The organism is Lentzea sp. HUAS TT2 (assembly GCF_051853195.1).
GTDB lineage: Bacteria > Actinomycetota > Actinomycetes > Mycobacteriales > Pseudonocardiaceae > Lentzea.
In genome coordinates this window covers 8,026,317-8,141,659 of sequence record NZ_CP196667.1, presented here as the reverse complement: position 1 = coordinate 8,141,659, position 115,343 = coordinate 8,026,317, and the positions used below count along the sequence as shown (strand labels likewise).

General features: G+C 70.2%; 90 protein-coding genes and 2 pseudogenes (2 of these 92 cut by a window edge). 56 read left to right on the top strand and 36 right to left on the bottom strand.

The features are described 5' to 3' along the window. Together ACSHWB_RS38780 and ACSHWB_RS38775 are read right to left on the bottom strand one after the other, a co-directional pair. Positions 1–528, bottom strand: the 5' portion of a protein-coding gene (locus ACSHWB_RS38780) for a ribonuclease J (protein WP_439658289.1). 1,149 nt of this gene lie to the left of the window's left edge; only the first 528 of its 1,677 coding nucleotides appear in the window; it begins with the start codon at positions 526–528; the stop codon falls past the left edge of the window. 72 nt (positions 529–600) lie between these two features. After that, positions 601–972: a MerR family transcriptional regulator gene (locus tag ACSHWB_RS38775; protein WP_439664745.1), complete on the bottom strand. Its 372-nt coding sequence runs from the start codon at positions 970–972 to the stop codon at positions 601–603. Positions 973–1,124: 152 nt separating this feature from the next. Here ACSHWB_RS38775 and ACSHWB_RS38770 point away from each other — a divergent pair, with 152 nt between their 5' ends. Continuing rightward, a complete protein-coding gene (locus ACSHWB_RS38770) occupies positions 1,125–2,738 on the top strand; it encodes a peptide chain release factor 3 (protein ID WP_439658288.1) in 1,614 nt (537 codons plus the stop codon). Positions 2,739–3,168: 430 nt separating this feature from the next. On the opposite strand, the gene ACSHWB_RS38765 is transcribed toward ACSHWB_RS38770, so the two are convergent. Further along, entirely contained in the window at positions 3,169–3,930 is a 762-nt protein-coding gene (locus ACSHWB_RS38765; protein WP_439658287.1) for an endonuclease/exonuclease/phosphatase family protein, read from the bottom strand. 614 nt (positions 3,931–4,544) lie between these two features. Between ACSHWB_RS38765 and ACSHWB_RS38760 the strand changes: the two genes are divergently transcribed. Both ACSHWB_RS38760 and ACSHWB_RS38755 read left to right on the top strand, forming a co-directional pair. Then, entirely contained in the window at positions 4,545–4,682 is a 138-nt protein-coding gene (locus ACSHWB_RS38760; RefSeq protein WP_439658286.1) for a hypothetical protein, read from the top strand. 40 nt (positions 4,683–4,722) lie between these two features. Beyond that, positions 4,723–4,884 (top strand): annotated as a pseudogene (locus tag ACSHWB_RS38755) (helix-turn-helix domain-containing protein); the annotation flags it as partial. Positions 4,885–5,195: 311 nt separating this feature from the next. Here the strand turns inward: ACSHWB_RS38755 and ACSHWB_RS38750 are convergent. Beyond that, entirely contained in the window at positions 5,196–5,522 is a 327-nt protein-coding gene (locus tag ACSHWB_RS38750) for a DUF5335 family protein (RefSeq protein ID WP_439658285.1), read from the bottom strand. Between the two features lie 39 nt (positions 5,523–5,561). Continuing rightward, complete coding sequence (locus tag ACSHWB_RS38745; RefSeq protein ID WP_439658284.1) at positions 5,562–5,954, bottom strand: hypothetical protein; 393 nt, start codon at positions 5,952–5,954, stop codon at positions 5,562–5,564. 19 nt (positions 5,955–5,973) lie between these two features. Here ACSHWB_RS38745 and ACSHWB_RS38740 point away from each other — a divergent pair, with 19 nt between their 5' ends. From ACSHWB_RS38740 to ACSHWB_RS38690, 11 genes are all read left to right on the top strand, one after another. After that, entirely contained in the window at positions 5,974–6,993 is a 1,020-nt protein-coding gene (locus ACSHWB_RS38740) for a baeRF10 domain-containing protein (RefSeq protein ID WP_439658283.1), read from the top strand. A gap of 411 nt (positions 6,994–7,404) precedes the next feature. Beyond that, on the top strand, positions 7,405–7,689 hold the full coding sequence (locus ACSHWB_RS38735; protein WP_439658282.1) for an MSMEG_0570 family nitrogen starvation response protein: 285 nt from the start codon (positions 7,405–7,407) through the stop codon (positions 7,687–7,689). After that, the gene (locus ACSHWB_RS38730) at positions 7,686–9,017 is read left to right on the top strand and encodes an MSMEG_0569 family flavin-dependent oxidoreductase (protein WP_439658281.1); all 1,332 of its coding nucleotides are present in this window, start codon (positions 7,686–7,688) and stop codon (positions 9,015–9,017) included. Before ACSHWB_RS38735 ends, ACSHWB_RS38730 begins: the two co-directional genes overlap by 4 nt. Positions 9,018–9,042: 25 nt before the next feature. After that, entirely contained in the window at positions 9,043–9,870 is an 828-nt protein-coding gene (locus ACSHWB_RS38725) for an amidohydrolase family protein (RefSeq protein ID WP_439658280.1), read from the top strand. Positions 9,871–9,911: 41 nt separating this feature from the next. Further along, entirely contained in the window at positions 9,912–10,424 is a 513-nt protein-coding gene (locus tag ACSHWB_RS38720; RefSeq protein ID WP_439658279.1) for an MSMEG_0572/Sll0783 family nitrogen starvation response protein, read from the top strand. A 103-nt stretch (positions 10,425–10,527) separates the two neighbouring features. Beyond that, entirely contained in the window at positions 10,528–11,610 is a 1,083-nt protein-coding gene (locus ACSHWB_RS38715) for an MSMEG_0568 family radical SAM protein (RefSeq protein WP_439658278.1), read from the top strand. Then, complete coding sequence (locus ACSHWB_RS38710) at positions 11,610–12,992, top strand: MSMEG_0567/sll0787 family protein (RefSeq protein ID WP_439658277.1); 1,383 nt, start codon at positions 11,610–11,612, stop codon at positions 12,990–12,992. The genes ACSHWB_RS38715 and ACSHWB_RS38710 overlap by 1 nt, the downstream gene beginning before the upstream one ends. Then, positions 12,989–13,828 (top strand): carbon-nitrogen hydrolase family protein, encoded by an 840-nt coding sequence (locus tag ACSHWB_RS38705; RefSeq protein WP_439658276.1) that lies wholly within the window; start codon positions 12,989–12,991, stop codon positions 13,826–13,828. The genes ACSHWB_RS38710 and ACSHWB_RS38705 overlap by 4 nt, the downstream gene beginning before the upstream one ends. Positions 13,829–13,832: 4 nt before the next feature. Continuing rightward, positions 13,833–14,666, top strand: a complete 834-nt coding sequence (locus tag ACSHWB_RS38700; RefSeq protein WP_439658275.1) for a carbon-nitrogen hydrolase family protein — start codon at positions 13,833–13,835, stop codon at positions 14,664–14,666. After that, positions 14,663–15,742 (top strand): MSMEG_0565 family glycosyltransferase, encoded by a 1,080-nt coding sequence (locus ACSHWB_RS38695; protein WP_439658274.1) that lies wholly within the window; start codon positions 14,663–14,665, stop codon positions 15,740–15,742. Before ACSHWB_RS38700 ends, ACSHWB_RS38695 begins: the two co-directional genes overlap by 4 nt. A gap of 234 nt (positions 15,743–15,976) precedes the next feature. Then, entirely contained in the window at positions 15,977–17,050 is a 1,074-nt protein-coding gene (locus ACSHWB_RS38690) for an integrase core domain-containing protein (RefSeq protein ID WP_439658273.1), read from the top strand. 146 nt (positions 17,051–17,196) lie between these two features. Here the strand turns inward: ACSHWB_RS38690 and ACSHWB_RS38685 are convergent, their stop codons facing one another. From ACSHWB_RS38685 to ACSHWB_RS38645, 9 genes are read right to left on the bottom strand one after another with little or no spacing between them, the layout of a single operon-like run. Continuing rightward, on the bottom strand, positions 17,197–25,641 hold the full coding sequence (locus tag ACSHWB_RS38685; RefSeq protein WP_439658272.1) for an amino acid adenylation domain-containing protein: 8,445 nt from the start codon (positions 25,639–25,641) through the stop codon (positions 17,197–17,199). 15 nt (positions 25,642–25,656) lie between these two features. Further along, entirely contained in the window at positions 25,657–26,886 is a 1,230-nt protein-coding gene (locus ACSHWB_RS38680; RefSeq protein ID WP_439658271.1) for an MFS transporter, read from the bottom strand. Between the two features lie 15 nt (positions 26,887–26,901). Then, positions 26,902–28,077 (bottom strand): cytochrome P450, encoded by a 1,176-nt coding sequence (locus ACSHWB_RS38675; protein ID WP_439658270.1) that lies wholly within the window; start codon positions 28,075–28,077, stop codon positions 26,902–26,904. Continuing rightward, positions 28,058–28,825 (bottom strand): thioesterase II family protein, encoded by a 768-nt coding sequence (locus ACSHWB_RS38670; RefSeq protein ID WP_439658269.1) that lies wholly within the window; start codon positions 28,823–28,825, stop codon positions 28,058–28,060. Before ACSHWB_RS38670 ends, ACSHWB_RS38675 begins: the two co-directional genes overlap by 20 nt. Continuing rightward, complete coding sequence (locus ACSHWB_RS38665; RefSeq protein ID WP_319973836.1) at positions 28,822–29,112, bottom strand: phosphopantetheine-binding protein; 291 nt, start codon at positions 29,110–29,112, stop codon at positions 28,822–28,824. Before ACSHWB_RS38665 ends, ACSHWB_RS38670 begins: the two co-directional genes overlap by 4 nt. 1 nt (position 29,113) lies before the next feature. Further along, positions 29,114–29,308, bottom strand: coding sequence for an MbtH family protein (locus tag ACSHWB_RS38660; protein WP_319973835.1), 195 nt, complete (start codon positions 29,306–29,308; stop codon positions 29,114–29,116). A gap of 33 nt (positions 29,309–29,341) precedes the next feature. After that, positions 29,342–33,784 carry an amino acid adenylation domain-containing protein gene (locus ACSHWB_RS38655; protein ID WP_439658268.1) on the bottom strand — a complete coding sequence of 1,481 codons (4,443 nt, stop codon included), beginning with the start codon at positions 33,782–33,784 and terminating at the stop codon, positions 29,342–29,344. Further along, the gene (locus tag ACSHWB_RS38650; RefSeq protein ID WP_439658267.1) at positions 33,781–38,421 is read right to left on the bottom strand and encodes an amino acid adenylation domain-containing protein; all 4,641 of its coding nucleotides are present in this window, start codon (positions 38,419–38,421) and stop codon (positions 33,781–33,783) included. Before ACSHWB_RS38650 ends, ACSHWB_RS38655 begins: the two co-directional genes overlap by 4 nt. Before the next feature lie 45 nt (positions 38,422–38,466). After that, entirely contained in the window at positions 38,467–38,592 is a 126-nt protein-coding gene (locus ACSHWB_RS38645) for a hypothetical protein (RefSeq protein WP_439658266.1), read from the bottom strand. Positions 38,593–38,613: 21 nt separating this feature from the next. On the opposite strand from ACSHWB_RS38645, the gene ACSHWB_RS38640 reads away from it, so the two are divergent. From ACSHWB_RS38640 to ACSHWB_RS38630, 3 genes are read left to right on the top strand one after another with little or no spacing between them, the layout of a single operon-like run. Beyond that, a complete protein-coding gene (locus ACSHWB_RS38640) occupies positions 38,614–39,654 on the top strand; it encodes a TauD/TfdA family dioxygenase (protein WP_439658265.1) in 1,041 nt (346 codons plus the stop codon). Continuing rightward, positions 39,651–41,321, top strand: a complete 1,671-nt coding sequence (locus ACSHWB_RS38635; protein ID WP_439658264.1) for a non-ribosomal peptide synthetase — start codon at positions 39,651–39,653, stop codon at positions 41,319–41,321. Before ACSHWB_RS38640 ends, ACSHWB_RS38635 begins: the two co-directional genes overlap by 4 nt. An 8-nt stretch (positions 41,322–41,329) precedes the next feature. Continuing rightward, positions 41,330–42,094, top strand: a complete 765-nt coding sequence (locus ACSHWB_RS38630) for a thioesterase II family protein (RefSeq protein WP_439658263.1) — start codon at positions 41,330–41,332, stop codon at positions 42,092–42,094. A 48-nt stretch (positions 42,095–42,142) separates the two neighbouring features. On the opposite strand, the gene ACSHWB_RS38625 is transcribed toward ACSHWB_RS38630, so the two are convergent. Then, positions 42,143–44,989: an AfsR/SARP family transcriptional regulator gene (locus ACSHWB_RS38625; protein WP_439658262.1), complete on the bottom strand. Its 2,847-nt coding sequence runs from the start codon at positions 44,987–44,989 to the stop codon at positions 42,143–42,145. 138 nt (positions 44,990–45,127) lie between these two features. Here ACSHWB_RS38625 and ACSHWB_RS38620 point away from each other — a divergent pair, with 138 nt between their 5' ends. From ACSHWB_RS38620 to ACSHWB_RS38600, 5 genes are all read left to right on the top strand, one after another. Further along, positions 45,128–45,493, top strand: coding sequence for a nuclear transport factor 2 family protein (locus tag ACSHWB_RS38620; RefSeq protein WP_402908911.1), 366 nt, complete (start codon positions 45,128–45,130; stop codon positions 45,491–45,493). 102 nt (positions 45,494–45,595) lie between these two features. Next, positions 45,596–46,033 carry a cobalamin B12-binding domain-containing protein gene (locus ACSHWB_RS38615; RefSeq protein ID WP_439658261.1) on the top strand — a complete coding sequence of 146 codons (438 nt, stop codon included), beginning with the start codon at positions 45,596–45,598 and terminating at the stop codon, positions 46,031–46,033. Further along, a complete protein-coding gene (locus tag ACSHWB_RS38610) occupies positions 46,030–47,265 on the top strand; it encodes a methylaspartate mutase (RefSeq protein WP_439658260.1) in 1,236 nt (411 codons plus the stop codon). The genes ACSHWB_RS38615 and ACSHWB_RS38610 overlap by 4 nt, the downstream gene beginning before the upstream one ends. Positions 47,266–47,299: 34 nt before the next feature. Further along, a complete protein-coding gene (locus ACSHWB_RS38605) occupies positions 47,300–48,292 on the top strand; it encodes an asparagine synthetase A (RefSeq protein ID WP_439658259.1) in 993 nt (330 codons plus the stop codon). Continuing rightward, on the top strand, positions 48,289–49,551 hold the full coding sequence (locus tag ACSHWB_RS38600; RefSeq protein WP_319973823.1) for a glutamate synthase-related protein: 1,263 nt from the start codon (positions 48,289–48,291) through the stop codon (positions 49,549–49,551). Before ACSHWB_RS38605 ends, ACSHWB_RS38600 begins: the two co-directional genes overlap by 4 nt. Before the next feature lie 73 nt (positions 49,552–49,624). Here ACSHWB_RS38600 and ACSHWB_RS38595 read toward each other — a convergent pair whose 3' ends face one another. Next, positions 49,625–49,885, bottom strand: a complete 261-nt coding sequence (locus tag ACSHWB_RS38595; protein ID WP_319973822.1) for a hypothetical protein — start codon at positions 49,883–49,885, stop codon at positions 49,625–49,627. 181 nt (positions 49,886–50,066) lie between these two features. Continuing rightward, the gene (locus tag ACSHWB_RS38590) at positions 50,067–51,200 is read right to left on the bottom strand and encodes a helix-turn-helix domain-containing protein (RefSeq protein ID WP_439658258.1); all 1,134 of its coding nucleotides are present in this window, start codon (positions 51,198–51,200) and stop codon (positions 50,067–50,069) included. A 251-nt stretch (positions 51,201–51,451) separates the two neighbouring features. Here ACSHWB_RS38590 and ACSHWB_RS38585 point away from each other — a divergent pair, with 251 nt between their 5' ends. After that, a complete protein-coding gene (locus ACSHWB_RS38585) occupies positions 51,452–51,589 on the top strand; it encodes a hypothetical protein (RefSeq protein ID WP_319973820.1) in 138 nt (45 codons plus the stop codon). 506 nt (positions 51,590–52,095) lie between these two features. On the opposite strand, the gene ACSHWB_RS38580 is transcribed toward ACSHWB_RS38585, so the two are convergent. Beyond that, complete coding sequence (locus ACSHWB_RS38580; protein ID WP_439658257.1) at positions 52,096–52,650, bottom strand: hypothetical protein; 555 nt, start codon at positions 52,648–52,650, stop codon at positions 52,096–52,098. On the opposite strand from ACSHWB_RS38580, the gene ACSHWB_RS38575 reads away from it, so the two are divergent. The 9 genes and pseudogenes from ACSHWB_RS38575 to ACSHWB_RS38535 all read left to right on the top strand — a co-directional run bounded on the left by ACSHWB_RS38575 (position 52,634) and on the right by ACSHWB_RS38535 (position 66,600). After that, the gene (locus ACSHWB_RS38575; RefSeq protein ID WP_439658256.1) at positions 52,634–53,035 is read left to right on the top strand and encodes a hypothetical protein; all 402 of its coding nucleotides are present in this window, start codon (positions 52,634–52,636) and stop codon (positions 53,033–53,035) included. The genes ACSHWB_RS38580 and ACSHWB_RS38575 overlap by 17 nt on opposite strands. A gap of 127 nt (positions 53,036–53,162) precedes the next feature. After that, complete coding sequence (locus ACSHWB_RS38570; protein WP_439658255.1) at positions 53,163–53,387, top strand: hypothetical protein; 225 nt, start codon at positions 53,163–53,165, stop codon at positions 53,385–53,387. Positions 53,388–54,493: 1,106 nt separating this feature from the next. Further along, a complete protein-coding gene (locus tag ACSHWB_RS38565; RefSeq protein WP_439658254.1) occupies positions 54,494–54,616 on the top strand; it encodes a hypothetical protein in 123 nt (40 codons plus the stop codon). A gap of 63 nt (positions 54,617–54,679) precedes the next feature. Further along, positions 54,680–56,815 carry an ATP-binding protein gene (locus ACSHWB_RS38560; protein WP_439658253.1) on the top strand — a complete coding sequence of 712 codons (2,136 nt, stop codon included), beginning with the start codon at positions 54,680–54,682 and terminating at the stop codon, positions 56,813–56,815. A 265-nt stretch (positions 56,816–57,080) separates the two neighbouring features. After that, positions 57,081–57,830 (top strand): integrase core domain-containing protein, encoded by a 750-nt coding sequence (locus ACSHWB_RS38555; protein ID WP_439658252.1) that lies wholly within the window; start codon positions 57,081–57,083, stop codon positions 57,828–57,830. A gap of 188 nt (positions 57,831–58,018) precedes the next feature. Then, positions 58,019–58,720: an ATP-binding protein gene (locus tag ACSHWB_RS38550; RefSeq protein ID WP_439658251.1), complete on the top strand. Its 702-nt coding sequence runs from the start codon at positions 58,019–58,021 to the stop codon at positions 58,718–58,720. Between the two features lie 514 nt (positions 58,721–59,234). After that, complete coding sequence (locus tag ACSHWB_RS38545; RefSeq protein WP_439658250.1) at positions 59,235–61,577, top strand: hypothetical protein; 2,343 nt, start codon at positions 59,235–59,237, stop codon at positions 61,575–61,577. A gap of 236 nt (positions 61,578–61,813) precedes the next feature. After that, positions 61,814–65,269 (top strand): hypothetical protein, encoded by a 3,456-nt coding sequence (locus ACSHWB_RS38540; RefSeq protein WP_439658249.1) that lies wholly within the window; start codon positions 61,814–61,816, stop codon positions 65,267–65,269. Positions 65,270–65,825: 556 nt separating this feature from the next. Further along, a pseudogene (locus ACSHWB_RS38535) lies at positions 65,826–66,600 on the top strand (SDR family NAD(P)-dependent oxidoreductase). Between the two features lie 241 nt (positions 66,601–66,841). On the opposite strand, the gene ACSHWB_RS38530 reads toward ACSHWB_RS38535, so the two are convergent. Genes ACSHWB_RS38530 through ACSHWB_RS38515 form a run of 4 tightly spaced genes read right to left on the bottom strand, consistent with a single transcriptional unit; the run spans position 66,842 to position 71,163 of the window. Further along, positions 66,842–67,894: a cobalamin-independent methionine synthase II family protein gene (locus ACSHWB_RS38530; protein WP_439658248.1), complete on the bottom strand. Its 1,053-nt coding sequence runs from the start codon at positions 67,892–67,894 to the stop codon at positions 66,842–66,844. Positions 67,895–67,920: 26 nt separating this feature from the next. Beyond that, on the bottom strand, positions 67,921–69,306 hold the full coding sequence (locus ACSHWB_RS38525; RefSeq protein WP_439658247.1) for a carotenoid oxygenase family protein: 1,386 nt from the start codon (positions 69,304–69,306) through the stop codon (positions 67,921–67,923). Beyond that, entirely contained in the window at positions 69,303–70,652 is a 1,350-nt protein-coding gene (locus ACSHWB_RS38520; RefSeq protein ID WP_439664744.1) for a M28 family peptidase, read from the bottom strand. Before ACSHWB_RS38520 ends, ACSHWB_RS38525 begins: the two co-directional genes overlap by 4 nt. Positions 70,653–70,671: 19 nt before the next feature. After that, positions 70,672–71,163: a DUF3224 domain-containing protein gene (locus ACSHWB_RS38515; RefSeq protein ID WP_439658246.1), complete on the bottom strand. Its 492-nt coding sequence runs from the start codon at positions 71,161–71,163 to the stop codon at positions 70,672–70,674. A 189-nt stretch (positions 71,164–71,352) separates the two neighbouring features. Between ACSHWB_RS38515 and ACSHWB_RS38510 the strand changes: the two genes are divergently transcribed. The 5 genes from ACSHWB_RS38510 to ACSHWB_RS38490 all read left to right on the top strand — a co-directional run bounded on the left by ACSHWB_RS38510 (position 71,353) and on the right by ACSHWB_RS38490 (position 76,945). Beyond that, complete coding sequence (locus tag ACSHWB_RS38510; RefSeq protein ID WP_439658245.1) at positions 71,353–72,867, top strand: amidase family protein; 1,515 nt, start codon at positions 71,353–71,355, stop codon at positions 72,865–72,867. Positions 72,868–73,161: 294 nt separating this feature from the next. After that, on the top strand, positions 73,162–74,094 hold the full coding sequence (locus ACSHWB_RS38505; protein WP_439658244.1) for an NAD(P)H-dependent oxidoreductase: 933 nt from the start codon (positions 73,162–73,164) through the stop codon (positions 74,092–74,094). A 97-nt stretch (positions 74,095–74,191) separates the two neighbouring features. After that, a complete protein-coding gene (locus tag ACSHWB_RS38500) occupies positions 74,192–75,403 on the top strand; it encodes a glycosyltransferase 87 family protein (protein WP_439658243.1) in 1,212 nt (403 codons plus the stop codon). 1 nt (position 75,404) lies between these two features. Beyond that, the gene (locus ACSHWB_RS38495) at positions 75,405–76,301 is read left to right on the top strand and encodes a decaprenyl-phosphate phosphoribosyltransferase (protein WP_439658242.1); all 897 of its coding nucleotides are present in this window, start codon (positions 75,405–75,407) and stop codon (positions 76,299–76,301) included. Further along, on the top strand, positions 76,298–76,945 hold the full coding sequence (locus ACSHWB_RS38490; protein WP_439658241.1) for a class I SAM-dependent methyltransferase: 648 nt from the start codon (positions 76,298–76,300) through the stop codon (positions 76,943–76,945). The genes ACSHWB_RS38495 and ACSHWB_RS38490 overlap by 4 nt, the downstream gene beginning before the upstream one ends. A 23-nt stretch (positions 76,946–76,968) precedes the next feature. Here the strand turns inward: ACSHWB_RS38490 and ACSHWB_RS38485 are convergent, their stop codons facing one another. Continuing rightward, positions 76,969–77,556 carry a TetR/AcrR family transcriptional regulator gene (locus ACSHWB_RS38485; protein ID WP_439658240.1) on the bottom strand — a complete coding sequence of 196 codons (588 nt, stop codon included), beginning with the start codon at positions 77,554–77,556 and terminating at the stop codon, positions 76,969–76,971. Between the two features lie 106 nt (positions 77,557–77,662). On the opposite strand from ACSHWB_RS38485, the gene ACSHWB_RS38480 reads away from it, so the two are divergent. The 3 genes from ACSHWB_RS38480 to ACSHWB_RS38470 all read left to right on the top strand — a co-directional run bounded on the left by ACSHWB_RS38480 (position 77,663) and on the right by ACSHWB_RS38470 (position 80,081). Next, positions 77,663–79,159, top strand: coding sequence for an MFS transporter (locus ACSHWB_RS38480; RefSeq protein ID WP_439658239.1), 1,497 nt, complete (start codon positions 77,663–77,665; stop codon positions 79,157–79,159). Further along, on the top strand, positions 79,156–79,473 hold the full coding sequence (locus ACSHWB_RS38475) for a hypothetical protein (RefSeq protein ID WP_439658238.1): 318 nt from the start codon (positions 79,156–79,158) through the stop codon (positions 79,471–79,473). The genes ACSHWB_RS38480 and ACSHWB_RS38475 overlap by 4 nt, the downstream gene beginning before the upstream one ends. Positions 79,474–79,715: 242 nt before the next feature. Further along, a complete protein-coding gene (locus tag ACSHWB_RS38470; RefSeq protein WP_439658237.1) occupies positions 79,716–80,081 on the top strand; it encodes a VOC family protein in 366 nt (121 codons plus the stop codon). On the opposite strand, the gene ACSHWB_RS38465 is transcribed toward ACSHWB_RS38470, so the two are convergent. From ACSHWB_RS38465 to ACSHWB_RS38455, 3 genes are read right to left on the bottom strand one after another with little or no spacing between them, the layout of a single operon-like run. Then, the gene (locus ACSHWB_RS38465) at positions 80,062–81,237 is read right to left on the bottom strand and encodes an MFS transporter (RefSeq protein WP_439658236.1); all 1,176 of its coding nucleotides are present in this window, start codon (positions 81,235–81,237) and stop codon (positions 80,062–80,064) included. The two genes, ACSHWB_RS38470 and ACSHWB_RS38465, sit on opposite strands and share 20 nt — an antisense overlap. Before the next feature lie 12 nt (positions 81,238–81,249). Continuing rightward, positions 81,250–82,482, bottom strand: coding sequence for an ABC1 kinase family protein (locus ACSHWB_RS38460; RefSeq protein ID WP_439658235.1), 1,233 nt, complete (start codon positions 82,480–82,482; stop codon positions 81,250–81,252). Continuing rightward, positions 82,479–83,768, bottom strand: a complete 1,290-nt coding sequence (locus ACSHWB_RS38455; RefSeq protein WP_439658234.1) for an aminotransferase class V-fold PLP-dependent enzyme — start codon at positions 83,766–83,768, stop codon at positions 82,479–82,481. The genes ACSHWB_RS38460 and ACSHWB_RS38455 overlap by 4 nt, the downstream gene beginning before the upstream one ends. A 225-nt stretch (positions 83,769–83,993) precedes the next feature. Here ACSHWB_RS38455 and ACSHWB_RS38450 point away from each other — a divergent pair, with 225 nt between their 5' ends. Genes ACSHWB_RS38450 through ACSHWB_RS38440 form a run of 3 tightly spaced genes read left to right on the top strand, consistent with a single transcriptional unit; the run spans position 83,994 to position 87,800 of the window. After that, entirely contained in the window at positions 83,994–84,710 is a 717-nt protein-coding gene (locus tag ACSHWB_RS38450; RefSeq protein WP_439658233.1) for an SRPBCC domain-containing protein, read from the top strand. A gap of 4 nt (positions 84,711–84,714) precedes the next feature. Beyond that, the gene (locus ACSHWB_RS38445) at positions 84,715–86,325 is read left to right on the top strand and encodes a peptide ABC transporter substrate-binding protein (protein WP_439658232.1); all 1,611 of its coding nucleotides are present in this window, start codon (positions 84,715–84,717) and stop codon (positions 86,323–86,325) included. Further along, positions 86,307–87,800, top strand: a complete 1,494-nt coding sequence (locus ACSHWB_RS38440; protein ID WP_439658231.1) for an ABC transporter substrate-binding protein — start codon at positions 86,307–86,309, stop codon at positions 87,798–87,800. Before ACSHWB_RS38445 ends, ACSHWB_RS38440 begins: the two co-directional genes overlap by 19 nt. Here ACSHWB_RS38440 and ACSHWB_RS38435 read toward each other — a convergent pair. Beyond that, a complete protein-coding gene (locus ACSHWB_RS38435; RefSeq protein WP_439658230.1) occupies positions 87,739–88,197 on the bottom strand; it encodes an acyl-CoA thioesterase in 459 nt (152 codons plus the stop codon). The genes ACSHWB_RS38440 and ACSHWB_RS38435 overlap by 62 nt on opposite strands. Positions 88,198–88,391: 194 nt before the next feature. Here ACSHWB_RS38435 and ACSHWB_RS38430 point away from each other — a divergent pair, with 194 nt between their 5' ends. Genes ACSHWB_RS38430 through ACSHWB_RS38410 form a run of 5 tightly spaced genes read left to right on the top strand, consistent with a single transcriptional unit; the run spans position 88,392 to position 98,218 of the window. Beyond that, positions 88,392–90,224 (top strand): CRTAC1 family protein, encoded by a 1,833-nt coding sequence (locus tag ACSHWB_RS38430; protein ID WP_439658229.1) that lies wholly within the window; start codon positions 88,392–88,394, stop codon positions 90,222–90,224. 1 nt (position 90,225) lies between these two features. After that, positions 90,226–91,188 carry an enediyne biosynthesis protein UnbU gene (locus tag ACSHWB_RS38425; RefSeq protein WP_439658228.1) on the top strand — a complete coding sequence of 321 codons (963 nt, stop codon included), beginning with the start codon at positions 90,226–90,228 and terminating at the stop codon, positions 91,186–91,188. Then, positions 91,185–96,494 carry a type I polyketide synthase gene (locus ACSHWB_RS38420; RefSeq protein ID WP_439658227.1) on the top strand — a complete coding sequence of 1,770 codons (5,310 nt, stop codon included), beginning with the start codon at positions 91,185–91,187 and terminating at the stop codon, positions 96,492–96,494. The genes ACSHWB_RS38425 and ACSHWB_RS38420 overlap by 4 nt, the downstream gene beginning before the upstream one ends. Continuing rightward, on the top strand, positions 96,475–97,476 hold the full coding sequence (locus ACSHWB_RS38415; RefSeq protein ID WP_439658226.1) for an NAD(P)H-dependent oxidoreductase: 1,002 nt from the start codon (positions 96,475–96,477) through the stop codon (positions 97,474–97,476). The genes ACSHWB_RS38420 and ACSHWB_RS38415 overlap by 20 nt, the downstream gene beginning before the upstream one ends. Then, entirely contained in the window at positions 97,451–98,218 is a 768-nt protein-coding gene (locus tag ACSHWB_RS38410; protein ID WP_439658225.1) for a class I SAM-dependent methyltransferase, read from the top strand. The genes ACSHWB_RS38415 and ACSHWB_RS38410 overlap by 26 nt, the downstream gene beginning before the upstream one ends. Here ACSHWB_RS38410 and ACSHWB_RS38405 read toward each other — a convergent pair. The 3 genes from ACSHWB_RS38405 to ACSHWB_RS38395 are packed head-to-tail and all read right to left on the bottom strand — an operon-like array spanning position 98,211 to position 101,038. Next, positions 98,211–99,209 (bottom strand): DUF1702 family protein, encoded by a 999-nt coding sequence (locus ACSHWB_RS38405; RefSeq protein WP_439658224.1) that lies wholly within the window; start codon positions 99,207–99,209, stop codon positions 98,211–98,213. The genes ACSHWB_RS38410 and ACSHWB_RS38405 overlap by 8 nt on opposite strands. A gap of 19 nt (positions 99,210–99,228) precedes the next feature. Then, positions 99,229–100,437: an NAD(P)/FAD-dependent oxidoreductase gene (locus ACSHWB_RS38400; RefSeq protein ID WP_439658223.1), complete on the bottom strand. Its 1,209-nt coding sequence runs from the start codon at positions 100,435–100,437 to the stop codon at positions 99,229–99,231. A 58-nt stretch (positions 100,438–100,495) separates the two neighbouring features. Further along, complete coding sequence (locus ACSHWB_RS38395) at positions 100,496–101,038, bottom strand: hypothetical protein (protein ID WP_439658222.1); 543 nt, start codon at positions 101,036–101,038, stop codon at positions 100,496–100,498. Positions 101,039–101,281: 243 nt separating this feature from the next. Here ACSHWB_RS38395 and ACSHWB_RS38390 point away from each other — a divergent pair, with 243 nt between their 5' ends. Further along, positions 101,282–101,602, top strand: coding sequence for a VOC family protein (locus ACSHWB_RS38390; RefSeq protein ID WP_439658221.1), 321 nt, complete (start codon positions 101,282–101,284; stop codon positions 101,600–101,602). A gap of 4 nt (positions 101,603–101,606) precedes the next feature. On the opposite strand, the gene ACSHWB_RS38385 is transcribed toward ACSHWB_RS38390, so the two are convergent. Next, positions 101,607–102,155, bottom strand: coding sequence for a carboxymuconolactone decarboxylase family protein (locus tag ACSHWB_RS38385; protein ID WP_439658220.1), 549 nt, complete (start codon positions 102,153–102,155; stop codon positions 101,607–101,609). 49 nt (positions 102,156–102,204) lie between these two features. Beyond that, positions 102,205–102,801: a MerR family transcriptional regulator gene (locus ACSHWB_RS38380; RefSeq protein WP_439658219.1), complete on the bottom strand. Its 597-nt coding sequence runs from the start codon at positions 102,799–102,801 to the stop codon at positions 102,205–102,207. Between the two features lie 238 nt (positions 102,802–103,039). On the opposite strand from ACSHWB_RS38380, the gene ACSHWB_RS38375 reads away from it, so the two are divergent. From ACSHWB_RS38375 to ACSHWB_RS38360, 4 genes are all read left to right on the top strand, one after another. Then, a complete protein-coding gene (locus tag ACSHWB_RS38375) occupies positions 103,040–103,528 on the top strand; it encodes a hypothetical protein (RefSeq protein WP_439658218.1) in 489 nt (162 codons plus the stop codon). Between the two features lie 36 nt (positions 103,529–103,564). After that, on the top strand, positions 103,565–104,533 hold the full coding sequence (locus tag ACSHWB_RS38370) for a hypothetical protein (protein ID WP_439658217.1): 969 nt from the start codon (positions 103,565–103,567) through the stop codon (positions 104,531–104,533). A gap of 147 nt (positions 104,534–104,680) precedes the next feature. Then, the gene (locus ACSHWB_RS38365; protein ID WP_439658216.1) at positions 104,681–105,751 is read left to right on the top strand and encodes an integrase core domain-containing protein; all 1,071 of its coding nucleotides are present in this window, start codon (positions 104,681–104,683) and stop codon (positions 105,749–105,751) included. Positions 105,752–106,201: 450 nt separating this feature from the next. Continuing rightward, the gene (locus ACSHWB_RS38360) at positions 106,202–106,981 is read left to right on the top strand and encodes a transposase family protein (RefSeq protein ID WP_439657390.1); all 780 of its coding nucleotides are present in this window, start codon (positions 106,202–106,204) and stop codon (positions 106,979–106,981) included. Between the two features lie 496 nt (positions 106,982–107,477). Here ACSHWB_RS38360 and ACSHWB_RS38355 read toward each other — a convergent pair whose 3' ends face one another. Genes ACSHWB_RS38355 through ACSHWB_RS38340 form a run of 4 tightly spaced genes read right to left on the bottom strand, consistent with a single transcriptional unit; the run spans position 107,478 to position 112,584 of the window. Continuing rightward, positions 107,478–111,239, bottom strand: a complete 3,762-nt coding sequence (locus ACSHWB_RS38355; protein ID WP_439658215.1) for a hypothetical protein — start codon at positions 111,237–111,239, stop codon at positions 107,478–107,480. A 57-nt stretch (positions 111,240–111,296) separates the two neighbouring features. Next, on the bottom strand, positions 111,297–112,199 hold the full coding sequence (locus ACSHWB_RS38350) for a hypothetical protein (protein WP_439658214.1): 903 nt from the start codon (positions 112,197–112,199) through the stop codon (positions 111,297–111,299). Continuing rightward, complete coding sequence (locus tag ACSHWB_RS38345; protein ID WP_439658213.1) at positions 112,196–112,390, bottom strand: hypothetical protein; 195 nt, start codon at positions 112,388–112,390, stop codon at positions 112,196–112,198. The genes ACSHWB_RS38350 and ACSHWB_RS38345 overlap by 4 nt, the downstream gene beginning before the upstream one ends. Before the next feature lie 44 nt (positions 112,391–112,434). Beyond that, entirely contained in the window at positions 112,435–112,584 is a 150-nt protein-coding gene (locus ACSHWB_RS38340) for a hypothetical protein (RefSeq protein ID WP_439658212.1), read from the bottom strand. A 164-nt stretch (positions 112,585–112,748) separates the two neighbouring features. On the opposite strand from ACSHWB_RS38340, the gene ACSHWB_RS38335 reads away from it, so the two are divergent. The 3 genes from ACSHWB_RS38335 to ACSHWB_RS38325 all read left to right on the top strand — a co-directional run. Further along, positions 112,749–113,819 carry an integrase core domain-containing protein gene (locus ACSHWB_RS38335; RefSeq protein ID WP_439658211.1) on the top strand — a complete coding sequence of 357 codons (1,071 nt, stop codon included), beginning with the start codon at positions 112,749–112,751 and terminating at the stop codon, positions 113,817–113,819. Then, entirely contained in the window at positions 113,800–114,270 is a 471-nt protein-coding gene (locus ACSHWB_RS38330) for a hypothetical protein (RefSeq protein ID WP_439658210.1), read from the top strand. Before ACSHWB_RS38335 ends, ACSHWB_RS38330 begins: the two co-directional genes overlap by 20 nt. 374 nt (positions 114,271–114,644) lie before the next feature. Next, on the top strand, positions 114,645–115,343 hold the 5' portion of the coding sequence (locus tag ACSHWB_RS38325) for a hypothetical protein (RefSeq protein WP_439658209.1). Its footprint extends 141 nt past the window's final position; only the first 699 of its 840 coding nucleotides appear in the window; its start codon is at positions 114,645–114,647; its stop codon lies off the right edge, out of view.

Genomic DNA, 115,343 nt, shown 5'->3' with positions numbered 1-115,343 from the left:
GAACTGGTCCATCTTGAAGTCACCGGTGTGCAGCACGAGACCGGCGTCGGTGCGGATGGCGATGGCCAGACCGTCGGGGATGGAGTGGTTGACGGCGAGGAACTCCAGGTCGAACGGCCCTCGAGTGAGCTGTTCGCCTTCCCGGACCTCGACCAGGACGGGCTTGATCCGGTGCTCGGCCAGCTTGGCGGCCAGGAACTTCAGCGTGAGCCGGGAGCCGATGACCGGGATGTCCCGTCGTTCCCGCAGCAGGTACGGGACGCCCCCGATGTGGTCCTCGTGGCCGTGGGTCAGCACGATGGCGACCACGTCGGCCAGCCGGTCCCGGATGCAGCTCCAGTCCGGGAGGATCACGTCGACGCCGGGCTGGTGCTCCTCGGGGAAGAGGACCCCGCAGTCGACGATGAGCAGCTTGCCCTCGTGCTCGAACACGGTCATGTTCCGGCCGATCTCACCGAGGCCGCCGAGGGCGATGACCCGCAGGGCATCCGGGGCGAGTGCGGGCGGAGGGGTGGACGTTCGAGCCATGGTCACACCCTCACGTTACGTGAGAGTTGCCGGTGAGAGGAAATCGGCGACGCGGGCCAGGCGTGATGTTCGTCAGTCCGAGGGCAGGTGGGACCGCAGCGTCGTGGCGAAGTCCTCGGCGATGCGCAGCTGCGCGCGCAGCTGCTGACAGCGTTCGTCGGCGGCGGTCCAGAACCCGGACAGGCGGTCGAGGTGCTTGTCTCGATCAGGATCGTCGCCAGTGGACAGCGCGTCGAGGATGCCGAGCAGCTCGCGCATCTCCTCGAGCTGGAAGCCGAGCGGTTTCATCCGCTTGATCACGTCGAGGCGCTGCACGTCAGGCTCGGTGTAGAGACGGAACCCGCCCTGGCTGCGCGCGCTCGGCACCACCAGGTCGACCTCCTCGTAGTACCGGATCGTGCGCAACGACAGACCGGTCCTCTCGGCCACCTCGCCGATCTGCATGTGCTCGCCCACAACATCCCTTCCTGAACTGCGTCACGATCACCAGCCATTCTGGTGCTCCTACTCCCACTCGTGCCTCCGGGGGCAGGTCTAGATTACCGTCACGTGAGGGTAGAGTTTGGCGAGATGTCGTCCACCCCGAAGGACCGCGAATGACCACCGCCACCTCGGTGACCGCCTCGTCCGCGACCGTGCTCGCGGAGGCGGAACGCAGGCGCACCTTCGCGGTGATCAGTCATCCGGACGCGGGCAAGTCGACCATGACCGAGGCGCTGGCCCTGCACGCGAAGGTGATCTCCGAGGCCGGCGCGGTGCACGGCAAGGCCGGTCGGCGCGGTGTGGTGTCGGACTGGATGGAGATGGAGAAGGCGCGCGGGATCTCCATCACGTCCGCCGCGTTGCAGTTCTCCTACCGCGACTGCGTGATCAACCTGCTGGACACTCCCGGCCACGCCGACTTCTCCGAGGACACCTACCGGGTGCTGTCGGCGGTGGACTGTGCGGTCATGCTGCTCGACGCGGCCAAAGGCCTGGAGCCGCAGACCCTCAGGCTGTTCGACGTCTGCCGCTACCGCGGCATCCCCGTGATCACGTTCATCAACAAGTGGGACCGTCCCGGCCGGGACGCGCTGGACCTGTGCGACGAGCTGGGCGAGCGGATCGGGCTGCAGGCGATGCCGCTGACCTGGCCGGTCGGCGACGCCGGCCACTTCCGCGGCGTGCTCGACCGCCGCAGCGGGCACTTCGTGCGCTACCAGCGCACCGCGGGCGGAGCCACCGCCGCGGGCGAGGAGCACCTGCTGCCGAGTCAGGCCGAAGCCGAGGAGGGCGCGGGCTGGACGCGTGCCTGCGAGGAGGCGGAACTGCTCGGCGCGTCCGGCGGTGAGTTCGAGCTCGAGCGGTTCCTCGCCGCCACGGCGACACCGGTGCTCTTCGGGTCGGCGGTGCTCAACTTCGGTGTGCGGCAGCTGCTCGACCTGCTCGTCGAGATCGCGCCCCGCCCCACCGCGCGGCCGGATGCCGCCGGTGATCCGCGCAAGCTGGACGCGCCGTTCTCGGCGTTCGTGTTCAAGGTGCAGACGGGCATGGATCGCGCGCACCGCGACCAGATCGCGTTCGCGCGTGTGTGCTCCGGCGTGTTCGAGCGAGGCATGGTCGTGACCAACGCCGCCACGGGCAAGCCGTTCGCCACCAAGTACGTGCAACAGGTCTTCGGCCAACAGCGCTCCACTTTGGACACGGCCTTTCCCGGTGATGTGATCGGGTTGGTCAACGCCACCGCGCTGGGCGTGGGCGACACCCTGCACGCGGGCAAACCCGTGGTGCGTTTCCCTGGTTTGCCCAGCTTCGCGCCGGCGCACTTCGCCGTCGCGCGACCGGCGGACCTCAGTCGCTCCAAGCAGTTCCGCAGAGGCATCGAGCAATTGGAGTCCGAAGGCGTCGTGCAGATCCTGCGTTCGTCGCGTCGCGGTGACGGGGCGCCGGTGTTCGCCGCGGTCGGTCCCATGCAGTTCGAGGTCGCGGCACATCGCCTCGAAGCGGAGTTCAAGTCGCCCGTGCGGCTGGAACCGTTGCCCTACACCGTCGTGCGTCGCCTGGCCGACCCCAAGCAACGGTCCCTGGTGGACGGCAACCGCACCGAGGTGCTCACCCGCACCGACGGCGTGGACCTCGCCCTGTTCGTCGACTCCACCGCGCTGGGCGTCATGCGGCGCCTGCATCCCGAGGTGCGACTGGAGTCCCTCGTCGCAGGAACCGACGACTGACAGTCCTTCGCCGGGGGAGAAGTCCGCGCTGCACCTGGAGGAAGCGGATCGCTGCTGTGTGATGAGCGATCCGTCGTTCTAGCCGTCTACGGCGCGGACGTGCAGCCCAACGATGTCGACGTTGTGCCGTCGCCGGAACCGGATGACCTCCAGCGCTTCGCGGACGTGCTGGTGGAACTGGAAGCAGTGCCAGCCTGCGACCCGAGCTGACGCAACGGGCTCACAGAAGAACAATGCCGTACTGACCGCACCATGACCTTCCCGGCGTAGCGGCCGCGTCGTGGATCACCATGACCAGATTCGCCACTCAGGCAAGCACGACCTGGAGCAGATAGGCACCTGGTGATCACACAAGCCACCTGAACAGGGCTAGAGCGTCAGCTGGTCGGTTCACCGTCGTGCGGGTCCGCCGCTGAGAAACGAGGCGCTGTCAGAGTCTGATCAACGCCTGGACCGGGAGGTGGTCGGACGGGAGCCGGCCACCTCGCTGGAAGGTGTTGATCGCCGCGGCCAGGAGCACCCGGACGCCTCGGATGAGAATCCAGTCGATGCGCGACCCGTTCGGCACGAGCGGCCGGTAGCCGTGGAACGTCGCGTACAGCGGGGTACGGCGTTCCACGGTGGCGAGCCAGGAGTCGGTCAGGCCCGTCCCGCTCGTCAGGATGTCGTGTGTGGGCGCGGCGGGTGCGGCGTTGAAGTCACCGGTGAGCACAACTGGCAGTCCCGGCGCGATGGCACCGACCCGGTCACGCACCAGCTCCGCGCTGCGCAGGCGGGAGGTCTCCGACTCGTGGTCGAAATGAGTGTTCACGACGACGAACTGCTTGCCTGTCACGCGATCGGTGAACCGCACCCACGTGACCATGCGGATCACCTTGTTTCCCCACGACTTCGAGCCCATCACGGTCGGCGTCGCGGACAGCCAGAAGTGGTCGAACTCAAGGGGATCGACCCGCGAGCTGTCGAAGAAAACGGCCGTGAACTCGTCCCTGCTGCCCCCGGCCCTGCCGACACCGATCCAGTCGTACTGCGCGGGCAGGTCGCGCTCGATGTCCTTGAGCTGAGGGAAAAGGCCCTCCTGCGTGCCGATCACGGTCGGCTGCTCGCGCCGCAGCAGCTCGGCCATGATCGGCCGTCTGGTTGTCCACGAGTTCGGTTCCTGGAGCGAGGCGTATCTCAGGTTGAACGACATGATGTGCAACGAATCACCGCGTGCGGGTCCGATCAACGGCCGTTCGGAGGCCCCCGCATTCCCTGCGTTCATCAGGTTTGCTGCCAACAGGATGACGCAGACCAAGACTCGCACGGCTAACTACCTCCGACGGCAGGGACGTCTTTCTCACAGTGACGCGCACCTGCTGCCCGCGTTGCGTGGGGTTGTGTTGGCCTTCCGTGCCTGAAAATGCGTCTTTGCAGTTCAAGCGTGTCGTAGCTCTTCAGTCCGAACGGTCGCACCCCGTCTCGATACGCTTCACGCCACCGTGGATGTTGCGAGGCCCGGGATCCGGTCACGACCGGCGGCGGCGTCCGAGCAAGCCCAGCACCTTGACCACGAGGACGATGGTCGAGATGACGCCTGTGGGGTGCCAGAACCCTGCGTTCGGCCGCTGAGCTGCAATGATCGTGAGACATCGGCCTGATGGCATGATGGTGAACGTGGCGCTACGACTGTTGTGAGGACACCGGACACCTTGCGCGGATCAGATTCCTTATCCGTGCCGAGACGCCAAATACCCCCGCGCTGATCGACAAGGTCTTGGCACCGCAGGGATCGCTACGGTGCCGACCGGTGTCCGGATGCCCCGCATGGACTCCATCATCGAACGCTGGGTCAAGACACTCCGCGCTGAACTGCCGGACCGCACGCTGATCTGGAACCAGACCCACCTACGCCGCGCGCTGCGCGAGTACGAGCGGCACTCGAGATCAGGATGGCGGCCGTAGGGGCCGGTGGCACGACCACCTTCGACACTACGAGTGCGGCGGCAACTACGACGCCAGCGCGGCCGCGCTGACCATCCACCGCAGCACCCTGCGCTACCGGCTAGGCCGCATCCGCGAGCTGACCGGGCACGACTTGGGCGCCGTCGAGAGCCGGTTGAACCTGCACGTGGCGTCCCGAGCCTGGCGGATCCTGGACGGATAGGGCGCCTACCACCGCCCCTCCCGGGTCCGCCAGCTTCGACGCGACGACGTCGAGGCGCGCGATGTCGGGAGCCTTCGCGAAGAGCTCATCGGCCCGCTCTCCGAGCGCCTGTCCGACCTTGCCTTGCAGGTCCGCGGTCTGAGCAGCCCGCGCGAACCGACTCGTCACGCAGACGCTGACGGCCTTGAGCCAAGGTGTGCGGCTGCCAGCAGGGTGACCTGGACGCGCTGCTCGTCTCTCCTCCTGTGTTGGACGTGCGTGAAACGGCGAACCTGAGCGGCAGCCGGAGATGGCCAGGTGCCTCGGGAGGGTCAGTCGGCGTCGTGGAACGTCACGAGCGTGACCGTGCCGTCCTGCTCGACGATCCGTAGCGCGGGTGCGGGGAGATCGGTTGCCACGTTGATCTCCACAGGCCGCCACACCATGTGCCGCAGCACCACGGGATACCGTACGTCGTTGCCGCCGACGGCGACGATCGCCACGTCGTCCTTCGAGTCGTAGGCCGCGTAGTTGAACGGCAGCCGCTCGACCTCGGGCTGGTCCCCGATCGTCCGGTCGAGCACTTCGATCGTCACCACCTTGCCCTTGACCTGCGCGGTGAGCTCGTCCAGTGCGTTTTTCCAGTCACCTGCTGCCATGATCACCCATTCCGCTTCGTTTCGGCTGATCTCGCACCCTCACACCTCCGGGCACCGGTTGTCTTCGACCTCGGAGGTCAGGCCGGCAGGCAGGAGTTCGCCCCACCACGGCGAGTTCGGGGCCAGCGTCCGGGTGCCGCGTCCGAGGTTCGTGCTCAGTCCGCTGATCACCAGACCCGCAGCCCACAGCCCGCCGAATGCCTGCGACACAAGATCCGGACTCTGTTGGACAGGGCTGGTGGGCCGACAAGAACTCGCCGCCATCGGACACAACGACCACTTGCGATCCAGAGCCGGATCGAGGCTGAAGCGGGCAAGGAACTCCGGGCAGTCGCGCATCACGGAGCCGAACGCGGGTATCGCAGCGAACATGCTGAACGCAGAGACGATTGACCGAATCATCAGACTCCGGGGCGACGGGTTGCCGATCACCTCGGTCTACGTGGACGTCGTGAACAGAAACGACGTCGTGGCGAAGGTGTCGAGCATGCTGCACGAGGTGCGGCCGCTCGCCGAGGACGAGGACTTGGACCGCGCGGCGCGACTGTCCGTCCGGGACGACCTCGACCGGATCGAACACGAGATCGGCATGGGCGACTGGAAGAACTCGACGGCGGTGGCCTTGTTCTCCTGCAGCGGCCGGGAGTTGTTCGAGCAGGTCGAGTTGCCGCGGCACGTCGCGGACCGGGTGGTCGTGGACGCCACGCCGTGGGTGCGGCCGATGCTCGCGGTGCTGAGCGAGTACCACCGGGCGCTGGTCGTGGTGACCACCCGGCGCGAGGCACGGCTGTGGGCCCTGTACCAGGACGAGATCGAGGAGCTGGAGAAGCTGCGCGATCCCGTGACTCCCGAACTCGACGACCACCGCGACGAGGAACTGGACGAACGCCACTTCCGGCGGGTTGTCGGCACGGTGCACGACCTGTGGCGGGCCGAGGACTTCGAACTGCTCGTGCTCGGTGGTGTGCACGAGGAGACCGCCAAACTCGTGGAGATGCTGCCGAAGGAGCTGGAGGCCAAGATCGCAGGCGAGTTCCGCGTGGACCTCGACCGTGCCACCGACGCGTCCGTGCGGGAGGAGGCGAACCAGGTCATCGAGCGGTACGAGCGCGCGCAGGAACGCCGGCAGGTCGAGGAGACCTTTGACGAACACGCGATGGGCGGGTTCGCGGCGGTGGGACTGCGCGACTGTCTGTGGGCTGGGGCAACGGCGGCTGTCGACCTGCTGCTGGTGCAGGAGGACGCGATGATGCCCGGCGTGGTCTGCGACGAGAACCATTGGCTCGCCACCGAAGGCACCGACTGTCCTCTGTGCGGGCGAGTGCTGCGCCGGACCCCGGACGTGCTCGACGAACTGGTGGAATGCGTGGTCAACGAGGCAGGCACGGTCTTGCACGTGCGGGCGGACACCCCGCTGCGCGAGCACGTGGTGGCCGCGGACCTCAGGTATCCGTTGCCTCCGCTGCCCTGACGCGAGCGCTCCTCGCCGGCTTGCTCATCGGCCCGCTGACTGCGGAGGACGAACGCGGGCAGTTTCGGCGCGCTCAGGCGGTCCGGATCTCGCTCGGGCACCTGGTCGGCGCTGCCGCTGCGCCGCGTTCTGGCGGCCGTTCTCGAAAAGCCCTGATCGTCGGGAAACAGATTTCCGCTGGCCATCTTCCATGTCGTTGGCGTCATGCTCCGGTATCGGTTGTGTCAACAAACCTTCTATTTGTTGAGTCAAGGCAAAATTGCGGAACCTCGGGTCGAGCCGCGTCCGACGAGCAGGGCCGTCCGTAACAAAGCCCAGGACGCGTAACCCGGCGATGTTCCGGATGAAACGGAACGGAAATGATTCGCAGTTGAACTTGTTCGTGTCATCAACGGACTGCGGGAGGCAACCGTGCCTGAAGTGGTGTTCCGCGTGCGCTGGCCGGACGACTCGGTTAATAGGTGCTATTCGCCTTCGACCGTCATCGAGGAGTACTTCCGTGTGGACGGCTCCTATCGTTTGACGGAATTCGTCGCGTTGAGCAGGAAGGCGCTGACGGAGGCATCGGAACGGGTGCGCGAGATCCACGGATTCGGGTGTGCTCAGGCGGAGGCGCAGCTCGCCGGCATCGAGCGGAAGGCGGCCGGGTTCGCCGACCAGCAGGCCGAAGTGGTCGTCGAGGGGTTCGAGCGATGAGCGCCGATCTGGACGGGGTCCACCGCACGGTGGTCGTCGTGGGCGGTGGCCAGGCCGGGCTGTCCACCAGCCACTGCCTGAACCGCGCGGGCATCGACCACGTCGTGCTGGAGCGCGATCGTCCTGGGGCCGAGTGGCGGGACCGGCGGTGGGACTCCTTCTGCCTGGTGACCCCGAACTGGCAGTGTCAGTTGCCCGGTTTTCCCTACCGGGGAGGCGATCCCGACGGATTCATGGTCCGCGACGAGATCGTGCGCTACCTCGAGGACTACGCGAAGTCCTTCGACTGCCCCCTCGTCGAAGGGGTGACGGCGGTCCGGCTGAGGCGCCGTGAAGGTGGCGGTTTCCAGGTGTCCACGACGCAGGGCGAGCTCACCGCCGATCACGTCGTGCTGGCCACCGGGCCCTACCAGGTGCCGCTCAGGCCGAGAATCGCCGAGCGCCTGCCTGCGGACGTGGTGCAGCTGCACTCCTCCGAATACCGCAACCCCGGCGCGTTGCCGCCGGGCGAGGTGCTCGTCGTCGGCACGGGGCAGTCCGGCTGCCAGATTGCCGAGGACCTGCACCTGGCCGGCCGGCAGGTGCATCTGGCGGTCGGCAGCGCGCCGCGGGTCGCGCGGTCCTACCGGGGGCGGGACGTGGTGGCCTGGCTGGAGGACATGGGCTACTACCGGCGTGGCATCGACGAGTTCGAGGACGCCGACGCGGTGCGGTTGCGGGCGAACCACTACGTCACCGGTCGTGACGGTGGCCGGGACATCGATCTGCGGGAGTTCGCCCGTCACGGGATGCGGCTCTACGGCAGGCTCACCGACATCCGCGACGGCTTCGCGTGGTTCGCGCCCGACCTGACGAAGAACCTCGACCACGCCGATGCGGTGTCCGAGAGCATCAAGGACTCGATCGACGCCCACGTCCTCGCCCGCGGTGTCGACGCCCCTGCCGAGGCCAGGTACGTGCCTGTGTGGGCGCCCGGCACCGAACCGTCCGAACTGGACCTGTCCGGGGTCACCTCGGTGGTGTGGAGCACGGGTTTCGGCCGTGACCACCGCTGGATCGACGTCCCCGTCTTCGACGGGCGGGGGTATCCGACGCACGACCGCGGTGTCACCAGCTGCCCCGGGCTCTACTTCATCGGGTTGCCCTGGCAGCACACCTGGGGCTCGGGCCGGTTCTGCGGCGTGGCCGACGACGCCCAGCACCTGGTGTCCCACATCGCGTCCGAACGCCGCAGCGGGATCGCGAACGGGGTGCCGTGGATCGCCGGGACACCCGACGACACCTTCCCCAGCGACGAGTACTGGACGGCCACCCGCACCGTGGCCTAGCTCCGCGACCGACGAAGTGGGTGCCATGCCTGAGCGAACTGTCCACGACGCACACCGGCACATCGGTGTGATGCCTGCCTTTCCCTTCTACGGCGGCCCGGCGGTGCGGCCCGACGTCACCGCCAGGGCGACGATCGACGAGCTGATCTCCGACCTCGACGCCGAAGGCACCGAACGAGCGCTGGTGTTGCCCAACTACGGCGTGCCCGACCCGGACATCGCCTTCTCCTTCAACGAGTTGTGCGTCGAAGCGGCGACTCGCGACGACCGGATCCGGGCCTGTCTGTGGGTGTCCCCGCTGGAACGGGACGTACAGCGGACCGAGGCGGCGCTGGCGCTGGCGGGAGAACGCGGTGTGCGAGCCCTGAAACTGAGCTTCCTGCTCGGCGGCAGGCCGGACGACCCGGCGTGCCGCCCCGGTCTCGACCGGATCTTCGCGGCGGCCCGGGAGCACGGGCTCGTCGTCCACGTGCACACCTCGCCCGGCGCGGCGTCGGACATCGACCAGGTCGGGAACCTCGTCGACTGGTACGGCGACGACGTGGCCGTGCACCTCGTGCACTTCGGCGGTGGCATGAGCGGCCACATCAAGCTGGTCTCGCACCGGTTCTTCGACTGGATCGAGGCGGGCAAGCAGGTCTACACCGACCTGTCGTGGGCGATCGGCTTCGCGCCGCGCTGGCTCGCCCACGAGATCGACCGGCGCGGGATCGGGCACGACCGGATCCTCTTCGCCAGCGACCAGCCCTGGGGAGACCACGAGGGCGAGTACGCCCGCCTGCGCGCCGCCACGGGCGACGGCGAGCTCGCCGGCCTGGTCTTCCGCGGCACCTTCGAAAAGCTCTACGGGTAGCGCCCGTGGTGAACATCCCACCGAACAACCGAGGAGAACGCGTGTCCGAGCTGACCGAGACCGAGAAGCAGAGCCTCGAGGAGATCCCGCACCCGTCGCTGCCGGAGGGCTCCAACCTCTACGGCGGGACGAAGGTCTTCCCGGACTACCAGGCCGAGCCCGGTCAGTCCTACTTCACCCTGATCCACGGCATCGCGCACGAGTCGTCGGTGAGCTTCGTCGCGATCCTGCAGGCGACTCGTGCGCTGCGGAAGGGCTTCGAGTCCGCCATCTACTTCTACGGACCGGGTTCGATGAACGCCATGGCCACCCGCGGGTTCCCGACCACCGGCAACTCCGCTTTCCCCGGTGAGCACAACATCAACGACCAGCTGAAGACCTTCATCAAGGAGGGCGGCAAGGTCTACTGCTGCCGCTTCGGCCTGTCACTGCACGGCCTGCGCGAGGAGGACCTGATCGAGGGCGTCATCCCGACGCACCCGCTGGACGTGCAGGACGCGCTGATCCACTACGCCCGCAAGGGCGCGATCATCAACTCCACGTACATGTGGTAGCCACACCGGCCGACTCGCGTTCCTTCCGAACAGCGGCTGCCGGCCGGGAGCTCCCGGCCGGCAGCCCGACGTCCGATGTCCTTGCAGAGTCAGGGGTGTGATCGTGCGCGTTGACGCAGATGAGCAGGCGGCGCAGAAGCTCGCCACGAGGATCGACCTGGCCGTGCGAGGCGTGCGGGTGGACGCGCCGGTGCGGCGCAGCAAGGGCGCGGGCCCGAGCGACGACGGCCACCTGGTCGTCGACGGTGCCAACGCGGCACTGCCGCTGAACCCCGAAAGTCCCTACACGGTGAGGGACGGGCGGGTGTTCGAGGGGACGATCGACCTCGGCCTGTCCGTGGAACCCGTGGTACGGCCCAGGTTCTACGACCTCTCCACGGCGGAAGGCGTGCCGTACCGCAAGATCGCGCTGTTGCACGGCCGCGATGTGCTCGCCACGACCGTGGTGCAGACCTGCATCCGTTACGCGGAGGAACAACGCTGCCGGTTCTGCGCCATCGAGGAGTCCCTGCGGTCCGGAGCAACGGTCGCGGCGAAGACCCCGGCGCAGCTGGCCGAGGTGGCGGAGGCCGCGGTCCGGCTCGACGGCGTGCGGCAGATGGTGATGACGACCGGCACCACGACCGGCCCCGATCGCGGCGCCCGGCACCTCGCACGATGCGTGCGCGAGGTGCTCGAGGCGGTACCCGGCCTGCCGATCCAGGTGCAGATCGAACCGCCGGCCGATCTCGCTGTGCTGAGCGAACTGCGGGACGCGGGCGCGACCTCGATCGGCATCCACGTCGAGTCGCTGGACGACGAGGTGCGGCGGCGGTGGATGCCGGGCAAGGCGACAGTGCCGCTCACCGAGTACGAGGCCGCGTGGGACGAGGCGGTCCGGGTGTTCGGCCGCAACCGCGTCTCGACGTATCTGCTCATCGGCCTCGGCGAGGATCCGGACGACCTGGTGGCGGGCGCGTCGCGGCTCATCGAGCGCGGCGTGTACCCGTTCGTGGTGCCGATGCGGCCGATGCTGGGCACGCTCGCCCGTCGTGACGGTGCCGAGCCACCCGCGCCCGCCGTGGTCCGCGACGTCACCGAGCGGGTGGCCGCGTTGCTGCGTCGGGCCGAGATGAAGGGCGCCGACCAGGGCGCCGGATGCGCGGCCTGCGGGGCGTGCGGTGCACTGAGCGCGGCGGGAGGCTGATGATGATCGACGTCCTCGCGGTGCTGGGCGACCGGGCCACCATCGCGCGTCAGCCCGCGTTCCGCATAGAACAGGCCGGCGACGCGGTGACCACGGCGGCGTACCACGCGTTGCGGACCGAGGTGTTCGTCCGAGAACAGGGCCTGTTCACCGGGCACGACCGCGACGATCGCGACGACGACCCGCGGACCGTCGTGCTGGTGGCCCGTGACCGTGCGGGAGAGGTCCTGGGCGGGGTGCGGCTCGGCCCGGCGACCGGGGGACCCGACCTCGGCTGGTGGCTCGGCGGGAGGCTCGTGGTCGCTCCGGCGAGCCGGGGAATGATCGGAGCGGCGCTGATCAAGGCGGCGTGCGCGTACGCGGAGAACGCCGGGGTGTTGCGGTTCGAGGCCACCGTCCAGGCTCGCAACGAGCCCCTGTTCACCCGCCTGGGCTGGACGACGGTGCGGCCGGTGTCCGTGGCCGGCACCCCGCACGTGCTGATGCGGTGGCCGATCGGCCGGATCGCCGCGCTGGCGCAGGCCACCAAGAGCGATCTCGGGCCGTTGCTCGGCGGACTCACCGGTGTGCCCGGCTTCGTCGGCGACGACGGCGTGCCGGTGCCGGGCAGCGACCTGGTCGCGGCGTGCGACGCGATCCTGCCGTCGATGGTCGAACGGGACCCTGACTGGGCGGGCTGGTGCTCGGTCCTGGTCAACGTCAACGACCTCGCCGCGATGGGCGCCGAACCGGTGGGCCTGCTGGACGCACTGGGAGCACGGGACCGCTCCTTCGCGGCACGGGTGCTCGCCGGACTGCGGCGGGCGAGCCAGGCCTACGACGTCCCGGTGCTCGGCGGGCACACCCAGCTCGGAGTGCCCGCCGCCCTGTCGGTGACGGCGCTGGGCCGCACGGCGCGGCCAGTGCCCGGCGGTGGCGGACGGCCGGGCCACCGGGTGCGGCTCATGGCAGACCTGGCCGGGGGCTGGCGGCCGGGATATGCGGGCAGGCAATGGGATTCCACGACCTCGCGGCGCACGCCCGAACTGCGGGCGATGCTCGGATCGGTCGCGACGGCCGGCCCCGCGGCCGCCAAGGACGTGTCCATGGCGGGCGTGGTGGGGACGCTCGGCATGCTCGCCGAGTCCAGCGGGTGCGGGGCGGTGCTCACCGTCGCCGACGTGCCCCGGCCGTCCGGTGCGACGGTGGGGGACTGGCTCACCTGCTTTCCGGGCTTCGCGATGCTCACGACCGACGACCCCGGCGGCGCCCCGCCGGTGAGTCCCGCGGTGAGTGCCGAGTGCGGGGAGTTGGTGGCGGGCAGCGGCGTGACGCTGCGCTGGCCCGACGGTGAACAGACCTCGGCCATCGCGGCCGGGGTCACGGGATTGGGGACCTCATGAGCAAGCTGCGCATGGCCGCGGTGGCCGCGCCGTTCGACCGCGACCTGGAGGCCGCCTTCGTGCGGATCTCGCGGCTGATCGACGGGGCCCGTGCCGACGGGGTCGGGCTTCTCGCGCTGCCCGAGGCGTGTCTGGGCGGCTACCTGGCCAACCTCGACGGAGACGCGGACGGGCCACCGGCTCTCGCGCTCGACGGGCCGGAGATCCGCAGGCTCGCCGCGCTCGCCGGCGACATGGTGGTCACCGCCGGGTACTGCGAGGAAGCGGACGGGTTCCGCTACAACAGCGCGGTGTGCGTCCACGGTGACGGCGTGCTCGGCAACCACCGCAAGGTGCACCAGCCGTTGTCCGAGGACGCCACCTACCGGGCGGGCGACGCCTTCGCGGCGTTCGACACGCCGGTCGGCCGGCTGGGCATGATGATCTGCTACGACAAGGCGTTTCCCGAGTCGGCGCGGACGCTGGCGCTGGACGGTGCCGAGATCGTGGTGTGCCTGTCGGCCTGGCCCGGCAGCCGGACGAGCCCCGCCGCCGATCTCGCGCAGGACCGGTGGAAACGCCGGTTCGACCTCTTCGACCGGGCGCGGGCGCTGGAGAACCAGATCGTGTGGCTGTCGGCCAACCAGTCCGGCACGTTCGGCGACCTGCGGTTCGTGGCCAGCGCCAAGGTCGTCGACCCCGGCGGCGAGATCGTCGCCGACACCGGCGTGGCCGAGGGCGTCGCGGTCGCCGAGCTCGACGTGCGGCAGGCCCTGGACACGGCCCGGCGGTCCATGGGACACCTGAGGGACCGGCGACCCGAGGCGTACGAGGATCTCCTGGCAGCGAGATACTGACCCGATGGGAGCGATCCGGATAGGTGCCGTTGCCGCGCATTTCGGGCGGGACCTCGACTTCGCCCTGCAGCGCGTCACCACACTCATCGACCACGCCCGCGCTTCGGGGGTCTCCCTGCTGGTGCTGCCGGACGCGGCACTCGGCGGCTATCTCGCGGACCTGCGCCACCCTGACCCGCACGCGCTGCCGCCCGCTCTCGAACGCGACAGCCCGCTGGTGAAGCAGATCGCGACGCTGGCCGCCGAGATGGTCGTCTGCGTCGGATACTGCGAGGCGGCCGAGGGCGACAGGTACAACGCCGCGGTGTGCGTGACCGGGGACGGTGTGCTCGGGCACCACCGCAAGGTGCACCAGCCGCCGGGGGAGACCGTCGCCTACTCGCCGGGCGACACGTTCGCCGCGTTCGACACGCCCGTCGGCCGGCTGGGCATGCTGATCGACTACGACAAGACGTTCCCGGAGTCGGCGCGGACGCTGGCGCTGGACGGTGCCGAGATCGTGGCGTGCCTGTCCGCGTGGCCGACGAGCATCACCAACCGCGCGCCGCGCATGGCCCAGGACCGCCAGTCCCGCCTGTTCGACCTCTACGACCAGGCGCGTGCCGCCGAGAACCAGGTCGTGCTCGTCTCGTCGAACCAGACCGGCGCCATGGGCGGGATGCGCTTCCTGGGGCAGGCCAAGGTCGTCGGACCCGGCGGGGACATCCTCGCCCGCACCTGGAGCAAAGCCGGCATTGCCGTCGCGGAGCTCGACGTGGCCGCGGAGGTCGCCACCGCCCGCCGGGTGCTGCACCACCTCGGCGAGCTCAACCCGGCCGCGTACCGGAGAACCCCGTGAAGATCGCGCTGCTGAGCTACTCGACCAAACCACGTGGCGGCGTCGTGCACACCCTCGCACTCGCCGAAGCGCTGGCGGCCGCGGGCGAGGACGTGACGGTGTGGACGCTCGGCCGTGGCGGCGACAGCCGCTTCTTCCGCCCGGTCGCCCCCGCGGTCCGGCAGGAGATCGTGCCGTTCCCGGACAGCGACGGAGAAGGAGTCGGCGCCCGCATCCTGCGCTCCATCGACACCCTGCGCGCCGCCTTCGACCACTCCGGCTACGACATCGTCCACGCCCAGGACTGCATCAGTGCCAACGCCGTGTCGCGGTGCGTCCGCACGGTCCACCACATCGACCACTTCACCACTCCCGAGCTCATCGCCTGCCACGAACGAGCGATCAGGGAGCCGTTCGCCCACGTCTGCGTCTCCGCGGCGGTGGCGGAGGAACTCAGACAGGGCTGGGGAATCCACGCCGACGTCATCCCGAACGGGGTGGACTCGCGACGGTTCGAGCGGGCGGCCGAGGACGTGCTCGGGCTGCGCCGATGGCGTTCACGGCTGGGCCGCTACGTGCTGGCCGTCGGCGGCATCGAGCCGCGCAAGGGCACGCTGGACCTCCTGGAGGCGTACGCGCTGCTGCGGGAGTCCGATCCGGAGATCCAGCTCGTGATCGCCGGCGGCGAGACCCTGTTCGACTACCGCGACTACCGCGCCCGCTTCGACGCACGAGCCGCCGAGCTCGGGGTCGAACCCGTCGTGCTCGGCCCGGTCGAGCACGACGAACTGCCGTCCCTCGTCGCCGCCGCGAGCGTGTTCGCCTTCCCGTCCAACAAGGAGGGCTTCGGCCTGGCCGCGATGGAAGCCCTCGCGGCCGGGGTGCCCGTGGTCACCCGTGACCTGCCCGTGCTGCGCGAGGTCTTCGGCACCGTCGCCCGCTTCGCCACGGACCCGGCCGGCTTCGCCGCCCAGATGCGCGCCGCGTGCGCCGAACCCGGTTCTCGTCAGGCGGCAGGACGGGCCCTCGCCGCCGGCTACAGCTGGGAAAGGGCAGCCGCCCGCCACGTGCTCGTCTACCGCGGCCTGCTGGGGTAGGGGAGCACGTGGCCCGTCGCGGCCAAGTGGTCAACCGCGTTCCACAGGGGCGTGCGGGAGCGAGTGCATCCGGGACACGTGACAGCCGCGCGACTACTTCGCCCACCTGCCCGAGGTTTCGTCTGTGAGCTGGCAGAACCCTGCACTCGCCGGCTGAGCTGCGGTGATCGTGCGGCGTGGCCTCGGTGTGGGGTGCCAGAACTCTGCACACATGCGTTGAGCTGCGGTGGTCGGGTGGTCCTGCTCGGTCGGTCCTCGGTGGTCAAGGACGTCGAGTTGTTGGTGTTGCGGCATGAGGTCTCGGTGTTGCGTCGAGGTCAGCGCCGTCCTTGGTGGGATTGGGCTGATCGTGCGGTGCTGGCCGCGTTGGTTCGGCGGTTGCCGGTGTGGCTGAGAGAGCACCGGTTGGTGTCTCCGGGCACGGTGTTGCGGTGGCATCGACGGTTGGTCGCCAAGAAGTGGACCTACCCGAACCGGGCTGGGCGGCCGCGGGTCGATGAGGTCGTGGTGGCGTTGATCGAGCGCATGGCGCGGGAGAACGCGGGCTGGGGTTACGGGCGCATCCAAGGTGAGCTGCTCAAGCTTGGTCATCGGACGGCCGCGTCGACTGTTCGTCGTGTACTGAAGCGGCTTCGGATTCCGCCTGCGCCGACTCGAGACTTCGACACGTCGTGGCGACGGTTCCTGCGTGCTCAGGCGGCGAGCATGCTGGCGTGCGACTTCTTCCATGTCGACTGCGTCGTCGCGTTGAGGCGGGTGTACGTGTTGTTCGTGATGGAGGTCGGCGCCCGCTATGTCCACATCCTCGGCACTACTACCAACCCGGACGGCCCGTGGATCACTCAGCAGGCTCGCAACTTCCTCATGGAGCTGGACGGCCGGGCGAACGAGTTTCGTTTCCTGGTTCGTGACAGGGCCGGCCAATTCACGGCGTCGTTCGATTCCGTTCTCGCTGACGCTGGCATCGACGTTGTGAAGATCCCACCGCGATGTCCGCGGGCTAACTGTTACGCGGAACGGTTTGTTGGCACCGTTAGACGCGAGGTCACGGATCGGCTGCTGATCATCAACGAGCGGCACCTGAGGTCAGTGCTCAACCATTACGTGTCCCACTACAACCACCGGCGACCACACCAGGCGCGAAACCACACTCCACCACGACCCGATCACCCGACCGGAGACCTAGGTTGTAGATCTGTACGTCGTCGGCGAGTGCTTGGCGGCCTGATCAACGAGTACGAACCTGCAGCGGTGCTACGACCTTTGCCGCTCCGACATCACCAAGTGCCGGGCCGAGATCGGCTCTGAGCTCTACGTCGGCCTTGAGACCTTCGTCGACGAGTACGCCCGCCACGTGAAGCACCGGATCCTGACACCCGTTGCCGCACCGCCGGACACGCTCGACGGTGCGGCCCCGACCACCGTCGGCTGAGTGCGCCGGTTCCGTTGGGGTGTCAGCGGTTCAGGTGGCCGGCGATGGTGCTGGCGATCTCCGCCATGGGGACGGGATGGGTCATGTCGCCGTGGGTGGTGGCGACGGGGTGGAGGTGCAGAGTGCCGGTGATGTGGGGGGCCCACGCCTCGGGGTGCGGTGAGGAGTCGGTTCGGCCCTCGGTGGCCTGGAAGAACAGGGCGTCGCCGCGGTAGGCGGTCGTGGGGGTGTGCGTGTCGGAGAGATGGCGGTTGTGGGCGAAGACGGCGGGCAGGGCGGCCACGGCGCGGGCGCCCAGGACGGGGACGAGGTCGTCGAGAGAGGTGCGGCCCAGGGAGGCCAGGAGGTCGGCGGTGGGGTCGGAGGGCATCGCAGGAGAGGAGTCCGCGGCGGTGCTGGGGTAGCCGTCGAGGAGGGCCAGGAAGGCCACCTCCGCGTTCTCGGCCTGCAGGCGGGTGGCGATGGCGTGGGCGACCTGGGCGCCGAAGGACCAGCCCAGGAGGTGGTAAGGACCCTCGGGCTGGACGGCGCGGATCTCGGCCACGTAGTCCTTGACCATCTCGTCCAGGGTGCCGGTCCACGGTTCGGTGAGAGCGCGGGACTGCAGGGCGTGGACGGGGCGGTCGTCGAGGTGGCGGAGCAGTCCTGAGTAGACCCAGCCGATGCCCGCGGCGGGGTGGACGCAGAACAGGGGTGCCCTGGAACCGTTGGAGCGCAACGGGAGCAGGACGTTGAGGGGATCGGTGTCGGTCTCGTCGAGGCGGGTGGCCAGCCCTGCGGGGGTGGGGGCGTCGAAGACGGCGCGGATGGTGGCGCGCACGCCGAGGGCGCGGTGGACGCGGTCGACCAGGCGGGTGGCGAGCAGGGAGTGGCCGCCCAGGTCGAAGAAGTCGTCGTCGACACCGACGGAGTCCAGGCCGAGGACGTCGGCGAACACGGCGCAGAGGACGCGTTCGCGGTGGTCGCGCGGCAGGCGGGTGGGAGTGCGGGTGAAGTCGGGGGCGGGCAGGGCCTTGCGGTCGAGCTTGCCCGAAGGGCTCAGCGGCAGTTCCGCCAGCGCGACGACGGCCGCGGGGACCATGGCCTCGGGTAGCGACCGCGCCGCGAACTCGCGCACCGCGGCCGGGTCGAAGACAGACCCCGCGGGCACGGTGTAGACCACCAGGCGTTTGTCGCCGGGGCGGTCTTCGCGGACCACCGCGGCCGCCTGGGCCACCAACGGGTGAGCGGAGACGGCGGCGGCGACCTCGCCCAGCTCGATCCGCACGCCGCGGATCTTGACCTGGTCGTCGGTGCGACCCAGGTACTCCAGCACCCCGCCGTCGTGCCAGCGGACCAGGTCACCCGTGCGGTACATCCGCTCGCCGGGGCGGTGGGGGTTGGGGACGAAGCGCTGGCCGGTGGTGGCGGGGCGGTTGAGGTAGCCGGTGGCGAGCTGGGTGCCGGAGAGGTAGAGCTCGCCGGTCGCGCCGGCGGGCACCGGGGACAGCGCGGGGTCGAGGACGTAGACCTGGGTGTTCCACACCGGACGTCCAATGGGGACGGACGGGGTCGGGTCGTGCTGGAACCGTTGCCAGGTCACGTCGACGGACGCCTCGGTAGGGCCGTAGAGGTTGTCGAGGTGAGCGGTGAAGCCCGCCGCGAAGCGCTCGGCCAGCGGGGTGGGCAGGGCCTCACCGCTGCAGACGACCTGGCGCAGGCTGCTGCAACGGCCGGGGGCGACGGAGGCGGTGAAGACCTCCAGCATCGACGGGACGAAGTGGGCGACGGTGACGCCGGCGCTCTCGATCAGGCCGGCCAGGTAGTCGGGATCCTTGTGGCCCTCGGGTTTCGCCACGACCAGCACCGCGCCCGTGATCAACGGCCAGAAGAACTCCCACACCGACACGTCGAAGCTCGACGGGGTCTTCTGCAGGACGCGGTCCGACGGCGTCAGGTGGTAGCGGTCCTGCATCCACAGCAGGCGGTTCACGATGCCGGAGTGGGGGACGACCACGCCCTTGGGCTTGCCGGTGGAGCCGGAGGTGTAGATGACGTACGCCGCGTCGTCCGGCGTCGCCGTCGGCAGCGGGATCTCCTCGGTGACAAGAGGAAGAGCGGCCAGCGACTCCGGCGTGAGCATGAGCACCGGTGCGGCGTCGGCGACCATGTGCGCCACCCGGTCGGCCGGGTAGCCGGGGTCGACGGGCAGGTAGGCCGCGCCCGTCTTGTGCACGGCGTACAGCGCGATGATCAGGTCCAGCGAACGCGGCAGCGCCACGCCGACCGTGCGGCCACGGGTTGCCCCCGCGCGGTGCAGGGCGTGGGCCAGCGCGGTGGCGCGCTCGTCCAGTTCGGCGTAGGTCAGGCCGGTGCCGTCGAACTCGACCGCGGGGGCGTGCGGGGTGCGGGCGACCTGGGCGGTGAACAGGGCGGGCAGGGTCGTGGCGGGCACGTCGGCGGCGGTGTCGTTCCAGTCCTGAAGGATCAGCGTGCGCTCGGCCGGGTCGAGGACGTCGATCTCGCGGGTGCGCAGGCCGGGGTCGGCGGCAACCGCGGCCAGCACGCGGAGGAACCGGTCGGCCAGGCTCCGCGCGGTGCCGGCGTCGAACAGGTCGGCCGCGTAGGCCAGGGAGCCGTCCAGCCCGCCGCCGGGCGCCTCGGCGAAGCCCAGCCCCAGGTCGAACTTGACGCTCTGGGCGCCGATCTCGTGCTCGGCGACTGAGAGGCCCGGCAGGGACAGGTCGGCCTGGTCGGTGTTCTGCAGCACCAGTGAGACCTGGAACAGCGGGTGCCTGGCCAGGGACCGGGCCGGGTTCAACTCCCGCACGAGCCGCTCGAACGGAACGTCCTGGTGCTCGAACGCGCGCAGGTCGGTCTCCCGGACCCTGGCGAGCAGGTCGGTGAAGGCGGGGTCGCCCGCGGTGTCGACGCGCAGCACGAGGGTGTTGACGAAGAACCCGACGACGTCGTCGAGCGCGCGGTCCGCGCGGCCGGCGACCGGGGTGCCGATCGGGATGTCGGTGCCCGCGCCGACGCGGGTGAGCAGGGTGGCGAGCGCGGCCTGCAGGACCATGAACAGCGTCACCCGGTGCTTCCCGGCCAGCTCCAGCAGCCGGGCGTGCAGGGCGGCGTCGATCTGGACGGGCACCGTGCCGCCCCGGTGGGTGGCAACCGCGGGGCGGGGGCGGTCGGTGGGCAGCGCCAGTTCGTCGGGCAGGCCCGCGAGCGCGCCGCGCCAGTGCTCGACCTGGCCTGCCAGCAGGGAGTCGAGCAGGTCGCGCTGCCAGAGGGTGTAGTCGGCGTACTGCACCGGCAACGGCGTCCAGCCGGGCTCGGCGCCCGCCAGCCGCGCGGTGTAGGCGGTGCGCAGGTCGCGGACCAGCGGGCCCAGGGACGCGCCGTCGACGGCGATGTGGTGCAGCAGCAGGAGAAGCACGTGCTCGTCGGGGCAGGTGACGAACAGCGTGGTGCGCACGGGCGCTTCGACCGCGAGGTCGAACTCCTGGCGTGCCGCATCGGTGAGCGCGGCGTCGAGGTCGGTGTGGCCGACGACGTCCAGCGCGGGCCGCCACTCGTCGAGCACGACCTGGCAGGGGGTGCCGTCGACCTCGGGGAAGACCGTGCGCAGCGCCTCGTGCCTGCCGACGACGTCGTGCAGGGCGGCCTCGAGAGCGCCGCGGTCCAGCGCACCGGTCAGGCGCAGCGCGTACGGGACGGCGTAGCCCGCGCCCTGGTTCTCCATGCGGTTGAGGAACCACAGCCGGGACTGGGCGGGCGACAGGGGCAGCACCCGCGGCCGGGGGCCCGCGACCAGGGCGGGGCGGACGGGCCTGCCCCCGGCGCGGTCGACGGCGGCGGCGACGCCCTCGACGGTGGGGTCGGCGAACACGTCGGCCAGCGCGATCTCCGCGTCGAAGGTGGTGCGGACGCGGGCGATGAGCTTGGCCGCCAGCAGCGAGTGGCCGCCGAGGTCGAAGAAGCCGTCGCGGACGCCGACGCCGTCGACGCCGAGCAGGTCGGCGTACATCCCGCAGAGGATCTCCTCGCGGGCCGTGCGCGGCCGTGTGTGGTCGGTGGCGGCCTCGGCCGACGGGGCGGGCAGGGCGCGGCGGTCGAGCTTGCCGTTGGGGGTCAGCGGGAGGGCGTCGAGCACGACGAACGCGCCGGGCACGAGGTAGTCGGGCAGCGCGGCGGCGGCGTGCGCGCGGACTCCGGCGGTGTCGAGCGCGTCGTCCGCGGGCACCAGGTAGGCGACCAGACGCTTGTCGCCGGGGCGGTCCTCGCGGACGACGACGGCGGCCTGGGCGACGGCGGGGTGGCGGGTGAGCACCGCGCCGACCTCGCCCGGCTCCACCCGGAAGCCGCGGATCTTGACCTGGTCGTCGGTGCGGCCGACGTACTCCAGCACGCCGTCGGCGCGCCAGCGGCCCAGGTCGCCGGTGCGGTACATGCGTTCGCCGGGACCGTCGAACGGGCTGGTGAGGAACCGGCCCGCGGTCAGGCCGGACTGGCCGAGGTACCCCTCCGCGAGGCCGAGACCGGACAGGTAGACCTCGCCGATGACGCCAGGCGGTACCGGCTGGAGGGCGGCGTCGAGCACGTGGGTGCGCTTGTTGGCGAGGGAGCGGCCGACCGGGACCGACCGGCCGAGTGCGTCGGCCGGCGTCAGCGCGTGGCTGGTGCCGATGATCATGTTCTCCACCGGGCCGTAGCCGTTGACCAGGCGCACGTGCGGGTGGCGGCGCAGCAGTTCGCCGACGTGGCGGGTGGAGGCGGCCTCACCGCCGGTCATCACCTGGCGCAGCCCGGCGAAGACCTCCGGGTGCTCGTCGACCAGGTAGTTGAACAGGCTGGCAGACAGGTAGGCGGTGGTGACGCCGTGCCGGGGGATGAGCCGGGCGACGACGGCGGGTTCGGGTCGCGATCCGGGGTGCAGCACGCAGGCGGCCCCCGACAGCAGCGGTCCGAACAGCTCCAGCACGAAGGCGTCCCACGACGCCGGCGAGCACTGCAGCCACACCTGTTCCGCGTTGAGGTCCAAAAAGGACTGCGACAGCAGGCTGGCCACGATCGAGCGGTGCGAGCCCAGGATTCCCTTGGGGCGCCCGGTGGAGCCCGAGGTGAACATGACGCACGCCGCGTCGGTGGGCGCGCCGGGGATGTCGACCGGCGCGGCGGAGAGTCCGGCGGCTTCAGCCATCCGTTCAGGGGTGAGCGTGGTGCCGACGCCGGCGTCGGCACCGATCTCGCGGACGCGCGCGGCGGGCAGCGCGGGGTCGAGAACGGTGTAGGCGGCGCCCGCCTTGAACACGCCGAGCACGGCGGCGACGAGGTTGACGCCGCGTTCCAGCGCGATGCCGACGACGTCCCCGCGCCGCACGCCACTGTCGCGCAGGTGGCAGGCGACGCGGTTGGACCGCTCGTCCAGCTCGCGGTAGCTGATCTGCGCGTCGTCGGTGATCAGCGCGACGGCGTCGGGGCGGGCGGCGGCGTGGGCGGAGAACAGGGCGTGCACGGTCTCGTCCGGGAAGGCCGCGCCGGTGTCGTTCCACTCGTGCAGGACCAGTGCGCTGTCGGCGGAGTCGAGCACGGGCAGGCGGTCGACGGCCCTGCCGGGGTCGGCGGCGACGGCGGTCAGGACGAGGGTGAGGGCGGTGAGCAGACGCCGCGCGGTGGCCGGGTCGAACAGGTCGGTGCTGAACTCCAGCGTGCAGTCCAGGCCTCCGGCGTGGGGCTTCTCGTCGACGGTCAGGGTGAGGTCGAACTTGGCGTTGCCCTGCGTGCCGTCGGCCAGCCGGACGTCGAGTCCGGCCAGCCGAGGTCCGGCCTCCTCGCCGCCGGTCAGCGACAGCGCCACCTGGAACAGCGGGTGACGGGCGAGCACGCGCGGCGGGTTGAGCTCCTTGACCAGCCGGTCGAAGGGCACGTCGGCGGCGGCGTACGCGGCCAGGTCGGTGTCGCGGACGCGGCTGAGCAGGTCGGTGAACGCGGGCCCGCCGGCGGTGTCCACGCGCAGCACCAGGGAGTTGACGAAGAACCCGACCAGGTCGTCGAGGACCTCGTCGGCGCGGCCGGCCACGGGGGTGCCGATGACGATGTCGGTGCCCGCGCCCATGCGGGTCAGCGCGGCGGAGAGTGCGGCGTGCACGACCATGAACAGCGTCGCCTGGTTGGCGCGGGCCAGGGCTGCCAGGGCGGCGTGGGTGCCGGCGCCGACCTGGGCGGTGACGGCGTCCTTGGCGTGGGTCGGGTCGACTGGGCGGGACCGGTCGTAGGGCAGGGCCATCTCCTCGGGCAGGCCGTCCAGCGCGGTCTTCCAGAAGTCCACGCGGCCGTCGAGGTCCAGTTCCTGTTGCCAGAGGGTGTAGTCGGCGTACTGCACCGGCAGCGGCGTCCAACCGGGTGCGCAGCCGGCCAGCCTGGCCTCGTAGGCGGTGCCCAGGTCGCGCAGCAGCGGACCGCTCGACACGCCGTCGCCCGCGATGTGGTGCAGGGCGAGCACGAGCACCGACGCGGTGTCGCATGTGGACAGCAGGGTGGCGCGCAGCGGGAGGTCGGCGGCGAGGTCGAACGGTGCGCCGGCTGCCTCGTCGACGAGCCGGTCGAGGTCGGCCGCGGCGCAACGGCGCGCGGTGAGCACGTCGCCGAACTCGGCGAGGACGTGCTGGCGCGGCTGCCCGTCGACGGCGGGGAACACCGTGCGCAGGCTCTCGTGACGGGTGACGACGTCGCGCAGGGCGGTGGCGAGGGCGGGCACGTCGACGCGTCCGGTCAGGCGCAGGGTCAACGGGATCGTGTAGGCGCGGTCCTGGCCGCGCACGCCGGCGAGGAACCACAGGCCCTGCTGGGCGGGTGACAACGGCACCGCCTCCGGGCGTGGGCGGGCCACCAGCGGCGGGTGGGCCGTGCCGGAGGCCTTGTCGAGGGCGGCGGCGACCCCGGCGACGGTGGGCGCGCGGAAGAACGTGCGCAGGCCCAGCTCGAAGCCCAGCGCCGCGCGGACACGACTGATCAGCCGCGTCGCGAGCAGGGAGTGCCCGCCCAGGGCGAAGAACCCGTCGTGGACGCCGACCGACTCCAGGCCGAGCACGTCCGCGAACAGTCCACAGAGGACGCGCTCGCGTTCGTCGCGCGGCTCCCGGCGGACCGGGGCCTCCTCGGCCGGCGCCGGCTTCTCCACGTGCGCCGAGGCGGCCGGCGCGGCGGGCAGGCCGAGGCGGGACAGCGGGACGTCCGGAGTGGACAGTGCGAGGTCGAGCAGACGCACCAGGGTGTCGCCGAGGTGCGCCACGAAGGCGCGGTCGAGCCGGTCGGCCGCGTACTCGAGCTGGCAGTCCATGCCGCCGTCGGTGCGGCGGGCGAACACCACGCTCAGGTCGAGCTTGGCCGCGGCGAGGTCGAGCGGTTCCACGGTGACGCCGAGCCCGTCGAGCCGCGGCGGGGCCGAGTCCTCCTGCAGGACCAGCATGACCTGGTAGACCGGGTGCGCGGGGGAGCCGCGGTCCACGCCGAGCCGCTCGACGACCCGTTCGAACGGCACGTCCTGGTGGGCGTAGGCGTCGAACGCGGTCTCCTTGGCCCGGCGCAGCAGCTCGGCGAAGCCGGGGTCGCCGGCGAGGTCGGTGCGCAGCGCCAGGGTGTTGCCGAAGAAGCCCACCAGGTCGTCCAGCGCGGGGTCCTGCCTGCCCGAGACCGGGGTGCCCAGCACGACGTCCTGCCCGGCGCCGTTCAGGCCCAGCAGGGCGCTGACCGCCGCCTGCAGGCCGACGAACGGGGTGCAGCCTGCCGCGCGCGCCGCGTCGGCCAGCCTCGCGCAGAGCGGCGCGGGCAGCTCCACCTCGACGATCCCGGCGCCGGTGCCCTGTCCGTTGGCGGGCAACGAGATCCGCTCCGGAAGGCCGGCCAGCCTGCCTTCCCAGTACGCCAGCTGCTCGGCGAGCAGGCTGTCCGGGTCGTCCTCGGCGCCGAGCACCTCGCGCTGCCACAGGGCGAAGTCGCCGTACTGGACCTCCAGCGGCGCCCAGTTCGGGGCGACGCCCGTCGCACGGGCGGTGTACGCGGTGTCGAGGTCGCGCAGCAGCGGGCCGAACGAACCGCCGTCAGCGGCGATGTGGTGCAGCAGCACCAACAGCACGTGCTCGTCGGGCGAGACGCGGAACAGCGTGGTGCGCAACGGGATCTCGGTGGAGAGGTCGAACGGCCGCGACGCCGCCGCGACGAGCGCTGCGGGCAACTCGGCGTCGACGACCTCGAAGGGCGGTCGCGCGTCCTCGATCACGCGATGCCCCGGCGTCCCGTCCACGATCGGGATGACCGTGCGCAGCACCTCGTGCCTGTCCGCCACGTCGGCGACGGCGGCGCGCAGGGCGGTGACGTCCAGTGGTCCGCGCAGCCGCAGGGCGACCGGGACGTTGTAGGCGGCCCCGGGACCGTCGAGCTGGTCGAGGAACCACAGCCGTTGCTGGCCGAACGACAGTGCGGACATGGTGGGCTTTCCTTTCTAGACCGACGGGATCCGCAGCGCGCGGGCGGCCGTGACGGGCCCGCCGAACGCGACCAGCGCGGTGACCGCCCAGGCGAGCTCGGGCGAGGTGAGGCCGGCGAGGGCGCCGGAGAGGGCGTAGGCGAAGGGGGCGCAGCCGATGCCCGCCAGCGCGAGCATCGCCATGGCGGTGCCGAGCCGGTCGGCGGGGGCGGCCTTCTGGTAGAGCGTGACGGCCGCGGGCCCGTTGAGCCCGGAGCAGACGCCGAGGGCCGCCGACAGGACGGCCATCAGAGCCAGGGTGGGAGCGAACACCATCGCCACCAGCAGCACGCCGATGCCGACGCCGCTGCCCACCAGCCGAATCGACAGCGGTACCCGTTCGCCGACGACGGCGCTGATCCCCGCTCCGGCCAGCGCACCGCCCGCCCAGCAGGCGATCACCAGGCCCACGGCGGAGACCTGCCAGCCGCGTTCGATCACGAGCACCGGCAGGCCGGGGTTCATCGGCCAGGCGAAGGCGAAGTCGAGGCACAGCGCGGAGAGGAACAGCAGACGCAGCTTGCGGTCGGAGCGGAGCAGCTTCAGCCCGTCGCCGGTGCGCTTCCACATCGGCACCCCGCTCGGCGCCGCGGTGGGTGCGGAGATCTCCTTGGTGACCGGCGCCAGGCACAGCAGCGCGACCACACAGCCCACCGTCACCACGCCCAGGGCGATCGGGAGCTGTCCCTCCGCGACGAGCCACGCACCGAACGGGGACCCGATGATCGGAGCGAACCGGGCCACCATGGTGCGGATGGAGTTCGCCCTGCCGAGCTGGTCGCCCTCCACCATGCGGGGCATGAGCGTGCCGAACGACGGCGTGCCCAGGCCCAGCAGCGCGCCTTCCAACGCCGCCACGACGACGAGCAGCCACACCGACGGCGAGTTGAGCGCGATCACGGTGGCCACGGCGAGCACCGCGATCCGCACGGACGTGGTGCGCAGCAACACGACTCGCGGTCCCAGTGCGTCGCACAGCACCCCGCCGAAGATCATCGCCAGGGCGCGGGGCACCGACTCGGCCAGGGTGACCAGGGTGACGGCGGTGGTCCCGCCCATCTGGGCGGCCGCCCACACCGCGGCGATGAAGAACACCTGGTCGCCGATCAGCGACACGCCCTGGCCGCCGAGCACGACGCCGACGCGCGGCCAGCCGGGCCTTCGGGGTGGGGACGGGCGTGCGTCGCTGACTGTCGTCTGGGACATGGGAAGGGACCTCTCTCAGCGCGCGTGCAGGGTGACGGGCAGGTGGTCGAAGCCGAAGTTGATGATCGACTGGTTGTGCACCGGTTCCCCGGTCACCTCGATCTCGGCGACTTGGTCCAGCAGCGCCCGGTAGACCGCGCCGAGCTCGGCCTTGGCCAGCGGCGCGCCGATGCAGTAGTGCGGGCCGACGCCCAGCGCCAGGTGCCGGTTGGGCGAGCGGTCCAGGCGCAACTCGTGCGGGGCGTCGAACGCGGCCGCGTCGTGGTCGGCGGCCCACGTCCACACCGCGACCTTGTCGCCGGCCTTGATGTCGACCCCGCCCAGAACCGCGTCGCGCGTGGCGGTGCGCAGCACGTGCAGGCCGACGGAGGTGTAACGCAGCAGCTCGTCCGTGGCGGAGTCGACGTCGACGGCGCCTTCACGCAGCCGCTGGAACTCCGCGGGGTTGTCCAGCAGCGCCATGATGCTCATCGCCGCGGTGTGCCGGACGGTCTGCACGCCGCCGACGATGATGTTGTCCAGGTTGAGGACGACGTCCTCGATCGGCAGCAGCCTGCCCTTGACCTCGTGCGTGGCGAGGACGCTGATCAGGTCGCCGGCCGGTGCCATCCGGCGGCGCATCGCCTGGTCGAACAGGTACGGCAGCAGCCGCTGGTGGGCGGCCCTGCGGTCCTGCGGGGTGGTGCCCAGGAACGCCGCGTCGCACACCGACACGACCATGTCGCGGTCGGACTCGGGGATGTCGAGGACGTCGCACATGACCACCAGCGGTACGGTGGCCATGACCTCGACCAGGTCGACCTGTCCCTTGGCCACCGCACCGGCGACCACCTGCGCGGCGAGGTCGTCGATGCGCTCGGCGCTGCCGCGCACGCCCTTGGGGGAGAAGAACGGCAGCAGCGGGGCCCGCAGGTCGCGGTGGTGCTTGCCGTCGGTCAGCGCCATCATCTTCCCGGCTCCGGCGGGTGCGCCACCGGTGCCGAGCAGGGACCCGCCGGTGGAGCCGTAGGTGGCGGCGTCGGTGAGCACCGCGGAGGAGTGCTCGTAGGACAGCACCGACCACACCGGACCGTCCTGGGCGGTGTGGGTGAGCTGCACCGGGGCGAGGGCGCGCAGGTCGTCGACGAGCGCGCCGATGCCGGGGTCTGCCCAGAGGCGGGCGTCGGTCAGGTCAACGGTCGTGGTGGTCACTGCGCGCTCCCAGGCAGAGGGTTCGGAGGAGGTCGACCGGCCCGGGGTCGCCGGGTGCGACGAGCAGGTGCCCGCCGGGCAGCACCGCCGAGGTGAACGGGCCTGCCGTGGTGTTCGCCCACGTCCCGGGCGGACTGGCGCCGTGGTCGGCGGCGCCCGCCAGGGCGTGGACGGCGAACCGGGCCGGTGGGCCCTGCCGGTGCCGGTAGGTCGCGCCGACGGCGATGTCGGCGCGCAGCACGGCCAGCACCATGGCGCGGACCGCGTCGTCGTCGGGCACGGTCAGCCCGCACTCGGCGAGCAACCGCTCGGCTCCGGCGGCGGGGTCGGCCACGACGTCCCGGACTGTGCGTTCCCAGTCGGCCGGGGCGGGAGCCGAGGCGGCCACGACCGCCGCGGGACCCCTGCGCCCCAACGCCACCGCCACCTCGTAGGCGAGCAGGGCGCCGAAGCTCTGGCCGTAGAACACCGCGTCCTGGCCGATCCGGGGGCCGACGCCCGCGGCGACCGCGGACGTCAGCTCGGCGAAGGTCCCCGGCAGCGGGTGGGTGAAGCGCCCGCCCCGGCCGGGCAGGCGGACGGCGAGCACCTCGACGTCCGGTCCGACCGCGGCGGCGAGCTCCGCGAAGGTGCCGACGTCGCCGCCCGCGTGCGGGAAGCACACCAGGCGCCGGGCCCGCGGCCCTTGCGGACAGGGCAGGTAGGACCAGTCGTCCAGCACGACCGGGCGGGCGACGGCGGTGGTCATCGCGTGCCGCGCCTGCCGGTCAGGCGCGGCATCGGCCGGGCGGGCGCGCCCGCCTCGGCACGGACCCGCACGGCGGCGGTGAAGTCGGCCAGCGTGCTCGCCGACATCAGGTCCCGCAGCGTGACGGCCACGCCCAGGCGGTCGCGCAGCAGGTGCACGGTGCGCACCGCCTGCTGCGAGTAGCCGCCCAGCGCGAAGAACCCGTCGGTCGGCGCGACCCGCTCGACGCCGAGCACGTCGGCCCACACAGCGGCGACCACGTCCTCGATGTCGGTGGTGGCGGTCATGTCAGACCCCCAGCGCGGTGCGCAGGCTCAGCGGGCGGATGTCGGTCCACACCTCGTCGATGTAGTCGAGGCATTCCTGCTGCGCGCCGCTCTTGCCGACCGTGTGCCAGCCCGCCGGCACGTCCAGCTCGGTCGGCCAGATCGAGTACTGCTCCTCGTGGTTGATCACCACGGCGAAGTCGGTGAACGCGTCCATGGGTTTTCCTTTCCGTGACGGGAAAATCTGTGGCTAGCGGGCGAACTCCGGGGCCCGCAGGTCCGCGGTGGCGTCGCCGGCGAGCACGTGCAGCGCCTCGACGTAGGCGTCGGTGTAGGCGTCGGCGACGTCGTCGGGGACGACCGAGGGCAGGTGGTCGACAGCGAGGAGAACCCGTGCCGACGAGGGGTCCTGCACCAGGGCGGCGCCGAGGGCGAAGCTGGTCGGCTCGTAGCGCATGGTCGGCTCGCAGCCGATGCGGTCGTCGAGCAGGCGGGTCGGGGAGTCGGCCAGCCTGCCCAGCGAGTGGAAGCGCAGGAAGGCGAAGCAGGCCTCCAGCCGGGTGTCGGCGAGGTGGCGGGCGATGCGGGCGAACGGCATGCGGCGGTGGGGGAGCATCGCCGCCTCGGCCTCGTGCATCGCCGTGATCAGGCGGGTGGCGTCCGCGCCGGTCTCGGCGAAGTCGACCACCAGGGGAACGGTGTTGAGGAACAGGCCGTACGCCTCGGTGCCGCCGTCGGTCTCCAGCCTGCCGTTGACCGACAGTCCGGTGGTGAAGCGCGGCAGGCCGGTGACCCGGTGCAGCGCGGCGACGTGCGCGGCGAGGCCGACGGTCTTCACCGTGACGCCGTGCCGGCGGGCGGTCTCGCGCAGCATCGCGTCGGCGCCGGGGACGACGCGTTCGATCGTGCGCGGGATCTCCGGCTCGTCGAGCGCCGGTGGCCCGCTGGACCAGATCGCTCCGCTCGTTCCGTCCAGTGTGGACTTCCAGTACCGCTCGCTGTCCTGCGAGGCCAGCGCTTCCCGTTCGACGGCGACGAACTCGCGGAAGGTCGACCTGGGCTCGGGCAGCGGCTTGTGGCCGGGGTCGGAGGAGAGAGCGCTGTGGCGTTCGAGGACCTCGGCGAGCAACGAGGTGAAGCTCCAGCCGTCGAGGATGGCGTGGTGCTCGGCGACGGTGAGCTGGAAGGCGTCATCGGCCAGGTGCTGGGCGGTGACCCGGAACAGCGGGGCGGTGCGCAGGTCGAACCGGGCGGCGACGTTGTCGTCGAACACCTCGGCGACCGCGGCGTCCTGCTCGTCGGGGCTCAGCCCGCGCAGGTCCTCCACGTGCACCGGAATCGGTGCCTCGGCGTGCACCAGCTGCAACGGCTCGCTGTAGCGCGAGACTTCGAGGGTGGTCCGCAGCACGGGATGCCGGGTCATGGCGTCGCCGACTGCTTGCCGCAGCGCGGTTTCGTCGAGCGTGCCGGCGACCCGGTAGCTGTTGACGTTGTGGTAGCCGCCCGCGTCGTCGGACAGTTCCATGTGGAAGATCATCGACATCTGCATGGCCGCCATCGGGTAGGCGTCCACGACGTCGGCGGGCAGCGCGTTGCGGTCCACTTCGGACACCAGGTCGAACGGCGCTGACCGCTTCTCCCGGCCGCTGCAGGCCTTCAGCAGCGGGCCGAGCTCGGCCGGCGTCGGCGCGCCGAACAGGTCCGGCAGCGACAGGGTCCAGCCGCGTTCGCGCAGCTTCCCCGCGAGGTGCACGGCGCGGATGGAGTCGCCGCCCAGGTGGAAGAAGTTGTCCCGGGCACCCACCCCGTCGACACCGAGCACCTCGGCGTAGACCTCGGCGAGCGCGTGCTCCTGCGGCGTGGCGGGTTCCACGTGCGCGTCGGTGTCGCGCACGGACCCGAGATCGGGGGCGGGCAGCGCGGCCCGGTCGACCTTGCCGTTGACGGTCAGCGGGATCACCGCGAGCACGGTCGCCGTCGCCGGGATCATGTGCTCTGGCAACGTTTCCGCGAGGAACGCGCGCAGCTCGGCGTACGACGGCGGCGTGCCGTCGACGGTGACGTAGGCGGCAAGCCTGTCGTCGTGCACCGTGACCACGCACGAGGTGACCGAGGGGTGGGCGGCGACGGCGTTCTCGACCTCGCCGAGCTCGATGCGGAACCCGCGGACCTTGACCTGGTCGTCGCAGCGGCCCACGTACTCCAGGCCGCCGCCCGGCAGCCGCCGCGCCACGTCCCCGGTGCGGTAGAGCCGGCCACCGGGCACGACGCCGTACGGGTCGGGCAGGAACCGCCGTGCGGTGAGCCCCGGCCGTCCCCAGTACCCGTTGGCCAGCGACCCGCCGCCGATGTACAGCTCGCCGGCGACGCCGACCGGGCACGGCTGCAGGCGCTCGTCGAGCACCAGCGCCGACAGGTGCGGCATGGGCTCGCCGACCAGGCTGCGGCTGAACGCGGCCGCGTCGGGCAGGTCGAGGGTGGTGACGTGCACCGTGGTCTCGGTGATGCCGTAGAGGTTGCACAGCACCGCGGGCGGGCAGTGCTCCAGTGCGAACCAACGGCGGACCACGGCCGGGTCGAGCGCCTCGCCGCCGAGCATGACCGAACGCAACGCGGGCAACGGAAGCGGCCACGTGCGCAGCACGCCCTCGAGCGTCCGCAGCGCCGACGGGGTCAGGCACAACCGGGTGACACCTTCGGAGGCCAGCAGATCAGCGAACGCCTCGGGCGAGCGGCTGACGACGCGGGGCACCACGACCAGCCGTCCGCCGTGGTGCAGCGGCCCCCACAGCTCCCAGACCGTCCAGTCGAAGGCGTAGGAGTGGAACAGGGTCCACACGTCGGTCTCGGCGAACGCGAAGTGGTCCGCGCCCGACCGCATCAACCTGCCGACGTGCTCGTGCGAGACCGCGACGCCCTTGGGCCTGCCGGTCGAGCCGGACGTGAAGATCACGTAGGCCAGGTCGGCCGGCTCGACGGACACCTCCGGCCGGTGCGACGGCGCCTGCGCCAGCCGCGGCCCGGCCAGGTAGTCGTCGGTGACGACCACGTCGACGCCGGTGTCGGCGAAGACGAACTCGGCGCGGTCGCGGGGAGTTGCCAGGTCGACGGGCACGTAGGCCGCGCCCGCCTTGAGCACGCCCAGGATCGCCGTGACGACCCGCTCGCCGCGCTCCAGCAGCACCCCGACCCGGTCACCCCGGCGCACGCCGTCGGCGGCCAGCGTGTGGGCGACGCGGTTGGCGGCCGCGTCCAGCTCCGCGTACGTCCACGACCGCTCCCCGCAGGTCAGCGCGAGGCGGTCGGGGTGGGCGTCGGCAGCGGCCTCGAACGCGCGGTGCAGCGGAAGAGGAGTGGCCGACGACGGCAAGGCGGCCAGGGCGGCGCGCGGAGGTGCGAGCGCGGCGGCGGTCTCGGCGGCGTCGAGCGGGCTCAGCCGCCACAGCGGGTCCTCCGGCGCGTCCAGCGCCGCGGCGAGCAGGGTGCGCCAGTGGCCGGCCATGCGCAGCACGGTCTCCCGGTCGAACAGGTCGGTGGCGTACTCCACCTCGCCGCGCAGTTCGCCGTCGTCGAAGGTCGACCAGGTCAGGTCGAACTTGCTGGTGCCGTTGTGGTGCATGCGCCGAGTCGCGGTGGCCGTGCCGAAGCGCAGTGGGGCCGGGTCCTCGGCGTGCGCGCCGAAGACGACCTGCACCAGCGGCGCGTGCCGGGCCGAACGTTCCAGCGCCAGCGCGTCGACGACCTCGTCGAAGGGCACGTCGAGGTAGGCGTAGGCGTCGAAGGCCGCGTCGCGGACCTGCTCGACCAGGTCCGCGAAGGTGGCGGCGGGGTCGACGGTCACGCGCAGGGCGACGATGTTGACGAAGTAGCCGACGACGTTCGCCAGTTCGGGGCGGTCGCGGGTGGTGACGGGGGTGCCGACCACCAGGTCCCTGGCGCCGGTGTAGCGGTGCAGCAGCGCGGCGAACGCGGCCACCTGCACCACGAACGGCGTCGCGCCGAGGTTGGCGGCCAGGTCGCGGACGCGGCCGGCGGTGCCCACCGGCAGGCCGAACGTCTCGGTGCCACCCGCGAACGTCCGGCTGGACGGGCGGGACCGGTCCGAGGGAAGCGTCAGTTCGGCGGGCGCACCGGCGAGCCGCTCGGCCCAGTAGGCCAGCGAGTCCTCTGTGGACACCGCGATGTCGTGAACGGTGGCCAGAGGGGTGAGGTCGGGCTCCCGGTCCGCGGCGAGGGAGGTGTACGCCGCGGCCAGCTCGCGTTCGAACACCCCGGCCGACCAGCCGTCCCACACGATGTGGTGCACGACGAGGACGAGCGTGTCCGGCACCCCCGGTCCGGTGGCCAGGGTGGCCCGCAGCAGCGGCCCCTCCGCCAGGTCGAACCCGGTGCGGGTCTCGGAGTCCAGCAAGGCGTCCAGGGCGGCCTGCCCGTCGACGGCGACCGAGGCGAACGGCAGTCGGACCCCACTGTGGACCGTCCTGACCGGACCATCCGGGCCGAGGTCGAACGTGGTGCGCAGGGCCTCGTGTCGTCCGACCAGCAACCGCAGCGCGCGGTGCAGGACATCGGCGTCGACCGTCCCGTCGAACTCGAAGACCCACGGCACGAGGTAGGCGGGAGACCCCGGGTTCCAGCGGTCCATGAACCACAGGCCGCGCTGCAGGCCGGAGACCGGCGTCGTGGTGCTCACTGTGCTGCTCCAGTCGTCTCGAGCGTGCGGGCGAGGGCGCTCACGGTCCGTGCGGCGAACACCTGCCGTGGCAGGACGCGGGACCCGGTCGCGCTGGACAGGTGCATGGCGACCCGCACGGCGGCCAGGGAGTTGCCGCCGACGCGGAAGAAGTTGTCGTGCGGCCCGACCTCGGCGAGCCCGAGCACCTCGGCCCACACCCGCGCCACCAGCCGTTCGGCGTCGGTCGCGGCCGGTCCGCCTGAAGGAGCGGCCACGGTCCCGGTGGGGACGGGCAGGGCGGCCCGGTCGAGCTTCCCGTTGGGGGTCAACGGGAGCGCGTCGAGAACGGTCACGCTGGACGGCAGCATGTAGTCGGGCAGCAGGCCCGCCAGGAAGTCGTGCACGCCGGCGAGATCCGGGACGACGTCGTCGCGGGCGGTGACGTAGGCGGCGAGGCGGGGCTGTCCGGGCACCGGTTCGTGGGCCACGACCGCGCAGTCACCGACCGCGGACCACCCCGCGAGCACGGTGGCCACCTCGCCGGGCTCCACCCGGAACCCGCGGATCTTGACCTGGTCGTCGGCGCGGCCGGTGATGGCGAGCGTGCCGTCCTGGTTCCAGCCGCCGATGTCGCCGGTGCGGTACATCCGGGACCCCGGCGGACCGAACGGGTCGGGCAGGAAGCGTCCGGCGGTGATCCCCGGCTGGGCGACGTAGCCCAGCGCGAGGCCCGCGCCGGTCACCCAGATCTCGCCCTGCTCGCTGCCGCCGACCGGCTGGAGCTTCTCGTCGAGGACGTGCACTCCCTTGTGCACCACGGCCCGGCCGATGGGCACCGCCGCGCTGGGATCGATCGAAGCCACGTCGTGGGTGGTGGTGAAGCCCATGCTCTCCACCGGCCCGTAGCCGTTCACGACCCGCACGTGCGGGTACCGCTCGGCGAGGCGGGCGATGTGGGCGGCCGAGGCGCGCTCACCGCCGGTGAACGCCACTCGCAGGCCGGCGAAGACCTCCGGGAGCTCGTCGACCAGGAAGTTGAACAGGCTCGACGACAGCTGCAGCTGGGTGACCCCGTGCCGGGCGACCAGCTCGGCCATGGTCTGCGGGTCGGGCCGCTGGCCGGGGTGCAGCACGCACGTCCCGCCGAACATCAGGGCCCCGTAGAGCTCCAGCCCGAACGCGTCCCACGACACCGGCGAGCACTGGAGCCAGACCTCGTCGGAGGCGAAACCGGCGTAGTCCTGGCCGCTGTAGGTGGCCGCGAGCGCCCGGTGCGTGGCGGCGACGCCCTTGGGACGGCCGGTGGAGCCGGAGGTGTACATGACGCAGGCGACGGCATCGGCGTCGACCGGCACCGCGAACTCGCCGGTGTCGTCTGAAGCTCCCGCCACCGTGTCGGCGGTGACGACCAGCCGCACACCCGCGTCGGTGATCACCTGCTCCTGGCGGGCGGCGGGCAGGTCGGGGTCGAGCAGCGTGTAGGCCGCACCCGCCTTGAGCACGGCGAGCAGCGCCACGACCAGGGCGGTGTCGCGGGGGATGCGGACGGCCACCACGTCGCCGGGGACGACCCCGAGCGCGGCGAGGTGCCGGGCGACGCGGTTGGCGGCGGCGTCGAGTTCCGCGTAGGTCAGCGACTCCGCGCCGGAGACGAGAGCGGTCGAGTCAGGGGTCCGCCCGGCCTGCTCGGCGATGCGGAAGTGCACGGGGGTGTGGATGTCGACGGGCTCGGCCGGGGCGGGCAGTTCCGCGTCGAGGTCGGCGACCAGTTCCTCGACCACCGTCCGCCACTGGGCGCCCAGCGCCTCGGCGGTGGCGGGGTCGAACAGGTCGGCGGCGTACTCGACGCGGCCGTGGAAGCCGACGCCGTCGTCCTCGACCGACCAGGACAGGTCGAACCGGGAGAACTCGTTGGAGTGCAACCGCTTCTCGACGGCGACCGCGCCGTACGGGGCCGTCGCGGCGTCGGCGGTGTGCATCTCGAAGACCAGCTGGAACAGGACGGTGCCCGCGCCGCTGCGCTCGCCGGAGGTCGCGGCGACGATCTCCTCGAACGGCACGCCCTGGTGACGGAAGCCGTCCAGCGCCACCGAACGCACGTGGTCGAGGAGGTCGCGGCCGGTCAGCTCCTCGCCGTCGGGCCGGAAGCGCAGCGGGACGAGGTTGATGAAGTAGCCGACGAGCGCGTCGAGTTCGGCGCGGTCGCGGACGCTGACCGGGGTGCCGATCACCACGTCGGCGACCCCGCGGCGACGGTGCGCCTCGACGAGGGCGGCCAGCAGCACGAGGTACGGGGTGGCGCCGGCGGCACGGGCCAGGGCACGCACTCCCTCGGCGAGCTCCGGTTCGAACGCGAAGGGCAGGACTCCGCCACGTCCGGTGGCGGCGGTGCCGTCGTGGTCAGGACTGATGGCGGGGGCCGACGGCGCACCACGCAGGTGCTCGACCCAATAGTCCACATCGGACTCGAGTGAGTCCTCAGTGGACCAACGTGCGTAGTCGCTGTACTGGACGGTCAAGTCGGCCAGGCGAGGCGCACGGCCCTCGACGGTGGCGAGGTAGCACTCGCGGAGCTCACGGTCGAGCACCCGCAGCGAACCCTCGTCCCAGACGATGTGGTGCAGCACGAGCACGAGAGTCGCCTCGCCGGGGCCGGTGTGGACCAGGCGGGCCCGCAGCAGCGGCCCTTCGGCGAGATCGAACGGGAGCTGCGCGACGTCGGCGACCTGGTGCTCGAGCTCCGCGTGGGACTCGGTGAACGGGACCTCCACGCGGTCGTGGACGACCAGCACGGGTGCCATGTCCGCGTCCGTGCCGACGGTCGAGCGCAGCGCGTCGTGCCGGTCGGCCACCGACTGCAGGGCTTGGCGCAGCGCGGCGGTGTCGAGCGGACCGGAGAAGTGGAACAGCCAGGGCACGTTGTAGACCGAGCCGCCGGGCTCCCAGCACTCCCGCAGCCACAGGCCGCGCTGGAACCGGGACAACGGCGCGGGGGAGCCGGGCAGAGCGACCGGGCCGGGCCGGGCGGGCGTCGAGCCGGCGCGCAGCGCGGCGGCGAACTCGGCGAGTGTGGGGGCCTCGAAGACCAGGTAGGGCGAGACCGGGCCGAACGCCTCGAACACGCGGCTCGCGACCCGGACGGCGGTCAGGGAGTCGCCGCCGAGGTGGAAGAAGTTGTCGTGCAGACCGATCCGGCGAACCCCCAGGACGTCGGCCCAGATCCCGGCGAGCAACTGCTCTGTGTGGTCGCGAGGAGCGTCGTCATCGGGGACGGCTTCGGAAGTGGCGGGAACGGGCAGCGCAGCACGGTCGACCTTGCCGCCGTCGGTGAGAGGCAACCGGTCGAGCACGGTGACCGAGGCGGGGACCATGTGCGCGGGCAGCCGACGGGTGAGGAAGTCGCGCACCTCGGCGGTGTCCGCCGTGCCGGTGACGTAGGCGGCCAGGCCGGTGCCGTGCGGGACGACCGCGCAGGTCTCCACGGCCGGGTGCGCGGCGAGGGTGTGCTGCACCTCGCCCAGCTCCACCCGGTAGCCGCGGACCTTGACCTGGTCGTCACCGCGGCCGACGAAGTCGAGCACGCCGTCAGGGCCACGGCGGACGGTGTCGCCCGTCCGGTACATGCGCGACCCCGCGGGGCCGGACGGGTCGGGCAGGAAGCGCGCGGCCGTCAGCGCCGCACTACCGAGGTAGCCCACTGCCAGCTCGGGACCGCCGAGGTACAGCTCGCCCTCGTCGCTCGGGCGCAGACCGTCGAGGACGTGCGCGCGCCGCCCACCGACCGGCGTGCCGATCGGCACCGAACCGGTCTCCCCGGCCGTCTCGTGCACGGTCGCGGTGATCACGGTCTCGGTGGGGCCGTAGGCGTTGAGCAGCCGCACGCCGGTGCGCCGGGTCCACTCGGCCGCCGCGGCCGGGGACAGCCGGTCGCTGCCGGAGACCATGAGACGCAACGACGGCGGCACCCGGTCCAGAGCGGCGGCGAAGTCGTGGAAGTAGCCGGCGGGGAGGTTGGCCACGGTGACCTGCTCGTCCTCGATGAGGCGCAGCAGCTCGTCGACCGACAGCAACCGCCGTTCGGGCAGCACCAGGCACGCACCCGAGGTGAGAGCGGTCAGCATCTGCTCGACGGCGACGTCGACGGACGGGCCCGCGAGCTGCAGCACCACGTCCTGGCCGGTGATCCCGAAGCGTTCCGCGATGGCAGGGACGTGCGCGGCCAGCGCGGTGTGGTCGACGGCGACGCCCTTGGGACGGCCGGTGGTACCGGAGGTGTAGATCAGGTACGCCAGGCCGGCGGTCGCGCCGCGGGCGGCGATGCCGGTCTCGCGGACCACGCCGTCCTCGACGAGCAGGGCCGCGCCCGCGTCGTCGAGCATGTCCAGGGTGCGCCCGGCGGGGGCTTCGGGGTCCAGCGGCAGGTACACCCCGCCCGCCCGCCACACGGCGAGCATCGCGGTCACGTAGTCCGCCCGCGCACTGCTGCGCACCGCGACGACGCCGCCGGGCCGCAGCCCCGCGCCGGTGAGTGCCGCGGCCAGCGCGCCCGCCAGCCGGTCGAGCTCGGCGTAGCCGGTCGACCTTCCCCCGGTCCGCACCGCGGTGCGATCCGGTGCGGCGGTCGCGATGCGGCCGACCTCCTCGTGCAGCGACATGTCACCCTCCGGATCGGTGTGCGCGGTGGACGTTCGAGTCGAAAGCTAGGCGCGCGCCGGTGGCCGGATCGGCAGGTCGAGCGGCACCTTGGGGGAAGCCCGCACCTGCCCCAGCAGCTGCCGCACCGCCTGCCGCACTGGGGAACGCCGCGTGCCTAGCGTCGGCACCACGCCAGCAGAGAGGAAAGTGCGATGAGCCCCACCGCTTTGTCAGGTACGACGCCGTTGGTGTGCACGTTCGAGCCCGGCGCGCCCGCCACCGTCGACGCCGAGAACGTGCACTCGATCGAGCAGGCCACGGAGTGGTTGCGGGCCAACGCCGACGCCCTGCGCGGCCTGTTGCACGAGCACGCCGCGGTGTACGTGCGAGGCCTGCCCGTGCACGACGTCGACGACTTCGGCCTCGTGCGCGACACGCTCATGCCCGAGCGCACCCCGTACCGGGAGAAGGCCACGCCGCGCAGCGACTTCGGCAACGGTGTGTTCTCCTCCACCGACCTGCCCGCCGCGCAGCCGATCCACATGCACAACGAGAACAGCTACACCCTCACGTTCCCCGGTCTGCTCATGTTCGCCTGCCTGATCGCTCCGCCGGAGGGAGGCGCGACCCCGGTGGCAGACTGCCGCAAGGTGCTCGCGTCGCTGCCGGCGGAGCTGGTGGCGAAGATGCGCAAGGTCGGCTGGCTGCTCAACCGCAGCTATTCCGAGCACATCTCCACGTCGTGGCAGACCGCGTTCGCCGCGTCCACAAAGGACGAGGTCGAGGAGTACGGCGCGGAGAACCTGGTGTCCTGCCAGTGGCAGTCCGACGGCCACCTGCGCACCACCCAGCTGCGTCCCGGGATCATCACGCACCCGGTGACCGGCGCCGAGGTGTGGTTCAACCACATGGCGTTCTGGAACGAGTGGGCGCTGGACGAGGAGCTGCGCGACGCGCTGGTCGACGAGTTCGGCGTCGAGGACCTGCCGTTCAACACCGCGTTCGGCGACGGCACCGCGCTCAGCCGCGAGGAGCTCGCCACCATCCAGGCCGCCTACGAGGCCGCCACCACCCGCCGCCGCTGGGAGCGCGGTGGCCTGCTCCTCGTCGACAACATCCTGTCCACGCACGGCCGGGACCCGTTCCGCGGCGACCGCAAGATCGTCGTCGCCATGGGCGAGCCGGTCTCCGTGCTGGACTGCGCGCCCACCGTCGCCCCGTCGGCGACCCCGATGAGCGGAGAGGACCGATGACGGGCCAGGACCTGGTGTCCCGTTTCCACGACGTCGTGCGGGCCGCGCCCGAACGGGTCGCCGTGCGCGACACCGAGGACGCGCTGACCTTCGCCGAACTGGAAGCCCGCACGGCCGCGCTGGCCGCCGTGCTCGCCGAGCGCGGAGTGGTCCGCGGCGACCGCGTGGGCGTGAGCGTGCCGCGTGGCAGCGGACTTCTCGTCGCGCTGCTCGCGGTGTGGCGGGCCGGCGCGGCGTACGTGCCGCTCGACCCGGCCTACCCCGCCGACCGCCTGGACCACATGACCACCGACGCCGCCGTGCGCACGACCGTGACGCCGGACGACCTGGCCGGGGCTCACGACGGCGCGCACACCGACGTCGCCGTGTCGGCCGACGACGCCGCCTACGTGATCTACACGTCCGGCTCCACCGGTCTGCCCAAGGGAGTGCAGGCCACCCGCGGTGGCGTCGCGTCCCTTGTGGACGGACTGGAGGAGATGGCCGTGTACGCGGCCGAGCCCCGTGTCGTGGCCTGGAACGCCAGCGCGTCCTTCGACGCGTCCGTGCAGCAGTGGGCCCGCGTCTGCCGCGGCGACACGATCGTCGTCCTGGAGGACGCGCACCGCACCGAACCCGCCAAGCTGGCCGCGTGGCTCGACGAGTGTGGTGTGTCCGATGTGGACATGACGCCCACGCACTGGGAGATGCTGCGCGAGCACCTGCTGCCCGGACGCCCCGACGGCAGGCGGCTGCGCCTGTTCATCGGTGGCGAGCCGATCAGCGTGCCGGTGTGGCGGGAGCTGGCCGCCGCCGGCACCGTGGAGGCGTTCAACCTCTACGGCCCGACCGAGTGCACCGTCGACGCGACGGTCGCCGTCGTCGAGGGCGACCACCCGAGCATCGGCAACCCGCTGCCCGGCAACAGACTCCTGGTTCTCGACACCGCGCTGCGCGAGGTCCCCGACGGTGAGATCGGCGAGCTGTACGTCGCCGGCCCTCGTGTCACCCACGGCTACCTCGGCCGCTCCGGCCTGACCGGCGCCCGCTTCCTGCCGGACCCCTCCGGCGAACCGGGCGCGCGCATGTACCGCACCGGCGATCTGGTGCGCCGCACCGCGGACGGCCTGCTCGAGTTCCACGGCCGCGCCGACCGCCAGGTGAAGATCCGCGGCCACCGCGTGGAGCTGGGCGAGATCGAGACCGTCGTGCGGTCCTCTCCTGCCGTCGCCGCAGCCGCCGTCGTCGTCCGCGACGACCTGGCCGGCCAGCCCGTCGCCTACTACGTGCCCTCGGGCCTGCCGGGCGCGTCCGGGCTGCGCGAGCACGCCGCGGCGTCCCTGCCGGAGGTCATGGTCCCGGCCGCGTTCGTCGAGGTCGCCGCGCTGCCGCTGACCCCCGGCGGCAAGCTCGACACCGCCGCCCTGCCCGCGCCGCCCGCCGCGGCCGGCACCGCACCGGAGGGTGAGTTCGAGCAGTTCATCGCCCACGTGTGGGCCGAGGTCCTCGGCCGTGACTCGGTGAACGCCGACGACGACTTCTTCGCCCTCGGCGGCCACTCCCTGGTCGCGCTGCGGGTGGTGTCGAAGGTGAAGAAGACCTTCGGCCTCAAGATGTCCACGAAGGACGTCTACCGCCACCCCCGCCTGACCGACCTGGCCCGGCACGTCGAGTCCCTGCGCGTCTAGGAGGAACAGTGGACAACATCGACAACGTGGTGGTCCGCCCCCGCCGCAAACCGGAGGCCACGAGGTCGTTGGTGTGCCTCGGGTTCTGCGGTGGCGGCGCGGGGCCGTACCTGCCCTGGGCCGACGTCCTGCCGGCGGACGTGGAGCTTGCCGCGATCTGCTACCCGGGGCGGGACGGGCGGTTCCTGGAGGACCACGCCGAGGACTGGCAGACGCTGGCGGCCGACGCCACGCAGGCCGTGCTCGCGGCGGCGACCCGACCATACGTCCTTTTTGGACACAGCATGGGCGGGTGGATGGCGTTCGACGTCGCCGCCAGGATCGAGAAGGCGGGCGGGCGCCGTCCGGACGCCCTGGTGGTGTCGTCGGCCAACGCGCCGAGCCGCGGACTGACGCCACGCGACATGTTCCCCGCGCAGAGCGACACCGACGCCGGGCTGCTGTCGTGGATGACGGTCAACGGGCTGCTCGCGGACTACGTCCTCGACAACGAGGAGCTGCGGGAGATGGCGCTGGAGCTCATGCGGGCCGACATCCGCGTCCGCGACACGTTCGCCTACACGGACGGGACGAGGGTCGGTGTGCCGCTGCAGGTGCTGACGGGGGCCGACGACGACGTGATCGTCGCGGACACGGCGGCGCAGTGGCGAGCGCTGGCGGGCGGCGAGTACCGGCACGCGGAGCTGCCGGGCGGGCACTTCTACACCGAGGAGGTGTGGCGGTCGCTGCCCAGGTTCATCCCGGCGCTGGAGCCCGTCCCCGCCGGGGTGTGATCGGGTGGGGGAGGTCGCCGTCCTGTCGACCTCCCTCCGGCCGGCTGGTCAGCCCGTCGGCACCAGGGCGTGAGGATCGGTCTCCCGTGCGGCCAGGACGGCCAGTTCGGCGCGGATCGACGTCGCGGCGGTGTGGTCGAGTATTCGTTCGCGGATGGAGAGGGCCTGCTCGAAGTAGCCGCGGGCTTCGGCGTAGCGACCGGCGGCGGTGCTCACCTGGCCCAGGTTGCGCAGGAGCTGGCCCTCGCCGATGACGTCGCGGGCTTCGCGGACCATGTCGAGGACGCGGCGCATGGTCGTGGTGGCGGCGGTGTGTTCGCCCGCCATGGCCTGGACCTGGCCGATGCGGCTGAGCGTGCGGGCGGCGCCTCCGGTGTAGCCGACGGACTCGTGCACCGCCATCGCCTCGGCGAGGTCGGTGCGGGCCTGGTCGGCCCCGCCGTTCCTGGCCAGGATGAAGGCGCGCTGGGTGAGGACGATCGCGCGGCCCACGATGTCGCCGACCTCGGTGAAGCCTGAGAGGGAGCGGTCGTACAGGCCGAGCGCGGTGGTGTCGTCGCCGGTGTTGCGGGCGATCAGGGCGAGGTCGCGGTGGCACAGGGCCAGGCCGTGGGTGTCGCCCAGGTCCTCGAACAGCTCCGCGGCCGGGAGCAGCACGGCACGGGACGCGTCGAGGTGGCCGCGGTTGATGTGCAGGGTGCCCAGCGAGCTCAGCACCGCCGCGATGCCGCGGGTGTTGCCCGCCGCGCGCACGGCTTTCAGCGCCACGGCGTGGGTTCGTTCCCAGTCGTCGAGGTAGCCGCGCGACTCGAACAGGGTGACGGAGGTGACCGCGAGGTCCCAGCACAGCTCGTCCAGGCCGGCGGCTCCCGCCTGCTGGACGGCCGCGCACAGGTTCGCGAGTTCACCGTCCATCCACTCCAGGGGGTCGGCGAGGACGGACGGGGGCCGCCAGCGCGGCGCGGTTCCGTGCAGCACGGTGTAGTCACCGCCGTAGATGTCCCGATGCGCCTGCTCGGCCAGCGCGAGCCACCCGCCGAGCAGTCGGGACACCGCGGCGGCGCGATCGTCGGCGGGGATCTCCTGCGCGGCCTTCTCCCTGGCGAACAGGCGCAGGACGTCTTGGTAGCGGTAGCGGAACTCGCCGGTCGGCTCGACCGAGACCACGTCGAGCACCTGCACGTCCACCAGCGGTTCGAGCAGGTCCGACGGGAAAGGCCGGTCGTCGTCGAGGACCGCGCCCGCGACCCAGCCGGGCACGGCGGGCCCTTCGGCCAGGCTCAGCAGCCCGAACAGCAACCGGGACCGGCGGTCGAGGCCGTCGTGGGTGAGCGAGAGGCTGGCGCGGATGGTCAGCTCGCCGTGGGCGAGCTCGTCGAGCCGGTGCCGCTCGCTGGCGAGCCGTTGCACCATCGACGCGAGCGTCCAGTGCGGCCGGGCGGCCAGGCGGGCGGCGATGATCCGCAGCGCCAGCGGCAGTCCGCCGACGGTGCGCACCAGCGCCGCGGCGGCCTCGGGCTCGCGAGCCACCCGATCCTCTCCGACGACCAGGCCGAGCAACCGCAGCGACTGCCCGGCGTCGAGGACGTCCAGCTCGACCTGGCGGGCACCGGGGAGACCGGTCAGCCGCGACCGGCTGGTCACCACCACCGCACACGTGCTGCTGCCCGGCAGCAGCGGCAGGACCTGTCCCTCCGAGGCCGCGTCGTCCAGCACGACCAGCACCCGCCGGTCGGCCAGCAGCGTCCGGTACATCTCCAGCCTGGCGTCGAGGCCGTCGGGGATCACATGCCCTGGAATTCCCAGTGCCAGCAGGAAACGGCCCAGCACATCGTCCACAGCGGACGGTTGGTCGGTGCCGTGCAGGTCGCAGTAGAGCTGCCCGTCGGGGAAGTGCTCCTGCGCCACCCGGTGCGCGAGGTGGGCGGCCACCGTGCTCTTGCCGACGCCGGGCCGCCCCGTGATCACCACGACCCCCACGGCCGTGCGCGCGGTGCTCCCGACGAGCACGGACTCCGCGCCGCGCAACATCTCCTCGTCGGCGACGAAGTCGGCGGTGTCGGCGGGCAGCTGCCGTGGCCGAACCGGTCGTGTGGTGTCGGCGCTCTGCGGTGCGGGCGCCGCGGTGCCGATACGGGGCTGGGCCGGGATCTCGCCGGCGAGGATCGCCGCTTCCAGGCCGCGCAACCGTTCCCCCGGCTCCAGACCCAGCTCGTCGATCAGCAGAGTACGACCGGTGCGGTAGACGTCGAGGGCCTCGGCCTGCCTGCCGGAGCGGTGCAGCGCCACCATCAGCAGGGCGCGCGGACGCTCCCGCAACGGGTGCTCGTGGACCAGGCGCGTGACCTCCCCGACGAGCTGGTGGTGCTGGCCCAGTTCCAGCTCCAGTTCCAGGTGGTCCTCGACGCAGGTGAGCCGTTCCTCGTCCAGCCGCAGCGCACGGGTGCGCAGCGACCGGTTGGGGGCCCCGCCCAGGCACGGCCCGCTCCACAGCGCCGAGGCCTCCCGCAGCAGCGCGGCCGCCTCGGCGGTGCGGCCCTCCTTGACCAGCACGCGGGCCTCGGTGGTGCGGGCGAGGAAGTCGGCGAGGTCCAGCGTGTCCCCGTTGAGCCGCAGCTCGTAGCCCGGCGGACGGGTGTCGATGACCGCGGACATGCCCGCCCCTGCCAGGGTGCGGCGCAGCCGCGAGACGCAGATCTGCACCTGCGTGCGGGCGGTGTCCGGAGGGTTCTCCTCCCACAGGGCGTCGACCAGCGTCTCGGTGCTCACCATCCGGTTGGCCTCCACGAGCAGCAGCCCGAGGATCATCTGCTGCCTGCCGGGCGGGATCCGCGCCGCGCTTCCGGGACCGTCGACCTCCACCGGGCCGAGAACCCGGAACCTCCCTGGAGACATGCGGCCACCCTTCGAGGTCTGAGACACCCCGAGGTAATCAGACGGTCACGAAGAAGTACAACCCGGCGATAGCGTGGAGATATCGGCAGGTTGCCCGGCGGCGGGACGGTTGTCGTTCATCGCGTGAGGAGAACCGCCATGAGCTCCGCCGCAGGCGTCGACCACGTCCGCCTCTCCTACGACTACCTCGACATGGGGGATCTGGACGGCTACGCCTCGCTTCTGCACCCGGACATGCAGCTCAAACGCCACGACGCGCCACCGGGACACGGCCGGGAGGACACCGTCCGGCTGCTGAACGCCATTCCCGCCCTGCGGGGGCGGCACCACATCCACAAAGTCGTGGCCTGCAAGGACACCGTGGTCGTCGTGGGCCGCTACACCCCGCCTCCGGAGGCGGAGAGCGGCACCCCGTCCGAGTTCGCCGACGTCGTGACCCTGTCGGACGAGGGACTGCTGCTGTGCAGCCGGCGCTTCTACTACTTCGATCCGCCGTCCCTATAGCGCCAACTGCCGGACGGCTGCCGTCGCCGCTGCCTGGCGGCGCGGGGCGGGGCTTCTAGTTTCGGGGCAGGGAACCACCCCGCGACACAGGGAGCTCGCCCCATGGAGTTGGACGCCGCCCGGCCGGACGCAGCCCGCCTCGACATCGTGGTCTCCGGGCTCGCCTCCGACGCGCACACCTGGAACCTCGTCTACCTGCAGCTGGTGCTGGAGGAGATGGGCCACCGCGTGACCAACCTGGGTGCGTGCATCCCCGACGGACTGCTCACGTCCCGGTGCGGACAGGTGGCACCGGACCTCGTCGTGCTCAGCAGCGTGAACGGCCATGGGTTCCAGGACGCCAGGCGCGTCATCGGACCGCTGCGCGCACGGCTGGCGAGCACCCCGGTCGTCATCGGAGGCAAGCTCGGCGTCGACGGCAGTGGCGGCCACACGCAGGAGCTGCTGGCCGCCGGGTTCGACGCGGTGTTCGAGGACGCCGACGCGATCACGTCGTTCCGCGGCTACGTCGACCGGCTCGCCGCGGGAGTGCGGTCGTGACCGGTGGCTCGTTCGGCGACTTCGTCGCCCGTGCCGCCGTCGCGGGCGAACTGGTCGTGCAGCCCAGGATGGGCGTGCCCGGCCCGGCGAAGATGCGGGCAGGTCTCGCCGCGGTGCACGGGGCCGGGGTGCGGGCAGCGGGCACGATCACCGTGGACAGCTTCACGCGCGTGGGGGACCACGTCGCCGTGCGCAAGGCGTTGGCCGCCGGCGCCGACCTCAACGGCTATCCCATCGCGACCCACTCGCCCGAGACGACCCAGTCTGTGCTGAACGGCCTGCACGGACCGGACTTCCCGGTGCAGGTGCGCCACGGCTCGGCGTGCCCGCAGAAGATCGTCGCGGCTCTACTGGCCGCCGGTCTGGATGCGACGGAGGGCGGGCCGCTGTCGTACTGCCTGCCCTACAGCAGGGTCCCGGTCGCCGAGTCGGTGCGCGCGTGGGCCGAGTCCTGCCTGCTGCTGTCCGACGCCCGCGAGCGCGGCGCCCGGCCGCACCTCGAGTCCTTCGGCGGTTGCATGATGGGCCAGCTGTGCCCGCCGAGCCTGCTGGTGGCGATCAGCGTGCTGGAGGGCCTGTTCTTCCGCCAGCACGGCGTGGACAGCATGTCGTTGAGCTACGCCCAGCAGACCGACCAGGACCAGGACGCCGAGGCCGTGGCGGCACTGCGCGCCCTCGCCGCCGAACATCTGTCCGATGTGGACTGGCATGTCGTGCTCTACACGTACATGGGCGTGTTCCCGCGCACCCCGCGCGGCGCGACCGCCCTGTTGGAACGTTCTGCGGAGCTGGCCGTGCGCACCGGCGCGGAGAGGCTGATCGTCAAGACGACGGCGGAGGCGCACCGCATCCCCACCGTCGCCGAGAACGTCGCCGCGCTGGTGGCCGCCGGGGCAGCGGCGGCGCGTGCCGAGCCGGGCGGCGTGGTCGAGGACACCGGCGTGCTCGCCGAGGCCCGCGCGCTCGTGGAGGCCGTGCTGGACCTCGCGCCCGACGTCGGCATCGCCCTGGTCCGCGCGGTCGAGCGCGGCTACCTCGACGTGCCCTACTGCCTGCACCAGGACAACGCCGGCCGCACGCGGGCGTTCGTCGACGGCGACGGGCGGCTGCAGTGGTCGCGCCTCGGTGCCCTGCCGTTGCCCGCGGACCGTGCCGTCCCCGCCGCCACACCCACCGCTGACGAACTGCTGCGCTCGCTCACCCACGTCGAGCGCACCTTCGACCGAGGCTGAAACCCCCCGCCCCCGTCCCCAAGGAGTGACCACGATGGAGACCACCACCCCGGCGCCGGCGGACCCGCGCGCCCATCTGACCTCACCGGCCACCCGCGCGGTGCTGCGCGTGCAGCACCGCGTGCTCGACGCCGTGCGCGAACACCTGGGCGGGCAGGGTTTCACCGAGATGCTTCCCCCGGTCATCGGCCCGGTCACCGACCCCGGCGCGCGCGGGGCCAAGCAGGTCGACGTCGACTACTACGGCCACCGCTACAAACTGATGACCAGCGCGATCCTCTACAAGCAGGCGTCGCTGACTGCCTTCGACCGCATCTTCTGCATCGCCCCCAACGTGCGTCTGGAGCCGCTCGAGACCAGCTCGACCAGCAGGCACCTCGCCGAGTTCCACCAGATCGACGTCGAGGTCGCCGGCGCCTCTCGCGACGACGCCACGCGGGTGGCCGAGAACCTCGTCGTGCACGTCGTGCGCCGGGTCGTCGAGCGCTGCGCCGCCGAGCTGGAAGTCCTGGGCCGCGACCCGGACGCCTTCGCGGACCTGCTGTCCGGCCGCGCCTTCGAGCGACGCACCCACGCCGCCGCGGTCGCCGACCTGCACGACACGGGGCACGCCCAGAACCCCGACGCCGAGATCGACTGGGTCGGGGAGGCGGTCCTGTCGTCCAAGGCCAGCAGGCCGTTCTTCCTCACCGACTACCCCAAGGGCTCCCGCGGCTTCTACGACCGCGAGAACCCGGCCGACCCCGGCCACCTGCTCAACTTCGACCTGCTGGCCCCCGAGGGCTTCGGCGAGCTGTGCAGCGGCAGCGAACGCGAACACGAGTACGCCGCCATCATCGCCAGGATGCGCGAAACCGGCGAGAACCCGGCCAAGTACGCCTGGTACCTGAAGATGGTGCGCGAGGGCGTCCCGTCCAGCGCGGGCTTCGGCATCGGCCTGGAGCGGCTGGTCCGCTACCTGTGCGGGCTGGACGCGGTCTGGCAGGCGAGCGCCTTCCCGAAGATCCCCGGCGTGGTGTCCCCGTGACCGCGCTGCGCGCGGACACCTTCCCGGAACAGGCCGTCCGGGAGCGGGCCCGCACCGGTGCGGCGGCGGCGTTCCCCCCGCTAACCGACTACGGCCGCGCCCTGCTGGGCGAGCCGGAGGGCTCTTCGCCGGGCGACGCCCTCGACGCCGTTCGCCTGGTGCCGCCGGTGTTCATGCCGCGGCGCCTGGAGAAGCTCATCGATCTGGCCCGCGAACCGTTGCACGGCGACGTCGACCTGGAGACCACCGTCGGCGGTTTCGCCGCACGGCTACCGCTGTACCTGTCCGCCTTCGGGTCGACCCGTGCCGTGGGCACCGACCTGGGCCGTGCCGCCGCCGCCCAGGCGGGAGCCCTCGGCATACCGATGGTCGTCGGCGAGAACGTCGTCCCGGTCGACGGCTACACCGGCGAACGGTCCCTGCTGGCCAGGATCTCCGCCTACGCCGGCCACGTCCCGGACGGGGTGGGCGGCGTCGTGGTGCAGCAGAGCACGGAGGACGCCGACGCCGAGGTCTGGAACCGCGTCTACAGCGACCCGGCGACGCGTTCCCTGCTGGAGTCGGGACGGCTGGGCTTCGAGCTCAAGGTCGGTCAGGGCGCGAAACCCGGGATCGGCGGCCTGACCGTCGTCGATCGCGCCCAGGCGGACCGGCTGGCCGACCAGTTCGCCCTGGAAACGCTGATCGACCCCGCGGGGGACCGGGTGCTGCGCTGCGCCAGCCCTGGGACGTTCACCGAGGAGATCCTCCGGCAGCAGGTCCGCCTGATGCGCAACAACTATCCGCGTGCGCGGGTGTGGGTGAAGCTTCCGCCGGGACGCGACGTCGCCGCGGCGGCGGACGTGGCGTGGCAGGCGGGCGCGGACGCGGTCACCGTGGACGGTGCCGAGGGTGGCAGCGGTTGGGCCCCCACGGCGTCGCTGGCGGGCGTCGGCCTCCCACTCGCAGAATGCCTGCGCCGCATCGGTTCCCCGCGTGGCTGTCTCCTGGTGTCGGGCCGGGTCTGGGAGGGGCTGCGCGCCGTGAAGTGCCTGGCGGCCGGGGCCACCGCCACGGGCCTCGGCCGGGCGGCCCTGCTGGCGGTCGACGAGAACCCCGCTTCGGGCCTGACCCGCCTGGTGGAGGCGATGATCCTGGAACTGCGTCTCCTCATCAGCGCACTGGGCAAGTACGACCCGGCCGCTTTGTCCACTGAGGACCTGTGGTCCCCGGACGGCTGGTCGGTCCCCGCCGGCAGACCGTTGGTGGCGCAGGGATAGCTGACGTCCTCTGTGTCCTGGGAACACCACGTGCCCGCACCGATGTCCGGTGCGGGCACGTGGTGTTCCTGGCTCAGTCGAGCCCCGCGGCGGCACGAAGGCCGCACAGGTGGACCGGGTCGGCGCGCAGGCGGACGGCCAGGTCCGGGAGTGGTCCCGGTGGCCGGTGCCCGCCGGCTGCCGCGTCGGCGACGGCCAGTGCGGTGGCCAGGCACTCCGCGCGGGCGTCGGAGGTGGGGGCGATCAGGCAGACCAGGCCGCCCAGGTGGTTGTACCCCAGCGTCCGCAGGGCCCACGCCGCCGCCCGGCGGGCGTGCGGGGTGGGTGGCCACACGCTGAGGACCTCCGGGCCGGAGGGAACGAAAAAGGCGTGCACAGGGGATGCCGTTGCGACGCCTATCGGACCGTTGTCGGTCATGTGGGCCATGGTCACGCTCCCGTGCTCGGCGCCGAAGACCAGTCCACCACGAGGAAGGCGGCGTCCTCGGCAGTCGCGGAGGCAGACCGGGGGCGTGTCAGGGCGTCGGCGGCGTGGCCGCCAGCACCGAGCGGATCAGAGGGGAGACGGTGAAGCTGCGGCCGGTCTCGGTCTCGACGGGCCGCACCAGGCCGCGTTGGAGGAGATCGCGCAGCAGGCGGCCGGTGTCGGCCGACGGGCCGAAGCGCGGCGGGAGGTTCTCCAGGATCCGGCGGTAGGGCTCGGCGGCGCCGGCCAGGGCGCGCAACAGGGTGTCGTCGAGCAGGCAGGTCGGGTCGGTCGCGGCCAGTTCCGGCAACGGGTAGACCGACAGCCACGAACCGACGGCGGCGAGCGCCGCGGGCAGTCCGTCGAGGGCACGGCACAGGCGATCGACGTCCACCGGGTCCGCCGCGCCACCGTGGTCGGCGAGCAACAGCCGGGCACTGTCGGCGGGCTCCAGGCCCGAGAGGAGGAACACCCGTTCCCCGGCGAGTCCGAGCGGCGCCGGCGCGGTGATCAGCACCCGCACCCCGGGGCAGTCGGCGAGCAGGCGCAGCACGCTGTCCCCGCAGACCGGCCCGTCGACCCCGTCGAGAACCACCAGCGCGGACCGAGCGCCGACCACCTCGGCGAGGTCGTCGTCCACCCGTCCACCCGTGCGCACAGTCGTAGACCACGCCGTCACCAACTCGGCCAGGCGCGGGTCCCGCAGCGGCGTGCCGTCCGGCCCCGCCCACAGCACCGGCATCCTGGCGTGCACCACCCCGGCCACCGCCGCCGCGAACCGCGTCTTCCCCACGCCGGGCAACCCCACGACGGTAGCGAGCCGACACCCGTCAGCCAGCTCAGCCGCCAGCGCACCGGTCTCGAGGTCACGCCCCACCTGCGCGGCCAACGAGGTGGGCGGCACGGCGGCGGCCGAGTCGACCTCGGCGCGCCGGTCAGGGTCAGCGGCCACCTCCAGGTCGTGCCGAGCCCGGCTGCCCAGCCGCAACCCTTCGGCGATCAACCGCACGGTGTCCGGCCGTGGCCGCAACGCCCGCCCCTGCTCCAGATCCCGGATGGCCCGCACGCTCACCGTCGACAGATCGGCCAGCTCCCGCTGCGTCAACCCGACCCGGCTGCGGTGCCTGCGCAACAGCCGGGCGAAGGGCGGAAGTCCGGGGTCCAAGGCGGGCGGAATGGCCATCTCGGCATCCTCTTTCACAGGGGTGATTTTGTTGTGCCAATCGTCTGCACCCCCGCTATCACGCTGACATCCCCGCGTATATCCCGACTGTAAAACACCGGCGCAATCCCACATCTTCCCAGTTCAGGGCCTGCCTGATGTCACCATTGTCACGGTGATAGCGCTGGGATAAACCACGTGATAGCTCCGAGATTATCGAGCCTCATAACGTTTGCCTCATCGCCGGAGAAAGCAACTTAGGAGAGCCCCAAATGACCCGCACCGTCATCGCCAAAATCGCCGCCGCCACCCTCGTCCTCGCGGCCCTGACCACCCTCGGCGCCACGACCGCCCACGCTGTCACCGACACGACCCCCACCACGGTGGCCGGCAGCAACCCCTGGGAGTGAGCTCGCCACCACCGGTTGCTCAATCCCGGTGGACTCGGGCTGTCCCCAAGGCATGGAGCCGTAGACCCCTGCGGTCAACGCCGACGAGGCCCGGCCGTTGCGCGCTGGTGGGGAGACGATCGCATGCAGGACCCTTCGGACTCGATGGAGATCGCCGAGCCCGAGGAGAGTGGTCGGACAGATACCGCCGACTCGCCCCGTTGAGGATGACTCGACGTCGACGCTCCTGGTGGAGGTGCTCCCAGGGGTGGCTGTTGTCGCCGGTGAGGTCCCGCCGGACCTGAAGCCCGACCTGATCGACTTCGGGATCGTGCCGGCCGCCGACCGCAACAGATCTCAGCGATCCTCGCCTCGATCGGGAACACGGCGACCGTGGCCGGCACCTCGGAAACGCGTTCGCCAGCGTCCAGGGGCTCTACAGGCTCGGCCACACCACACAGGCCCTGCTGAGGAGCGGCGCGACGCTCGCCGTCAAGGACGGCGCGAACCTCGGAACTGTTATGAGTTCAGGCCGCATCGTGCACCAGGCACGCTTGGTCCCAGTGACTGCGGCGAGCAAGGCGTCGATCGCGGCCTCGGTCGGTCCGGCACTGGCCATGGTCGCGTTGCAGATGATGCTGAACGAGGTCTCGGGCCTCGTCAGGACCAACCTCGCGGTGACGAACCAGGTCCTCACCACCGTCCGCAAGGATCAGTGGGCCGAACTGACGGGACTCGTCGCCGTCGTCGATCGCGCGGTCGACCAGGCCAGAGAGATCGAGTCGGTCCCAGCGTCGTTGTGGGACAACATTGCGGGCAGCGGAGCGCTGCTGCAGAAGCAACTCGAGCTCTACCAGGGAAACGTCCGCGCTCACGTCAAGCAGATCGGCCGGACCGACGCACGCGCCCACCGCGAGTACCTGCAGACCAACGCCGAGGTCATCGCCTTCGACGTTCGCGCCCTGCTGTCCTCCCTCAACGCGTGGACGGGGTATCACGCGCTTCGCGCCGCAAGGGGCGAGAACCGCCGGACGCGAAGACGCCGCCGAGGCGCAGTACGCCGAGGTGATCGCCCGCGACACCCGCGTGGAGTTCGACTCGACCCTCGCCGAGATGACAAGCCTCGTAGACGCACTGGTCCGCGAACTCCGGCTCACAGTCGAACTCCGCGACCCCGACGCATGGCCGCTGTCGGGCAAGCGCAAGGACGTGAAGGCGGCCCGCGAAACCTCTGCCCGGCTCCTGGAAGTCATCGAGCCTCCAGCCGACGCTCTCCACCCGCCGATCCCACCGCTCGACGCCCCCGACGTCATCTGCGGACCCAAATCGCTGGACTCAGAGCTGTACCTTCGCGTCCTGCGCTGGCTCTTCGAAGACGGCAAGGCCCTCCGCACCCTCGGCTTCCCCGAACAGCTGGACGGCGTATCTGTACTCGTTGATGAGCCCGCCGAGGATCCGGGTGCGTAGCAGCTTGCGGGTCTTGAAGCCATGCACGGTGGCCGGTTGCTCTTGAGCTTCGGATGGTAGCTGGCTGCGGGCCTGATGCAGTCGGTGCATGTTGTAGTGGATTTCGTAGGCGGCAAGGACTCGACGCGTGGGCTTCTCCGGTGATGAGGATGTGGTCGAGCACCTCGCGCAGGATGGTGCTGATGACGCGTTCGCAGTGGGTGTTCGTCCGGGGTGCTTGCGGCGCGCTCTTGATCACGCGCATCTTGCCGGTTTCGAAGCGGTGTCGAATGCTTCGCCGTATTTGCTGTCGTGGTCGCGCAGTAGAAAGCGCATTGAGGCTTTCCGCGTAACTGATGGTGACGTTGTGTAGCAGCGGCTGGTGCCGAACTGCTGGACCGCACGCTGATCTGGAACCATACCCACCTACGGCACGTGCTGCGCGAGTACGAGCGGCACAACAACGAGCACCGAACCCACCGGTCACTCGCTGCCGCAGCACCCCTGCGAGATCCACCCCAGCATCTTCAACCCGGCCAGATCGAACATCTCAACGTAGAGCGGCAGGACCGTCTCGGCGGAGTCATCCATGAGTATCGCCATGCCGCTTAACCTGCGCGGATGTAGTTTTCGGCACGCACAAGGCCTGCCTACCGGTGTCGGCACGGCTTCAACAGCGCGTCGACTCGGCCTCCGGACGCACCGGCCAATACCTACGTTCGCGAGGACGTCGTGCTTCAAGCGCTCCCGAGGCTGATCGCTGAGCGCGGGCGCAATCCGGAGTCCGATCTGGCAGCACAACTCCACGATCTACAGCTAGCAATTACATGCGTAGGGTCTGATCTGGAATTAAGGCCATGGCTGACCAGTCGAAATCCCGCGCGAGCTCTACCTGCAACAAAAGCGGCGTTAGCGCTGGATTGGGGATCGGGGGCACCGGAAGTGCCCATATAAAGCAATTACCCCACAGGGAAAATCGCTCCCGTGGGGTAATTCCGTGTCCGAGGGAGGACTTGAGTTCCCATACGTAGCAAGCTTGCGCAGTTCGTGTGTTCATGTGCTATTGGATAGCTCGAACTCAGTATAGAGGGCCAGTCGACACTAATCAATCTTTCGGGCCGATCTGTATCGACTGGAGCAAGAACTTTCGCGGCGACCTCTTCAACCGCCCGCTTATCTGGAATCAGGCCCATCTGCGCTAGGCGCTGGGTGAGTACGAGCGGTACTACAGCGAGCACCGAGCCCGCCGATCGCTCGCTGACGCGGCATCCCTGCGGAGCCGGCCTCAGCCTGGCGAACCCGCTCAGATCGAACGCCGCATCAAAGATCGACATGATCTTCTCGACTGAGTCATCCACGAGTATCGCATGTGCCTTGACCAGCATGGATGTAGTTTTCGGCACGCACAACGTGCTCGGCGGCTTGATCAACGAGTACGAACCTGCAGCCGCTTGATCCGCAGGTCAGGCTCTTTGAGTCATGTTTGGTACCCCACAGGGCGACGCGGGTGGGCCGCTCCTGACGGGCTGGCTCGCCGCGGTCGCCTCACTCTCGGCCGACCTGCTCGGGCTGGCCGTGGTCATCGCCCTCGCGGCCTGGTGAGCACCAGACCGGCGCACCCGGCTGGCGGGTGGTTCCGCGAAAGACGTGCGGGACAATGGTGCGATGGACGACGGGCCACCGCGAGGCCATCGCGAAGGCAACGCGCACAACGAGGCGTCCGGCACTGTGAGCGGATCGGTCGTGCAGGCCCGCGTCGTCCACGGTGACATCAACCTGATCGATCGGGGAACGTCACGGGTCATTCCGTCCCAGCTGCCCGCACACCCGTCCGCGTTCGTCGGTCGCGATGAAGAATTGAAATGGCTGGACGAGCACATGACCGCGCGGCCGGACGCGGTCACGATCGCGGCTGTCAGCGGAGCCGCCGGCATCGGCAAGACCGCGCTTGCGCTTAGCTGGGCGCACCTCGCCCAGCACCGCTTCCCCGACGGCCAGCTCTACGTCGACCTGCGCGGGTTCGGTTCCCAGGAGCCGATGACCTGCTCGCAGGCGCTGTACAGCTTCCTCACCTCGCTGGGCGTCGCTCCCGAGGCCGTGCCGACCGGTCTGGACGCGAAAGCGGGCCTGTACCGCAGCCTGCTGCACGAACGCCGCCTGCTGGTCGTGCTGGACAACGCCCGGGACACCGAGCACGTGCGGCCGCTGCTGCCGGGCAGTTCCAGCTGCGTCGCACTCGTCACCAGCAGGAACCGGTTGGACAGTCTCGGCGCACGGGAAGGCGCTCATTCACTGTCGCTCGGACTGCTCAACCGCGCCGACGCCGTCGCGCTGCTGGAACGACGCGCCGGCCGAGAACGTGTCGCGGAAGAGCCCGAGAACGCCATAGTGCTCGTCGGCAGGTGCGCTCGCCTGCCGCTGGCGTTGAGCATCGCGGCCGCGCGGGTCGCCAACCGGCCGGGCGCACGGCTCGCCGAGCTGGTCGAGGAGCTCGAGGACGAGAACGGGCGCCTGGACGCGCTCGACCTAGGCGACACCGACCTGGATCTGCGCGCGGTGTTCTCGTGGTCGTACCGAGCAATGCCTTCCGCCGACCAGACCGCGTTCCGGCTGCTCGGCCTGTTCGTCGGCCCCGACATCGGCGATCTGGCCGCCGCGAGCCTCTTCGGGGTGTCACTGCCCGAATGCCGCAGGCGGCTCGGCCGGCTCGCCGCCGCGCATCTCGTCGAAGAGCGTGTGCCTCATCGGTTCCGCATGCACGATCTGCTGCGCATGTACGCCGCCGAGCTGGCCGACGCCGACGACCACGCGAGCCGCACCGCGGCCGTGAGCCGGATGCTCGACCACTACCTGCATTCCAGCTGGACGGCCGAACGGTGTCTGTACGCCTATCGCGACTCGGTCGACCTGCCACCACCGGCGCCCGGTGTCGTGGTCGCGACGGCGGCGACCTATCAGGAAGCCCTCGGCTGGTTCACCGTGGAGCACGCCGTGCTGCTGGCGGCGGTCGGTCAGGCGCGAGCGCAAGGGTTCCGCCGCCACGCGTGGCTGCTGCCGTGGAGCCTGGTGACGTACTTCGAACGACGCGGCCACTGGCAGGACGAGATCCGCGTGCTGATCGCCGCGCTGTCGTCGGCGGCCGAACACAACGATCAACAGGCACAGAGCAGAACACTGCGCTACCTCGGGCGGGGACTCACGCTGGTCGGCGACCACCAAGAGGCTGAAGAGCACTACAGCCGTGCTCTGCACATCTCCGAGTCACTGGGCGATGTCGACCACCAGGCCAGGACGCACCGCGGCATGAGCATGCTGTACCAGAGCACCAGGAGATACGAGGAAGCGCTGACCCACGGCGAGGTCGCGACCAAGCAGTTCCGGCAGGCGGGCAACAAGAACGGTGAAGCCAGGGCGCTGCACACCCTCGCCAGGTGCCAGGCCGAACTCGGCAGGTACGAGGACGCGCTCGAACACAGCAGCGAGGCGATCCGGCTGTTCCGCCAACTGTCCTTTCCGGATCCTCAGGGCGAGGCAAGCGCGGTGGACAGCTACGCGTTCGCCCTGCACCGCCTCGGCCGCCACCAGGAAGCGATCACCCACTACGAGCACGCGCTCGTGCTGTGGCGGCAGCTCGGTAACCGGTTCTACGAGGCAGGCACCCTCACCCGTCTCGGCGGCGCGCACCGCAGCGCAGGCGACGCGGTGTGCACCGAGCAGGTGTGGATGCTGGCACTGGAGATCTACGAGCAGCTCAACCACCCTGACGCCGAACTCGTGCGTGCCGCTCTCACGGCTTGGTGATCCGCTCGGCGGGGTCGCCGTCGCCGTAGTTCAGGTGCTTGATCGACCACGTGGTCTGGTCACCAAGACGCGGTCGGCCAGGAGGACGTCGGCCTGCTGTTCGTCTGCTACCAGGACGCCGCCGTCCATCAGTTGCACGCAGCCTCGCTGACTCGGCAGGCTCTGCTGCGATGTGGCCTGTGGCACCATGCATGCTGCGGGCCATGTAGATGATCTTCTCGGTCTCGCTGGCGGCGTTGGTCGACCGCGGGTCGATGAGACCGTCGTGGCGTTGATCGAGCGTATGGCGCGGGAGAACGCCGGCTGGGGTTACCGCCGTATCCAAGGTGAGCTGCTCAAGCTTGGTCACCGGACGGCCGCGTCGACTGTTCGTCGTGTGCTGAAGCGGCTTCGGATTCCGCCTTCGCCGACTCGAGACTCCGACACGTCGTGGCGGCGGTTTCTGCGTGCTCATGCGGAGACCATGCTGGCGTGCGACTTCTTCCATGTCGACTGCGCGGTCACTTTGAAGCGGGTGTACGTGTTCTTCGTGATGGAGGTCGGCACCCGCTACGTCCATATCCTTGGCACCACCACCAACCCTGACGGACGCTGGACAACCCAGCAGGCTCGCAACCTCTCTATGAGCCTCGGCGATCGGGCCAGCGACTTTCGATTCATGGTCCGAGACAGAGCTGGCCAGTTCACAGCATCGTTCGATTCCGTTCTCGCTGACGCCGACATCGACGTCGTGAAGATCCCACCGCGATGTCCGCGGGCGAACTGCTACGCCGAACGGTTTGTCGGCACTGTCAGACGAGAACTCACCGACCGGCTGCTCATCATCAACGAGCGTCACCTCAACTCAGTGTTGAACCGCTATGTCTCCCACTACAACCAGCGGCGACCACACCGGGCACTACACCACTCTCCACCACGACCCGATCGCCCGACCGGAGATCCAGACTGTAGATCCGTACGTCGTCGGCGAGTGCTTGGTGGCTTGATCAACGAGTATGAACCTGCAGCAGCGTGATCCCGCAGGTCAGGCACGTTGAGCCATGTTTTGGCACCCCACAGGCTGCCAACCACTTCGCACGCGGATCCTCGGTGGGGTGATCAACGAGTACAGGTACGCCGCTTGAGCTGCAGCGATGAATTTTCGAGCGGCACACGATCTGGCCAAGCAGCTGGATCAGTGCGCGGGACCTCTCCAGCTCAGGCATGGAGACCGAAGCGCTCGAAGGCATGATCGGAGACAAGGACCTCGCCGAGATCGAGCTCACCTTGTCGAATTTGGACAGTGAGATCAACTCGCGGCAACAGTGCAAGGACCAAGCGACGCCGCTTCTGGTCACCCGCAATGCTGAGCGGCACGCCTACGATACCAAGGCACCGGTGGCCGTCGAGGCGGCTCAGGACGCCGCGGAACGCCGTGCCGCAGCGGAGGGGTTCGCAGAGGAGTATCTGCGCGTGCACGAGGCAGAACACCTGCTCCGCGGGGAGATGGAGCGCTACCGCGCCGAGCATCAGGACTCTGTGTTGCACCACGCCGAGATGTTGTTCGCCACCCTGCCGATGCAGGAGTCCCCGCGTCTTGAGGCCACCTACGACGACAGTGACATCCCTGTTCTGCTCGCGCACCCGTTCCACGGCTCGCCACGCCGCGTCGACCAGCTGTACCTGGCCCTGCGCCTCGCCACCCTGAAGGGCTACACCACACGCCACCGTGGCATGCCGCTGATGCTCAACGACATCGTCATGACCTTCGACGACCGTCGAACGCCGGTCGGTCTGGAGGTCCTCGCCGAACTCGCGGATGAACTCCAGGTCGTGGTGTTCACCCACAACCACGCAGTGGCCGAGATCGCCTCCCGCTCGTCCGCCATCCGGGCGACCGTGCACGAACTACTGCCCGCCGCGTGAGGCCGGTCAGTCCGACATCAAGATCATTCCGACATTCCAGGTCGTGGCGAAAATTCCAGGGTGCAACGAATTTATTCTCCTGCTCATCAAACACGTCTCCGCGAGTGCCAGCTCCAACGTTGTAAGAACTTCGCGAGAGTTGCTTGGTCAATCCGTCTCAGGGTGTCGACCGGAGAAGGACCTCGCAGGGGAGGGGACTCTTTGGGCGGGAGTGGCGGTGCTGTGGTGCGAGGTGCAGACACTGGCTGGAACTCATCTTGCTATCTGAAACAGTTATGGCGCTGCGGCATCAGGATGAACGAAACAAGTCGAGGTAACGTCCGGTTGGCGGCTTTCGATCGTCTGAACAGACCCCGATGAGGAGCGGGGTCGCAATTGCCCCGCTATCGGTGGGCACGGTGACCCCAATGTCGCGGGCAATGCTGCCATTCCTGCGCTTGGGCGTGCAGCTGGAGTGATTTCAATGAATCGAAGACGTGGATCGTCCCCGTTGCTGTTGCGGACTTTCCTTGCTGTGGTCGTGGTTGCGTCGAGCGTCGTGATCCCTTCGGCGGCCCAGGCGGAGCCGAGTGCCCAACAGCCCGCGACGTCGTCCATCGACCTGCAAAACCCACAGCAGGGCGTCGCGGACCCGGTCGCGGCGATGCGACCGCTGGTCAGGGACTGCAAGGTCGGGCAGATCGATGTGAACACCGCGGCCCCGCGCGAGATCGAACGCGCGCTGCATCTGGCGGGACCGGTGGCCGCGGCCGTGGTGAGCGGCCGACCTTGGCACCGGACGGTCGACCTGATCTCGGTTCCGGGTATCGGCCCGTCCAAGGAGACGTTGCTGGTGGAGCGGGCGTGCGCGACACCGACCGAGCTGCCGCCAGCCACGCCTCTGGCATGCGTGACGGGCAGCGATGCGGTGGACTTGCAGTCCGCGGCGCTGGAGCAGATCGCGTCGCGCACCGGCCTCGGCCGGCCTGCGATCGAACGGCTGATCGCCGCGCGTCCACTTCCGCAGAACCTGGAGCAGATCGTCGCTCCGCGAGTGCCCGGTGTGTCGCGACCCGCGGTGAAGCGGCTCGTGGACGACCGAGCGGTGTGCGTGACCCCCGCGCCGTTCCGCTTCGCCGGTACGAGTTGGCGCTGGGCATCCGGACGGCACGGCGCTGTGGTCTCCGCTGAGGACCCGAAGTACGCCCTCTTCGTGCCACCGGGGCGCGTGGCCGGGGACACCGGAGCATGGGCAACGGTGAAGCCACTGCCGGGTGAGCTCGGTGTGTTGCCGAGCGCCGATTTCCACATCCACGGGCTGTGGACTCCCGAAGTCGCGGTACGTGTGCCCGCGCCGCCCCATTCCGAAGGCATCGACGATGTCGTTGTGGCGCACGACCGCGGCGACGGGGGCATGTCGGCTTCCTTCAACCAGGGCACTGCGGAGTCGATGACGCCGGAGGGACGCGTGGTGACCGCGCCCGCGTCGTCCCTGAGCACCTTCACGACCTACCTTCCCGGCGGTTGCGGCGATCCGGGCCGCACCGGCCTCTTCGCCTGTTCCGATTCCGCCGCTCGCGATACCTCGGACCGCGCGCTGTCCGTGCAGTGGGCTACCGCCATGGCGCGCACGTTGGCGCTCGCGGCCACCAACTGTGATGTGCGGAATGTGCGGGCGCGGACGGCCGGGTTCACGACGAGCGGGCTTGACTGCGTCGCGGACATGAGCGGCGAGACAGGGGAGTGGACCTTTGAGAACAAGAGCAGCGTGCTGTTGTCGTCGGGCGTCGTGTTTCCGGCTGTCCCCAAGGGAGGCACGTTTGACCGCTCCGCCGTCCGCGGCGACCTGGGCGTGCTCAGCAATTGGCTCGCGGACAGCGCGATCGAGCAGGGTTTCCTGCCGCCGAACGGCAAATTGACCGTGCGCAAGGCGGTCGGCAGTGGCGACACTGTGCTGGACGCTGCCGCCGCGATCGGCTGGTCTTCTGGCTGGGTGAGTGCTCAGCAGGTCGTCTCCGTCGTCGACGAGGCACTTGATCTTCTCCCGCTCGATGATCTCGACCGAGCCCGCAAGCTGTACGTGGCGTGTTCGGCGGAGCTGGGCCTGCTGGCCGGGGCCGACTTCGCCGGCGCGCTCCTCGAGTGCCTTTCGGAACCGCTCGTCGACCTTCTCGAGCGGGCCGCGGAACGGTATGCGGGAGACGATCTGCGCAAGTCCAAGCTGGCGAGTGCTGCAAGGCTGGTCGCGAGGTTCCTGGGCAAGGCGTTCATCGCGGTCGACCTGGCCCTGTCCGCTGCTGGCGTTTGGCAGAGCCAGGGCCGGACTGTGCAGATGCGGACGTTGTCGCCGCCGCCTCCGCCGCCGGCAGCAGGACGTTTCGACGGCCCGTCCGGTGATCACACCTACATCGCCAGGATCAGCGACGGACGCACCTACCTCGTGGAAACGGTCAATGGCGGCCGACCGAGCAGGGCGATCCACATAGGTACCAACGGCCTGTTCAACTGTCTCGCGATGAGCCGGTACGTGGTGGACGACGTCCAGCCTTCGCAGGAAGGCGACAGGTTCGTGTTGATCCTTCCCGGCGGTACGACGCCGGTGATCGATCTGGAGCTGACGTGTGACCCGGCCGGTTCGGCTTGGTCGTACACCGGCGTGCGGCACGGCGGGAACGTGCCCGACAAGGTCATCCTCAAAATGCCCGATTGGTTGGGCACCGGCTCGTGGTTCATCGACGGTGACGGCAAGATCTCGTCCATTGAGGACGGTGGCACGTACCTGTGTCTCGCGCGTACGCACCCGGTGATCTACAACGTGCCGTTCGATCGCATTGGCGCGTGGCCTGACGTTGCGGACCACCCAGCTACATGTTCATGAGCTGAACGGAACGACCACCTGGAGCCGCCGCGGGGCTACTGCCCAACGGGATCGACCGGTATCGAGAGACAGCCGGTCGAGCCCGTTGGGCCGAACCTATGGGCCGCTACGCCGCAGCGTAGTCGAGGAACCGTGCAGGGCTAGCGCTTTCGCCGTACTGCGGCGATAGCCGATGGCGCTGGTCCACCTGAGGGATTCCCGATTCGCCCCGTCACGTTGCCCACCAAGCTCGCGATATGGCGGACACGGTTCGGGTACGAGAGAAGGCGATCGCGATGCCGCGGTTCCATGTCGTTGTCAGCGCCGTGCTCTATGTGACGGCACTCGTCCTGGCGTCCGCGATGCCTTCGGCCGCAGCTTCGTCCGCCGTCGTTTCCGGCATCGTCACCTCCCAGAGCGGTGTCCCCGTACCGGACGTATCGGTGACCGCTCTCGATCCAGGTACGACGTCCGTTCGAAGTGGTCCCGCGTTCACGGGATCCGATGGCCGGTTCACACTCGCCGCCGACACCGGCGTCTTCGACTTCCGATTCGAGCCACCTGTGGACAACGGACTAACCCCGGTCGTCCAACGCGACGTGCAGGTCCTCGGTGATCTCACGATCAACGTGCAGCTCGTAGCCGCTCCCACCACGCCCGAGACGCACAGGTTCAGCGGTGTGGTCACCACGCACGAGGGTCTTGCGGTGCAGAACCTCCGGGTTTCGCTGGGTGGCATCAGGTCGAATGCCAATGTGGGCGTGCCCGGCGGGTTCGGCGTCGACGTCCCGGTCGGCAGCTACCAGAACCTGTCCGCGACCTCGGGCTTGTTCGCGCTGATGGTCGCCGGGGTACCGGCTTATCCCTACGGCGCGGTGATCTCGGCAGGACCGAACGCACCAGTGTTCGACCTCACCGCACAGGACGTCACGCGCAACCTCCGGATGCCGCCGACCACCACCCTCGACGTGACCGTGCTCGACACGACGGGCAACCCGGTCGGCGGAAAGCCGGTTGGCGCGACAGGAGCGTCCTCGCCAGGAACGAGCTTCGCCTTCGTGGTCGACGCCCCACCGGCCTACCGCCTCGACAGCACTGGATCCGAGGCGACCACGCAGGCGAATGGGCTCGCCCGGTTGCAGGCGTTCACTGGGGTCACCTATCCCGCCGGCAGCATCTGCGTCCGCGCCGTCCCCGGTTTCGTCGACACCTACTGCAACACGTCAGTGGTCACCACGGACAACGGCCCTGTGTCGGTGACGCTGACCCAGCCCACGCCGCCGAGCCACACGTTCTCTGGAACCGTGCGCACCGCGACCGGTGCACCCGTTCCCAACATCGTCGTGTCGGCAGGCTCCGGGTCGGCCATCACGCCCGCCGACGGCCGGTTCGCAATCACCAGGTCACCGGCGGAGTACGGGCTCACCGTGCGAGGTGGCAGCCGCGGCACCGGTCCGCTGAAGGTTCCAGGGCTGCCCGAGTTCTTCACGTTCTCGGGCCCGTCCGACGCGATCGATCTGACGACCAGCGACCTAGTCGCCGATGTGAACCTGCCGCCGACCGTCACAGTCACCGTGCAGGTGACCGGCGCGACCGGCGCACCTGCGGCGAACATCCCGATCGACTTCACCGGCACACTCACAGACCACCCGCTGCTCGGCCTGGGGCACCAGGCGGTGCAGTCCGGTGAAACGAGCAGTCTGCGGACGGACTCGACCGGTACCGTGCGCTTCACTGTGTTCCGCGGCACCGAATTGGCCGCTGGCAACGGAATCTGCGCGAGATTCCCGGTGAGCCCGAGCCAGGTGTGCAACGGCCCCAAGATCACCGCATCCGGCGACACCAGCCTCACACTCACCCAGCAACCGCCGACACCCACCTACACGCTCTCCGGCACCGTGCGTGACGCAGCTGGTGTCGCAGTATCCAACGCGAACGTGGTCTACGGCGCATCCGTGCAAACCAACAGCGGCGGATTCTTCAGCATCACGAAGGACCCCGGCACCTACTCGCTCAGCGTCAACGGCGGCGGCGCGATGGGCCCCCTCGGCGTTCCCGATCTGCCTGGCTTCTTCCGGTTCCAGCACCCCGGAATCCCGCTGAGCGGGGACATGACCAAGGAGGTGCGTCTGCCTGCCACCACCAGCGCCACGGTGACCGTCAAGGACGTCCAGGGTGCCGGAATCCCTGGTGCGAGGATCACCATGCGTGGACGCTTCCCCGAGGGCTTCCCGCTCGTTCCCGGCGAACCGCTGACGTTCAGCGGTGAATCCACCGCCGAAGATCAGACCAATGCCCAGGGCACCTTCTCCACCACCACGTTCCGCGGCCTGACCTTCGCATCAGGTGAGATCTGTGTGACGCTCGCGACGTTCAACGAGTGCAACACCACTGCGGTCGACACCAACGCGGGTGCTCTCACCATCGTCTTCCAGCAACAGTCACCGGTACCCGCCATCGTCACCGGGTTGACCGCCGTGAGTCCGACCAATACCGCGCCGGCGCTCTCGTGGCGCGCGGCGACGAACGCGACGCACTACGTCGTGAACCGCGACGGCGTTTTTCTCGGCACCACTACAGAAACGGCATTTACCGACAGCACAGCGGCAGACGGCACGCACGCGTACACGGTCTCCGCAGCGAACAGCGCTGGCACCGGACCTGTCTCGGCCGCGACCACTGTCGTGCTCGACCGAGTCACACCGGTCGTCACCGCCACGCCAGACCGACAGGCTGTCGCCGACTGGTACAACGCCCCCGTCACCATCACCTGGTCGAGCACGGATCCGATGCCTTCGTCAGGTCCGCCTTCCATTCCCGCGGCGACCCTGGTGCAGTTGGAAGGCCGCGATCAACTTGTGTCCTCTCCAGAGTCGTGCGACCCGGCGGCGAACTGCGCCCCCGGCGAACACCGCGTCTCGATCGACCGCACACCGCCGGCGGTGTCCACGCTGATGTGGAGCACGAACCCGGTAGCGATCAGCGCTGGATCGACGCTCACGGCTGCCGTCACCGACACGCTGTCCGGAGTGGACAGAGGCGAGTACTTCCTTGGCGCCGATCCTGGCGTGGGCAACGCCATCCCGGTACCGCACGCGGGCGGCGTTCTGACCACGGCACTCGGTGCCACGCTGCCCGCCGGAGTGCACGACATCGGCGTGCGCGTCCGAGACGTGGCCGGCAACTGGAGCGCGGCGACCACGACCATGCTCGTTGTCGTCGACCCCACGGGTTCGGGTGTCACGGGCAAGAACAAGAAAGATCTGGTGCCCAGCCTCGCCGCGGGCGACGTCTTGCCCGGCCTGAGTCAGCGGAACCAGACCGACAGCGCCGACTACGGCTTCACCGTCGACTACCGCAACGGCACTCTCGACCCCCGCAACGACTTCCACCTCACCTACGCGACAGGAGCGCGGTGCTCGACCCCCAATCCCGTCAACTGCCACCGCCTCACCGTGACTGCGAACTCCTTCGAGTGGCTCGTGATCGACCAGGACAACGACTCCCGCGCCACCTTCAAGGGCGCCGCCTCAGTGACAGTCGACGGTGCCACCACCACGAACCTCTTCACGGTCGAAGCCATCGACGGTGACCGGCTCAGCCCGGCTGCAGAAGACCACCTAGTCGTCACGATCTACGCGACCGGAGGCAACGCAATCCTGTACCGAGCGTCCGGTTCACTCAGCGACAAGAACTCCGTGCGCGTCCGCTGAGGAGCGAGTGCCCGCCGTTCGCCGGACCGCCTCTCGTGATCAGCAGCGGGCAGCGCCCTGGAACACGTCGTTGACTCACGCGAGCCCGTTCCTCTCGGCGCCTGAAAGGACTGGTCGAGCTCCGTCGAGTCGTTGCCGGAAGCGGGAGACCAGACGTGCCAACATGTGACGTCGAGCGGCCGCAAGTCCGAGTGTGCCCACGTGTACGGCGCCAGATGAGTTCGGGGCGTGGTCGGCGGTGAAGGTTCGGAGCCGGTCAGCGCGGTCTCGACGAGAGGCACGGTGTGCAGGTCGGGTCTACTGCCGAAGCTGGAAACGGGACGAGCATCACCTGACGTCAGTGCTGAACCGCTACGTGTCCCACTACAACCACCGACGGCCACACAGGGCGCGGGGCCAGACTCCGCCGCTAGCCGATCACTTCATCGCACGGCCAGGTTGTAGATCCGTACGTCGTCGGCGCGTCCCCGGTGGGCTGATCAAGTAGTACGAACCTGCAGCAGCAACCTGACATGCAGTGAGAACATTGGCCTAGTTTTGGCGCCCCACAGGAGGTATGACCGGGATGGAACGACGGGTCGCATTGGTCACCGGCGGAGCGTCCGGCATCGGCGCAGCGACGTGCGTGGCGCTGCACGAGGACGGGTTCGACGTCGCGGTGCTGGACCGCGACGGGCGCGGCGCCGAAATCATTGCGAAGCGTTGTGGCAAAGCGTTGGCCCTGACCGTGGACATCCGCGACGAGCGGGCCGTGCACCAGGCCGTCGCGGACGTGATCGCGTGGCGTGGGCGGCTCGACGTTGTGGTCAACGCCGACGGGGTGCTGCACCGGACCGGTTTGACCTACACCGACGCCGAGACCTGGGTGAAGGTGCTCGACCTCAACCTCACCGGCGCTTTGCGGGTGTGCCAGGCCACGAAACCCCATTTACTCGACGGTGCGGAGGACGGGACCAAAAGGATCATCAACATCGGCTCGTGCGCGGGGGGAGACCGGCTACGCCTATCCCGCCTACACCGCCTCGCAAGGCGAACTCGTCGCATCGACCCGTCAACTCGCTGCGGAACTTGCACCGCACCGGATCACGGTCAACGTCGTCAACCCTGGGTTCATCCGCACCCCGATCAAGGACGCCTTCACCGATCCCGCGCAGGCGCGCCGCGTCGCCGAGCGCATCCCGCTGGAGCGTATGGGGCGTTCCGAGGAGGTGGCCGCGGCCGTTCGTTTCCTCGCCACACCCACGGCCGGGTACATCACCGCCGGGACGATCCGAGTCGACGGCAGCCAGACCGCGATCGGATCCCCGAAAAAGATCGAGGGTGTGGACTGAGAGCACGAAGACGCCCAGGCGAGGTCGCGCACGCTCTGCGGACCCCCGCCCCGGCTGAATGCTCCCGACCAGGGCACTGGTGAAAGCACTGGCCCTATCTCGGCGACGGGCTGCCCGACGAGGCGGCACGGTCTCGACCGGGTGGCGTTGCTCGGTGCTACGAGTTCATTGCGCAGACTCGGAGTGTTGAGTGCTAACGAGTTCGCCCATCCCGTGGCGTGCAGTGTGCGGCTGCCGGACGTCAGACGCCGAGGATCTCCGCGGCCATTCTGGTGCCTTCGACCCTCGCCGCAATTTTCGCGAACGCCGTGTCGCGCGAGGTCGAGCGGTCGTCAGCGAACGGGGAGAAACCGCAGTCGTCACAGGTGCCCAAGCGGTCGGGTGGGATGTACTCGGCCGCTTCGAGCACGCGGTCGCGGACCTCCTCCGGCGTCTCCACACGAGGGTCGATCGGGTCGATCACGCCGATGAAGATGGTCTGGTCCGGGCGCGTGCAGGCCTTGATCAGCTCCAGCACGCGGCGATGGTCAGGTTCGCTGGCGAGCTGGAGGTAGAACCTGCCCACGTTGAGCGAGAACAGGTCCGGGAGCAGTTCGGCGTAGTCGACGTCGAGGCTGTGGGTGGAGTCCTGGTCGCCGCCCGGACAGGTGTGCACGCCTATGCGCTGGCGTTCGGTGGGAGGAAAGCGGTCGAGCACGAGGTTGTTCAGTGCCACGAACTGATGAAGCACTTCTTTGGAGGAGTCGAGTTTGATCGCGAGCCTGCCCTCGGTGAAGTCGAGTTGGACCGAGGCGGCGCCGCCGTCGAGGCACGAGCGGATGTCGGCCTCGCACTCGTTGGCGAGATCTGCGACGAACTCGTCGCGCGAGTAGCCCTCGATGCCGCCGGCGGGGTAGATGAGGCTGAGTGCGGACGGCGCGATCACCGGCTGTTTGATCGCGAGATGGGTGTGCGCCAACGCCTTTTGCAGGTAGGTGTTCGCGTGGCCGGTGTAGCGGAACGGGCCGCCGGTGAGCTGCGGCAGCCGGCGGGTGTGGCCGTCGGCGAACGGGATCACCGCGCCGTCGGGGTCGAGCTTGTCGAAGCCCGCGAGTGGATAGGTCACGAAGCTGGGCTTGCCCTGTTCGCCGTCGGTGATGACCGTCGATCCTGTTTCCGCGAACCTCGCGATGGTCTCGGCGGTGGCTTTGATCACCAGCTCTTCGAGTTCGTCCGGTCCTGCGTCGCGGGCGAAGGCGTCGAGCAGGTAGGAGGGGCGGGGGATGCTGCCGATCGGTTCGGTCGGAATGGCCACGCTGAACTCCAGGATGTTGTGACTTCTCAGGTGGTGTAGAGGCCGTGGAAACCGAACGGGATCGCGTGCGGCACCACTACGCGGGCGATCTCGCGCAACGACGACGCGTCGAGCACGAGCAAGAACGAGTTGTCGTCGCCGGGATTCAGCACGACCGACAGCAGCACGCCGGAGTCCTCCGCGGTGCCGTCCGGTGCTGGTACGAACACGGCCTCGCCCGGATACCGGCCAGGCTCGTACCACGTCGTCGCGGTGCCGGTGCGGGCGTCGAGCTTGACCAACTGGTCGAGGAAGTCGCCGCCGTGCTCGTCGTGCGAACCGACGCCGTAGCAGTAGGAGTGCGGACGGGCGTGCGCGGCGGAGTTGATCCGCGGTAGCTCCAGTGACGCCGATCCGACCGGAGCGAACGTGACTGCGTCGTGGCTCACTCGGTAGCGGCGAATGCGGGCGAGCGGGATGGAGCCGCGTGCGGTGAGCCGGTCGAGGTAGAGGCTGTCGATCACCGAGGCGTCGTCGTACGCGCTGACCTCGAAGACCACGTCGTCGCCCTCGTCCCAGGCGTTGACGTGGTGGAAGGCGAAGAACGGCTCGGTCGTGCACCTGCGGACCACACGGCCGGTCCTGGTCTCGACGACGACGATGCCCGTCCCCAGTTCGGGACGCCACCGGTAGTTCTCGATGAACGGCTTGCGGCGCAGCAGGAGAGCAAGCGGGTCGACGACGAACGGGAACACCACGAGCACCACGTGCCGGGCGGTGACCGCGAAGCTGTGCACGTAACCCGGCAGCCGCCACGGGATCGAACACACCACTTCCGGCGAGTCACCGTGCCGGTAAACACGGTATTCGCTGTGCCGGCCGAACTTCAGCGCGAACGTGATCGCGTCACCGGTCTCCGGGTCGACGTGCGGGTGTGCTGTCGCGTGCCGCGTCTCGCGCTCGCCGAGCGGCGTGACGCCGACCGTGCGCAGGGTGGCCGGGTCGAACTGGACCGCCAGCGGCACCTCGGTCAGCGCGAGAGTCCTGCCGCCGATCCGCGCGATGTTGACGTTGGCGTTCGGCACCTCCTCCCGCCGGAAGAACGAGGAGAAGACGCGGCCGAAGAAACTGCCGCACGGATCGGTGGCGAACTGGCCGTGCCGCAGAACTCCTGTGGTGGCAACCGATCGGCGCGCGCTGCTGTCGAGGTACCGGTTGCGGTACGAGACGCGCGCACCGTCGAAGGTGAACGCGTGCACCATGGCGAGCCCGTCGAACCAGTGCCGGAGGGCGGGGCGGGAGTCCTCGAAGCACGCCGGCCCGTTGCGGATCAGCGTGCCGTCGAGCCAGTCGGGGATCCGGCCGCGCACGGGCAACGATTCGACGTGCCGTTCCAGGGGCAGGGTCCGGAACCCCTTGGAGTAGGAGGTCATCGCCGGACCGGCGGACGGTGGGCGAGTTCGGTCACGGCGTGCTCCAGCGCCCGCGCGTGCACCCGGACCACGCCGCGGTCGACGTTGTTCAGGCCGTCGCACGTGCTGGCGTGGCACGGGTCGTACGGCATGCCGGCGTGCCCTCCGTAGAGGATCTGCTGCCGGAAACTCTTGGTGCCGGTGGTGCCCGCCGTGAGGGTCGCGGTCGGCACGCCGAGGTCGGCAAACGGCCGGGCGTCCGATGCGGGTGTGCCGTCGAGGTGTTCGTGCGGCGCGTGCCGCCGGTCGAAGTACCGGTCGAGCACAGCGGCTACCGGACCGCGTTTCCGGTCGGACCGCGCGTCCCCCTGCACGCCCACGATGTGGTTGCGCGACCCGATGGTGTCGACGTCGACATACGCGGCGATGCGCGCGGTCTCGTCGGCGGGCAGGGTGAACGCGTAGTGCGTCGCGCCGGACGCATGCACCGCGTGGCTGCCGAACCAGGCGAACCGCACGGCGTGCCGGGGTTGCGCGGTGCTCATCCGCACGGCCAGGTCGAGCAGCGCCGCGGCACCGGAGGCGTTGTCGTTGACGCCCGGCGAGGAAGGTGCCGAGTCGAGATGCGCGCCGGCCACTACGATCGCATCCGTTGTGCCCGAACGGGTTTGCGCGGTGAGGTTGCGGGTGAGCCCCGCCGTCGTCACCGGGCCGGTAGCGAGCCGGGCCGTGGAACCGGCGCGCGCGAGCCGTTCGCCGACCTCGAAGCTGGCGCTCAGCACGGGGACCGAGACGCCCGGCGACGAGAGGTTCCCGAAGAGCTGGCTCACCCTGCCCGGCTGGCCCTCGTTGAAGACGATCACCGCGGCCGCGCCCGCCGCCTGGGCGTTGAGCGCCTTGACCCGGTAGTTGCAGGTTCCGCGCTGCAGCAGGGCGACGTGTCCCACGGTGAAGCCGGTGAAGTCGGCGGCCTCGCAGCCGCTGCTGGACGAGTCCGGTGCCGGGCCGGGTGGCAGCACCAGGTCGACGCCGGTCACGGGCGCGCGGACCGTGCCGCCGGGGGAGTGCAGCATCGTGGAGAAGTCACGACCCGCGGTGTAGGTCGTGCCGCCCGCGCGCAGCTCGGGTTTGGAGGAGTAGACCGGGAACGCGTACTCCTGCACGACCACCTCGTAGCCGGCGGCGCGGAGTTGGTCGGACACATAGGTGGTGGACGCGTCGTAGCCGGGCCCGCCCGAGACGCGCGCGCCGCCGTGTGCCGTGGCGATGTCGTGCAGTGCCACGAGATGGCGGTGTACGCCGTCGTGCGAGGCCTGGGCGGCGGGCATGGGCAGCATGAGCACCAGCGCACAGGCTGCGGCGATCATCGAGCGCACGTCGCGCTCCTCACTTGAACCGGTAGGAGAGCGTGTAGGTCACGTACGGCCAGGCGTCCGAGGTCGCCACGTGGCCGCCTTCGCCGCGCAGGCCGGTGAGGCCGCCGGTGCCGGTGCCCGGCACGACGCTCCAGGTGCTGCGCGCGGCCGTGCCGTCGAAGCCGCCGCGGACCTCCAGCAGGAAGCTGCCGTCGCGACCGCCGATGCTGCCCGTCACCCGCACGTAGCCGGTGAACTGCGACGTGCCGTCCGGGCGCACCATCGCGACCGAGTCGGAACCGCCGGTGCCGCTGAGGCCGCCGCGGAACGTCTGGGTCGTCGCGGTCGACTTCAGCTGCACACCACCGGGAACCTCCCGCAGCGGAGTGTCGACCCAGGTGTGGATCTCGAACTGCCCAGTCGCTTCCGCGCGGTGGCGGTGGCCAGGATCCGCCGCGGCCGACTGCCCCGCGAGGAGCAGCAACGTCGCCGCGATGGCGGGAACACGAACGGAGATCGGCATGGCGGAACACCGTCCATCTCGGAAGGGGGCAGAGGAGTGCGGCAAGTGGCCGAACGATATTGAGGCCCTGATCCGAGCAGCTATGCGTATCTTGCGGTCTGTGCCGCGTTGCGGTGGAGCGGCGGGGGATGTTGCGCCGTCGTGGCGAGATTCGGTGACCAGCGGCCTTCGACCCGGTAGGACGAGGGCATGGTGCTTCGACGCGTCCTGCCCGGTGTCATTGCGGTGCTGCTCGTCGCGGGGTCCGCCCCAGCCGCGGGCCTCACCGGCGGCGGGGTCGACGTTGACCGCGCTTCGCTCGCGGACCTGCGGCGGGAGCTCGACTCCGGACGGCTGACGTCCGTGCGCCTGACGCGCCTCTACCTCGACCGCATAGCCCGGCAGGACCGCACCGGACCGCGCGCCGTGATCACCACGAACCCCGGTGCGCTCGCGAGGGCGCGGGAGAGCGACGTGCGCCGTGCCGAGGGCGCGGTGCGGGGTCCGCTCGACGGGATTCCCGTGCTGCTGAAGGACAACATCGGTACCGGAACCGAGATGCCGACCACCGCCGGCTCGCTCGCGCTGAAGAACGCTGCCGGACCGGACTCGGCGGTCGCCGCGAGGTTGCGCGCCGCGGGCACGGTGTTGCTGGGCAAGACGAACCTGGCTGAATGGGCCGACTTCCGCTCGCCGCAGTCGTCGGCGTCCTGGAGCGCGATCGGTGGTGTGACCGGAAATCCGCGCGCTCCCGGCCGCAGCCCGTGCGGGTCGAGCTCGGGGTCGGCCGCTGCCGTCGCCGCCGGTTTCGCACCGGTTGCCGTCGGCACGGAGACCGACGGGTCGATCGTGTGCCCCAGCGCGGCCACGGGGCTGGTCGGGCTCAAGCCCACGCACGGCACGGTGCCGAACGACGGCCTCGTGCCGATCTCCTCGGAACAGGACGTCGCCGGACCGATCGCGCGCACGGCGGCCGATGCCGCGCTCGTCCTCGACGTGCTGACGGGGACCCCGGCACGGCTGCCGGGCGGCGGCACCCTGGTAGGAAAACGGATCGGCGTCTGGCGGGCCGGGCTGACCGGGATCAGCGGCGAGGCCGATGCGGTGGTGGAGAACGCGGTGCGGGTCCTGCGGCAGGCGGGAGCGGTGGTCGTCGACAACGCCGACGTCACCGGGGTCGACCGCGTGCGCGGGCTGGAGTTCGCGGCCCTGCTGTGCGAGTTCGAGCCCCAGATCGATGCCTACCTGCGGCAGGTGCCGGGGGACCGGCCGAAGAGCCTCACCGGCCTCATCGCCTTCAACAGGGCACACGCCGAGGCCGAACTGGAGCACTTCGGCCAGGAGATCTTCGAGTGGGCCGCGGCGGCGCCGGACGACCCCGCCGGGTGCCGGCAGGCCAGGACGGACGCGCGCACGGCGGCCGAGCAGTCGCTCACGACGGTGTTCGACGGCATGGATCTCGACTTCCTCCTTGCTCCGACGTCCGGGCCCGCGCGCATGATCGACCTGGTCAACGGCGACCACCCGGCGCTGTCGAGCTCGACACCCGCGGCGGTCGCGGGCTATCCGAGCGTCACTGTTCCCGCGGGCGCCCCGTTCGGCCTGCCGGTCGGTGTCTCCTTCACCGCCCGGCCGCACCAGGACGCGGAACTGCTGACCGTGGCGCACGTGTTCGGGCAGGTCGCTGGTTCGTTCGGGTCAGCGAGTTACCCCATTCGCCCATAGATGAAAGTGAAGATTCCGTTTAATATTTCCTTGGCTTGAGATAACCTCGTTGAATTTGATCAATATTCTGGAGGCGTGGCGCTTCCATTCGTGCTGAACGCGAGCGTCACTGGGGGAAGTGTTCTCGACTTCTGCACGTCAGGAGTCGACATCGCCAGGGTAGGGCGGGCGCAGATCATGTGTGCGCTGTCGCGTGGATGTGCACGTGCGCCGCCGGTGAAGGCTGTCACTAAGGGGGAGTGAAGTGGAATTCCTGTTATCAGATAAGGTTATTGTGCCGGTGAGGAATTCGTGATGGGTGCCGGAACCAGGGTGCTGCTCGTCGCGGGGAGCACGTCCAGGCAGTCTCGTGCCAGAACGCTCGCCCACCTCGCCGCCACAACTCTCGACGGCGCAGGTGCCGACACCGCCGTCTGGGACCTCGCCGAACATCGGATCCCGATGCCCGGCGTGGACGACAACCGCGTGAAGAGCTTCCGATGCGCGGTGCGGAGCGCGCACGCGCTCGTGCTGCTCACGCCGCTGTGCCACAACTCGTACTCGGGTGTGCTGAAGAACGCCCTCGACCACCTCGAACTCCAGGACGTGCGCAACCGCCCGGTCGCGCTGATCTCGGCAGGCTCCGGCAGCCCGCAGGCCGTCGACCACCTCCGCATCGTCGTGCGCTCGCTGCACGCCGTCGCGATCCCGTGCCAGGTGGTGGCCCAGCACACCGACTTCCAGGTGGGGGCGAACGGCCACGAGATCGCGGGAGCGGACCTCGGACGCGCGGTCCGGGAACTCTGCCGCGAACTCCTGTGGTTCGCGCAGAGCCTGCAGCGCGGCGCCTCGCTTGAACAGGAAGCCGCGATCCCGTCGCCGCGGGTGAAACCGGAACCCGACGACGACCCGTTGCGGCGCGCGCTCGCGTTCATCCAGGAGAACTTCACCGACAGCGATCTCTGCCTCGACGACGTGGCGCGGCACGCGTACCTCAGCCGCTACCACTTCTCCCGGGTGTTCAAGGCGCGCACCGGCACGGGCTTCATCGGTCACGTGACGGAGTTGCGGCTGGAGAACGCGAGCACCCTGCTGCTCACCACGGAGATGTCGGTGACCAGCATCTGCCACGCGGTGGGGTACCGCGATCTCAGCCACTTCGAGCGCGTGTTCCGCAAGCGGTACGGCGTGACGCCGTCGACCTACCGGACGCGGGCGGGGGCCGGCGTCAGCGAACGCGCGAGCTGATGCCCGTCACGCAAGATAGTCCTAGTCCCGAGACCATCTCCTTCGTACTATTTGATCCACTTAGGACCTTCCCGTTGCCTGTGGGAGGTGGTGTCCGTTGTCCCGCAACGGAAAATTCATCGTGGCCGTGATCGCCTCGCTGGCCGCGGTGGCGTTCGTGATCGGTACCGACCGTTTCCGGTCACTCGACCTCGACGTCTACCGGCTCGCCTCGCTCGCGTGGCGCGGCGGTGGCGACATCTACGACCTGCCGCCGTTGCGGACGGCGGCAGGTGAGCTCAAGCTGCCGTTCATGTACCCGCCGATCGCGGCGATCCTGTTGTCCCCCTTGACGTTCCTGCCTCGTGGGCTCGCCATCGGGGCCTGGTGGGTCGTGTCGCTGGCGGCGCTCGTGACTGTCGTGCTGGTGGTCGTGAAGGCGATCGCGCAGCGGTGGCCGTCGCTGGACACCAAGCTGACCGCGGCGGCGGTGCTGCCGTTCGCGATCATGCTCGGCCCGGTGCGCGAGGATCTCACGTTCGGCCAGGTGAACCTCGTGCTGATGGCGCTGGTCTGCCTGGATTGCCTGATCGACAGCCCGAAGTGGCCGCGCGGCCTGCTGGTGGGGATCGCCGCGGCGATCAAGGTGCTGCCCGCGGTGTTCGTGCTGTTCTTCTTGCTGCGCAAGGACGTCCGTGCGGCACTCGTGGCCGCCGGGACCGCGATCGTGCTGACCGGCCTGGGTCTGCTCCTCGCACCGGGGAACTCCGTCGCCTACTTCACCGGCGTCGGGTTCGACACCTCCAGGACCACCGACCTGGTCGGAGGGTTGTGGTGGGCGCCCAACCAGTCGCTGCACGGACTGCTCGGCCGCTTCCACTGGGTACCGATCCACGTCCTCGTCGTGTACGCGGCGAGCGCGGTCGTCGTGGTGCTCGCCGTGCTGGCGATGCGCAAGGCCCTGCGGCGCCCCGAGGACGGTGCGCTCGTCGCCCTGTCGGTCAACGCCCTGATCCCGTTGCTGGTGTCGCCGATTGCCTGGACCTACCACTGGGTGTGGGTGCTGCCCGCGTTGCTGGTGCTGGTCAGCGCTGCGGTGGCGAGCAGGGACGTGGTGCTGGGCGGTGCCGCCGCGTTCGTGGCCGGCGTCTTCTTCACCGCCGTGCCCTGGCTGATGGTCAGCTACACCGGAGGCGAGTTGCAGTTCGGCTTCTTCCAGTTCCTCGCGGTGGGCGCCTATCCGCTGCTGGGACTCGTCGCGCTCGGCTGGCTCGTCCTCGCGAGAGCGCACGCCGGGACGTCGCCCGACCGGCAACAGCTGGCGAGCTGACATGACCGCGGTGCCGGCGCGGTCGCGAGTGCGGTCCATCGCGGTCGCGCTGGCTCGCGGTGCCCGGCCGAAGCAATGGCTCAAGAACGGCATGGTGTTCACGGCGCCGCTGGCCTCCGGGACGTTGCTGCAACTCGACGGCCTGCTGCGCACGCTCGTGGCGTTCGCCGTCTTCTGCGTCGCCGCGAGCGGCACGTACCTGATCAACGACGCGTCGGACGCCGAGTCCGACCGGGCGCACCCGGCCAAGCGGTACCGCCCGGTCGCGGCGGGCCTGATCTCGGTGCGCGCGGCGGCGACCGCGGGGACGCTGGCGATCGGCACGGCACTGGCCTGCGCCCTGCTGGCGCTCGGCTGGCGGTTCGCCGCCGTGGTGTTCGGCTACCTCGTGCTGAGCACGACGTACACGCTCTGGTTGCGCCGGATCGCGGTCGCCGACCTGGCCGCCGTCGCGTCGTGCCACGTGCTGCGAGCACTCGGCGGTGCCGTCGCGGTCGGCGTAGGCGTCACCAACTGGTACCTGCTGGTGGTCTCGATGGGCGCCCTCACCCTGGTGATGGGCAAACGGGAGTCGGAACTCCGTTCCGGCGGAACCACGGCCACCCGCGCGACCCTCGACAGCTACACGATCGGGTACCTCGTAACGGTCCGCGCGACCTGTTCCGGCGTCATGATCGTGACCTACTGCCTGTGGGCCGCACACCTGAGCGGCGGCATCGCGCCCACCGTGCACGCGGCGGGCATCGTGCCGTTCCTGCTGGCCGTGCTGCGGCTCAACCTGCTCATCGACCGGGGCGACGCGGAGGAACCGGACGCGCTGTTGCTGCACGACCGGCAGCTGCAGCTCTACCTCGCGGCGCTCGCCGCGTGCCAACTGGTGGGGAGTCAGCTGCGATGAGGGCGCGTGAGCTGGTCGGACTTGCGTCAGGCCTGTACCAGGGCCGGGGACCGGGCCTGCGGCTCAGGCAGGTGCACAGGCCGTGGATCTGCCCGTTCGAGCTGATCGTGCCGCACGTGCCGGTGGGCGCGACGGTGCTCGACGCGGGGTGCGGCTCCGGGCTGCTCCTCGGGTTGCTCGCCGCGCTCGGCCGCCGGATCGAGGGAACCGGGTTCGAGCTGTCGCCCGCGGCGCTCGGCGAGGCACGGCTCGTGGCCGCGCGGGTGTGGGGGAGCGGCTCGCGGCTCGAGTTCGGACCCGGTGACGTCACCGGGGAGTGGCCGGACCGCGAGTTCGACGTCGTGTGCCTGGTCGACGTGCTCCACCACGTGTCCGTCGCCGACCGCACCGAGGTGCTGCGCCGGGCGTGCGCGGCGGTCAAACCCGGCGGTGCGCTCATCTACAAGGACATGGCGTGCCGGCCGAGGTGGCGTGCGGTCGCCAACCAGCTGCACGACCTGGTGCTGGCGCGGGAATGGGTGCGGCACGCCGAGGTCGCGCAGGTGGTGCGGCAGGTTGTGGAATTCGGGTTCCGGTTGGAATACCGGGTCGACACCACCCGCCTGTGGTACGCCCACGAACTCCGCGTGCTCAGACGGGGGTGAGCCGCCGTCGCGGAGCGCCCGGCTCAGTCGCGGGCGCGCAGCCCTGCCGCCATCACGTCGACGAACATCTGCCAGCGCTTGCTCATGATCGCGATCGAGTGCGACAGGCCGTAGAGCAGGCCCTGGAGGTCCTCCACCGACACGTCCGGGCGCATCACCTTCTCCGCGTGCGCGCGCGTGATGATGGTGTCGAGCAACCGCGCGTACTCGGCGCTCTCCTCCTCGCACAGGTCGAACGTCGCGACCTCGCTGAACACCTCACACAGGCCGGCGTCCCTGGACATCGCCTCGCCACTGCTCACCAGGAACGACGTCAAGCTCATCCACGGATCGCTGAACACCAGCGCGGTGGTGGCGTTGTCGATCCGCTCCAGCACCCACTGACGGGTGATTTCGGCGAGGAGCGCGTGCTTGGTCGGGAAGTGTCGGTAGAGCGTTCCCACGCCGACGCCTGCCTGTTTGGCGATGGTCTCCATCTGCACGTCCGCGCCCTCGGCCCCGAGCGCGCTCTTCGCGGCCACCAGGATCCGCTCGCGATTGCGCCGAGCGTCGGCTCGCAGTGGGCGCTGAACGGGGGCCTGACCCTCGGTTGCGGGGGGAGATGCGCTCATATCTCCAAGTCTACCGGGTCGTTGACACCGGAATCTGGATTCCGTATGGTCGCCTTCCTAAACGGAATGGAACCTCCTCTTCCGGTTATCAAGGGGGTAGACCCTCATGTCGACATCATCGGCCGCGGTGCAGAGGACGGGCGTCGCGCTCGCCCTGCTCGCGGTCACCCAGTTCGTGCTGGTCCTCGACGCGTCGATCATGAACGTGGCGCTGCCGTCGATCCAGCGCGGCCTGGACTTCCCGCAGGATGACCTGTCCTGGGTGTCGAACGCGTACACGCTGGCTTTCGGCGGCTTCCTGCTGCTCGGGGGCCGAAGTGCCGACCTGTTCGGTCCCCGGCGCCTCTTCGTGTTCGGCATGGTCCTGTTCACGGTGGCGTCGTTGCTCGGCGGCCTGGCCCAGACACCGTTCTGGCTGGTCGCGGCGCGGGCGGCCCAGGGGCTCGGCGCCGCACTGGTGTCGCCGGCCGCCCTGGCCCTGCTGATGATCATCTTTCCCGCGGGGCCCGGCCGCAACAAGGCGCTGGGCGTGTTCGCCGCGATGTCGGGTGTCGGCGGTGCCGCGGGCGCGATCCTCGGCGGAGTGCTCACCGAGTGGATCGGCTGGCAGGCCGTGCTGTTCGTGAACGTCCCGGTGGGCCTCGCGGCGGTGCTGCTCGCGCCCTCGCTGCTGCCCGGTGTGCGGGCGGTGGCGCAGTCGAGGTCGACCGACCTGGCCGGTGCGATCACGGTGACCCTCGGCCTCGGGTTGCTCGTCTACACGGTGATCAACGCGAACACGGTCGGCTGGGCCTCGGCGAACACGCTGTTGCTCGGCGGGCTCTCGATCGTGCTGCTGGCCGGGTTCTTCGTGGTCGAGACGAAGGCGGCGGAGCCGCTGATCCCGTTGCGGATCTTCCGGCAGCCGATGCTGCGCGGCGCGAACATCACCGCCATCGCGCTCACCGCAGCGTCGTTCCCGTACTTCTTCTTCCTCACGCTGTACATGCAGCAGGTGCTCGGCTTCTCCCCGATGCAGTCGGGGCTGGGTCAGCTGCCGGTTGCCGTCGCGCTCGCCGTCACCGCGAACCTCACCGCCAAGGTGGTGGCGCGGATCGGGTTCAGGAACACCCTCGCGCTCGGCCTGCTGGTGATCGGCGCCGGCCAGTTCTGGTTCGCGGCCCTGCGCGCGCCCGGTGAGGGCGGTGGCTTCCTGATCGACGTGCTCGGGCCGTCGGTGCTCACCGGCGTCGGCTCCGGTCTCGCGTTCGTCGGCGTGATCATCGCCGCGACCGCGCTGGCACCGCCGGAGGAGGCCGGGCTCGCCTCCGGCCTCATCAACACCACGCAGCAGATCGGTGGCGCGGTCGGCCTCGCCGTCCTCGTGGCCGTGGCGACGAGCGGGACGAACGCGGCTGTCGCCGACGGCCGCACCGGACCCGGCGAAGCGATCGTGGACGGCTTCTCCGTCGCGTTGCTCACCGCCGGTGGCGTCGCCGTGGTCGGCGCGGTCCTCGCACTGCTGCTGCTCAAGATGCCGACGGCGCCCGCCGCCCCGGCCCACGAACCGGCGGCCGCGACCGACGCCGCCGACGAGAACCAGGAAGGACGGTCAGCTCGATGACTGCAGCCGCCAAGGACGCGTTCGACCAGCTCACCGAGGAGATGACTCCGCAGGGCTTCACCGCGTCGAAGATGTTCGGCCTGCCGTGCCTGAAGTACTCCGGCAAGGCGATCGTCGCCCTGTTCGGCGAGGGCGTCGCGTTCAAGCTGGGCGCGGGTACCAACGAACTCGAGAAGGCGATGAAGTCGAAGGGCGCCTCCGAGTTCGACCCGGCGAAGAACGGCAGGCCGATGAAGGACTGGGTGCTGCTGCCGTCCTCCTCCGCCAAGACCTGGCCGGGCCACGCGAAGGTCGCCGCGTCCCGCCTCGACTGACGACAGGGTCACCTCTCCACGGGCCGGGGTGGCCACACGACGGGTCTCGCGGAGGTCCGTGGTCTCCCCTCGCCGCCACCGGCTCGATCCCCCCGGACGGTGGCGGCGAGGGGAAGGGGAACAGCGAGATCCGCAGGCCGCGTCCAACCCCAGTGGACGCGGCCTTTTCCCGTGCCGGAAGACGGTCTCTCGGACGGGTGGCCCGAACTGCGCGGCACTCGGTCCGCCGTTAGCATCGTCCCGTGTTCGCGACCGCGTTTCCCATCATCACCACGGCGAACCTGCAGCAGTCGCTCGGTTTCTACCAGGACCTGCTCGGCTTCACCGAGACCTACCGCTTCGCCGAGGACGGTCAGAGCTACGTAAGCCTGAAGCTCGGCGACGCCACCGTGGGCATCGGCGAGAACCCGGCCGAGCTCACCTCCGCGCCCACCGCGCAGTTCCAGCTCTGCGTCTACGCCGACGACTGCGACGAGGCGGTCGAGCACCTGCGCGAGCACGGTGTCGAGGTGCTGGCGGAACCGGCGTTGCAGCCGTGGGGTGAGCGGATGGCCCTCGTCGCGGACCCGGACGGGTACCACGTCGTGATCATGTCGAAGCAGTCCTGACCGCACGCGCGGACCACGCGAGCCGCACTGCCGCCGCGCCGGTCGTCACGCAGGCAAGCGCCGCGAACGACGCCGCCACACCCCAGTGGTCGCCGAGTACGCCAGCCAGGGGTTGCAGCGTGGCGATGACGATCGTGTACACCAGGCTCTGCAACGACAGCAGCGTCGCGCGCACCGCCGCGGACGCCTGTTCGTTCAGCAGCAACGCGAGCAACGGCCGGAAGACGCCCTGACCGAAGCTCAGCACCGCCATCATCGCCACACCGAGCCACCACCACGAACCCGCGAGCGCGACCACCAGCAGCAGTGCGGTGAACGCGAGCGGTGCGGCCAGCAGCCAGCGCGACGCGTCGGCGACCCGCACGAGGTGCGGACTGAGCCGTGACCCCGCCACCGAGGCCAGCCGGATCGCTAGGAACAGCGCACCGAACCACGCCACCGGCACCTGGTGCGTGCCCAGGTAGGGCTGGAACAGCACGAACACGACGACCCACACGGCGGCGGCGACCAGCGACGTGTAGATCATCAGGTAGCGCACCGGCGGGTGGGAGCCCACGAACGAGGTCGCTTGCGCGAGCGTCGCCCGGTACCCCGCCTTCTCGGCCTTCTCGGCCGCGGGCTCGCGCAGTCCGACGAGGAACACCAGCGACAGCGCGGTGAACACGCTCGTGGCGAGCATCGGCAACGGCAGCGAGATGCCCGCGAGCCAGCCGCCCGCGACCGCGGACACGCCCTGGGCGAGCTGCACGACGGCGAACGACTTGGACGCCACCGCGTGGTACTCGTCCTGACGGCCCTCCTGCACCAGCGAGTCGTACAGCAACGCGTGGTCCGCGCCGGACTGCAGCGCGAGGCCCACCGACCACACGAGGTAGGACGCCAGCACCCACCCGTAGCCGGACGCGAACGTGACGAGCGCGGTGCCGGCCGCGACGAGCACCGACCCGAGCGCGAGCGAGGCCTTGCGGCCGACCGTGTCCGCGACCGCGCCGGCCGGCACCTCGGCGAGCGCCGTGACGAGCCAGGAGATGCCGAGCATCACGGTGATCTCGGTGAGCGTGAGCTCGTGGACCACCTGCATGAAGAAGATCCACACCGGCATGAACAGCGAGAGGTTCGTGAACGCCTGGTACAGCAGGATTCGGCGCACGGCCACCGTGTCTCTCCCTCACTTCGCCATGGCGCGCAGGAGGTACGGCGTCGCGGCGGCCTGGAAGTCGAGTTCCGGGTGCAGGTCGCGCAACGTCCCCTCGAGCACCAGGATCGACAGCAGCGGGAACACGAACCGCGCGTCGCCGTAGAGCCCGCACGACCGTTGCAGGTCGAACAGCCCTGCGGTGAAGCCTGCCATGCTGAAGTCCTTGGCGGCCACGTGTGCGTTGCGGCCCACCAGGTCCGCGACGCCAGCGCGGAACGCGGCGAGGTCGGCGTCCGGCCGCACCGACACCGCGCTGTCGATCATGACCTCGGCGCAGCGGTCCCCGTTGCCGTTGCCGAAGTGGTAGAAGAACTCGGTGAACTGACGGTGCACGCGCTCGGGCAGCAGCACGCAGAACCCCGCGTCCAGCACCACGACCTCGCCACCGGCCGTGTGGTACAGGTTGCCCGGATGCAGGTCGCAGTGCACGAACCGGTCGATGAACAGCATGCGGAAGAACACCTTCAGCGTGTCCCGGGCGAGCCGCACCCCCAGGTCACCGGAGTGCGTGGCCGCCGACGACAGGCCGGGCACGTAGTCCATGACGACGCAGTCCGGTGTGCTGAGGTCCTGGTGCACCGCGGGCACCACGGCTGCCCCGATGCCGGACAGGTTGCGCCGCAACTCCTCCAGGCTCCGTGCCTCGGCCGTGAAGTCCAGCTGGCCGTGCACGGCCGCGCACACGTGCCCGGTCATCTCCACGATCGGAACGCCGCGCAGGAATACGGCGAGCACGCGCGCGGCGCCGCGCACCAGCGCGAGATCGGCGCGCATCGCCCGGTCGATCCCCGGCCGGCGGATCTTCAGCGCCACCTCGCGCCCGTCGTGGCGGCGGCCCCGGTAGACGCACGCGATGCTGCCCGCCGCGACCGGCCGGTGGTCGACCTCCCGCAGGTGCGGTTCCCACTTCCGCAGCGCCGCGCGGCTCTGCCGCGGCGAGACGGTCCGGACGGACTCGGTGAGCACCGCCAGTTCGGTGATCACCTCAGCCGGCAACAGGTCCCGCCGCGACGCGACCAGCTGTCCCACCTTGACGAACGCCGGGCCGAGCGCCTGGACCACCCGCGTCGCCGCGCGGGCCGTCCTGCGCCGGGCGGGCGTCCGCGACGTGAAGACCAGCAGCACCAGGTAACCCGCGGCGAGCACGGGTACGCCGACCGCTGCCACCACGAGCACCCGTGCGATCCGGAATCCGACGGTCATGGCCGCAACCGGGCCACGGCGGCGGCCGCGCGGTCGACCTCGCGCGGCGTCGTCACGATCGACGGTCCCACCCGCACGTAGGACGGGCGGTACGGGGTGTCGGTCGCCGCGACCCGGTGGTCGTGGAACAGCCGCTCGACGGCCCCGGTCGAGTCGAACCCCGCCACCTCGAAGCAGATCAGCCCGGCGGACAGCACGGGGTTGCGCGGGGTGATCAGCCGGACGTGCCGCATCTCGCTCAGCGCCGCCTTGAACCGGCTCGCCTGCTCGGTGACCCGCGCGGCGATCCGCGCCTGGCCGATCGCGCGGTGGAACTCGAGCGCGGCCGGCACCGCCCACCGGTTCTCGAACGTGTGGTAGCCGCCGGGGGTGTTGAGCTCGCCGGGCGGCCCGACGGGTGGCGTGCCCTCGATCCAGCCGATGATCGCCGGGATCGAGAAGCTGGGGATCACCGGCGTGACGCGCCGCCACGCCTCCTCGGTGCCCCAGACGAAACCGGTACCTCGCGGCCCGAAGATCCACTTGTGCAGTGACGACACGAAGAAGTCACAGCCGAGCCGCGCGACCGCGACGTCCTGGGCGCCGAATCCGTGCACGCCGTCCAGGAAGAGCAGAACCCGCTGGCCGGGCGGGCGTTCGGCGTTGATCGGGCGCAATGCCGCGGCGATCTCGGGCACTGGCAGCTTCACGCCGGTGCTCGAGTGCACCCACGTCAGCGCGAGCGCGCGGGTGCTCGGCCGGATCGCCGCGACCAGCGAGCCGACGATCCGGTCGACGGACGCCGAGGCCGGGTCGTCGTACAGCCGGATGCGGCGCACAGTCGCACCACTGGTGGAAGCCTTGAGCCGCAACGCTTCGTGCGTCGCGTAGAAGTCGTGCTCAGTGGTCACCACGTCGTCGCCGGGCGCGAGGGACAGGCCGCTGTAGAGCAGGCCGATCCCCATCGTCGCGCTGTCGGTGAGCGCCACCTCGCCGGGCGCCGCGCCGAGGTGGGTGGCGAGCGCCGCGCGGATCCCGACCCCCTGGTTGATGTCGCTCGGGCCGAGGCCGTGCAGGTACGGGTCGGCGTCGAGCTGGTCGCGCACGCGGGCCACGGCCTCGCGCACCGGCGCGGGCTGCGCGGAGAGCATGTACGCGGAGAACTGCAGGTAGTCGTGCGACAGCCGGAACTGGCGGCGCACCGACGCCCAGTCGCCGGGGTCGAAAGAGCTTGCCCGCGCGTTCGCGGGCAGCAGAGAACTCGCGGCAATTGCCGTCGTGCCGGTCAGGAGTGCACGTCTGCGCACCTGGGAAGCATTGTCCCGAGCGGTCATGGCGAACCTTTCCGGAATGTCAGCTTCGCCGAACGTAGCCGCTGGTCCGATGCCGGGCAAGGATCGTGTCTGGACTTTGTTGCGGTTATTCATCAGGAATCGCAATATCTGCTCTACGGCAATTCTTGCTTGTCGTTGTGGGTGTTGTCCGGCCTCGGCTAGAAAGGTGGGCGGAATTCGCCGGGAGGTTAGGTGCCGATGAAGCGGAACAGCAGCAACACGATCATCATCGAGGCGGAACGGGAGCGGGTCTGGGCCGCCCTGACCGACACCGACGAGCTGAACCGGTGGGAGACCACCGACGCCCACCTCGACCTGAGGGCCGGCGGGTCGTTCCTCTACGAGTACGCGTACGGGCCGTCGCGGCCAGGAACGTTCATGGTGGTCGATCCGCCGCGGCGGTTGATCCAGGACAACCTCGTGTTCAACGACAACGACAGCTACCACTACCTGAACACGATCGACCTGGAGGAGCTCGACGGCGGCCGCACCTCGGTGACGGTGCTGATCGAGGGCTACGGTCCCGGGATCGCCGAACAGTGGCTGCGGGAGAGCATGGACCTCGGCTGGGCGACGGACCTCAAGGTGCTCAAGGCCTACGTCGAGGACGGCGAGGACATCCGGCCGATCGTCTGGCAGGGCCTGCGGATGGGACTGCGCTATGTCAGCGCGGACGTCGTCGAGGAGGGGCGGCGCGGCATCCACGTGCTGGCCGTCGTGGCGGGTGCTCCCGCGGAGGCCGCTGGGCTGCGGCCGGGTGACGTCGTGACTTCGCTGGACGAGCGCGAGTTCGACGACTTCCGCGGCTTCCGCTCGCTGCTGGGCGCGTACAAGCCGGGCGACGGGGTGGTGTTCGGGGTGCTGCGCGACAGTGCGGCGCACCAGATTCCGCTCACCTTCGGCTCCGCGGTGTAGGGCCGTGGAGCCCACGATCGGCCACGAGGCCGTGGTGGTCGGCCTGTGCGAGGAGCCGGACGTGCTCGTGCAGGACTTCAGCCTCCGGCACGCCAGCTGGGCGGTGCTCAGCACGCTGCTGCTCAAGCTCGTCCGCTACGACGACCGGTGGCGGCCGTGGCCGGAGCTCGCCACCGAGATCCCCACCCGCGCCAACGGCCGGTGGCGCGTGCTGCCGGACGGGCGCACCGAGGTGCGGTGGCGGTTGCGGGACGGACTGAGCTGGCACGACGGCCGGCCGGTCACCGCCTCCGACGCGCTGTTCACCTACGAACTGCTCAGCGCCACGCCACCGCCGTACCCGCACCACACGGTGATCGAGAGCATCAGTGAGATGGAGGTCCCACCCGACGACCCGCTGACGCTCGTCGTGCGCTGGCGGGCAGACCGGCCGTTCGCGCCGTTCGAGGAGTGGGGGACCGTGCTGCCGCGGCATCTGCTCGAAGGGGAGGGCCTGCACCGGCCGGAGGTGAGGGATCGGCACCCGTTCCTGCGCGCCCCGACCTACAACGGCGCCTACTGGTTCGAGGAGTGGGCGGAAGGCTCGCACCTCAGCGTCCGCGCCAACGGCGAGCACCCGCGCGGCCGTCCCGAGATCGAACGGATCGTCTTCCGCTTCTACCCCGGCCCCGCGGAACTGCGCGAGGCGGTGATCGCGGGCGAGGTCGACGTGACGGACCTGACCTCGTTCAGCCCGGCGGACGGCGAGTACATCGCGCGGCACGCGCCGCACGTGGAGGTCCGGTACACCGACTCCCTGCTGTGGGAACACGTCGACTGCAACCTGGACGACCCGGTGCTCGCCGACCGGCGGGTGCGGCACGCGCTCGCGCACGCCATCGACGTCGAGGAGATCTCCCACGCCCTGCACAGCGGGGTGCCGAAGGCGGCGTCGTCCTGGCTGCCGCCGAGCCACCCCGCGTTCCAGCCCGCCGCCCAGACATACCCGTTCGACCTCGACCGGGCGCGGAGCCTGTTGCGCGAGGCGGGTTTCACCGACGGTCCGGACGGCGTGCTGGTCGACCGCTCGGGCGAACCGCTATCGCTGCACCTGCTGACGACCAAGCCCTCGGCGACGGGGCGCTGGACGTCGTCGTCGACCAGGCCGGAGACGGCGCTGATGCTGCAACGGCAGCTCGCCAGGGCAGGGATCGACCTGCGCGTCGAGCTCGCGCCCGCGGACGAGGCCTTCCCGCGGTTCCGCCGTCGGCAGTTCCCGCACCTGGCGCTGTTCGCGTGGTCGATGGGCATGGAGACCAACGGCTACCTGCTCTGGCACTCGTCGAAGATCCCCGACGACAACGAGTGGTACGGGATCAACGTGTGCGGCTGGCGAGACGAGGAGAACGACGCCCTGCTCGACGCGATGGCCACGGCACAGGACGACGAACACCGCTGGGACCTGATGCGCGAGCAACAGCTCGTGTGGTCGCGGGAACTGCCCGCCATCCCGTTGTTCTTCCCGCCTGGCGTCACCACCGCCCACCGGGACCTGACCGGGGTGCGGCCGGTCGGCATCTTCGGCTCGTACGTCACCTGGAACTCCTGGGAGTGGCGGTGGACTCGACCGTCGTGATCGCGCGAACGCAGGACGTCGGCGCGCTGAACCCGATCCTCTACCGCGACCTCGCGACGGGCGAGGTGCTCAACCGGATCTACGACCACCTCGTGCTGACCGACGGCGCTGGCCGGCACGTGCCCGGCAGGCTTCTGCGGCGGTGGCACCAGTCGCCCGACGGACTCACGTGGGACTTCGAGTTGCTGACCCGGGCCCGCTGGCACGACGGCAGGCCGGTGACCGCGCAGGACGCGGTGTTCACCTTCGAGTCGATCCTCGACCCGGCCGTCGGCAGCGCGCGCCGGCCGGAGTTCCTGGTGCGGGGCGAGGAGATCCGCTTCACCGCCGTCGGCGAACGGCACCTGCGGGCCGTGCTGCCCGCCCCGTACGCGCCGTTCCTCGCGGCGCTGGCGTGGCGGCCGATCATTCCGCGGCACGTCTTCGCGGGGGCACCGCTGCGGGACCACCCGGCGGACGCGGCGCCGGTCGGGTCCGGCGCGTTCCGGTTCGCGCGGCGCGACGGCGCGGAACTGGTGCTGCGCGCGCACGACGACTACCACCTCGGGCGGCCGCCGATCGACGAGGTGGTGTGGCGGTTGGTGTCCGATCAGGACGGTGCGGTGGAGCAGATCCTTCGCGGGCAGGCGGACTTCGTGCCCGGTCTCCCACCGAGGCTTGCCGAACGGGTGCGCGGTGCGGACGCGGTGCGGCTGGTGCGGTCGCTCGACGCGAGCTTCACGTATCTCGGGTTCAACACAGGCCATCCGAAGTTCGCCGACCGGCGGGTGCGCCGCGCCCTGTGCCACGCGGTGGACCGCACCGCGCTCGTGGAGCGGGTGCTGGGAGGGGAGGGCCAGGTCGCGCACAGCCCGTTCGCGCCGGGCGGCGCCTGGTCGTGCGAGGACGTGCCGAGGTTCGAGCACGATCCTCCGCTCGCCCGGACGTTGTTGCGCGAAGCGGGAATCGGCGATCTCGCGTTCACGATCACCACGGTCGACGGCGACGAGGTCAAGCGGCGGACCGCCGAGCTGGTCGCCGAGCACTGCGCCGCGGTCGGTGTCGACGTGCGCGTGGAGGCACTGCCGATGGCGGAGCTGCTGCGCACCCGCGTGCGGACCCGCGAGTACGAGGCACTGGTCATGGCCCTGGTGCCGCACCCGGATCCGGTTTTCCTGCACGCCTTCTACCACTCGTCGATGCTCACGCCCGTCGGCTGGAACCGGCTCGCCTACCGCGACGGGGAGGTCGACCGGCTGCTCGACGCGAGCCAGACCGAACTGGACGTCGCGGCGCGCAAGGTGCTCGTCGACCGCGTCCAGCGCAAGGTCGTCGCGGACGCCCCGCAGCTCTTCCTGTTCCACCCGGTGGTCGTGGACGCCGTGCGCGACACCGTGGAGATGCCCGCGCTGCCGGACACCGCCGCGAACCGCTTCATGTACATGCACCAATGGCGGTCGGCTGGTTCCCGCGCAGATATGCGTCAATTGCGGTGAGCAATTCTTCCGGTACCGCGTCCGGGAGAAAGCGCTCGCCGTCGCGCACCAGCCACGCGAGTTGCTGTTCGCCGCGCGCGACGAGTTCCTCGCCGTTCTCGTTCACCCGCCAGTACTCGAACAGCAGGGTGAGCCGGTTCGTCGTCACCTCGCCCGCACGCATGCGCACGGCCACCTGGTCGAACGCCATCAGCTCGGCGAGGTACTCGCACCCGCACCGGGTGGTCACGATCGCCTGCGACGCGTCGAGCTCGGCGAACACCGAGGGCGCATAGGTGCGCAGGAACAGTTCCCGGCAGTGGCCCTGCCAGCGCAGGTAGTGCACGAAGTAGACGTTGCCGAGCAGGTTCGTCTCGTCGAGCGTCACGGTGTGCGAGTACTCGTAGGTCGTCGCCATGACCCACGAATCTAGGTTCGAATTCGCGATTGCGTCAATGCTGCTGATATTGCTCCTTTTATTGCGCGTTGACACTGCCGCGAGCATTTTCGGATACTTCGGAAGTCGAAGGACGAGGGGGTAATTCCGTGAGTCGCCCGTCAGGTCCGAGGAAGTACGCCGCCGGCTTTTTCGCGGTGATTCTGATCTTTGTCGTGGGATTGTTCACCAGACTGCCGTCGGCGACCGCGGGTGACGCGGACCGGCTGCGCGAGCGGTTCGCGTTCGACCGCGCGCCGATCGCGTCGGTCGCGGTCGACGGCATGCGCACGGAGCGCCGCGTCGCCCCGGACCTGGAGAAGATCTCCACGTGGATCTCCGCGGTCGGGGCCGCCGTCGCGCTGGGAGACCTCGACGGCAACGGCCGGGCCGACGACCTGTGCCTGAGTGATCCGCGCACCGACACGATCACGGTGTCGCCCGCGCACGCCAAGGACCGCTACCGGCCGTTCGTGCTGGACGTGACACCGCTGCACATGGACTCGACGATGGCGCCGATGGGCTGCCTGCCGCTCGACTTCGACGGTGACGCGGACACCGATGTGGTGACCTACTACTGGGGCCGCACGCCCGTGGTCTTCAAGCACGAGCCCGGCCCGTTCGGCAGCGCGGTGTTCACGCCGTCCGAGTTGGTGCAGGGCGAGCAGCGCTGGTTCACCGACACGGTGCTGAGCACCGACATCGACGGCGACGGCAAGCTGGACATGGTCGTGGGCAACTACTTCCCGGACGGTGCCCGGCTGCTCGACCCCACCGCCCGGTTCGAGCCTGCGACGCAGATGCAGGACTCGATGTCGCGCGCCTTCAACGGCGGGATCGACCGGATCTACCTCGGGGACGGCAAGGGCGGCTGGACCGAGGCCCGCGACGTGCTCACCCCGGACGCGGCTGCGGGCTGGACCCTCGCCATCGGCGCCCAGGACCTCAACGGCGACCTGTTGCCGGAGCTGTACTTCGCGCACGACTTCGGCCCGGACCGGCTCTTCGTCAACCGCTCGACACCGGGGCGGGTCCGCCTCGCGGAGGTGCGCGGTGAGGCCGGGTTCGCCGTGCCGCGGTCGAAACAGCTCGGCGTCGACTCGTTCAAGGGGATGGGCATCGACTTCGCCGACATGAACTCCGACGGCCGCACGGACATGTTCGTCAGCAACATCTCCTGCGAGTTCGGCCTCATGGAGAGCAACTTCGCCTGGCTCAACACGGGTGACGAGAGGGCTCTCGACGCCGGCCGCGCACCGTTCACCGACGCGAGCGAGGACCTCTCGCTGGCCCGCAGCGGCTGGGGCTGGGACGCGAAGTTCGGCGACTTCGACAACGACACCGTGCCGGAACTGGTGCAGTCGACCGGGTTCACCGAGGGCACGGCCAACCTCTGGCCGCAGGTCTCCGAACTCGCGATGGCGAACGACGGGTTGCTCCGCTTCACCGGCGCGTGGATGAACCACACCCCCGGCTGGGAGCTCGCGGGCAACCAGAACGACCAGTTCTTCGTGCGCGGACCCGACGGCCGCTGGGCGAACGCCGGGGACGTGATCGGGCTGACCGATCCCGGCACCAGCAGGGGAGTGGCCACCGCGGACGTGAACGGCGACGGCCGGCTCGACCTCGCGGTCGCCCGCCAGTGGGCCGAGTCGTTCTTCTACCTCAACCGGGGCACCGGTGACGCGCGCAGCACCGTGCTGCGCCTGCTGCTGCCGTCCGACGGCTCCGGATTCCGCACCGTGTCGGGAGAAGAGGGCGACAAGCTGCGCGGCGTCCTGGCCATCGGCGCCACCGCGACGATCGTGCTCTCCGACGGGCGCAGGCTGAGCGCCCAGGTCGACGGCGGCAACGGGCACGCCAGCGTGCGCAGCACCGAGCTCCACTTCGGACTGGGCGACGCCACGCCCACCTCGGTCGAACTCACCTGGCGCGACACCGGCGGCACCGTCCGGCACCGCACGTCCGCCGTGACGACGGGCCGTCACACCATCCTGTTGGGAGAGTGACATGGCGATCAAGGAGACCCGCCCCGTCGAGGCCCCGGAGGTGATCGCGCCACCGACCGGACCCATCGCTCCGGAGAAACCGGTGGTGCCGAAGGACAAACGCCTCGCCGCGCTCCGCCGGTTCGCGACCACCATCACGATCTTCACCGTCGTCGGGCACCTGTGGCTCGGCCTGGAGACGCCGTGGGCCGCGCCCGTGGTGTCGACACTGACCTCCTACGCGGCCGCGCTCGCGCTGGAGACGCTGGACGCCTGGGCGCACGGCCGCCGTGCCGAGTACCGGGGCGGCTGGCTGCGGATGGTGAACTTCCTGTTGCCGTCGCACATCGCGGGCATGGCCATCGCGCTGCTCATCTACCCCGGCGGCATGCTGTGGCCGTTCGCGTTCGCCGCCGTGGTCTCCGCGAGCGCCAAGTACCTGTGGCGCGCCCCGGTCAACGGCCGGATGCGGCACGTGTTCAACCCCTCGAACCTCGGCATCTCCGCCACCCTGGTGCTCTTCCAGTGGGTCGGCATCGGCATGCCCTACCACTTCACCGCCACGTTCGGCGGCCCGCTCGACTGGATCATCCCCATCGGGCTGCTGATGAGCGGCCTGATGATCAACACCCAGCTGACGGGCAAGTGGCCGCTGATCGCCGGCTGGGTCGGCGGCTTCGCCCTGCAGGCGGTGCTGCGCGGGGTGTTCACCGACATCTCGGTCATCGGCGCGCTCGCCCCGATGACCGGCGTTGCGTTCATCCTGTTCACCAACTACATGATCACTGACCCCGGCACCACCCCGGTCGGCAAGCTCAACCAGGTGGCGTTCGGCATGGCCAGCGCCGCCGCCTACGCGTTCTTCATGCTGATCCACGTCTCCTACGGGATCTTCTTCTGCCTCGTCCTCGTGTGCGCGGGTCGCGGCCTCTACCTCTGGGCACGGCACTGGCGCGGCCAGCGGACCGAGGGGCGGCTGACGTGACGGACGCCATCGCGGTCATCGGCATGGCCTGCCGCTATCCGGAGGCCGACCACCCCGGTCAGTTGTGGCGCAACGTGCTGAGCCAGCGCCGGTCGTTCCGCCGCCTGCCGGACGAGCGGCTGCGGCTCGACGACTACCACTCGCCGGACCCGGCGACGCCGGACGCGGTGTACTCCACCCAGGCCGCGGTGCTGGAGGACTACGAGTTCGACCGGGTCCGCCACCGCGTCTCCGGGTCGACCTACCGGTCCGCCGACCTCACGCACTGGCTCGCGCTCGACGTGGCCGGCGAGGCGCTGGCCGACGCGGGCTTCCCGGACGCGGCGCCCGCGGACCGCGACCGCGTCGGAGTGGTCCTCGGCAACACCCTCACCGGCGAGTTCTCGCGCACCTCGGTGCTGCGGCTGCGGTGGCCCTACGTCGGCAGGGTGGTCGGGAACGCGTTGCGGGACAAGGGGTGGGAACAGGACGCGGTCGCGGACTTCCTCACTGGCCTGGAACGCGACTTCAAAGCCCCCTTCGCACCGATCGGCGAGGACTCGCTGAGTGGCGGGCTCTCGAACACCATCGCGGGCCGCATCTGCAACGAGTTCGACTTCCACGGCGGCGGCTTCACCGTCGACGGGGCGTGCGCCTCGTCGTTGCTCGCGGTGGTCAACGGCGCGGAGGCGTTGCGGCGAGGGGACCTCGACCTCGTGCTCGCGGGCGGGGTGGACCTCAGCCTCGACCCGTTCGAGCTGGTGGGGTTCGCGAAGACACATGCGCTCGCGACGGGCTTGATGCGCGTCTACGACCAGCGGTCCTCCGGTTTCTGGCCGGGTGAGGGCTGCGGCGTCGTCGTGCTCGCCCGGCATGCCGACGCGCTCGCGTGGGGAGCCAGGGTGCACGCGCTGCTCCGCGGCTGGGGCGTGTCGTCGGATGGCGCGGGCGGGCTCACCAGACCAGAGCGCGCCGGGCAGGTGCTCGCGTTGCGCCGCGCCTACGACATGGCGGGGTACGACATCTCGACGGTCGCGCTCTTCGAGGGACACGGAACCGGGACGAACCACGGCGACTCGGTCGAGCTGGCCGCACTGAGCGAGGCCTGCCGGTCCGCGGGAGCGTCGCCCGGTGGCGCGGCGATCGGGTCGGTGAAGGCGAACATCGGCCACACCAAGGCGGCGGCGGGCGTGGCCGGGCTGATCAAGGCCGTGCTGAGCGTGGACCGGCAGGTGCTGCCGCCCGCGACGGCCTGCGAGAGCCCGCACGCGGAACTGCTCGCGCCGGACGCGCCGCTGCAGGTGTTGCGCGAGCCGCGGCCGTGGCCGGTGGACCGGCCGGTGCGCGCGGGCGTGAGCGCGATGGGGTTCGGCGGCATCAACGCCCACCTCACCGTGGAGGGCGCGGCGACCCTGCGGCGGACCTCGCTGAGCCTCCAGGAACGACGGCTCGCCCGGACCGCGCAGGACGTGGAACTGGTCCCGTTCGCGGCCTCCTCGCGCGACGAGTTGCTCGCCGAGGTGGCCGCGGTGCGTGCGGCCGCCCGCGGCATGAGCTTCGGACAGCTGCGCGACCTCGCGATCGAACGCGCGCCCGCCGCGCTGCCCTGGCGCGCCGCGGTGGTCGCGGACAGCCCGGCGCAGCTCGTCACGCGCCTGGACGGCCTGCTGAACGGTGTGACCGGGCCGGGCGCGTTGCTCGGCGAGCACCACCGTCCACCGCGCATCGGGTTCCTGTTCTCCGGTCAGGCGTCCCCGACCCGGTTCGACGGCGGTGCGCTCGCCCGCCGGTTCGCCGTGGCGGACGACGTGTTCGACCTGGCCTCGCTGCCGCGCGAGGCAGACGACCCCCGCGACACCGCGATCGCGCAGCCCGCGATCACGGCGTGCTCGGTCGCCGCGCTGGAGGTCCTGCGGTCGCTCGGGGTCGAGGCCTCCGTGGCGGTCGGGCACAGCCTCGGCGAGCTGACCGCCCTGCACTGGGCGGGCGTGCTGTCGCGCCGAGACCTGTTCGAAGTGGTGCGGGCGCGCGGCCAGGCCATGGCCAAGTGCCCCGGTGCCGGCGCGATGCTCGACGTGGGGGCGACGGCGGCGGACACGGGCCGGTTGCTCGACGGCCTGGCCGCGGTGATCGCGGCGCTCAACGGCCCGAGGCGGACCGTCGTCTCCGGTGAGGCCGACGCCGTCGCGGAGGTCGAGCGACGGGCCGGCGCGAGCGGGATCAGGGTGACGCGGCTGCGGGTGTCGCACGCGTTCCACTCGGCCCTGGTCGCCCCCGCGATCGAACCGCTCTCCGAGGCGCTCGAGGGAGTGCGCTTCTCGCGGCCGCGGGGCCAGGTGCTGTCCACTGTCACGGGCGTGGCCGTCGGCACCGACACCGACGTGCGCGCTCTGCTGTGCGACCAGGTGGTGCGCCCGGTGCGGTTCCACCCGGCACTGCAACGCATGGGGGAGACGGACCTGCTCGTGGAGGTCGGCCCGGGACACGTGCTGGCCGACCTGGCCGGCGGCGTGTCCGTCGACGCCGGCGGTGCGACTCTGACCGGCCTGTTCTCCGTGCTGGCAAGGGCCTTCACGGCCGGTGCCCCGGTCGCGTTCGGCAAGCTCGGGGCGGAGCGGGAACGGCCGGCGCGCCCGGCGCTCGAACCCCGCCGGTTCCTGGCGAATCCCTGCGAGGCGGCGCCCGTTCCCGAGGACCCGGCTCCGGCCCCCGAGCCGGTCGCTCAGGACGACTCGGAGCTCACCGTGGTGCGGAGCCTGATCGCCGCGCAGGCCGAACTCCCGGTCGACGCGGTCGCCCCGGACGCGCGGTTGCTGACCGAGCTGCACCTGAACTCCATCACGCTGGTGCAGATCGCGAGCGAGGCGGCGACGCGGCTCGGCGTGCGCCCGCTCGACGAGTCCGCGTCGTTCGCCGACTCGACCGTGGCAGAGCTCGCGGAACTGCTGGCGGCCTCGCCGGCCCACGACGGGTCGTCGGACCTGGTCGAGCCGGTCGTGCCGTGGGCGCGGACGTTCGCAGTGCGGTGGATCGACCAGCCCCGCGGCCCCGTGGCGGCGACCGCCTGCCGGTGGTCCGTGCGGGTGGGGGACGACCATCCGCTGGCGGACGCCCTGCGAGCCGTCTTCTCGCCGGCCGCCGGTCCCTACGCGGTGGTAGTGGGGCTGGATCCCCGCCGCCGGCCGCGGGACGCGGAGCATCTGCTGGCCGCGGTGCGCGACGCCTGCGCCGATCCCGGCGTGACCCGGCTGGTGGTGGTGCACCACGGCGGCGGTGCGGGGGGCATCGCGCGGTCAGCGGTGTTCGAGCGCCCCGACCTGGTCGTCCGGGTGATCGACGTCCCGGTGGACGCGGGGACCGAGTTGATCGAGGACGCCCTGGCCGAGGCGGAGTCCGGGGACGGCTTCGCCGAGGCGCGGCTGCGCTGGGGCGGGATCCACCGGCCAGGACCGGTGCGCGAGGTGCCGGTGCTGACCGCGATCGACCCGGTCCCCGACACCGGCGGCGCCGTCCTCGACGGGGAGGACGTGCTCCTCGTGACCGGCGGCGGCAAGGGGATCGGCGCGGAAGCCGCTCTCGCACTGGCGAGCCGCGGCCAGGCCCGCGTCGCCCTGCTCGGCCGGTCCGCCCCGGACGACCCCGATGTGAAGGCCACCATGGCCCGTTTCGACGTGCTGGGTCTGAAAGCGCGGTACCTGAGCGCCGATGTCACAGACCACGCGGAGGTGGCGGCGGCGGTCGAGCAGGTCAGGCAGGACCTCGGCGAGCCGACCGCCGTGCTGCACGCCGCCGGCGTGAACACCCCGGCGTTGCTGCGCGACCTCGACGACGAGGCGGTGCGGCGCGCGGTAGCTCCCAAGGTCACCGGCCTCGCCGCGGTGCTCGACGCCGTCGAACCGGACCGCCTGAAGCTCCTCGTCGGCTTCGGGTCGGTGATCGGGGAGATCGGCATGCGCGGGGAGGCCCACTACGCGCTCGCGAACGACTGGCTGAGGCTCGCGGTGGAAGAAGCGCGGTACCGGTTGCCGCACTGTCGCTGCCGGACGATCGAGTGGTCGGTGTGGGCGTCGGGCGGCATGGGCGACCGGCTGGGCGTGCTCGACTCCCTGGTGCGCCGCGGTGTCACGCCCGTGTCCACAGAGGACGCCCTGGCGCTGCTCACCCACGTCGTCGACGACGGCCGGCTGCCGGCCACCGTGGTGGCGAGCGGCCGGTTCGGGTTGCCGCCGACCGTGCGCTTCGCCGGCACGGCCCTGCCGCCGTTGCGGTTCCTGGAGAAGACGGTGCTGCACTACCCCGGCACCGAACTCGTCGTCGACGCCGAGCTCTCCACGGCGACCGATCCGTACCTGCTCGACCACGCTCTCGCGGGAACGCCGCTGCTGCCCGCGGTGACCGGGCTGGAGGCGATGGCCCAGGTGGCGCACGCCCTCACCGGGGAGCAGGTCACCGGGTTCGCCGACCTGAGGCTGACCCGGCCGGTCACGGTGCCGGAGCAGGGCCGCACGATCAGGCTGGCCGCGGTCGTGACGGCCGCCGGGGTCGAGGTGGCGCTGAGGTGCGGCGACGTCGACCACTTCCGGGTGCGGTGCCTGGTCGGAGCATCCGGCGAGCCGAGTCCGGAGTCCTATGTGGACGCCGAACCCCGTACCGAGCCCGACCTGTACGAACGGCAGCTGTTCCACGGCCGCCGGTTCCAGCGCGTGCGCGGATACCGCGAACTCCAGGCACGCCGTTCGGTCGCGGACATCGAGGTGGACGCGAAAGCCGCGTGGTTCAGCGCCTTTCTGCCACCGCGGCTGGTGCTCGGCGACTTCGGCGCGCGGGACGCGTTCATCCACGCCGCCCAGGCCTGCGTACCGCACCGTCGGGTGCTGCCGGTCGCCGTGGAGCACATCGAGTTCACCGGCCACCGCACCGGCGCGGTGGTGACGGCGGTCGGGATCGAGACCGCCTGCGGGCCGGACGAGCTCACCTACGACCTGACGGTGCACAACGCCGCGGGCGAGGTGACCGAACGGTGGCGGGGCCTGCGGCTCAGGATGGTCGAACCGTTGCCGCCGCCCGGCTCCTGGGCGCCCGCGCTGGCCGCCGCGTACGCACAGCGACGGCTGGCGGAGCTCACCGGCCGGGACGTCCGGGTGCGCGCAGGGGAGGGCGGCATCGTGGTTCTCGACGCGGTTGGGCCGGTGCCGGACCAGGAGACCGGCGACGGCTGGACCGTGCGCGGCGGCGTCGTCACCTGGCACGCCAGGGTCGCGGGTGAGGACGTCGTGCTGCGCGTGGGAGCCGGCGAGGGTGAGCAGGGTGACCAGGTCGACACGTGATCCCGTCCGCGTGCTGCTGCTGGGCGGCAGCCTCACCGAACCCTCCCGCTCGGGGGCGTTGCTGGAGGTGGCGGCGGGCGCGGTGGCGGCCAAGGGCGGGGAGTCGAACCAGTGGCACCTCCACGGCACCGCGGGGGACGACCTGGCGGACGAGCTCAGGGAGGCGGCCAGGGTCGCCGACGCGATCGTGCTCGTCACCCCGCAGTACCACAGCTCGTTCTCCGGCAACCTCAAACAACTGCTGGACCAGCTCGACTCCGGGCAGTTCGCCGGCAAGCCGGTGGGACTGATGTCGACCAGGGGAGGGCACGCGGTGATCGCCACCGAGCACCTCCGCTCGGTGGCGGCGGCGATGCGCGGCCTGGTGATCCCGACCGAGGTGGTCGCGCACGACACCGACTTCCTGCGCGTCGGCGACCGGTACGAGCTGACGACGCAGGTGCTGTGCGAGCGAGTGCTCCGGTTCGTCGAGGAACTGCTGTGGTTCGCCGCGCGGCTGCGCGGGGCGGGGGAGACCCGCGCCGGCCTCGGTGACGGATCGGGGCCGCCCAAGCCGTGGGCGGGGCAGCTCTCGCCCGGCATCACGGCCGCGGTCGCGTTCATCCGCGAGAACTACGCCGAACCCGACCTGACGCTCGACACGGCTTCCCAGCACGCGCACATGAGCCGTTACCACTTCTCACGCACGTTCAAGGCGCAGACGGGCAGGCGGTTCATCGACTTCGTGACGATGCTGCGGCTCAGCGGAGCCAGGAAGCTGCTCGCCGAGACGCGCGATCCGGTGTCCGGCATCTGCCACGCCGTCGGCTACCGCGATCTGGCGCACTTCGAGCGGACCTTCAAGGCCTGGTTCGCGATGTCGCCCTCGGAGTACCGCGCGAAGTACCGGACCGAGGTGAGGGTCGTGGTGCCACCTGCGGCCCTCGCCCGCACCACGACGCTGAAGGCGGTGGGTCATGACAACGACGGTGCAGACCGATGAGCAGGACCTGTGGCGAGGATTCTTCGCGGACGAGGACTACGTCCGCATGGTCGGGTCGATCCTGACCTCCGACCGCACCACGGCGGAGGTCGACGCACTCGGCGACCTGCTCGGGGTGCGGCCCGGCACCAGGGTGCTCGACCTCGGCTGCGGACAGGGGCGCATCGCCGTCCCGCTCGCGCGGACGGGGGCGGTGGTCACGGGGTGGGACGGGTGCGAGCCGCTGCTCGACGTCGCCACGGCCGCCGCCCGCGGCGCCGGCGTCGAGGTCGAGTGGGTGCACGCCGACTTCGTCGAGCTGGCTCGGGAAGCGGAGTTCGACGCGGTGTGCAACGTCGGCACGGCGTTCGGCTACGCCGCGGAGCCCGACGACCTCGCCACGCTCGCCGCGGTGCGCAGGGCGCTGCGGCCCGGTGGCGTGTTCGTGATCGACACGGAGAACCGCGAGCGCATGCTGACCTCCGCGCGCAGGACGTGGTTCGAGCGCGCCGGGGACCTGGTGTGCTGCGCGCGGACGTTCGACGCGGTGACGAGCCGGTGGACCGAGTCCCTGCGCTGGACCGCGTCCGACGGCTCCGCCCGCGAGCGGTCCTACAGCCTGCGCCTCTACGGCGCGACCGAACTGGTGAACCTCTTGCGGCAGGTCGGTTTTCACGGCTCCATCACCGTGTCCGGGGGCTTGGACGGCTCCGCGTACGACGTCGGCAGCCCCCGGCTCGTGGTGCGCGCGTCGGTCAGCTGATCAGCTGACCGACGCGGTCCCGCGTTCCGTGCCGCCATCGCTGGTAGAACACGTGCCGTACATGCCGGTGCACGAGGTCGTCGCGAACCTCGTGCACCACGCGGACGGCCTCGAGCACCCGCCGCCGGTGCCCGATGTCCGCGCCGCCGAGCAGTTCGTCGAACAACGGGCGGTCGGCCAGTTGCCTCGCCTCCCAGCCGAAGGCGGCGCCCTGCAGGAAGTCCGCCCGCAGCGGGGCGGGCACCTGGTCGAGCACGCCGGCGAACCTCTCCGGCGCGTCCAGCCAGCTGTACGCGCACCCGAGTCCCAGCCCGCTCACCGCGTCACCGTGGAAACCGGGGTCGAGGCTCTCCACGGTGGCGAGCGCTTGCCGCACGTCTCCCATGTGCACGAACCAGAGGCTGCGCCCGAATCCCTGGTGGCAGACGTGGCCGCCGTGCTCGCCGTATCGCGCGAACGCGGCCGTCCTCGCGACCGCGCCGGAGTTCAGGAACCCGGTGCGGAATCCGAGACCCTCGAAGGGCAGCAGCCGGTAGCGGTGGTCGAGGAGTTCCGTGCAGGCCGCGATCGCGCGCGGCCGGCGCGGCGCGACCATGCCGAGCCACCAGCCGAGGCCCACGTGGTTCTGGTAGACCGTGTCCGGGGTGAGTGAGCCGATGTGCCGCTCGAACTCCGGCAACGGCCTGCCGTGCAGGTAGGACCAGGGCCCGTAGCCCATGCCCGCGCCCTCGTAGGCGAACGGCCGGTAGTAGCGCGGCAGTTCGCGGACCGCCGCGTGCACCTCGCTGAGGTCCTCCGCCGTGGCCGCGGCGTTGTACCCGGTGAGGAACGAGCGGCAGATCATCCGCACCCGCTCCCGCTGCCACTCGCCGTCCAGCGTGAAGCGCGCGATCACCGGCTCCAGGAACGCGGGATCCCGCGTGAACAGCGGGCGTAGCGCCCTGCGAAGCGGGGAGGGCTTGCGGACAGGGGCCGACACGAGCGGGACCACGGCTGCTCCTCTGCGGGACCTAGGCTGACGTGAGTGAGTCGACGAGGCCGCGCAGGCGTTCCGTGACGGGTCCGCCGAAGACGTCACGGGCGACGTGTTCCGCGTGGTGGGCCAGGTCGCGGGTCGCACCGGGAAGGGTGAACAGCAGCCGGAGCCAGCCCAGTCCCTCGCCGTCGACGGGTTCGCGGCGGGCCAGGCGCAAGGCGGCCTCCAGCGTCGGGAGGATCCGCGCGTCCCTGGCCTCGCGGTAGTCGTCCATGGCGGCGATCCACGTCGTGTCGCCGCGCAGTGCCCCGGTGACGGCGGTCGCGAGTAGGCCGGCGGACATGACCGCGTGGTCGATGCCGGCGCCGATGCACGGGTGCACCGCCGCACCGGCATCGCCGACCAGCGCCCAGCCGGGACCGGACGGCGTGCGCAGGTAGCTCTCCAGCTTGGCGGTGCCGAGCACGCGCGACACCCTCCGCGCGTCGAGCAGCCGGGGCGCGAGCGTGTCGATCGCCGCGAGCCTGCGTTCGAACTCGGTCGTGTGATCCTTGCGCCACAACGGGAACTCCTCCGTCATGGGCATGACGCAGAGGCAGTGCAGACCGTCGTCGCAGGGCGCCACGAGCACGACGTCCGGACCCCACCAGAAGTACTCGAACGTCGGGATGGGCATGGGAGCGAAGTCCCGGTAGTAGGCGTAGTAGGCGCAGCGCACCGCCGGATGCTCCACATAGGACTTGGCGCCGGCGGACCGCGCGACGCCCGAGGCCCGTCCGTCCGCGCCGATGACCACGCGGGCCAGCAGTTCGGAGCGCTGTCCGTGGCGATCGCGCACCACCACTCCCGTGACGGTGCCGTCGTGGTCGCGCCTCAGGTCCTGCACACTGCAGCCCTCGAACCAGGTGACCTCCCGGTGCTCGAGCGCCCGGTCGAGCAGGATGCGGTCGAGCCGTTCCCTGCGCAGGGCGAGCACGTGCGGCGTCACGGCGAGGTCGGCCTCGGTCGCGCACCCGGCGACGTCGGTGCGGAACCGGGTGATCACCGGTGCGCCCGCGTCGAGCAACTGGTGCGTGACGCCGAGAGCGCCGAACGCCTCCCAGTCGCCGAAGACGTGCGTGGACAGCGTGGGACCGGAGACGTCGTCCCGGTCGAGCAGCGCGACCCGCAGCCCCTGCTCCGCGAGCAGCACGGCGCTGGCCGCGCCCGCGACCCGCGCACCGACGACGACGCAGTCGAACAAGTCTCCTCCTGGCAGGGCCGGAAGGCCGGGCGGACGGGAGTCCGCCCGGCTCGGTCGATCACGCCTCGTTGGCGCAGGCCCACAGCTCGAGGAAGCGCTCGCCCTGCGGGGTGTACAGCGGCACGTCGCCCTTGGACTCGAAGCGCGAGCCCAGCGGCGGGATGCGGTACAGCGTGCCGGTCATGCGGATCGGCGTCGTGTTGTGCAGCGTGCCGATCGGCGTCTCGACGGTCAGGTACAGGACCTGCTCGCTCGTGACGCCCTCTTCGAGGCTGCGGTCCGCGGGGATGTGGACCGAACCGAGGATCGGGCGCGCGTCCGGAGCGCTCAGCGCGCCGCCGAGGACGCTGACCTTCTCGCCCGGCCACAGCGTCTCGCTGACACCGACCAGCTCGAACCGGATGATCTCCAGGCTCAGGTGCAGGTCGCCTCGGTCGTTGACCTCGGGCTGGTGGACGATGAACTCGGTCGGGCACGCGGTCTTCATGAGCACGCGCTCGGAACGGCCGTCCATCGTCCGGAGGCCGACCTCGGACTCGGCGTAGTCCAGCTGCTGCACGACGTCGAACTCGGTCAGCGTCCTGGTGACTGCGTGGGTCATGGTGATTCCCCTTCGTCGCTGCCGGGGTGTCCCGGCACTTCGACTATTGGCCTCTCGCAGGTGAATCACCTGTCCTATGTTGCCGACTATCTTCTCCGCTTTGCCGCAACGGAGCATTGCGGTCGTTGCGGTCCCCTGCCGGGATCACCGCCGATGTTGCGGTTCCCGCCGCAACCACCCCCGAGCAGCCGGCGCCGGGTGCGGGGAGGCTGTCGGGCAGGTGCACCCGACGAGAGGAAACCCATGTACGGCAAACTCGCGACGTTGCTGATCGAGTGCGAGGACATGGCGGCGGTGAAGGACTTCTACGTCCGCACGCTGGAGCTGCCCGTCGCCGACGAGGGCGAGGGATGGGTGCGTTTCGACAGCGGTGTCGACCTGGTGCTGTGGCAGGGCCGCAAGAACGAGGTCGTGCCGGGGTTCGCGGGCGCGGAACTGGAGGCGGCGCTGGAGTCGTTGCGCGGCAAGGGGTGCGAACCGACCCCGATCGCGGACCACCCCGGCGGCCGCCACTTCTACGTGACCGATCCCGGTGGCAACACGCTGATGGTGGGCGGGAGCTGACGACTCAGCCGGGCAGCATCGCCGCGAGGTACCCGACCTCGACGATGCGCCCGGCGTAGTCGGAGTACCGCGCGGGATCTGTGGGACGTGACGTGGCGAGGCCGTCCACGTACCGGTTGGCCATGCAGAACACCGCCGCGATGAGCACGGTGTCGTGCAGCTCAAGCTCGGTCGCCCCGGCGGACCGCGCGGCCTCGACCATCTCCGCGGTCACGTTCCGCCCGGACTCCGCGACCGCGGCCGCGATCGTGAGCAGGGCCGAGAGCTTCGGCGATCCCGCAGCTTTTGGCCCGTGCTCGCCCACCTCGCGCACCAGCTCCATGCCCTCGGGCAGTTGCACGGCCGCGAACTCCGCGTGCGAGGAACAGCAGAACTCGCACTGGTTGAGCTTCGAGACGTACGCGGCGATGAGCTCACGTTCGCCGCGGGTGAGGGAGTTCTCCTGCCGCAGCAGGACGTCCGCCATCTCGCTGATGAGCCTGCCGGTGTCGGGCCGGTACCGCAGGAGCCCCATGATGCCGGGCAGTTCCGGGTCGAGTTCGATGTGTGGCACGAGTCCTCCCTGGACGGTCCAGTTCGCCGAGTCGTCAGTTTCGCGGTCTTCAGGTCGCGGTGCTCGGCAGTTCGTGCTCGACCTCGGCGTGGGCGAAGCGGCGCACGGCCACCAGCAGTGCGTTGCCGATCACCAGTCCGACCAGGGCGTCCTCCGCCGTGTGGTCGTTCTTCCGCGCGTACTCGGCGTCGGCGCGGGCGATCACGCGCACTCCGTCGAGGTAGGGGTCGAGCAGTTCGTGGCAGCGGTCGTGCCCAAGCCGCCGGGCGGCCGCGAGCGCGGACGCCAGAGCGGGGACGACCCGGCTGTGGTCGCCAGCGCGGTGCCGTGCGACGAAGTCCTCGGCTTGTGCCACCGCGATCGGGTCGGCCACAACGCGCGGGTGCTCGCTGATGGCCTCCCACAACGCTTCCAGCCGCGTAGTCTCGTCGCGGAGGGCGTCCAGCACGTCCTTGACCGCGGAGATCGATAGTCCGCCCACGTCGAGCAGCGCGCGTACGAGCCGCAGCCGGGTCACGTGGTCGTCGTCGTACTCGGCCTGGTTGCGATGGACCGGCTTTCCGGCCTGCAGCAGGCCTTCGCGGAGGTAGTACTTGATGGTCGGCAGCGAAACCCCGCTGCGCCTCGACAACTCGCCAACCCGCACGGTCGCAGCGTATTTCCGCGGCGCGGGCCGTTGCTCACCGTCGGTTGCGCCGGACTCGGCACTTCTTGTGATGTCCTTCCGCAGTGCCGGTTTGTAGCTGAATGCGTCCGCGTGGCTGGGAGCGGAGTCGTTTCAGTGGTTGACTTCCCGGCGTCGCAACGACATTCGCGCGTCGAGGGCACCGGAGCCGTCCGCGCAGAACCGGGATCCTGGAACGTCTCGCCGAAAGGATGACTCGATGCGCCATCACGACCGGTGGTTGGCCGCGTTCATGGTCATTGTGCTCGCGCACTGGGCGGAACACATCGCCCAGGCCGTGCAGATCTACGCACTCGGCTGGCCCGTGCACCACGCTCGCGGTGTTCTCGGCCTTGCCTTCCCGTGGCTCGTGCACAGCGAGTGGCTGCACTACGCCTATGCCCTGCTGATGCTGATCGGGTTGATCGTGCTGCGCCGCGGCTTCACGGGCAAGGCGCGCACCTGGTGGAACGTCGCGACGGGAATCCAGGTGTGGCACCACTTCGAGCACCTACTGCTGCTCGTGCAAGCGTTGGCGGGCTGGCACCTGATGAACAAGTCCGCACCGACGAGTCTCCTGCAGCTCGTCGTGCCGAGGGTCGAGTTGCACCTGGTCTACAACGGCATCGTGTTCGTCCCGATGATGGTCGCGGTGGTCATGCACATGCGCGCGAAACGCGCGACCGCCGCCAAGGTCACCGTTCCCTGATTCGCGACGCCACTCGCTGGAGGAGAGGAGATCACCATGCTCAGGGACGATCGCGAAATCACACAGGCACGTCCGGCAGCCACGTCCGCGTTCGTCAACGGACACTTCCCGCGCCGGCGCGGACTGATCGTCCTTCTGAGCGTGCTGGCGGGCTTCGCGCTGACCGTGGTGTGGTCGGCCCACTTCGTGGACTCGACGATCGGAGACACCGTCGCGAACGCCCTGCTGGGCCACGACGCGAAGAATGAGCCGATCACGAGCGTGGCCGCGGGAGTGGTGTTCGCGTTCGTCACCGGCTTGGCCGGCACCTTCACCGCGTGCAACATCGCGGCGTTCGGTGCCGTCGCGCCGATGCTGGGCGAGTCCAGCAGCCGGGCCGAGAGGATCCGCGGCGTGCTGCGGCCGTTGCTGTGGCTCGCGGTCGGCATGCTCGCGGTCTCCGCCGTCTACGGCGCGATCGTCGGCCTGGTGGGCACCTCGATGCCCCAGTTCTCCACCGCTCAGAACGCCGCGGGCACGTTGTCGGGACGTAGCGTGCAGTCGATGGTCGTGTTCGGCGTGATCGGGCTCGCAATGACCTACCTCGGTCTGGCCGCGCTGGGCCTTGCCCGCGACCCGTTCGCACGAATTGCGCGGCGGCACCCCAACGCCCCGATGGTGTTCATGGGCGTGCTCATCGGCGGGTTCCTCATCGGCAGGCCGTTCGGGCTGTTCCGGCAGCTGTTCAGGGACGCAGCGGAGAGCGGCAACCCGCTCTACGGCGCCGCGGCCTTCTGCCTGCAGTCCTTGGGCAACATCGTGGTGCTCGCCGTGCTCCTCATAGCGGTGGCAGCACTGCTCGGCGACAGGACACGCCGCCGGCTCGGTGCCAAGCCGTCACGGTTCGCGGTGATCACTGGTGTCGCGTTGATCACGATGGGCGTCTTCACGTTCCTCTACTGGGACGTGCGCCTCCTTGCCCGGCGCGAGCTGATCCCGTGGTACCCGACAGCGCCCTGGGCCTGAGCGATCAGGACTATCACCTTGCGGAGCAGGGCAGTGGGGCTATGAACACTCGCCTGTGACGTTCCCGTGTGGGGGAGCCGGAACTCTGCACTCGTCCGCTGAGCTGCAGTGATTGGGTTCTGTCCGTCTGACGGCATGATCGTGGGCGTGGCGCTGCGACTGCTGTACCTCGTCTTTGTCCAGCTGGGTGGCTGGTTGGTTCTGCTCGGCCGGTCCTCGGCGGCCAAGGACATCGAGTTGCTGGTGCTGCGGCACGAGGTCGCGGTGTTGCGTCGAGGCCATCGCCGTGCGCGGTTGGATTGGGCTGATCGTGCGGTGCTGGCTGCGTTGGTGCGGCGGCTACCCGCCTGGTTGCGAGACCACCGGTTGGTGTCTCCGGGCACCGTGCTGCGGTGGCATCGGCGCTTGGTCGCAAAGAAGTGGACCTATCCGAACCGGGCTGGGCGCCCGCGGGTCGATGAGGCCGTCATGGTGTTGATCGAGCGGATGGCGAGGGAGAATGCCGGCTGGGGTTACCGCCGTGTCCAAGGAGAGCTGCTTAAGCTCGGCCACCGTGTAGCCGCGTCGACTGTCCGCCGAGTACTGAAGCGTCTGCGAGTGCCGCCCTCGCCGATCCGGGATACCAATACGTCGTGGCGGCGGTTTCTACGTGCTCAAGCGGCGAGCATGCTGGCGTGCGACTTCTTCCACGTCGACTGCGCCGTCACGTTGAAACGGGTGTACGTGTTCTTCGTGATGGAGGTCGGCACCCGCTACGTCCACATCCTCGGCACCACGACGAACCCCGACGGGCTGTGGACCACGCAGCAAGCTCGCAACGTCCTCATGGAGCTGGACGATCGGGCCAACGAGTTTCGGTTTCTGGTTCGTGACAGGGCCAGCCAGTTCACGGCGTCGTTCGACTCGGTTCTCGCTGATGCCGGTATCGACGTTGTGAAGATCCCGCCTCGGTGTCCACAAGCCAACTGTTACGCGGAACGGTTTGTCGGCACAGTCAGACGAGAGCTCACCGACCGGCTGCTGATCATCAACGAGCGTCACCTCAACTCAGTGTTGAACCGCTATGTGTCCCACTACAACCACCGGCGACCACACCGAGCGCGACACCACTCTCCACCACGACCGGATCACCCGATTGCAGAGTCCGGCTGCAGGACCGTACGTCGCCGGCGAGTGCTTGGCGGCTTGATCAACGAGTACGAACCTGCAGCAGCCTGATAGGCAGGTCAGACCCACCGGACCGTGTTTTGGCAGCCCATAAGCTGATCGCTGACCTTACGTGGGATTCGATTGCTGGGATCCCAGCCGTTCTGGTGTCCGAAGGGGACACCCCCCACATGTAGCAAGCGTGCGCAGTTCGGGTGTTCATGCGCTATTGAATAGCTCGACCCCAGTATAGAGGGCCAGTCGAAACTAATCAATCTTTCGTGCCGGGTCTGTATCGACTGGAGTAAGAACTCTTGCGGCGACCTCTTCGGTCGCCTGTTTATCTGGAATCAGGCCCATCTGCATTAGGCGCTGGGTGAGTACTAGCGGTGAGCCTTTTCCATCCTGATCTTGCTGGTCACAAGATCGGATCGGTGTAGCTCGACGGCCTTGAACATGGCGAAGCCCCTGGTAGCACTGGCATCACGACCAAGATCAACCGATGCCGACCAGGAGCTTCGTGTGTTGTTCTATCCGTCCGTGATCACGTTGTCCAATCGCACCCTGGACTACGTCGCACGCCTGATCCGCCGCCACCGCACCAGCATCGGGTCCCGCTGGCGCCGCCTGCCCAGCAACCGCCAGGCCCTGCTGGTGCTGGCGCATTTACGCAACGGCGACACCTACCAGCGCCTGGCCACCGGGTTCGGCATCGGCCTGGCCACCGCCTACCGCTACATCCGCGAGACCACCGACCTGCTCGCGGCACGAGCACCCAGCCTCACACACGCGGTCGCCCGGCTGGCCGGATCGTTCTCCAACTACGCGCTACTGGACGGCACCGTCATCCGCATCGACCGCGCCGGCGACCGTGAGCGCCTGAAAGCCTGCTACAGCGTCAAAACCCGCCACCACGGCATCACCGTGCAGATCCTGACCGACCCCTACGGCCGGCTCGCCTGGGTCTCCGACGGACTCCCCGGCTCGGTCTACGACCTGACCGCCGCCCGCACCCACGGCATCCTCGACACCTGCCGTGACGCCGGGCTCCACCTCGTCGCCGACCGCGGCCACATCGGCGCCGGCGAGGGCGTTCATCTGCCCTACCGCCGCTACAAAAACGAGTTCACCCCAGGCAGACGCGCCGCCAACCGCGCACACTCCGCCATCCGCTGCCTCGTCGAACGCGGCATCGCCACCCTCAAGAACTGGCGCGTCCTCACCCGAGTCCGCGCCAGCCCCCACCGAGTCACCCACTACGCCCGCGCCATCCTCACCCTCGAACAACGCACCCGATCATGAAGATGGAAAAGGCTCGGTACTACGGCAAGTACCGAGCGCGCCGATCGCTCGCCGACGCGGCACCCCTGCGGGGCCGGCCTCAGCCTGGCGAACCCGCTCAGATCGAGCGCCGCATCGTAGATCGACATGATCTTCTCGACTGAGTCATCCACGAGTATCGCCGCGTGTCGTGACCTGCATGGACGTAGTTTTCGGCACGCACAAGGTCCCGTCGGGGTGTCGCCGACGAGATAGGTCGGCTGAGCGTGGTCGCGGCCCAGTGCCGCGCCGTAGAACGTGTCCCGCAACTCAGGCCATGCCCGCAGCTGGCTTGCCGAGGAGGACCGCCGCCACACCGGTTCCCGTTTTGGTCACGACAGTCAGCCCGAACGGGCCGAACGTTCAGGCCGGGCTTGTCGCCAACCGTTGCCGAGCGGTGCTGCTGTCGGCGCGGCGCCGACGGGTGATCGCGGTCGCGGGATCTCCCGCGCGGCTCGGGGGCGGACCACCTCAGCGATCAGTCGGGCAACCCACGGCGTCGGCGTTCTGCTCTGTCGTCCGAGTGGTGTGCGTGCTGTTCGTAGGTCTCGGCCAGCTCGCGGAACATCCGACGAGTGCGTGGCCAGTCGTTCGACTCCGCTGCCTGGGCGCGGTACTTCTCCGCCAGGCTCCGATCCTGAACTCCCCCTTCGGTGAAGCCCTCGCTGTAGATCCCGCGCCTGTTGAAGATCCCGTCGCGCAGTCCGGCGTCAACCTCGTCGCTGCGCAGTTCTTCCAGGAGGTCGCGCACCACCCGCGGTGGACGGAGGCCGTCCGGATCAGGTGACGCGTGGGCCAGGACGTGGCCGATCTGGTAGTCGCCCGCGGAGAGGCGGTCCACCTGGGCAAGACGGTCGCGGGCCTCCCGCACCCAGGCACGCAGCCCGTCCGGATTCGGGGGCTGGTTCGATTCCGCGCCGGGACACCGGCGCCACGTGCGCAGAACCTCGAACGCCCGAGTGGCGACGGCTGCACGGTCGTCGGTTTCGGACGGACCGTCGCCGAGTTCTTCGTTCTCGCGGAAGAACGCACGCGTCACCAGCTCGACGAAGAACACTGGCTCCTCGGCGAGCGTCGCGTGCAACGTGGGTGCTTCCGGCGCGAACCTCAGCAGCGGGAACAGCTGCCACTCCAGCGTGGCCACCCGTTGCGCCCCGACGAGGTCCCTGTGCCGGGCCAGGAGCGCGAACACCCGGCGGAAGTCGTGTTCGGACAGGTGCTCGAAGCCGGCCGGAAGTGTCTTCAGCTCCACCAGGTCCGATAGCGCCAGCACGGCGAGTTCGGCCATCTCCGCCGAGTCGGCCTCGTCGGCGCGGTAGGCGACCACTTCCAGTGCCGGGGCGATGCGTCCGGCTTCGAGCAGTCCGCTGACCGCCGTGACCGCGGAAGCCGATGAAGGGTCGATCGAGTGGTAGTTGAAGGCTGACCAGTAGTCGTGCCGTGCCTGCGGTAGTCCCGCCAGCACCTCCCACGCCGCCCGTGCGTCGGCAAGGCAGTTCAGCACCGTCGCCTGGACGTCCGGGCGATCCGCGGCGGCCAGCAACCGGTGGAGGAGCTGCTGGCCGCCGGAGTCCAGGCGCGTCTGCAGGTAGCCGATGGCGACCTGGCGCATCGGCGAGTGCGCGGTGCCGAGTTCCGGCAGCAGCTCGAGGTCAAGCGTGGAGGTGTGCTCCGCGAGAGCTCTGCCGATCAGGAAGGGGTAGCTGACCTTCGACGCGAGGGTCGCAACTGCGGCCAGCCCGCCGGTGCCGAAGATCTCGCCGATCGCGGCCACCCGCCGCCTGCTGAGCTCGGCGCCATGAGCCGCGAAGTCGGGCCGCCGGGGGTGGTCGGCGAGCAGGAGGTGGGGACTCTCGAACAGCCAGCGCAGCCGGTAAACGGGCGCCTGCGGTTCCAGCGCGGCGAGCGCGCGTGCCAGGGGCTCGAGCTCCTCCGGCGCGAGTGTCCAGTCCGCGTCGGCGAACTCCCGATGCTCGGCGATCTTGACACGCATCGCGTCCGCGAGGCGTGCCCGGGTTTCGTCGTCCGCGGTCATGCCCAGGCGAGCGAGTGAGGAGGCGAAGGAATCTCGCTGCGCGGAGGGAAGACGGTCGATCTTGTCGATGATCGGCAGATGTCTGGCGGGCACGGCGTCGAGATCGGCCAGCAGCAGATCGGCGACGCCGGCGATGTTCTCCCACATCTCCGAGCGGCTGATGTCCTGTTCGTGCGTCCAGTCGCGGTACTTGGGCCCGCGGTGCGGCACCAAAGTGCCGTGGCCCCTTGGAATCAGGGCGACCAGGAGCTTTCGCGTCGCCTCCGGCGCGGTGCGCAGGAGGCGGCCGAGCGTGCTCAGCCGGTGGGCGCCGGTCGCGCTGGTCTGGGGATGCCAGCAGCTGAAGATCTCCTCCAGGCTGCGGGCGGGACGATTGGCCCAGCGGCCACCGGGGTCGAGGGCGGCCAGCCTCGTCAGGACGTCGGCGACGTCGTCGAGGTTGTCCGGTGACCAGGCGAGCACGTCCAGCGCACGCAGGAAGCCCAGATGCGCGGATCCGCCCGGAAACCCGAACCGGCTGGTCTGGTGGTCCGCGAACATGGCCCTGTGTGAGGGGTTCGCGCCTTCCAGCCCTGCGCGCAGTGCGGCAAGGAACTCCTCGGGCGCTGCCTCCGCGATGCTCGGAAGGAGGTCGCTCAGGGAACTCCACAGCGAGTAGGTGGGATCCGCGTCGGCGTGGGCGAGCAGGGTTCGGACGATTCGCCGGGCGACGAGAGAACCTGTCATGCCACCGGAAAGCGTGACGAACTCATCGCTGGTTCCGAGGAGCGCCAGCGACCGGGCGACGCCCTCGCGCAACTGGGCCGAGCACGAGTCAGCGAAGTCTTCGGCGTGGACCACGCCCAGGTCGTCCGGTTCGGGACGTACTTCCCCGAGCACGCGGAGGGCGAGCCGTTCGAACTGCTGGACGTCCGCGGCGGTGAGGTGCGGGGCGAGCAGGTGCCACGAGTCGTCGGGCGAGACCACGTGCCAGTGCCCCCGCAGGAGGGCGAGGAACGCGTCGGCGTTCGTGGTCAAGGGCAGCGCTGCCTCCGCGAAGTCGGCGTAAGTCGATTCGGCGAACTCCTCGACGGCGGCACGGTCGGCGGGCTTCGTCTCGTTCCAGCCGCCGAGGAGGAGGTGCCGGCGCACCGACGGCTGAGGACTCCGGGCCCACTTCGGCACGAGGGTGTCGGGGTACACCGCGAGGCGCCGCCGCAGCGCGGGCAGGCTGCGGCGGGCGAGCGTGCCGAGGTGGTACGCCGCTTCGTGCTCGAAGCCCCGCTCGGTCAGCAGGTGGGTCACCGCTTCGCCGTCGAGGCGGGGCACGTCCACGGTCGCGTCGCCACTCGTGACGGGGATGACGATCCGGTGAGGGTGCGTGAGCGGAACGTCCGACGCCAGTTCGGGATCGGTGGCGACCAGCACCAGCGGATCGGGCTGGCGCAGCAGCCCGAGCAGGCTGTCGCGGGATGAGACGAACAAGGTCCGGGCCGGCGTCCGGTCGTGTGCGGGCGCGGTCGTGAGCGACGCCGCGACGAACGCCCGGAGCTCGTCTCCGCGCAGGCCGCCGCCGACGGTGATGATCGTCGGACCGGAGCTCATCTCCCGCAGCAGCAGGGAGGAGGATCCCTCGCGGTTCGCGAGGACCACGGCCGCGTCGAGAGGCGTCGACGTCGACGGCAGCCACGTGTCCTCCCACCACGTGAGCGCCTCCCGCACCCCCGGGAAGGCCTTGCCGAGGCGTTCCGCGAGCCACACGGTCGTGACCGGCGCGCCGCTCAACCAGGTGTCGAGCGAGTCGGCGTTGTACGCCCGCACGTCGTGCCAGCGGTTTTCGCTCCGGCGCGCGGCCTCCCACTCGGGGGCTTTCGGCCATGGAGCCAGCCCGAGTTGGACGTACGTGATCTCACCAGGGTCCTCACCGTTCGGACCTGTGAGCCGCTTCGCGTAGTCGCTGTCCGCCTTGCTCTGGGCGGTCTTCTGCACTGACAGCTCCCAGACGCTCGTGCCGGACGGAACGAAGGTGGTCTGTTCCTCGGCGACGACGACTCCGTCGAATCCGCCCGCGGACGTTCCGGAACCACCGGGCACGTGCAGCCTGGTGACGCCCCGGCCGGTCTCCTGGATCAAGCGCCGGACGAGTATCGGCAGATCCGCGTCGAAACCCGCCGTGCCCGCGGCTTGGAGCAGGTCGTCCCTGCTGATGGAAGGCCACTGCGGCATCTGACGACGGTAGCAAGCGGCCCTGACATCGCGGCGGACCGCCAACCGTGAGCGAGGTCAGTACGCGGGTCTCGAGCAGCCGCAGGTGCGCCCCGTGACCTTGGGCGACACGGAGTGCCGTGCCGGACCGAGGTGGAGGTCGATCCTCTCGGGGAGGTCGCAGGGGCGGTGGCCGGCGGAGGTCCAGGCGAGCACGACGGAGGCGAGCGCGGGACCGAATCCGTCCACCTGGTCGAACAGGACCGTGTGGCCGTCCCTCGTGCCGGCGAACCAGCCCGTCCTGCCGACCGGCCCAGCCGCGACGGCCGCGCCGGGCAGTGCGGCGAGCATGTGCGTTATCCAGGCGAAGGCGTCTCCCTCGCCCTCGTGAACGACGACATCAGCCAGTTGCAGAGCGGTCTCGGAGGGTTCGTCGGTGGTGACGACGAGGTGTGCGTTCCGGTCAAGCGAGCCGCGCAGATCCGCAGGCAGCCGCACCACCGTGACGCGCAGCACGTCGTTCTGGCGGTCCAGAGCGACCCGCACGGACTGCGACCCGCACGGACTGCGAGCCGGCAGTGTGGGCGTGGACCGCCGGGCGGGCAGGTCGAGGGCTGCTGCCGGGGCTTCCGGTTCCTCCAGGTCGAGAAGACGGTAGAACTCGTTGCGCAGCAAGGAGTGCGACTTGAGCGGAACCGACGTGGCGAGTTCGGCGGCGTTGCGCAACTCGGTGGTCCGCGTGGTGGTGAGCGCCGCGTCGACCTGAAGCCGCAGCCGTTGCCCGGAACGGAGTCGTGGTGCTGCGGCGAGGAACTTCCCGACCTCAGAGTCTGGATCCACGGTGTCGTGCGGAGCCTCCCCGAGAAGGGCTGGCCGGCCGAGAGCGGTGCCGTAGAACGTCACCGATCCGTCGTCTCCCACGACGACGTCCGCCGCGACGAGACCGGCACGCCAGCCCTCATGCGCCGGAAACACGATCACGCCCGATCGCGTGCACGCGTCGATCCAGCGGCCGATCTGTCAGGGGAGCGGGCGGACCAGGTGTTCGGGTGCAGGGCGACAGCGACCGCGTACTCGTCGAGCCGGAGCTCGGCGCGCAGCCGGCGGACAAGATCGGGTTGCCTGCCGTACAACGACTCCGGTCCCCACGTCGAGGACACCAACCTCGGCACCGGTCCTGCGGCGGCGCGAGGCCAAACGCATGGACTCGACGCGGTCAGCTGATTCGGCGCGCCTGAACGTCGGCCGGCACAGCCTCGTACTGGTAGGTGCCGCCGCTCTCGAACGTCACCTCCAGGAGGCCGACCGCCGGGTCGACACACCGCCTTGCACTGCCGCCTCGAGCGCCGGGCACGACACCGCTCATCTGACAGCCCTCCTGCAGTTCTCAGGGTAATGGTCATCAGTGAGCAGGGCTGAGAGGTCGGCCGGCAACATGCGGATGCCGTGGGTGTGGGGTGCCAGAACTCTGCACACATGCGTTGAGCTGCGGTGGTCGGGGCCTGTTGTCCGGTCGGCATGATCGTGGGCGTGGCGCTGCGACTGCTGTACTTCGTTCTTGTTCGGCTGGGTGGCTGGCTGGTTCTGCTTGGCCGGTCCTCTGCGGCGAAGGACGTCGAGTTGCTGGTGTTGCGGCATGAGGTCGCGGTGTTGCGTCGAGGTCAGCGCCGTCCTCGGCTGGATTGGGCTGATCGTGCGGTGCTGGCCGCGTTGGTGCGGCAGTTACCCGTGTGGCTGCGGGAGCACCGGTTGGTGTCTCCGGGCACGGTGTTGCGGTGGCATCGGCGCCTGGTCGCGAAGAAGTGGACCTACCCGAACCGGGTTGGTCGACCGCAGGTTGGTGAGATCGTGGTGGCGTTGATCGAGCTGATGGCGCGGGAGAACACGGGCTGGGGTTACCGCCGTATCCAAGGTGAACTGCTCAAGCTCGGTCACCGGACGGCCGCCTCGACTGTTCGCCGCGTGCTGAAGCGGCTTCGGATTCCGCCTTCGCCGACGCGTGACACCGACACGTCGTGGCGACGGTTCCTGCGTGCTCAGGCGGTAAGCATGCTGGCGTGCGACTTCTTTCACGTCGACTGTGTCGTCACGTTGAAGCGGGTGTGCGTGTTCTTCGTGATGGAGGTCGGCACCCGCTACGTCCACATCCTCGGCACTACCACCAACCCTGACGGCCCGTGGACCACACAGCAGGCTCGCAACTTCCTCATGGAGCTGGACGGCCGGGCCAGCGAGTTTCGTTTCCTGGTTCGTGACAGGGCAGGCCAGTTCACGGCGTCGTTCGATTCCGTTCTTGAGGACGCCGGCATCGACGTTGTGAAGATCCCGCCGCGATGTCCGCGGGCCAACTGCTACGCCGAACGGTTTGTCGGCACTGTCAGGCGCGAGCTCACCGACCGGCTACTCATCATCAACGAGCGGCACCTGAAGTCAGCGCTTAACCGCTACGTGGCTCACTACAACCACCGACGGCCACACAGAGCGCGGGACCACGCCCCACCACGACCCGATTACCCACTCGCAGAGTCAGGTTGTGGGTCCGTTCGTCGTCGGCGAGTACTCGGCGGCTTGATCAACGAGTATGAACCCGCAGCCGCTTGATCCGCAGGTCAAGACCGTTGAGCCATGTTTTGGCACCCCACACGCCGCCGCGAGGAAACGTCTCACCGATGCGGAAGCGAAGCTGCGCCGGTTCCAGGACGCCATTGCGGCGGGAATTGACCCGTCCGCTCTCGTCGAGGCGATGAACGAGGCGCAGGAGAAGCGCGCGGCTGCTCAAGCCGAGTTGAACGGGGTACCGAAACGCGTTGGCCGGAGTGCCGCCGAGATCCACGCCATGATTGATTCGCTCGGCGACGTGAAGAAGGTAATCAGGCAGGCGGACCCCGCCGAGCTGCAAAGACTGTACGAAGCGCTGAACGTGGAGATCGTGTACAACGCAACGGGCCGGATGCTCGATGCGAGCATCCGGCCCGTTGGTAGGGATAAAGCTGGTGTCCGAGGACGAAGTCGCACACTATTCACCCACGTAGCCCTTGTCGGCTCCAAGTAGGCTCACCTGGCGCATTGATACATGAGGCCTGTCCCTGCAGCGGTCGCGTGGGACAGGCCTCGTGCGTTGAGCTTCAGGCTCTCTACCAGCAGGTCCTTAGTCGCAGGGCGTGGGACAGGCTCGCTGTCGTCCCGTCCCGGCGAGTGGGGACCTGTGCCGATCCGGGTGTGAGCGAGCGTGGTTGCTGGGACAGCTGCCGCGTCCTGGCGCTCATGCGCTGCGCACAAGCATGGGTGCAGGGGGACTAAGGCTGCCTTCGGCGGGTTCGACATGTCGACTCAGAGGTTCTGTGGTCAGATAGCCTGATGCAACGAGTTGGCTCCGGCGGACCGCGTCGTGCTGATGACGGCTGCCGACGCTACATGTGCTTTTCGATGCAGTTCGACACTCGCGCCCAAATACTTACCACGGAGATTGGTGCTGACTGGGATCCGCTGGTGCGTCAGCAATGGTTGGAAAACCGGCACCAGTTGCGGGCTGGCTTAATACACGAGTTCGGCAACCATGATCATGAACGCAAGATTGCTGACTTTGTCTCAATCAAGGCGGCGCCCTGGAGTATAATTGACGAGCATAACGCCTTTCTTCAGCAGATTCGGAACTGCTTCACGCATGGAAGCTACTATCCGGCTTTGGTTGGGGCGTGCGCGTTAGGTGAAAGGATTCTGAACGCGCTCGTCATCAGGTTGCGCGGCGATTTCGCGGGGCATCCTGCGACAGTGCAGGTCGAAAATCAGGCTACCGTTTCGGACTGGGTGAAGTGCATTGTTGCCTTGTTTGAGTGGGGGGTGATAGGGGACCCTACCGCTACGCAATTCAATACGCTTAGGAAGCTTCGCAATAGAAGTATTCACTATGGAACCCATCTCTCGGGATCTGACGCGCGCGACGACGCGCTCAATGCGGTACTCCTCATTCAAGGATGTATAGAAACGCTGTTCAGCCCATTTGGGACACCGCCTCGGTTCATCGCCGGCACGCCAGGAGTTTCGTTCATCTCCCTTGTGGGCGAGCAGGAGCCTCTTGTTAAGAGATTCTTCCTGCCAAACTGCGCCTTGGTTAGCCCGAACTTC

Bases quoted from the DNA above. Each gene is read 5' to 3' on its own strand.
- ACSHWB_RS38615 (WP_439658261.1), top strand. From the start codon at position 45,596: ATGGAGTTGGACGCCGCCCGGCCGGACGCAGCCCGCCTCGACATCGTG.
- ACSHWB_RS38760 (WP_439658286.1), top strand. From the start codon at position 4,545: ATGGACTCCATCATCGAACGCTGGGTCAAGACACTCCGCGCTGAACTG.
- ACSHWB_RS38510 (WP_439658245.1), top strand. From the start codon at position 71,353: ATGGTGCTTCGACGCGTCCTGCCCGGTGTCATTGCGGTGCTGCTCGTC.
- ACSHWB_RS38370 (WP_439658217.1), top strand. From the start codon at position 103,565: ATGCTCAGGGACGATCGCGAAATCACACAGGCACGTCCGGCAGCCACG.
- ACSHWB_RS38705 (WP_439658276.1), top strand. From the start codon at position 12,989: ATGAGCAAGCTGCGCATGGCCGCGGTGGCCGCGCCGTTCGACCGCGAC.
- ACSHWB_RS38490 (WP_439658241.1), top strand. From the start codon at position 76,298: ATGAGGGCGCGTGAGCTGGTCGGACTTGCGTCAGGCCTGTACCAGGGC.
- ACSHWB_RS38330 (WP_439658210.1), top strand. From the start codon at position 113,800: ATGAACCCGCAGCCGCTTGATCCGCAGGTCAAGACCGTTGAGCCATGT.
- ACSHWB_RS38515 (WP_439658246.1), bottom strand. From the start codon at position 71,163: ATGCCGATCTCCGTTCGTGTTCCCGCCATCGCGGCGACGTTGCTGCTC.
- ACSHWB_RS38565 (WP_439658254.1), top strand. From the start codon at position 54,494: ATGTTTGGTACCCCACAGGGCGACGCGGGTGGGCCGCTCCTGACGGGC.
- ACSHWB_RS38620 (WP_402908911.1), top strand. From the start codon at position 45,128: ATGAGCTCCGCCGCAGGCGTCGACCACGTCCGCCTCTCCTACGACTAC.
- ACSHWB_RS38585 (WP_319973820.1), top strand. From the start codon at position 51,452: ATGACCCGCACCGTCATCGCCAAAATCGCCGCCGCCACCCTCGTCCTC.
- ACSHWB_RS38660 (WP_319973835.1), bottom strand. From the start codon at position 29,308: ATGGACGCGTTCACCGACTTCGCCGTGGTGATCAACCACGAGGAGCAG.
- ACSHWB_RS38550 (WP_439658251.1), top strand. From the start codon at position 58,019: ATGGAGACCGAAGCGCTCGAAGGCATGATCGGAGACAAGGACCTCGCC.
- ACSHWB_RS38410 (WP_439658225.1), top strand. From the start codon at position 97,451: ATGACAACGACGGTGCAGACCGATGAGCAGGACCTGTGGCGAGGATTC.
- ACSHWB_RS38435 (WP_439658230.1), bottom strand. From the start codon at position 88,197: ATGGCGACGACCTACGAGTACTCGCACACCGTGACGCTCGACGAGACG.
- ACSHWB_RS38495 (WP_439658242.1), top strand. From the start codon at position 75,405: ATGACCGCGGTGCCGGCGCGGTCGCGAGTGCGGTCCATCGCGGTCGCG.
- ACSHWB_RS38685 (WP_439658272.1), bottom strand. From the start codon at position 25,641: ATGTCCGCACTGTCGTTCGGCCAGCAACGGCTGTGGTTCCTCGACCAG.
- ACSHWB_RS38560 (WP_439658253.1), top strand. From the start codon at position 54,680: ATGGACGACGGGCCACCGCGAGGCCATCGCGAAGGCAACGCGCACAAC.
- ACSHWB_RS38700 (WP_439658275.1), top strand. From the start codon at position 13,833: ATGGGAGCGATCCGGATAGGTGCCGTTGCCGCGCATTTCGGGCGGGAC.
- ACSHWB_RS38650 (WP_439658267.1), bottom strand. From the start codon at position 38,421: ATGTCGCTGCACGAGGAGGTCGGCCGCATCGCGACCGCCGCACCGGAT.
- ACSHWB_RS38680 (WP_439658271.1), bottom strand. From the start codon at position 26,886: ATGTCCCAGACGACAGTCAGCGACGCACGCCCGTCCCCACCCCGAAGG.
- ACSHWB_RS38480 (WP_439658239.1), top strand. From the start codon at position 77,663: ATGTCGACATCATCGGCCGCGGTGCAGAGGACGGGCGTCGCGCTCGCC.
- ACSHWB_RS38605 (WP_439658259.1), top strand. From the start codon at position 47,300: ATGGAGACCACCACCCCGGCGCCGGCGGACCCGCGCGCCCATCTGACC.
- ACSHWB_RS38725 (WP_439658280.1), top strand. From the start codon at position 9,043: ATGCCTGAGCGAACTGTCCACGACGCACACCGGCACATCGGTGTGATG.
- ACSHWB_RS38540 (WP_439658249.1), top strand. From the start codon at position 61,814: ATGGCGGACACGGTTCGGGTACGAGAGAAGGCGATCGCGATGCCGCGG.
- ACSHWB_RS38520 (WP_439664744.1), bottom strand. From the start codon at position 70,652: ATGATCGCCGCAGCCTGTGCGCTGGTGCTCATGCTGCCCATGCCCGCC.
- ACSHWB_RS38730 (WP_439658281.1), top strand. From the start codon at position 7,686: ATGAGCGCCGATCTGGACGGGGTCCACCGCACGGTGGTCGTCGTGGGC.
- ACSHWB_RS38460 (WP_439658235.1), bottom strand. From the start codon at position 82,482: ATGACCGTCGGATTCCGGATCGCACGGGTGCTCGTGGTGGCAGCGGTC.
- ACSHWB_RS38505 (WP_439658244.1), top strand. From the start codon at position 73,162: ATGGGTGCCGGAACCAGGGTGCTGCTCGTCGCGGGGAGCACGTCCAGG.
- ACSHWB_RS38375 (WP_439658218.1), top strand. From the start codon at position 103,040: ATGCGCCATCACGACCGGTGGTTGGCCGCGTTCATGGTCATTGTGCTC.
- ACSHWB_RS38590 (WP_439658258.1), bottom strand. From the start codon at position 51,200: ATGGCCATTCCGCCCGCCTTGGACCCCGGACTTCCGCCCTTCGCCCGG.
- ACSHWB_RS38670 (WP_439658269.1), bottom strand. From the start codon at position 28,825: ATGACCACCGCCGTCGCCCGCCCGGTCGTGCTGGACGACTGGTCCTAC.
- ACSHWB_RS38770 (WP_439658288.1), top strand. From the start codon at position 1,125: ATGACCACCGCCACCTCGGTGACCGCCTCGTCCGCGACCGTGCTCGCG.
- ACSHWB_RS38485 (WP_439658240.1), bottom strand. From the start codon at position 77,556: ATGAGCGCATCTCCCCCCGCAACCGAGGGTCAGGCCCCCGTTCAGCGC.
- ACSHWB_RS38340 (WP_439658212.1), bottom strand. From the start codon at position 112,584: ATGAGCGGTGTCGTGCCCGGCGCTCGAGGCGGCAGTGCAAGGCGGTGT.
- ACSHWB_RS38750 (WP_439658285.1), bottom strand. From the start codon at position 5,522: ATGGCAGCAGGTGACTGGAAAAACGCACTGGACGAGCTCACCGCGCAG.
- ACSHWB_RS38355 (WP_439658215.1), bottom strand. From the start codon at position 111,239: ATGCCGCAGTGGCCTTCCATCAGCAGGGACGACCTGCTCCAAGCCGCG.
- ACSHWB_RS38635 (WP_439658264.1), top strand. From the start codon at position 39,651: ATGACGGGCCAGGACCTGGTGTCCCGTTTCCACGACGTCGTGCGGGCC.
- ACSHWB_RS38425 (WP_439658228.1), top strand. From the start codon at position 90,226: ATGGCGATCAAGGAGACCCGCCCCGTCGAGGCCCCGGAGGTGATCGCG.
- ACSHWB_RS38765 (WP_439658287.1), bottom strand. From the start codon at position 3,930: ATGTCGTTCAACCTGAGATACGCCTCGCTCCAGGAACCGAACTCGTGG.
- ACSHWB_RS38390 (WP_439658221.1), top strand. From the start codon at position 101,282: ATGTACGGCAAACTCGCGACGTTGCTGATCGAGTGCGAGGACATGGCG.
- ACSHWB_RS38640 (WP_439658265.1), top strand. From the start codon at position 38,614: ATGAGCCCCACCGCTTTGTCAGGTACGACGCCGTTGGTGTGCACGTTC.
- ACSHWB_RS38710 (WP_439658277.1), top strand. From the start codon at position 11,610: ATGATGATCGACGTCCTCGCGGTGCTGGGCGACCGGGCCACCATCGCG.
- ACSHWB_RS38625 (WP_439658262.1), bottom strand. From the start codon at position 44,989: ATGTCTCCAGGGAGGTTCCGGGTTCTCGGCCCGGTGGAGGTCGACGGT.
- ACSHWB_RS38525 (WP_439658247.1), bottom strand. From the start codon at position 69,306: ATGACCTCCTACTCCAAGGGGTTCCGGACCCTGCCCCTGGAACGGCAC.
- ACSHWB_RS38450 (WP_439658233.1), top strand. From the start codon at position 83,994: ATGAAGCGGAACAGCAGCAACACGATCATCATCGAGGCGGAACGGGAG.
- ACSHWB_RS38395 (WP_439658222.1), bottom strand. From the start codon at position 101,038: ATGACCCACGCAGTCACCAGGACGCTGACCGAGTTCGACGTCGTGCAG.
- ACSHWB_RS38665 (WP_319973836.1), bottom strand. From the start codon at position 29,112: ATGACCGCCACCACCGACATCGAGGACGTGGTCGCCGCTGTGTGGGCC.
- ACSHWB_RS38775 (WP_439664745.1), bottom strand. From the start codon at position 972: ATGCAGATCGGCGAGGTGGCCGAGAGGACCGGTCTGTCGTTGCGCACG.
- ACSHWB_RS38475 (WP_439658238.1), top strand. From the start codon at position 79,156: ATGACTGCAGCCGCCAAGGACGCGTTCGACCAGCTCACCGAGGAGATG.